The sequence below is a fragment of the Chryseobacterium sp. IT-36CA2 genome, assembly GCF_949767875.1.
Classification (GTDB): Bacteria; Bacteroidota; Bacteroidia; order Flavobacteriales; family Weeksellaceae; genus Chryseobacterium.
In genome coordinates, this window is record NZ_CATKPG010000011.1 from 1150751 (window position 1) to 1266093 (window position 115343).

Annotated in this window: 86 protein-coding genes (2 of these 86 running past the window's edge); 38 read left to right on the plus strand and 48 right to left on the minus strand. The window is 35.7% G+C overall.

Annotated elements, in window-relative coordinates; all coding sequences use genetic code 11:
• From ACM6F9_RS06080 to ACM6F9_RS06090, 3 genes are all read right to left on the minus strand, one after another.
• Nucleotides 1-723, minus strand: the 5' portion of a protein-coding gene (locus ACM6F9_RS06080) for an ABC transporter ATP-binding protein (RefSeq protein ID WP_414844857.1). 198 nt of this gene lie to the left of the window's left edge; only the first 723 of its 921 coding nucleotides appear in the window; its start codon is at nucleotides 721-723; the stop codon falls past the left edge of the window.
• 10 nt (nucleotides 724-733) lie between these two features.
• The gene (gene egtB / locus ACM6F9_RS06085; RefSeq protein ID WP_414844858.1) at nucleotides 734-1903 is read right to left on the minus strand and encodes an ergothioneine biosynthesis protein EgtB; all 1170 of its coding nucleotides are present in this window, start codon (nucleotides 1901-1903) and stop codon (nucleotides 734-736) included.
• A gap of 86 nt (nucleotides 1904-1989) precedes the next feature.
• A complete protein-coding gene (locus ACM6F9_RS06090; protein ID WP_414844859.1) occupies nucleotides 1990-2973 on the minus strand; it encodes an L-histidine N(alpha)-methyltransferase in 984 nt (327 codons plus the stop codon).
• A gap of 303 nt (nucleotides 2974-3276) precedes the next feature.
• Between ACM6F9_RS06090 and ACM6F9_RS06095 the strand changes: the two genes are divergently transcribed.
• Nucleotides 3277-4326, plus strand: coding sequence for an alpha/beta fold hydrolase (locus ACM6F9_RS06095; RefSeq protein ID WP_414844860.1), 1050 nt, complete (start codon nucleotides 3277-3279; stop codon nucleotides 4324-4326).
• 60 nt (nucleotides 4327-4386) lie between these two features.
• On the opposite strand, the gene ACM6F9_RS06100 is transcribed toward ACM6F9_RS06095, so the two are convergent.
• The 6 genes from ACM6F9_RS06100 to ACM6F9_RS06125 form a co-directional block, all read right to left on the minus strand.
• Nucleotides 4387-5523, minus strand: a complete 1137-nt coding sequence (locus ACM6F9_RS06100) for a 1-acyl-sn-glycerol-3-phosphate acyltransferase (protein ID WP_414844861.1) — start codon at nucleotides 5521-5523, stop codon at nucleotides 4387-4389.
• 298 nt (nucleotides 5524-5821) lie between these two features.
• On the minus strand, nucleotides 5822-7750 hold the full coding sequence (locus ACM6F9_RS06105; protein WP_414844862.1) for a DUF262 domain-containing protein: 1929 nt from the start codon (nucleotides 7748-7750) through the stop codon (nucleotides 5822-5824).
• Nucleotides 7747-9162 (minus strand): DUF262 domain-containing protein, encoded by a 1416-nt coding sequence (locus tag ACM6F9_RS06110; protein ID WP_414844863.1) that lies wholly within the window; start codon nucleotides 9160-9162, stop codon nucleotides 7747-7749. The genes ACM6F9_RS06105 and ACM6F9_RS06110 overlap by 4 nt, the downstream gene beginning before the upstream one ends.
• Before the next feature lie 5 nt (nucleotides 9163-9167).
• On the minus strand, nucleotides 9168-9464 hold the full coding sequence (locus tag ACM6F9_RS06115) for a hypothetical protein (RefSeq protein WP_414844864.1): 297 nt from the start codon (nucleotides 9462-9464) through the stop codon (nucleotides 9168-9170).
• Between the two features lie 85 nt (nucleotides 9465-9549).
• Nucleotides 9550-10479: a restriction endonuclease gene (locus ACM6F9_RS06120; RefSeq protein WP_414844865.1), complete on the minus strand. Its 930-nt coding sequence runs from the start codon at nucleotides 10477-10479 to the stop codon at nucleotides 9550-9552.
• A gap of 748 nt (nucleotides 10480-11227) precedes the next feature.
• Nucleotides 11228-11731: a hypothetical protein gene (locus ACM6F9_RS06125; protein ID WP_414844866.1), complete on the minus strand. Its 504-nt coding sequence runs from the start codon at nucleotides 11729-11731 to the stop codon at nucleotides 11228-11230.
• Nucleotides 11732-11992: 261 nt separating this feature from the next.
• Here ACM6F9_RS06125 and ACM6F9_RS06130 point away from each other — a divergent pair, with 261 nt between their 5' ends.
• On the plus strand, nucleotides 11993-12403 hold the full coding sequence (locus ACM6F9_RS06130) for a helix-turn-helix domain-containing protein (protein ID WP_414844867.1): 411 nt from the start codon (nucleotides 11993-11995) through the stop codon (nucleotides 12401-12403).
• 148 nt (nucleotides 12404-12551) lie between these two features.
• Here the strand turns inward: ACM6F9_RS06130 and ACM6F9_RS06135 are convergent, their stop codons facing one another.
• The 11 genes from ACM6F9_RS06135 to glsA form a co-directional block, all read right to left on the minus strand.
• Entirely contained in the window at nucleotides 12552-13478 is a 927-nt protein-coding gene (locus tag ACM6F9_RS06135) for a DNA adenine methylase (protein ID WP_414844868.1), read from the minus strand.
• A complete protein-coding gene (locus ACM6F9_RS06140) occupies nucleotides 13475-15058 on the minus strand; it encodes a ParB/Srx family N-terminal domain-containing protein (protein WP_414844869.1) in 1584 nt (527 codons plus the stop codon). The genes ACM6F9_RS06135 and ACM6F9_RS06140 overlap by 4 nt, the downstream gene beginning before the upstream one ends.
• Nucleotides 15059-15326: 268 nt before the next feature.
• On the minus strand, nucleotides 15327-15863 hold the full coding sequence (locus tag ACM6F9_RS06145) for a hypothetical protein (protein ID WP_414844870.1): 537 nt from the start codon (nucleotides 15861-15863) through the stop codon (nucleotides 15327-15329).
• Nucleotides 15860-17113 carry a phthiocerol/phthiodiolone dimycocerosyl transferase family protein gene (locus ACM6F9_RS06150; protein WP_414844871.1) on the minus strand — a complete coding sequence of 418 codons (1254 nt, stop codon included), beginning with the start codon at nucleotides 17111-17113 and terminating at the stop codon, nucleotides 15860-15862. The genes ACM6F9_RS06145 and ACM6F9_RS06150 overlap by 4 nt, the downstream gene beginning before the upstream one ends.
• Nucleotides 17110-18381 (minus strand): condensation domain-containing protein, encoded by a 1272-nt coding sequence (locus ACM6F9_RS06155; RefSeq protein ID WP_414844872.1) that lies wholly within the window; start codon nucleotides 18379-18381, stop codon nucleotides 17110-17112. Before ACM6F9_RS06155 ends, ACM6F9_RS06150 begins: the two co-directional genes overlap by 4 nt.
• Before the next feature lie 13 nt (nucleotides 18382-18394).
• Nucleotides 18395-20797, minus strand: a complete 2403-nt coding sequence (locus ACM6F9_RS06160) for a glycosyltransferase (RefSeq protein WP_414844873.1) — start codon at nucleotides 20795-20797, stop codon at nucleotides 18395-18397.
• A complete protein-coding gene (locus tag ACM6F9_RS06165; RefSeq protein ID WP_414844874.1) occupies nucleotides 20790-21572 on the minus strand; it encodes an alpha/beta fold hydrolase in 783 nt (260 codons plus the stop codon). The genes ACM6F9_RS06160 and ACM6F9_RS06165 overlap by 8 nt, the downstream gene beginning before the upstream one ends.
• On the minus strand, nucleotides 21563-21862 hold the full coding sequence (locus tag ACM6F9_RS06170) for an acyl carrier protein (RefSeq protein WP_002977699.1): 300 nt from the start codon (nucleotides 21860-21862) through the stop codon (nucleotides 21563-21565). The genes ACM6F9_RS06165 and ACM6F9_RS06170 overlap by 10 nt, the downstream gene beginning before the upstream one ends.
• Entirely contained in the window at nucleotides 21850-26103 is a 4254-nt protein-coding gene (locus ACM6F9_RS06175) for a beta-ketoacyl synthase N-terminal-like domain-containing protein (protein WP_414844875.1), read from the minus strand. Before ACM6F9_RS06175 ends, ACM6F9_RS06170 begins: the two co-directional genes overlap by 13 nt.
• 19 nt (nucleotides 26104-26122) lie before the next feature.
• Complete coding sequence (locus ACM6F9_RS06180) at nucleotides 26123-33148, minus strand: SDR family NAD(P)-dependent oxidoreductase (RefSeq protein ID WP_414844876.1); 7026 nt, start codon at nucleotides 33146-33148, stop codon at nucleotides 26123-26125.
• Between the two features lie 927 nt (nucleotides 33149-34075).
• Nucleotides 34076-35089, minus strand: a complete 1014-nt coding sequence (gene glsA, locus ACM6F9_RS06185) for a glutaminase A (RefSeq protein WP_414845106.1) — start codon at nucleotides 35087-35089, stop codon at nucleotides 34076-34078.
• Nucleotides 35090-35638: 549 nt separating this feature from the next.
• Between glsA and ACM6F9_RS06190 the strand changes: the two genes are divergently transcribed.
• The 4 genes from ACM6F9_RS06190 (at nucleotide 35639) to ACM6F9_RS06205 (ending at nucleotide 45146) form a co-directional block, all read left to right on the plus strand.
• Nucleotides 35639-40534, plus strand: coding sequence for a PKD domain-containing protein (locus tag ACM6F9_RS06190; protein WP_414844877.1), 4896 nt, complete (start codon nucleotides 35639-35641; stop codon nucleotides 40532-40534).
• Nucleotides 40535-40605: 71 nt separating this feature from the next.
• Complete coding sequence (locus ACM6F9_RS06195) at nucleotides 40606-42468, plus strand: T9SS type A sorting domain-containing protein (RefSeq protein ID WP_414844878.1); 1863 nt, start codon at nucleotides 40606-40608, stop codon at nucleotides 42466-42468.
• A gap of 215 nt (nucleotides 42469-42683) precedes the next feature.
• Entirely contained in the window at nucleotides 42684-43382 is a 699-nt protein-coding gene (locus tag ACM6F9_RS06200) for a DUF1826 domain-containing protein (protein WP_414844879.1), read from the plus strand.
• A gap of 594 nt (nucleotides 43383-43976) precedes the next feature.
• Nucleotides 43977-45146, plus strand: coding sequence for a thioredoxin family protein (locus tag ACM6F9_RS06205; RefSeq protein WP_414844880.1), 1170 nt, complete (start codon nucleotides 43977-43979; stop codon nucleotides 45144-45146).
• A gap of 254 nt (nucleotides 45147-45400) precedes the next feature.
• Here ACM6F9_RS06205 and ACM6F9_RS06210 read toward each other — a convergent pair whose 3' ends face one another.
• Entirely contained in the window at nucleotides 45401-46243 is an 843-nt protein-coding gene (locus tag ACM6F9_RS06210) for a sialate O-acetylesterase (RefSeq protein WP_414844881.1), read from the minus strand.
• A gap of 5 nt (nucleotides 46244-46248) precedes the next feature.
• Nucleotides 46249-46800 (minus strand): TetR/AcrR family transcriptional regulator, encoded by a 552-nt coding sequence (locus ACM6F9_RS06215; protein ID WP_414844882.1) that lies wholly within the window; start codon nucleotides 46798-46800, stop codon nucleotides 46249-46251.
• Between the two features lie 312 nt (nucleotides 46801-47112).
• On the opposite strand from ACM6F9_RS06215, the gene ACM6F9_RS06220 reads away from it, so the two are divergent.
• The 3 genes from ACM6F9_RS06220 to ACM6F9_RS06230 all read left to right on the plus strand — a co-directional run bounded on the left by ACM6F9_RS06220 (nucleotide 47113) and on the right by ACM6F9_RS06230 (nucleotide 50512).
• Nucleotides 47113-48288 carry a TlpA family protein disulfide reductase gene (locus tag ACM6F9_RS06220; protein WP_414844883.1) on the plus strand — a complete coding sequence of 392 codons (1176 nt, stop codon included), beginning with the start codon at nucleotides 47113-47115 and terminating at the stop codon, nucleotides 48286-48288.
• A gap of 135 nt (nucleotides 48289-48423) precedes the next feature.
• Complete coding sequence (locus ACM6F9_RS06225; RefSeq protein ID WP_414844884.1) at nucleotides 48424-49767, plus strand: sensor histidine kinase; 1344 nt, start codon at nucleotides 48424-48426, stop codon at nucleotides 49765-49767.
• The gene (locus ACM6F9_RS06230) at nucleotides 49760-50512 is read left to right on the plus strand and encodes a LytR/AlgR family response regulator transcription factor (RefSeq protein ID WP_414844885.1); all 753 of its coding nucleotides are present in this window, start codon (nucleotides 49760-49762) and stop codon (nucleotides 50510-50512) included. Before ACM6F9_RS06225 ends, ACM6F9_RS06230 begins: the two co-directional genes overlap by 8 nt.
• Before the next feature lie 261 nt (nucleotides 50513-50773).
• Here ACM6F9_RS06230 and ACM6F9_RS06235 read toward each other — a convergent pair whose 3' ends face one another.
• From ACM6F9_RS06235 to mnmE, 15 genes are all read right to left on the minus strand, one after another.
• The gene (locus tag ACM6F9_RS06235) at nucleotides 50774-51523 is read right to left on the minus strand and encodes a hypothetical protein (protein WP_414844886.1); all 750 of its coding nucleotides are present in this window, start codon (nucleotides 51521-51523) and stop codon (nucleotides 50774-50776) included.
• 9 nt (nucleotides 51524-51532) lie between these two features.
• Nucleotides 51533-53488: a hypothetical protein gene (locus tag ACM6F9_RS06240; RefSeq protein WP_414844887.1), complete on the minus strand. Its 1956-nt coding sequence runs from the start codon at nucleotides 53486-53488 to the stop codon at nucleotides 51533-51535.
• The gene (locus ACM6F9_RS06245) at nucleotides 53488-54486 is read right to left on the minus strand and encodes a hypothetical protein (RefSeq protein WP_414844888.1); all 999 of its coding nucleotides are present in this window, start codon (nucleotides 54484-54486) and stop codon (nucleotides 53488-53490) included. The genes ACM6F9_RS06240 and ACM6F9_RS06245 overlap by 1 nt, the downstream gene beginning before the upstream one ends.
• Before the next feature lie 2 nt (nucleotides 54487-54488).
• On the minus strand, nucleotides 54489-56483 hold the full coding sequence (locus ACM6F9_RS06250) for an AAA family ATPase (RefSeq protein WP_414844889.1): 1995 nt from the start codon (nucleotides 56481-56483) through the stop codon (nucleotides 54489-54491).
• A gap of 5 nt (nucleotides 56484-56488) precedes the next feature.
• Nucleotides 56489-58165 (minus strand): DUF6035 family protein, encoded by a 1677-nt coding sequence (locus tag ACM6F9_RS06255; protein WP_414844890.1) that lies wholly within the window; start codon nucleotides 58163-58165, stop codon nucleotides 56489-56491.
• Complete coding sequence (locus ACM6F9_RS06260) at nucleotides 58162-59307, minus strand: hypothetical protein (protein ID WP_414844891.1); 1146 nt, start codon at nucleotides 59305-59307, stop codon at nucleotides 58162-58164. The genes ACM6F9_RS06255 and ACM6F9_RS06260 overlap by 4 nt, the downstream gene beginning before the upstream one ends.
• Entirely contained in the window at nucleotides 59300-61159 is a 1860-nt protein-coding gene (locus ACM6F9_RS06265) for an ATP-binding protein (RefSeq protein WP_414844892.1), read from the minus strand. The genes ACM6F9_RS06260 and ACM6F9_RS06265 overlap by 8 nt, the downstream gene beginning before the upstream one ends.
• Nucleotides 61156-62424 carry a hypothetical protein gene (locus ACM6F9_RS06270; protein WP_414844893.1) on the minus strand — a complete coding sequence of 423 codons (1269 nt, stop codon included), beginning with the start codon at nucleotides 62422-62424 and terminating at the stop codon, nucleotides 61156-61158. Before ACM6F9_RS06270 ends, ACM6F9_RS06265 begins: the two co-directional genes overlap by 4 nt.
• Nucleotides 62425-62798: 374 nt before the next feature.
• Entirely contained in the window at nucleotides 62799-63623 is an 825-nt protein-coding gene (locus ACM6F9_RS06275) for a phage terminase large subunit (RefSeq protein WP_414844894.1), read from the minus strand.
• Nucleotides 63611-63991 carry a hypothetical protein gene (locus ACM6F9_RS06280; protein WP_414844895.1) on the minus strand — a complete coding sequence of 127 codons (381 nt, stop codon included), beginning with the start codon at nucleotides 63989-63991 and terminating at the stop codon, nucleotides 63611-63613. The genes ACM6F9_RS06275 and ACM6F9_RS06280 overlap by 13 nt, the downstream gene beginning before the upstream one ends.
• A gap of 43 nt (nucleotides 63992-64034) precedes the next feature.
• Nucleotides 64035-64913 (minus strand): hypothetical protein, encoded by an 879-nt coding sequence (locus ACM6F9_RS06285; protein WP_414844896.1) that lies wholly within the window; start codon nucleotides 64911-64913, stop codon nucleotides 64035-64037.
• Nucleotides 64914-64934: 21 nt separating this feature from the next.
• Complete coding sequence (locus ACM6F9_RS06290; RefSeq protein ID WP_414844897.1) at nucleotides 64935-65216, minus strand: helix-turn-helix transcriptional regulator; 282 nt, start codon at nucleotides 65214-65216, stop codon at nucleotides 64935-64937.
• 99 nt (nucleotides 65217-65315) lie between these two features.
• Nucleotides 65316-66047 (minus strand): hypothetical protein, encoded by a 732-nt coding sequence (locus tag ACM6F9_RS06295; protein WP_414844898.1) that lies wholly within the window; start codon nucleotides 66045-66047, stop codon nucleotides 65316-65318.
• Nucleotides 66048-66054: 7 nt separating this feature from the next.
• Complete coding sequence (locus ACM6F9_RS06300) at nucleotides 66055-67185, minus strand: tyrosine-type recombinase/integrase (RefSeq protein ID WP_414844899.1); 1131 nt, start codon at nucleotides 67183-67185, stop codon at nucleotides 66055-66057.
• Nucleotides 67186-67346: 161 nt separating this feature from the next.
• The gene (gene mnmE / locus ACM6F9_RS06305) at nucleotides 67347-68732 is read right to left on the minus strand and encodes a tRNA uridine-5-carboxymethylaminomethyl(34) synthesis GTPase MnmE (protein WP_414844900.1); all 1386 of its coding nucleotides are present in this window, start codon (nucleotides 68730-68732) and stop codon (nucleotides 67347-67349) included.
• Nucleotides 68733-69212: 480 nt separating this feature from the next.
• On the opposite strand from mnmE, the gene ACM6F9_RS06310 reads away from it, so the two are divergent.
• Complete coding sequence (locus ACM6F9_RS06310; protein ID WP_414844901.1) at nucleotides 69213-70229, plus strand: hypothetical protein; 1017 nt, start codon at nucleotides 69213-69215, stop codon at nucleotides 70227-70229.
• A gap of 17 nt (nucleotides 70230-70246) precedes the next feature.
• Nucleotides 70247-70762, plus strand: coding sequence for a hypothetical protein (locus ACM6F9_RS06315; protein WP_414844902.1), 516 nt, complete (start codon nucleotides 70247-70249; stop codon nucleotides 70760-70762).
• A gap of 79 nt (nucleotides 70763-70841) precedes the next feature.
• Here ACM6F9_RS06315 and ACM6F9_RS06320 read toward each other — a convergent pair whose 3' ends face one another.
• Nucleotides 70842-71312 carry an Lrp/AsnC family transcriptional regulator gene (locus ACM6F9_RS06320; protein ID WP_034696927.1) on the minus strand — a complete coding sequence of 157 codons (471 nt, stop codon included), beginning with the start codon at nucleotides 71310-71312 and terminating at the stop codon, nucleotides 70842-70844.
• A 141-nt stretch (nucleotides 71313-71453) separates the two neighbouring features.
• Between ACM6F9_RS06320 and ACM6F9_RS06325 the strand changes: the two genes are divergently transcribed.
• The 8 genes from ACM6F9_RS06325 (at nucleotide 71454) to ACM6F9_RS06360 (ending at nucleotide 83856) form a co-directional block, all read left to right on the plus strand.
• Nucleotides 71454-72842, plus strand: coding sequence for an MFS transporter (locus ACM6F9_RS06325; protein ID WP_414844903.1), 1389 nt, complete (start codon nucleotides 71454-71456; stop codon nucleotides 72840-72842).
• Between the two features lie 123 nt (nucleotides 72843-72965).
• On the plus strand, nucleotides 72966-73715 hold the full coding sequence (locus ACM6F9_RS06330; protein ID WP_414844904.1) for a metallophosphoesterase: 750 nt from the start codon (nucleotides 72966-72968) through the stop codon (nucleotides 73713-73715).
• An 81-nt stretch (nucleotides 73716-73796) separates the two neighbouring features.
• Nucleotides 73797-74723: a helix-turn-helix domain-containing protein gene (locus ACM6F9_RS06335; RefSeq protein WP_414844905.1), complete on the plus strand. Its 927-nt coding sequence runs from the start codon at nucleotides 73797-73799 to the stop codon at nucleotides 74721-74723.
• 218 nt (nucleotides 74724-74941) lie between these two features.
• Nucleotides 74942-76087, plus strand: coding sequence for an efflux RND transporter periplasmic adaptor subunit (locus ACM6F9_RS06340; RefSeq protein WP_414844906.1), 1146 nt, complete (start codon nucleotides 74942-74944; stop codon nucleotides 76085-76087).
• A gap of 9 nt (nucleotides 76088-76096) precedes the next feature.
• Entirely contained in the window at nucleotides 76097-79237 is a 3141-nt protein-coding gene (locus ACM6F9_RS06345) for an efflux RND transporter permease subunit (RefSeq protein ID WP_414844907.1), read from the plus strand.
• A 17-nt stretch (nucleotides 79238-79254) separates the two neighbouring features.
• Nucleotides 79255-80667, plus strand: coding sequence for an efflux transporter outer membrane subunit (locus tag ACM6F9_RS06350; protein ID WP_414844908.1), 1413 nt, complete (start codon nucleotides 79255-79257; stop codon nucleotides 80665-80667).
• Between the two features lie 59 nt (nucleotides 80668-80726).
• Complete coding sequence (locus ACM6F9_RS06355; RefSeq protein WP_414844909.1) at nucleotides 80727-81278, plus strand: DUF2652 domain-containing protein; 552 nt, start codon at nucleotides 80727-80729, stop codon at nucleotides 81276-81278.
• Between the two features lie 391 nt (nucleotides 81279-81669).
• Nucleotides 81670-83856, plus strand: a complete 2187-nt coding sequence (locus ACM6F9_RS06360; protein ID WP_414844910.1) for an outer membrane beta-barrel protein — start codon at nucleotides 81670-81672, stop codon at nucleotides 83854-83856.
• Nucleotides 83857-84326: 470 nt separating this feature from the next.
• Here ACM6F9_RS06360 and ACM6F9_RS06365 read toward each other — a convergent pair whose 3' ends face one another.
• The 5 genes from ACM6F9_RS06365 to ACM6F9_RS06385 form a co-directional block, all read right to left on the minus strand.
• Complete coding sequence (locus tag ACM6F9_RS06365; protein WP_414845107.1) at nucleotides 84327-86537, minus strand: glycoside hydrolase family 3 C-terminal domain-containing protein; 2211 nt, start codon at nucleotides 86535-86537, stop codon at nucleotides 84327-84329.
• Nucleotides 86538-86814: 277 nt separating this feature from the next.
• Nucleotides 86815-87624 carry a methionine ABC transporter substrate-binding lipoprotein MetQ gene (gene metQ, locus ACM6F9_RS06370; RefSeq protein WP_414844911.1) on the minus strand — a complete coding sequence of 270 codons (810 nt, stop codon included), beginning with the start codon at nucleotides 87622-87624 and terminating at the stop codon, nucleotides 86815-86817.
• A gap of 123 nt (nucleotides 87625-87747) precedes the next feature.
• Nucleotides 87748-88404 (minus strand): methionine ABC transporter permease MetI, encoded by a 657-nt coding sequence (gene metI / locus ACM6F9_RS06375; RefSeq protein ID WP_414844912.1) that lies wholly within the window; start codon nucleotides 88402-88404, stop codon nucleotides 87748-87750.
• Entirely contained in the window at nucleotides 88397-89425 is a 1029-nt protein-coding gene (locus ACM6F9_RS06380; protein WP_414844913.1) for a methionine ABC transporter ATP-binding protein, read from the minus strand. Before ACM6F9_RS06380 ends, metI begins: the two co-directional genes overlap by 8 nt.
• A gap of 23 nt (nucleotides 89426-89448) precedes the next feature.
• A complete protein-coding gene (locus ACM6F9_RS06385) occupies nucleotides 89449-90444 on the minus strand; it encodes an EamA family transporter (RefSeq protein WP_414844914.1) in 996 nt (331 codons plus the stop codon).
• A gap of 573 nt (nucleotides 90445-91017) precedes the next feature.
• Between ACM6F9_RS06385 and ACM6F9_RS06390 the strand changes: the two genes are divergently transcribed.
• From ACM6F9_RS06390 to ACM6F9_RS06460, 15 genes are all read left to right on the plus strand, one after another.
• Nucleotides 91018-91950 carry a ring-cleaving dioxygenase gene (locus ACM6F9_RS06390; protein ID WP_414844915.1) on the plus strand — a complete coding sequence of 311 codons (933 nt, stop codon included), beginning with the start codon at nucleotides 91018-91020 and terminating at the stop codon, nucleotides 91948-91950.
• Between the two features lie 141 nt (nucleotides 91951-92091).
• Entirely contained in the window at nucleotides 92092-92388 is a 297-nt protein-coding gene (locus ACM6F9_RS06395) for a GNAT family N-acetyltransferase (RefSeq protein WP_414844916.1), read from the plus strand.
• Between the two features lie 189 nt (nucleotides 92389-92577).
• Nucleotides 92578-93531, plus strand: coding sequence for a VOC family protein (locus ACM6F9_RS06400; RefSeq protein WP_414844917.1), 954 nt, complete (start codon nucleotides 92578-92580; stop codon nucleotides 93529-93531).
• 5 nt (nucleotides 93532-93536) lie between these two features.
• Entirely contained in the window at nucleotides 93537-94157 is a 621-nt protein-coding gene (locus ACM6F9_RS06405; protein WP_414844918.1) for an alpha/beta hydrolase, read from the plus strand.
• A 255-nt stretch (nucleotides 94158-94412) separates the two neighbouring features.
• Nucleotides 94413-96023 carry a Na+/H+ antiporter gene (locus ACM6F9_RS06410; protein ID WP_414844919.1) on the plus strand — a complete coding sequence of 537 codons (1611 nt, stop codon included), beginning with the start codon at nucleotides 94413-94415 and terminating at the stop codon, nucleotides 96021-96023.
• Between the two features lie 127 nt (nucleotides 96024-96150).
• Nucleotides 96151-96462: a hypothetical protein gene (locus ACM6F9_RS06415; RefSeq protein WP_414844920.1), complete on the plus strand. Its 312-nt coding sequence runs from the start codon at nucleotides 96151-96153 to the stop codon at nucleotides 96460-96462.
• Nucleotides 96463-96472: 10 nt separating this feature from the next.
• A complete protein-coding gene (locus ACM6F9_RS06420) occupies nucleotides 96473-97057 on the plus strand; it encodes a Crp/Fnr family transcriptional regulator (protein ID WP_414844921.1) in 585 nt (194 codons plus the stop codon).
• Nucleotides 97058-97407: 350 nt separating this feature from the next.
• Nucleotides 97408-97800, plus strand: a complete 393-nt coding sequence (locus tag ACM6F9_RS06425; RefSeq protein WP_414844922.1) for a Rid family hydrolase — start codon at nucleotides 97408-97410, stop codon at nucleotides 97798-97800.
• Nucleotides 97801-97909: 109 nt separating this feature from the next.
• Entirely contained in the window at nucleotides 97910-98785 is an 876-nt protein-coding gene (locus tag ACM6F9_RS06430) for a pirin family protein (RefSeq protein WP_414844923.1), read from the plus strand.
• A 45-nt stretch (nucleotides 98786-98830) separates the two neighbouring features.
• Complete coding sequence (locus ACM6F9_RS06435) at nucleotides 98831-99520, plus strand: hydrolase (RefSeq protein WP_414844924.1); 690 nt, start codon at nucleotides 98831-98833, stop codon at nucleotides 99518-99520.
• Between the two features lie 59 nt (nucleotides 99521-99579).
• Entirely contained in the window at nucleotides 99580-101352 is a 1773-nt protein-coding gene (locus ACM6F9_RS06440; RefSeq protein ID WP_414844925.1) for an amidohydrolase, read from the plus strand.
• Between the two features lie 221 nt (nucleotides 101353-101573).
• Nucleotides 101574-102005: a DoxX family protein gene (locus tag ACM6F9_RS06445; RefSeq protein ID WP_414844926.1), complete on the plus strand. Its 432-nt coding sequence runs from the start codon at nucleotides 101574-101576 to the stop codon at nucleotides 102003-102005.
• On the plus strand, nucleotides 102002-103369 hold the full coding sequence (locus ACM6F9_RS06450) for an alginate export family protein (RefSeq protein ID WP_414844927.1): 1368 nt from the start codon (nucleotides 102002-102004) through the stop codon (nucleotides 103367-103369). Before ACM6F9_RS06445 ends, ACM6F9_RS06450 begins: the two co-directional genes overlap by 4 nt.
• A 240-nt stretch (nucleotides 103370-103609) precedes the next feature.
• Nucleotides 103610-104338, plus strand: a complete 729-nt coding sequence (locus ACM6F9_RS06455; protein ID WP_414844928.1) for a M17 family peptidase N-terminal domain-containing protein — start codon at nucleotides 103610-103612, stop codon at nucleotides 104336-104338.
• Between the two features lie 469 nt (nucleotides 104339-104807).
• Nucleotides 104808-106934 (plus strand): DNA topoisomerase 3, encoded by a 2127-nt coding sequence (locus ACM6F9_RS06460; RefSeq protein ID WP_414844929.1) that lies wholly within the window; start codon nucleotides 104808-104810, stop codon nucleotides 106932-106934.
• A 531-nt stretch (nucleotides 106935-107465) separates the two neighbouring features.
• Here the strand turns inward: ACM6F9_RS06460 and ACM6F9_RS06465 are convergent.
• The 4 genes from ACM6F9_RS06465 to ACM6F9_RS06480 all read right to left on the minus strand — a co-directional run bounded on the left by ACM6F9_RS06465 (nucleotide 107466) and on the right by ACM6F9_RS06480 (nucleotide 110622).
• Nucleotides 107466-107960 (minus strand): hypothetical protein, encoded by a 495-nt coding sequence (locus tag ACM6F9_RS06465; protein ID WP_414844930.1) that lies wholly within the window; start codon nucleotides 107958-107960, stop codon nucleotides 107466-107468.
• 194 nt (nucleotides 107961-108154) lie between these two features.
• A complete protein-coding gene (locus tag ACM6F9_RS06470) occupies nucleotides 108155-109009 on the minus strand; it encodes a helix-turn-helix domain-containing protein (RefSeq protein ID WP_414844931.1) in 855 nt (284 codons plus the stop codon).
• A gap of 224 nt (nucleotides 109010-109233) precedes the next feature.
• Nucleotides 109234-109656: a hypothetical protein gene (locus tag ACM6F9_RS06475; RefSeq protein WP_414844932.1), complete on the minus strand. Its 423-nt coding sequence runs from the start codon at nucleotides 109654-109656 to the stop codon at nucleotides 109234-109236.
• A 96-nt stretch (nucleotides 109657-109752) separates the two neighbouring features.
• A complete protein-coding gene (locus tag ACM6F9_RS06480) occupies nucleotides 109753-110622 on the minus strand; it encodes a helix-turn-helix domain-containing protein (protein ID WP_414844933.1) in 870 nt (289 codons plus the stop codon).
• Between the two features lie 102 nt (nucleotides 110623-110724).
• Here ACM6F9_RS06480 and ACM6F9_RS06485 point away from each other — a divergent pair, with 102 nt between their 5' ends.
• The 4 genes from ACM6F9_RS06485 (at nucleotide 110725) to ACM6F9_RS06500 (ending at nucleotide 114711) form a co-directional block, all read left to right on the plus strand.
• Entirely contained in the window at nucleotides 110725-112131 is a 1407-nt protein-coding gene (locus ACM6F9_RS06485) for an aldehyde dehydrogenase family protein (protein ID WP_414844934.1), read from the plus strand.
• A gap of 16 nt (nucleotides 112132-112147) precedes the next feature.
• Nucleotides 112148-113701: a GMC family oxidoreductase gene (locus ACM6F9_RS06490; RefSeq protein ID WP_414844935.1), complete on the plus strand. Its 1554-nt coding sequence runs from the start codon at nucleotides 112148-112150 to the stop codon at nucleotides 113699-113701.
• A 121-nt stretch (nucleotides 113702-113822) separates the two neighbouring features.
• The gene (locus ACM6F9_RS06495) at nucleotides 113823-114245 is read left to right on the plus strand and encodes a PaaI family thioesterase (protein WP_089690417.1); all 423 of its coding nucleotides are present in this window, start codon (nucleotides 113823-113825) and stop codon (nucleotides 114243-114245) included.
• Between the two features lie 121 nt (nucleotides 114246-114366).
• Nucleotides 114367-114711: a phage holin family protein gene (locus tag ACM6F9_RS06500; RefSeq protein ID WP_414844936.1), complete on the plus strand. Its 345-nt coding sequence runs from the start codon at nucleotides 114367-114369 to the stop codon at nucleotides 114709-114711.
• Between the two features lie 49 nt (nucleotides 114712-114760).
• Here the strand turns inward: ACM6F9_RS06500 and ACM6F9_RS06505 are convergent, their stop codons facing one another.
• A protein-coding gene (locus tag ACM6F9_RS06505; RefSeq protein WP_414844937.1) for a chitobiase/beta-hexosaminidase C-terminal domain-containing protein crosses the window boundary here: on the minus strand, nucleotides 114761-115343 show its 3' portion. The gene runs 284 nt beyond the window's last position; only the last 583 of its 867 coding nucleotides appear in the window; the start codon falls outside the window, past its right edge; the stop codon is at nucleotides 114761-114763.

A 115343-nucleotide genomic window follows, 5' to 3' on the forward strand; every position in this document is an offset into this window, starting at 1 on the left:
TAAAAGCCGATTTTCAGCAAAAAAGTCACGGACAAAATTGGTTGCCGGATGGTAAAGTATTTCCCTGGGAGTACCAGTCTGTATAATTTTTCCCTGATCCATCAGACAAATCCGGTGGCCCAGCTCAAAAGCTTCCTGTACATCATGGGTAACCAATATGATTGTTTTACTCTTAAGATCTTCCAGCGATTTAAATTCCGAATGAATATCAGCCTTGGTAATCGTATCAAGCGCTCCAAAAGGTTCATCCATCAGCAAAACGGGATTATCTGCAATCAGTGCCCTTGCAATACCCACACGCTGTTGCTGTCCGCCGCTTAACTCATGAGGAAATCGGGAAAGAACCTCTTCAGAAAGGTGAAGTTTAGCCAAAAGCTCATGCGTTTTTCTTTCTGTTTTCTTTTTGTCCCATTTCAATAGTTCAGGAACTACCGCAATATTCTGCTGAATTGTATAATGGGGAAATAATCCGGAATGCTGCATGACGAAGCCAATTCCCATCCTCAGTTCCTCGGGTTTCTGATCACGGATGTTTTTGTCATCTATGAAGATATTTCCGGAGTCTGGCTCTATGAGACGGTTGATCATCTTAAGCGTGGTTGTTTTCCCGCATCCGCTGGTTCCTAAAAGAACAAGGATCTCCTGATCAAATGCCTGAAAAGAAATTTGATCTACTGCTTTTTTTCCGTTAAAACTCTTTGAGATTGATTCTACTGTAATCATCGGTAAAAAATTACTGAGCAAGCCTTATTCCTGTGAACTGCCATTTTAAATTGGTTTGAAAAAAATTACGGTATGTATTTCTGCTGTGTCCCGGAGGAGTAGCTTCCGAAGCTCCTCTTAAAACCATCTGATTGATCATAAACTTTCCGTTGTATTCACCTACTGCTCCTGCTTCTTTCTTAAAATCAGGATAAGGCAGATAAGCGGAGTTCGTCCATTCCCAGCGTCTTCCCCAATCAAAATAATCTGAAGCAATTTCCCATTCTTCCTCGGTAGGCAGACGCATTCCTTTCCAGGAGGCAAAAGCAGACGCTTCATAGAAATTGATGTGGCACAACGGAGCGTGAGGATCTATTTCCTGTAATCCATTGAGTGTGTAATACATCCATTTGTCTTCAATATAATGCCAGTACAGTGGAGATTTTGCAGAATTCTGTTTCACCCAGTCCCATCCTTCAGCATGCCAGTGCCTGAAATCTTCATATCCGCCTGCTTTCATAAATTCTAAATATTCACTATTCGTGACAAGCTGGCTGGCAATTTCAAAATCAGTGAGATATACTTTATGTCGTCCTAGTTCATTATCAAAACAAAATCCTTCTCCCTTAAATCCAATTTCATAGACCCCTTCAGAAAACCTGAGCATTTCAAGATCTCCAGAGCTGTTTTGGATAGGATTTTCTTTTGTATAAGCAGGGAAAAGCGGGTTATGTCCTAAAATATATTTAATGTCAGTAACTAATAATTCCTGGTGCTGCTGCTCATGGTTGAGCCCCAGTTCCAAAAGAGGTTCAAGAGCTTCTGTCAGAAATGAGCTTTGAAGAAAAGCTTCCATATGCTCATCTACATATTTTCGATATTGATACACGTCCGAAACAGAAGGACGGCTGAGGTTTCCACGGTCTGTCCGGATCACCCTTGCTCCGATCGTCTCATAGTAACTGTTGAAAACAAAATTATACTGGGGATCAAAAACCTTATAATCCGGAAAATGCGGAGTAAGAATGAAGGTCTCAAAAAACCAGGTAGTATGACCGAGATGCCATTTCGGAGGACTTACATCTACAATCGGCTGTACTACATAATCTTCAATTTCCAGCGGAGCACAGATTTCCTCAGAACGTCTGCGGATGTTCATATACTTTTTAGTGATATCTTTTGTGGTGATCTCTGGTGTCATGTCTTTTAGTTTTTAATGATTGATGTTCAATGAAAGAAACATGATGTTATTTTTTCACTTTTGCAGATGTGCTGTACAGTCAATTTTTATTTTACCTGCCAGATTGTATCTACAAACCATTTTTTAGAATCTTTGATCTCTCCGGTGATGGTAAACCCTGATTTTTCGCCCAGTTCTCTGATCTTTTCAGGAGAGAATTTCTGTGAAATTTCCATGTCGATAAGTTCATTTTCTTCAAAAGAAATGATGGTATTACCAATGGTTACATTCTGACTGATAAGGCTTACCAGAAAACTTCTGCAGGCTCCGGTAACCGGATCATAAGTCTGGTAATGCTGAAATTGTTTCACATCAAAATTACCATCCAGTTCATTGTTGATACGGGTCAGAAGATTAAGATTAAAAGAAGCTGTAATTCCTTCTTTGTCATTATAAGCCTCCAGAATAATGTGCGGATTTTTCTTTAGATCAAATCCTACCAATACACGATCTTTTGGGGATAGATTGCTATTCAGATGCAGACAGAAGTCTGCAGCCTCTTCAGGAGTCATATTCCCGATATTACTTCCTAAAAACAAAACAATTTTTCTCCGGTCGGATAATGAAGCAGCTTTTTGAAGCATTTCAAAATAATCACCTTCCAGACAGGTAATTTTCATTTCCGGAAGCTGACTGCTAAGTTTTTTATGGAGTATGGAAAGAATATTTCCTGAGATATCAATCGGCATATAAGTAAAGTTAATCCCTTTTCTGATCAGCTGTTCAAGTAAATACGTTGATTTCATCGCGTCTCCTGCGCCTAATTCAATCAGGTCAAAAGATTCGTCTCCGGGAATAAGAAGATCAATCAATTCATCTGTTTTGTTTTTGAAAATATCCAGTTCACAACGGGTCAGATAATAGGAGGGCATGGCCATAATTTTTTGAAAAAGATGATCGCCGATCTTATCGTAAAAATATTTTGAAGATAATTTTTTAGGTGTATTCTTTAGTCCGTTCAAAATATCCGAACGGAAATGGTCAACAGCATTCTTTTCACTCTTAGAGTGTATGTCTAACTGTACATTCATAAGTCTTATTTTGTGTGGTTTTGTAGATTATTGCAATTATCCTGCCTTTTACAACATGAAAATTCTTTGCTTTTATCTAATTAAATATAAACAATTTTACTTTTAATAGGATGATTATCATGATGTTTTTACCAGATGTGGTATTTTTTATCCATTATGAGCCCTGTCTTTTCATTGTAAACGTGCTGTCTGCTTTAGCGTCAGAAAATCAGTATTCCCCCTTCAATATGACCTGTTCACAGTATTTGCCCTTATTTCCAACTCTGTTTCACCATAATTTTACCATCAGAAAACATCACTATTATGAATACTACATTGAATTTCAGTAAAAAAATACAATCCATTTTATCCCTGTTTATTTTTATGGGAATAGGATTATGGTCTCTAAATGCACAGACTTATACTTCTGGCGAAAAAGAATTGGAAAGTGCAGCAGTCAGATCAGCTTTCCAGAATACAAAGAAAATCAGAGCCGGACTATTGGAGGTAGGATATGCAGAAATAGGTCCTGAAAACGGGAAACCTGTCATCCTTCTTCATGGATGGCCCTATGATATTCATAGTTTTGAACAGTCTTCCGCTATGCTTGCTGAAAAAGGCTACCGTGTTTTAGTCCCTTATTTGAGAGGGTATGGAACCACTACTTTCGTGTCACCCCATACAAAACGAAATGGTCAGCAGAGCGCTGTGGCATTGGATATCATTGCTTTTATGGATGCCCTGAAAATAGATAAAGCAATTATTGGCGGTTTCGACTGGGGTGCAAGAACAGCAGATATTATGGCAGCACTGTGGCCTGAACGCTGCTCAGGATTGGTTGCGGTAAGCGGATATTTAATAGGAAGTCCGAAGGCCAATGAAAAACCTCTGTCACCCAATGCTGAGTTTTTATGGTGGTATCAGTATTATTTTTCAACTGAAAGAGGGTATAAAGGGTATAAAGCCAACACTGCAGCATTTAATAAATTAATATGGAAAAATGCCTCACCAAAATGGTCTTTTGATGACCAAACCTATGAACACTCCGCTAATGCATTTGATAATCCTGACCATGTTGATATTGTTATCCACAATTACCGTTGGCGTTTAGGATTGGTTAAAGGAGAAAAACAATACGACATGCTTGAAGCCAAATTGGCAAAATCTCCGGCTATTACAGTTCCTACGGTTACTTTAGAAGGCGATGCCAACGGAGCTGCATTTCCTGCCCCTAAAAATTATGCTTCTAAATACACAGGAAAATATGTACATCATACACTAACAGGTGGAATTGGACATAATTTGCCACAGGAAGCTCCAAAAGCTTTTGCAGATGCGATTGTAGAGGTAGATTCTATGTCACAAACAAAATAATACAACAAAGCCACTACTGTTGAGTAGTGGCTTTTTATTTTTATTGAATGGTAAATTCTCTTATAAACCTTCTTCCAGCTTCAGTTTATTCACCAAAGGATTGGCATACATGGCTAAGAAATACTCTTTGGAAACAGGGTCAGACGGGTCAATACGCATTTCAAGCCTGCGGATAAATAACTGTTTTTCCTGTTCTGTGTATTCAGAGGAGTAGGTATCAGTATTGTGAAGTAAATCGTAAGCAATATACTTGGTAGGCCAAAGCTTATAATTACTGATGATAGAGCGGTCAATCACTTGAGCAATTGCCTGCAGCTGTTTGTTTTTATTATCAATGGAAGCTGCAATCTCATCCAGTTCAGTATCAATAACATCACCGGCATGCAGATGAATACGTTTCTTTTGACCTAATATTCCGCTGAGCATCGTGGTAAAGTCCTCATTTTTTCCTTTTATATACTCCTCGTCTCTATGCTGAGCAAGCAGTTGAGGCATTTTTAAAGAATCAGTAGGATCGTATTCGTAAGAAATGGAGATAGGAACAATCTTTAATGTTTTAAAATAATCTGTCAGAGACTGATCTCCCGCTGCCATGGCAAGCATTTTCAAAACACCCTGCTGGGTTGCATCATTCCCGTTTTTGGTACGGCCTTCACGTTGGGCAATCCATACAGAACGGTTTTCTTCCAGTATCTGCGTTTTAATATATTCAGACATGGTCTGTGAACTTGTAAGCTGATCACGCAGAGACAAGCCTCTTTGTACTAAAAAGTTACGGTTCAGTTTAGCCAGTACATTTAAAAACTTTTTGTGTACAAGATTGTCACCGATGGCAGAAGCCGTCATGATAAGACCGCTTTCCAGCAATACCAGATTAAGAAGAGAAGTATCTAAAACAATATCTCTGTGGTTTGAAATGAAAAGATAGGAGGTATTTTTATCCAATCTGTCGAAACCTGAAGTTGTTAATCCCTCAGAACTTTTCGCAAGAATCTGACGAACGGCATATGCCACAAACTGATGCTGAAAATCACTTATGGAATGAACCTCTTTAAACTGTTCCAACCATACCTGCTCATCCGTATCAGGAAAAGTAAAGCTCATGAATGCTTTCATCATAGGATCACGGGCAACGTCCGCTAATCTTTCATTCACTTCATGATCATAGAAATACCGGATTTCATCAAACTTCGACATGCGATTATTTAAAATTAAAACTTTTTGCAAAAGAACGAAAATTTATTTGGGCATAGGGTATAATGGATGTTAAAGTATTATGAAGGGCGTAGGAGTTCAGCCTCAATAGCTCTCTTTTATCTTAGCCAGTTGTAGAAATTCAATAGAAATGGGCTTTAGCCCATTTAAATAAGAAAACATTCCTTCTTTTGGCTTTAGCCTAAAATTAAGCATATTATATTGAGATTTCCATAGAATGACAAGCAATAGTATAAAAATAAAGCAATTGATTATTGGATCATATAGTATACAGACATGATTAAACTTTTCCTGTTTCACTATAATGTTTCTTAATTTCTTCAATCATTTGTTTTCCATGAGTAGTAATCAAAGTTTTGAAATCAGTATCATCATTTAGTTCATCAAAAAATAGTTTGGATTTTAATGTATCATAGCTATTTTTAGATTTAAATTCAGCTTGTTTAACGTGTATGTATTTATTACTGTATTCCGAGTTTTGAGTAACATTTAAAAGAACCAGATTTCCAAAAGCGTTTAATAATTCTTCATTTAATTTTAATACTCCCGGTTTGGGAGTTTGAGGATTTAAATGCTCTACAGAGTTTTTTGATGAAATTCTATATCTTTTGAATTTTTCATCCTCGCGATCTTTCCAGTTTTTCCAAAGTATATACTCTAACTTCTGAAACCAGTAATGCTGAAATCTTACCCCATTTGATTCGTATAAATACAACTCATAATCTATTTGATAATCTATATCTTGAGAAATCATTGCAAAACTTGCATTTTTATTTTTGTCTTTGGTAAGGGACAATTGATTATCTATTTCTTCAAGTCTTAGCAAGGCTTTAGCCTTTTCATACTGTGTTTTATTTTCCAGAAGATAGTTCAGATAGGGTGTTAACCAATATTGTCTTAGATAATCACCTGTAAAATAAAGCATGCTTTGTAATTGGTGAAGAGTGTCAACTGCATAATTGGTTTTAGAATAATAATCATTAGAATTTTTATTAAGATTTACGAGCTCCAGAGATTCCTGTTTTGTACTCAAATCAGTCACCCATTTTATAATATAGAGATCAAAAACCTGTCTTACATCCCAAAGTAATTCCAGAAAACGTGTAATTTCCTCTTTATCACTATTAATTAATGGATCGAAAATTTCTATAATCCTATTGGCATGAAATGTTCCTTCAAAATCAGCTTTACATTCTTTTGCAAGATGAATCCTGTAAGTATGTATCAGCAGTTGAGGAAAAGAAATTAGTGCCCTGCAGTAAATTTCATCTGATCTCAGGTTATTTGTTTCATCAGCCTCCTCAGCTGAAGTAGACCCAATAGCTGTATTATTGATAATGTCTGATATTGAAAAACCTTGTGGGGAGATCTGTTCTTCTTTATTTTCTGAATACACCTGAAAAATATCCCTGCGAAATTCAACCCAGTTTGTCAGATCCAATTGTTTAGAGATTTCTCCACCGAATGAATCCCGGACATTTTTTTCAAAATAAGAAAACATATTTTCGCAAACCTCCCACAATTTACTGTAAATTAATTTTTCATTGCCTAAATGATTTAATAATTTTGATTTTATGATATCTGTCTGTTCTAATTGTATCCCGGAACTATTGATCGTGGTAAAAATCTTGTTAAGATCTACATGATCCGGTGTGCTGTTCTTTACCAGATGTACATTTTCAAAAATAAAATCTCCAAAAGCAGCCTGATTATTTATGACCCTCAAATAGCTTTCAATGGTTGATACTGCTTTTGCAATATGCTTTACAAATTCCAGCCGATTTACTTCAGGATAAACATTTTCAATGTTTTCAGCCGAATTTTCCAATAAATAACGAAGATAATTTTCTACTTCATTTCTGATTTCGAATGAAAGTTTCATTTGATCCCCCACTTTTAAAAAATCAATTAATCTCGTAGAAACATTTAATCTTTTAAAACAATAGGCAATCAGCCACAGTGTAGTAAATCTTTGCTGTCCATCAACGAGTTCAATTTTGTTTGAGGTATCTTCTTCCTTGGTTATAATTGTTCCTATATAATAATTTTCATGAGCATTAGTTGTAAATGAAAGATGAAAATCATCCAGCAGACTTTTAATTTGCTCATTATCCCAAACGTAAGGTCTTTGATAGGTAGGAATTAAAAACTCATATGATAAGATATCCTTCAAAGTTATAATTGCAGTTCCAAATTTATTCTTACTCATTTTAATTTTTCTTTAATTAGTGATACAAATTGCTTATCAAAATCATAATCCTCCTGATAATCGGAAGCTTGTTTGAAGTCACCAAAATAACTCCTGAGTGTTTCTATATGTTTGGATTTGGAATGAGTACTTTCTGTATAATTCTTATTGAATTTAAAACGATCTTTTTTAAATTTTTTAATCAAATCCTCAGGAGTGTAGATATCTAAAATTGTATCAATAAGGTGAGTATCTCTTACCAGTTTAAATACGCTATCCTCTCTTACATTCCTGTCAAGTGTAATTCTGAGTGAAAATATTGATCTGTACACCCATAAGGAAATTTCATACAGACGCTCATACCCAAATTTGCTTACATAAGCAATGATGCAGGCTTCAAAGAGATCCTTTAAAAATATAGTGCCATTTTCACCATGAACTACATTTTTATAAAAGGTATAAAAGTCTTCCTGAATACTATGATTATTTTGATCTATAAACAGTTCCGTATAAAGTTTTAAATAATCATTTATATAATCCAGTGTATTATTGCCATCATTTAAGGGCTGTCTGATCTGCTTAAATCTGCTTAGGGTAGAAGTATAAATATTTCCATTTCTGTTTTCACTTATTTGATAATGGTATGAAATATCTTTATCCGTCTTTTCTGTGTCAATGCAAAACTCATTGATCACTGTATTCTTCTTTTCAGTGTACATCCTATATCCGGGATACTGTCTCCAATATCTATTGTCCCAATATCTTAACTTACCCAGATAACCAATAATATCTTCAACATGTTTCTGATTTTTCTCCCAACGCTTTGCTTGATAGGCAACTATTTTGCGATTGTCTACAGCCCTCAAATGATGAGCTTTTATGATGTCACTACCTGAAAGACGTACTCCTCCCGTATTTTGAGTTTCAAAAAAGGTATAAGCAAGATCTTCACTTTTAGTAATGACAAGCGTTACATTAATGTTTTGAAATTGCAGGCTTTTCTTAATATCGATAAGATCAAGGTAATCAAAATGATCTCCATCAAACAAAGCCTTCAGAAATTCATAATTTGATTTTATCTGATGTATGCTAAGAGGGTTAGAATAATGTACTGTGGTAATGTCAGTTTTCAAAAACTGCTGTATCAATAACATTGTCGTTATTCTTTGCTGTCCGTCAATAATCTGCAGCCCATCTTTAGTTTGATGAATGATTATACTTCCCAGATAATATAGCGGCTTTTCTTTATCACAATCTTTTTCTGATGCTTTCAGATCAGAAAGTAATTGTATAATCTGTTTTTGTTTCCATACATAAGGGCGCTGATATTCAGGAATTAAAATTTTTTGTGATCCCTCAAATCCCTCAAATCCCTCAATAGTCCCATTAAATAACTGATCTAAAGTAATGGAATACACTTTTAAATGATCCATATCCATTATATGATTTGAGTACTTCCGCTAAAATGTCTTCCCAACATTCCTTCTAAAAGCTGAAAGGCTCTTGATTCAGCGAACTCATTGCCGTCAGAATACAAAATAAACTTCAGTATACCTTTGGCATCATCTACCTTTACTTTAAAATAAATATGATCTATATACTGAGGCCCTTTATGATAAAAAATTTCATCAGTATCATTATACTTCCATGAGCGGATATCATTATTGTTGATCTTATCAATTATCTCACTGATTAATGCATGCGGGTCTTTTGTCGAGACATTTAGTTCATCCATAGTTTGTTTTTAGTTTTTTATATTATATATGAAAAGGACTATCTCTTATTGGAGACAGCCACTTGTTGAGAACAAAATTTAGTAATTAATCTTCTTCAAAAAAATCAATATCTATTTCTTTAATTTCGATTTTATCTTTTATTTGTACTCCGATATTATTCTGAATGGCCAGTTCTGCTAATCTTTTCCCATCAATTAAAACAATTTTATAATTCGGGTTCTCATTTGCTGTTTTTTTAGCATCAGCGGTAAAATCTCCAACAGTTAATATCACCCCCTTATTGGATCCTTTGTTTGCAATAGCTCCTATAAAATTTCGGATTTCAGGAGAACCTACTTTTGTTCCCCATCTTTTGGCCTGAACATATATTTTTTCAAATCCCAGCTGATCCTGATAAAGAATACCGTCAATTCCACCATCTCCTGAACGGCCGACTACTTCGAAATTCCCTTTTCCTTCTCCACCGTAGCCCAACTTATCCAGCAGCTTCACAACAAAAAGTTCGAAATAGTCTGCAGGTTTGTTTCGCAGGATATTTAATAACTCATATTCCAGGCTGGAATTAATCTGGCTTATGGATTTACCAATAATAACCTCAGGAGTTTCACTATCTTCATCCACTGTTGAAACTTCAGTTGTCTCTATTGATGAAGATCCATTACTCTTATAGCTTGCTTCCCATTCTTTAAATGGATCAAATTTTTTTAAAAAATTAATATTGATATAGTGAGCTGTTGCCATTTTTAAAGCTTCTTTTCCCAAAGAAGTAATTTGATAGTGTGCTCTTGAAGGGTAAGAAATTAAGCCTGCCTTCTGTAAATAACTTCTGCTCCATCCTACACGGTTTCTGAATAATGTCTGTTGACCGCTGGGAACTTTAAGGGCAAGGTCTTCCTTTGTTAAATTAAAATGCTGCGTCAGAAGCTGCATCATATTATCTAGAGAATATACTTTATCATCCTGTAATAAAGATAAAAATGGATACATTATACTCTGAAAATCCGGTACTGGCATGGTTTATTATTTTACAGAGCAAGTATACCAAAATTATTTTACTACTGTTTACGGGAAAACGTAAATTTCTCTAAAAGTCATCATCAATAGTGAGTAAAAACAGTTTTACCCCCTTCCAAAGCCCCTCCAGGGACTTCCGAACGGCCTGGAGCCACTTCATGAAGGGTCTCTACCCCCTTACCCAAGGGGGTAGAGGGGGTTGTCTAAGGGGGTATAGGGGGTTATGTAAGGGGGTAGAGACCCTTAGTCAAGGGGGTGGAGAGGGTTAGCAAAGGGGCTGGAGACCGTTGATGAAGTACCTCGAGAGGGTTAATGAAGGGGGGTAAAAGGACTAAAATGCTATTCTAAGAAGTATTCTCATCATCACATCGCTTCATCAGAGGCGCAGCCTCCATTCTTTGCCACTATGATGACGCATCCTGATGTATAAAACCTTTGCGTTTTTTATATCTCACCTGAATCTACAAGAGAAATTATTTGCAGTACTTGTTTTAAACGCAATGGCGCAAAGGTTTTCATTTTAAGACGCAAGAATATTTCGACTTCGTTCAATGTGAGATTTTCAGCAAGGATTAATTCAATGTACTATTTTATCGGAGATAAAATCCTAGCGCCCTCAAGAAGATTCTTATGATAATAACTTGCGCCTTTGCGATTTCCAACCATAAACATGTAAAACCTCCAACCATAAAAAAAGCACGTTTTCACGTGCTCTAAGAAAAAGTATATTTGCTTTCTACATTAATCCTTACTGATTGTCGGTGGAAGAGGGTGGAGGAACCTCTGGTTGCCCCGGAGTGGTTCCTGACGAGAAAAACTGTTTCATTCCTTCATAAATTACATTGGTACCGGGAACGTTTTCTTCAGAAAGAAATCTGATGCTTCGGTAGAAACTGATGGCGTTATGATAATTATCGTGATCCAGCAAAACCTTGGTATCAGCCAGTTGTTCTACTAAGGAATCTAACAGCTGCAACCTTTGTTCTATCTGCTCTCTGGCTTCATAATCTCTGTCGAATTCTGCTTTATCAATAAACCCCGGAACGTGTTGAACATATTGTTCCATATAATTTTTGGCTTTATTTACAAAGAGTTTGTTCTGTTCTGCAATTCTTCCGTACTGCTGTCTCTCATCCGGAGTAAGATTGATGGTTTTTCCTGTGAGGACAGTCTGGATGTCCAGAATTGCTTTGTCAATGGTTTCTAGCTCGCTTGCTGAAAAGCTGATGCTGATTAAATTGTCTAGTGCCATACGCTTGTGTTTTTGGTGTTATTCAGATCAAATATAATGAGTATAATGTATCAAAAATCAACAGAGTGTGAATTTTTTAACAGGCGTTCATCACATTGTTAAAAATGGATAATAGGGTTTCTGGTTTATCATTTTTTGAAGAATAAAAGAGGGCATAATGAAGGAAATGGAGAAAGAGATACCCGCTCATCAATTTTAGGGAGATAAAGGAAGTTTTTATAAATATTTTTCTATATTTAAACTTCATAAAAGTTGATGAATATGGAACACAAAATACATCAGGGACGCAATGTAAAACGATTCAGAGAAATGTTGGGCATTAAGCAGGAAGCATTGGCTCTTGACCTTGGAGAAGACTGGAACCAGAAGAAAGTTTCTCTGCTGGAACAGAAAGAAATTATTGAAGACCCTTTGCTGAAAAGAATTTCTGAAGTATTGAAAATTCCGGTGGAAGCTTTTCAGAATTTTGATGAAGAGCAGGCGGTGAATATTATTTCTAATACGTTTACTGATTTCAAAGATGGAGCTTCTGCGATCAATATTCATCCTGTTTTTAATCCGGTAGAAGCCATTCTGAAAATGCATGAAGAAAAAATGGAACTTTATGAGAGGATGCTGAAGGAGAAGGATGAAATGATGGGGAGATTGGAGAGGTTGATTGAGAAGGGATAATTTATTTAAGATATATAAAAATGTTCAACAATTTTGCTGAACATTTTATTTATAGTATTAGAAAATCAGTCTTATAAAGATATTGGATGATACACATTCAAGAATTATATTACATTCAATGCGTAGTATTTCTAAAGACTATTTATTCCTAAACAACGGATCTTTTAAATTTATCAATTTCATTGGAGCTTTGCATAGCTTTTTTTCTTGAATAATGATTATAGCTGTTTACCATTTTACAATTTTTACTAGCTATTAACAACTCTCGTCCTATTTTTGTTCTATTGACAAAATAGTTGAATTCAAAGATGTTTTTATGAACTTCTTTATATATATTGTGTATGAGTTCATGATCATCATATGATGTAACCCATTTATAATTAAAATTTTTCTGTAGATATTTTGCTAACCGCGTATGGTCATTATCATTGAAATAATTTAAATATAAATCTTTTCCTTGTTCAACATATGGAGGGTCTAAATAAACAAAAACATCTGTAGAACTATGTTTTTCTTTTGAAATATCTTTTAAGAAAGTGAGAATATCTTTATTGAAAAGTTTTATTCTATCCTTATAACAAGATATTAATTCAATTCTTTTTATTAAATCTTTTTTGTTATACCTAGCATCAATTTTCCAGTTGCCTGCCTGCTCGTTTCCTCCTATAACTCCAGCTTTTAATATTCCTGATCTATTACATCTATTTAAAAAGAAAGTTGTAAATGCCAATTCTAAATCAGAAAATTCTGATAAATCAGATGATTTAATGATCTCTTTTCTATATTTCCATTCATTTATGGATACAGGTGTATCATGAATTTTTTTTATTAATTGTTCTGTATTATTTAAAACGCAAAACCAAAATTTGTAAATAAAGATATCACTGTCATTTAAATATATTTCATTTACATCTTCAAGCATTAATAGCTTTAAAGCTGCTCCTGCTCCTCCTGCAAATCCTTCTGCATAAATACCATCTATGACATTATTATGAATAATCATTTTTTTGAGAAAATCATATAATGAAACTTTCCCACCAGGATATCTTAAAGGACTATAATGTTGACTAATCATTTTTTCTTTAAATTATTTACCATAAATTCTAAGATAGGAAATAATTTCTCCCATGCTTCTTGAAGTTCTGAGCTATCACTCGGGTAATATTCATTATGAACAAGATTATTAAACTCATTGTGTCCAATAATCTTCTCAATTTTCTTGCTACTATTCAAATGACTTTGTAACGACGATTTCATTTTTGGTTCCTCAAGTAAATCTGAACTAACGATATGAGAAAGCATAAATTTTAGGCTTGGAACAAAATCTCTGGGTACCCCTCCAGATAATTTTAATTCTTTTTTAAGGTCATTTTTGAACTTTTCATCGGATAAGTAGCCTGTTTTTAATTTATAAAAATTTATTATTTTTACTAAGAGCTTTTCATTTTCTTCTTGAATTTCTTGCCCTTTTAGTTTTTTTATTTCATCAATTTCATGATGATTTTTTAAATACTGATAAGTTAACATATCAATATAACTTCTCATTAATACAGCTACAGCATTTGTGTGATTTTTTAAGTTAAGTGATTTCAACTCGCCAAAAATTCTATCAATTCTTTTATGTCCAGAAACCAAATGGATATTTTCACCAAAAAGTTTTGAAGAGTTAGTCCTTTTAGTTTTTAGTTTCTCTCCATCATTTTTAGATACATCTTCAATATCATCTTCGATAATTTCTCCGATATCTGAATAATCATTATTTTCATCTAAAGATATTGTAAAATCAAAATCTTGGGAATTTGAAAGCGAATCAAAATATTCTCTTTTATCATCTTCTGTATTTAATGAACGAGAATTGATTTCACCATCAATAACTTTTTTAACTAAGAAAGAAAGTCTTTTTTCAAACTCTTCTTTGGGTAATAATTTTTTTATTGAAGAGTTGTCATTAAAATCAAGACCTAAAAAGTCTTTGCCGTATTTTGATTCATAGACTCGTTCAACATTTGTCATACTAAACTTAGTTTCTTCAAGAATATCTTTTAAATATTTATCATCTAATTGCAACTTCCTGATTTCATTAAATACATTATATCTTTTTAATGATTTTCTTATTTCACCTTTTGTTGTAGAGAACTTTGTAGACAATTCATCAATTGTTTCTCCATCTATAAATCTATTGTGAATAAATCTATCCTGCTTTGTCTTATCCCATCTTTCCACTACTGATCCTCCCGTATGCCTATTTACAATCATCTGATCAGCTGACGGTCTATCAGGAGAAATATAGACTTCCAATTTTTTAATAATTTCAATATCAAAATTTTTTAAAAGTCTTTTTATTTGAGTTCTTTTACTATCATTTTTTATTAAATCTGGATTAAGTAATATTTTACAAGCAGTAACTCTTCTATTACCTTCTAAGACTATGAATTTACTATTTTCTTTTGTAACAATGGGCTGCTCATTTAAAAAATAATTTTGTTGGATAATTGATTTTGCTAACTCAATTACCTTCTCATTTTCTATTAAATAATCAATAATATCAGATTGTGAATTTTTTTTTCCTGATTGTGTTAATCTGGGATTTTCAGAATCTAACTTTAATGTAGTAATGGATATTTTTCTTTTAGGCCATTCGAAATAGTTAATCATAATTAATCAGTTTTTGTTTTTCCATTAGCTTATCAAAAACTCTAATTTAAATATTTCCCCTACCTTTCAATAATACTAAATGAATAATTCTGCAAAAGTAAATAAAAATAATTTGTTTAAAACATATTGCTAAGCATGTTATGTACTAATAATCTTTTTACAATTATATAAAAAAAAATAATTATTTCTTTACGGAAAACCGTAAACAAAAAGTTTCAATTTTAATTGAAACTTTTTGTTTACGATAACACTATAACATTTATTTGTGTTAAGATAATAGGTTCATCCTCTTACACATCCACCTCCTCAATCTCCACACCGGCAAATACACAAACACCACAGACAAAATCCCCGCTAACACACCCACCACCACAGCCATCGCCGTAGCATCCAGCTTATAATCCTTTGAGAAATTGTACTGTCCTATAAAGAGTAGGGAGAGTACCAATGAACCTGTAATTAAGCCATGTAAGATGCTTAGCTTGGTCATAAGTTTTTTAATATTCAACTGTTCGTCTACGGTAAACTCTATGGCTTCTTGGCTGGCGGCATCCGTTACTCTTTTGATGATATCAATGGTAAGGACTACAGGAAGGAAAATGGCCATCGGCAGGGTAAGACGTGCCAGATTTTGGGTTCCTGAGAAAAAATGGGTGTAACCTAGCTCCTTGAAGCTGGCATACGCAATGATGAAATTAAAAAATACATTCGGAAGGACATAATAAATCGTACGCTTGATGAGAAAGCGTTTCAGGGTGGTTTTCTTGATAAGTTTTGGCTTCGGAGGCTTTATTTTAAATTTCATAGAGAGGTGGTCAATAGCTCGATGGCTTTATCTTTTATCAGATGGGCTTCCTCTTTGGGAAGAAAGTTTTCATTGGACATGAAGGTGAAGTCCATTTGTTGGTTGTACGTACTGGTTACCAAAGTGTTCGAGTTCAGCCATGGAAAAGCCACAGTTGGACTGATCACCGTTTCCAGTTTGAAGTTTTTATAATCATTCGGGATATTCACCTTTCCCATATTGGATAGGGTTATATCATGGCCGCCTTCGCTGGATTTCAGCATACTGATCATGCGTTCTACAATGGGGTGCATATGTTCTCCCATCCACAGGAGTTCACGGGCTTCCATCTTGTTGATTTTCTCAATAAGATCCTTTTTGATCTCTTTGGCATTGCTCATCACATCCTTACTGCCTTTTTTCACAGACAGTTCTACCGTTGGGGCAAAAGCAAATAAATGATCTTCTTTAATTTCCGGAATAAAATGACGCACATCTACAGGGCTGATCACCTTACCTTTAGCACGGTCTCCCTGAATATCACGGAACGCCTGCATCACAGAAGAACACAGCAAAGCATGTACGGAAATTCCATTGGCTTTACATTTTTCAGTGATCAGTTTGGTGTCTTCTGGTGTCAACTTCCAGTGAATGGCGTAGTTTTTTCCAAGGTTTCTTTTTTTGCTTTTTCGCTGGATTGAAAAGAATATTCTGGCGAAAAGCAGATAAAGGCTGGCCTTATATTTTTTAATCCCCGTATTAAAATCCGAAGGCAAAAAATCATTCACAGATTCAAAAGCAACATAAGGAATGAGTGGAGCATGGGGATTGTCCAGCAAACTCAAAAGTTCACGTAGTAAAGTCACTCCGGTTGTTCCGTCTGAAATGCAATGAGGCATAACCCAAAGGATTTCGGAAGTATCCTGTCCCTTAATCCATACTACTTCAGCCAGTGGTTTTTTAGGATGTTCGAAAAGCTGAAACCATCCGTTTTCAGATTCTTTGAACCAATCTTCGTCTGTTTTCCTTTCTACAATACGAAGGGGAATAGGTTCAATATCTTTTTGCCCGATAAAGAAAGGATATCGTCCGCTGTTGTGATCAATGATCGCTCTCAGCATCGGATGTTTCTGCTGGATTTTGATTAAAGCTGTTTTAAAATTCTCTTCCGGAATCTCTCCTTTGATTTTTGCGGTATACACACAGTTTAAAGGCGTTTCAGGATCTACATACATGATCCTTTCTACCATCATTAAGGGTCTTCTGATCATGATACTGTCATTTGTTTCAGTTGTGAATGTATAATCTGTATCATCTCGTCACGAACTGCCAGGGCATCTGTGTAAGGCAAATATCCTTCGCTTCCCATGAATGAAAAATCCATTTCATCACGGTAGGTTGAGGTCACCATCGTTGTTGTATTCCCCAAAGGACCAATCACGGATGGACTGAAAATAGTATCCACAGAGAATTCTTTATACTGATGAGGAATCTGAATACGTCCCAGATTGGAAAACATACAGTCGTTGGATGATTTTCCGTTCTTTAAAAGTTTAGTGAAATTCTTCAATGCATCATGGCCGGATTCCATCACCATCATCGTGATGTAAGGGTTCAGTTTGGATGTTTTTTGTTCCACAGCCTTCTGCATCGCACGAAGGTTGTCTGAAAAACTCTGTTTTTCATCAGAAGAAACCACAATCATCAGCCCGAAAGCGAAAATATGATCTTCCTTAATCTGATTGGCAAAACGTCTGATGTCTACCGGACAGGAAACTTTGTTGAAGGATTTTTCACCTCTTACTTTTTTAAAGGCCTGCAATACTGCTGCACTCAAGAAGGTATTTACAGTTACTCCCTGAGATTTGCAGTAAGCAATTAATTCTTTGCTCACGGTTTCATCCAGTTTCCAGTGGATGAAGTAGTCATTCTGTCTTTCAACGACTTTTTTACCTATCGGGATCAATTTGATTGCTGTAGCAGCAAGCCTTCCGATAAACTTAGCTTTCAGTTTCTGTCTGCGGCTGTTCAGGATTTTTGCCGGAACTACATCCTGAATTCCTAAGATAGGGTTTTCAATTCCGATATCAGCAGCTGGGTTGTCCAGTACTACTAAAAACTCTTTTAAAAAAGCAATTGCAGAACCACCATCGCAAAGACAATGATGGAACGCAAACAGCATGTCAGAAACGTTTTCCCCCTTGATCCAGACAAACCGGATCAGAGGTAATTTTTCATAATTAAAGGTGGTGTTCCATTCTCTCCTGGATTCTTCCTGCCATTGATCTTCACCCTGTCGGGCAATGATTCTTACAGGAATAGAAACAGGATTATCAGGAACATTGAACCACGGGATATTTTTTTCATCATGACTGATCAATGCTCTCAGCCATGGATGTTTCTTTTGAATCTGAGCCAGAGCCTGCTGGATATCTTTTAATGCAAAGGTACCTCTCAGTCTGAACGAAATGACCACGTTAAAGGGCTCCGTTCCGTCTCCCAGTAACATGCGTTCACCAAATAGCAATCTTCTTTTCATATTATCTATTGGTTTATACAGAAGCTAATGTTGAATGTTCCTGTACGAAATTCTCTAACAATTCTACTGCTTTGTCGTTTCCTCCGGCAAGGGTGAATGTATTTCGAACTTCCTGAGCGGCGGCTCTGTATTTCGGATTTTCCAATAATTCAAAAACCGTTTCACGAAGAGCATCTACACGCAGTCTCTTGTATCGGATGCTGATTCCGCAGCCTGCCTGCTCAATCAGTTTCGCAATATGAAAATGATCATAAGCGATAGGCGTGATCAACATCGGTAAACCATTACGGAAAGTATCATTAACGGTATTGAAACCTCCATGACAAATCACCATATCCATTTGCTGCATCACTGCAGATTGAGGGACAAAGCTGTTCACAATAAAATTATCCGGCCATTCTTCAAAGATTTCCGGTGGAGTAGCAGCAATTACTGTAACGGGCTGGTCTTTAAATGCAGCGACGATTTTTTCAAAGAATGCTTTTCTGATGTCTACCAGCAATGTTCCCAATGACACGAATATCTTCGGAGTTGTTGAGGCATTCAATTTATCCCAGTCAAATGGGGCATCGTTTGGGCGTCCTTTTACCGGACCTACGAATTTCATATGAGACGGAACGGTTTCAAAACCAGCGAAAGCTTGTGAAGTAAACACCATATTCAGTTTGTGAGAATGGATGTAAATTCCTTCCTCATGAATACCTACTTCTCTCTGCAGATCTTTAATAAGATTTTGCTGCCATTCCCAGATTTTAGGAGCACTTTTTTCCGTATCTCCCATCACATCCGGCGGAACAGGCGTTGTCGTTACACAAGGAATATTATTTTTATGAGCGAAAAGAGCGCCTCCGAAAGTGATACAGTCATTGACGATTACATCCGGCATCCAGCTTTCAGTCAGTCTGGTTAATCCCGGCATCATCATTTTCGCGAAGGGAACATACGTTTCTTCCAGTGCCAGTTTCATCACTTCAGGTCCGGAACAAGCCGGGCCGTCATCCTGTCTTTTTAAAATACGGGCAATTTCCTCCTGATAGGGAATAAGATCTTCTTCAGGATAGAAATAAGAACCTCCTTCAGGAATATGTTTGTTGTCTAAAGGGGTAATCCCAAACCATTTTACTTCGTGGCCACGGGCAATCAGACTTGCTCCCACACTTAAAGTAGGGCTTACATGTCCGAAAAACGGAGGAACAACGAATAAGAATTTAGACGGTTTTTCAGGTTTTGAAGCTTTTGACAGAGCTCGTTCCAATAGGTTGGCTGCCGTAGCTGAACCTCCTGCTTCCACAAAAGACTGTCCAACTTTCTGAGCTGCTTCACGATAGCTCGGATTATTTAAAATCTGCTGTACAGCTTCTCTCAGGTGATTGGCTTTAAATCTGTTAAAATTAAGACGTTCACCCGCTTCTGTACGCACAACACGTCCTGCAACATGAGACTGGTCATACGCAATTGGAATCACGACCAAAGGAATACCGTGTGATAAGGTTTCAGATACGGTATTGTGACCGCCATGGCAAACCACACCATCCAGATGAGGCAACAGATCCAGTTGCGGAACCTGCTGATACACCATAAAGTTGTCCGGCCACTGCTCGAAAAGCTGTGGATCGGAAACGACTACTACAGTTAAATCTTCATCTTTAAAGGCATCAATAACCTTTTGGAAAAATACTTTTTTATGATCATGATCGAAGGTAGTTCCGATACTTACTAAAATCTTTTTATTGTCTTTGCTTTTTAATTTTTCCCAGTCGAATTCACATGAAACACGTCTTTCCGTAAGAACCGGGCCTGTGAATTGGTATTGAGAAGGGAGATCATCCATTTCCCCAAAGAAATAATTGGAAGTCAGAACAAGTGTTAACAGATCTGAAGTCGCAAGAGAACGTTCTTCCTGGAAACCGAGCTCTTTCTGCAAGTCGATGATTTGATTGACTTCCCATTCATGTACTTTCGGAAGCTCATTCATGATTTTGATGGCTGCCGGAGCGGTAACGGAAGTTGCACAAGGAATTCCAAGTGTTTTTGCTGCAACCGGGGCTGCAAATAACTGATGATCCCCGATAATCAAATCGGGTTGCTCTATTTTTAATAAAGAAACAATTCCGTTATAGCAATGTCTGTTCAGCGGGATAAGAACCTCTTCGTACAGGAACTTAACGCTGTCGATTCCGTACACTACTTTTTTGGAAATAATATCGAGATACTGTTCACTTTCTTTCTTTTCTTCGTCGGTCTGATCGTATTGGATCAGTAATAATTTTCCTCCCTCGGGAAGTTTAGCTTCTAAAGTCGGGTCAAGGCTGATCCAGGCTACTTCATGTCCTCTTTCCAGCAGAGTAGCACCGATGCTTAGGGTAGGGTTGACATGTCCTGTCAATGGTGGAACTATAAATGCAAATTTAGCCATGGTTTTGTGTTAAAATTTTAGATAAAAATTGAGAGATCGTTTCAGCAATGAGCTGAGGTTCCTGGATAGGAATATTGTGATCACCCGGAATTAATTCAAGTTCAGATCCGCTGATTTGAGATTGCAGCCACTCACCGGTAGGTCTGCAGTTGGAGTCAGCGCCATAAAGCAATAGGGTAGAAGCCGTCAGTTTGTTGAAGTCAGTTTCACCCAGGAAATGTTTTTCCCTGATCATATCTGCTTTAATGCTGGTCTGGTTAAACAGAAATTCATACATACGATGGTTCTTTTCCATTTGTCTTTTGCCCATCTGCACTTTGGTAGTATCTGTAAAGTTGGCTACGTAATGCTCAAGAAATTCTTTGCTGTATTCATCAATGATGTTACGGGCTTTTTCGTCCTGAGGATCCGGAGCTTCCATCACCACGAGCTGATTCACTCGGTCCGGGTATTCTAAAGCTGTTTTCAGCGCAATAAGACCTCCGAAGCTATAGCCTACAAGGTGCACTTTTTCCAGTTGAAGGTGATCTATTAAACCTATTAAATCGGATGACATGTTGTCAAGATCGTACCCATCCAAAAAACGTTCACTCATTCCGTGACTTTTCAGATCGTACATCACCACATGGAAATGCTTGGCCAGCACCGGGGCAATATTAAAATAATAAATGGACAGGTTACTGAACATACCGTGGACGAGTACCACGGTTTGTTCGGCTCCTTTGTTGAGTTCCTGTATATGAACTTGTCTGTTATTGACAGTGATTATTGGCATTCGTAGATATAATTGATGATCATACTAAGGTCAAGATTAATCAGCTGGTCAAGATCCATAGATGATAACCAACCTGTAAAGTCGATCTGATCGCCAAAATGCGCTTTGATCTTTTCAGAGAAAGAGACAATCTCGATGCTGTCCATTTCAAGATCTTTGGTGAATGAACTTTCAGGAGTAATATCCATCTCTTCTACAAATTCAGCACCTATCACTTCAGTTATAAAACCTTTTAATAAAGTAAAAAGTTCTTCGTGGTTCATTTTTAATGTTGCGTTTACAGTGTCCATCCGATAATATAATTTTTATGTTTAATAGTTTTGATTTCAATGTTGTTGATCCACAGGTGATCGTCTTTTATCATTTCGACTTCGAAGGCTTTAGGATTTCCTTTCAGTCCTGTTCCGAGGAACTTTCCGTAAGCTTCTTTGGCTACCCAGAAACGGGTGGTCCATTCTGCCTGATCTCTGTCTTTTAATAAGGTTAATTCTTTGTCAGTAAATACCATGTCGTAGAATCCTGAACTGCGTTCTTCCATCAGTTCCATATCAATTCCTACAGATTTTCCATATCTCGCGATTCCAACGGCTTCTTTTCCTTTGTGGGCCAATGAAATATGAATGTCTTCTGTAAAATCACTGATGAGGTAAGGTTTCCCCACTTCATCGGAACGGATTTCAAAGGTGATCGGGAAGCAGGCATGATTTTTTTCCTGACGAAGAAGGTTTCTTACGGCATCTTTCACCGCCACACGGCTTACCATCCAGTTTTTCTTCTTGTTTGGTAATAACTGCTGGTGATGTTGTTTTTCCGTTTGGTTGAAATATCTTTTCAGGATAAAATCCCATGAAGCGACTCTGGTGTATGCCTGATGGAAAAAGAAAACTTCAGGAGCAATCTCTTCCGAAAGACGGTTGTGAAGCGGTGACATGGAAACATTCCATAAAGCGGCATCAATTTCCAGTCTTCTGTTTTGCCAGCCCGTAATGGCACACCATACTTTTCCGTCTCTTTTCAGGATGATATCTGCGATGGCAAATTCATCATTAAGCTCGGTCAGCATACAGGTACATTCAAAAATACCTTCCTGGTCATGCATGTCTCCGAAGAATTCAATATCTCTGATTTTTACAGGGAATGCAATACGGTCTTTCACCAAAGTAAGCTGCAGCCAAAGTCCGAATAGCTGCCCTGCATTATCAAGTAAAGAACCTTTACCTCCATTTCCTTTTATTTTTCCGATGATTCCTTTGTCTCCAACAGCTGAAACTTCAGTAATTCCCTGATATTTGTCTCCATGGAACATGTGCATGTCATAGATTTCTTCAGGGGTTCTTTCAATAGGAAGAAGATCACCGATAGAAAGATTGAAATCCGGTGTCGGAACAGAACCCGATTTTAAAACGACTTCTGCATTGGCAAAGTTTTCAATATCGAGATAAGCATGATTGGTTGAACGCCATTCTCCTTTTACGGTTTTTTCGAAAGGTTTGGCAACGTTCATCCATTGGAATACACTTACATTCATGATTTTATGAACCTGTGTTCCCGGAATTTCTGCTTCTGCAATTTCTGCAAGTTGCTCAAAGATCATCGTCATCGGAATAACCGGTTCCATATCTGCTACATGAGCCCATCCTTTTGGCTGTCTCAATAAGCTGTGGTCGATCAGGTAAGGATGACTTTCCAGCGTTACGTACAAATCTTTTGAGAAGATTGTACTTCTTGGTGCTTTTGGAGCTGCATGGGTTACAGTTGCAGGTCTTTGGATTGTGATTTCCGGACGGTTTTGGAATAAAGTCAATACTTCTTCCTGCATACGGATCATATCGGCAACGTTATCCTGGAATGCCTGTACCAACGGATGGCCGCTTTTTGTGGTAATAGCCGAAGCTGTTGCTGTATATTGTTTTGGCGTGTCAAAAGACTGAGCCAACGCTTTCACTTCTTTGAAATTACGGATAATAGGAGAACCTAATTCCAGTTTAATGCCTTTTCCTGACGGTCTTTTTGAATGATTCTGAATCTCCAAAAAGTCAAGGGCAATTGTTTTACCTTCTACAAATAATGAAGCAACTACTCTTTGTAACTGAGCCAATGCGGAACGAGTTGGAACGCTGGAAGCAATGGTACTGAATGCTTTTCCTTTTAAAGTATCATCAATAAATCCGATCAATCCTCCGGTACCCACCTGAATGAATACTCTTGCACCTTCTTCGTATAATTTATCGGTCAGTTCACGGAAACGAACGGGTTCTACCAAATGCTCGGCACTCAGTTTTCTGATCGCTGCCTGATCTGAAGGATAAGGTTCTAGTGTAGTAGCAGACCACAATGGTATTTTCGTCTGCTGGAACTGTGCTTTTTCCATTCCCGCAAGGATCACATCCAGTTTATTAGCGATAAAAGGAGAGTGGAATCCTGACTGGAACGGTAGCACCTGATGGAAAATCTGTTTTGCTTTTAACAAAGGAACCAATTCATCCAAAGCTGCGTTGCTTCCGCAAAGAATCACCTGATTAGGGCAGTTGTCATTGGAAACATAGAGATTTGAAATTTCTGCAATAAAAGGTTTTATCACATCAATTCCGGCTCCTATGGCGATGAATTTGGAATCTTTTAATTCAAAAGTTTCAGGATTCAGTACATCAATTAAGGCTTTTACAGAGTTGGCTTCTGCTAATTCTGAAGAGTAACCGGCCAGCCATTCTCCTAAACTGTGTCCGGCATTCATATCCGGTATAATTCCTAGTTTTTTCAATGAATTATCAAGGATACTGCAGTTATTGAAGATATTTAAAGCATCGGTTAAAAGTCCTTCACCTTCCGTTTCAATAGGAGCTGTCAGTCCAAAATAACGGCTTACCGTTTCTACTTCACCTTTTGCCAGTCCATCCAATCCAGGGAATACAAAGGCTACTTTACTGCCATCTTTTAATAATGGAGAAGAAGTGTACCAGATATCCTGTTTGTTTTTCCAGGTGATGTTTTTGGAAACAATTTTAATAGCTTTTTCCAGTCTTGCAGGTGTCGGATCGAATAGTGCAACTCTGAAATCTCCTTCACCAATGGTTGTTTCATTATTTTGTAATGCTGAAAGCAATGCTTCATGGGTAGGTCTTGCCAATATCAGCACCTGATCTTTTTTCGGCATATCATAGCCTTCCAAAACAACGTGTGCATTGATTCCTCCGAATCCGAAAGCATTTACTGCAGCTACTTTTGGCAGTCCTGTTTTTGACCAGTTTTTGGCTTCCTGTACAGGTTCAAACCTTGTATTCTGCATCTCCGAAGTCGGATTTTCGCAGTATAAGGTTGGTGGTAAAGTATCATGATGTAATGCTAAACAGGTTTTAATTAATCCTGCAATTCCTGCAGCTGGCATAGCATGCCCGATATTGGACTTTACAGATCCGATACCCGCAACTGGAGCCGCTTCTTCTTTTCCGAAGAATTGGGCTAAGGTCTGAAGTTCTGTTTTATCTCCAAGGGGTGTTCCTGTGCCATGAGCTTCAAGATATCCCACTTTATTTTTATCTAAATCAGCATTGATCCATGCCTGTTCTAAAGCTTTCAACTGACCTTTCACAGACGGACTCATTACACTAGTTCCGGTACCATCACTGCTTACGCCCACGCCTTTGATCACAGCATAGATTTTATCCTGATCCCGAACGGCATCTTCCAGTCTTTTTAAGACTACGAAACCACAGCCTTCCCCGATTAACAGACCGTCAGCATCCATACTGAACGGCTTGATCTGTTGTTGGCGGGACATAGCTCCCAGCTGGGCAAAAATACTCCAGAAAGCAGCATTCTGTCCTGTGTGTACCCCTCCTGCGATCATGATATCAGAACGACCTCTCTGAAGTTCCTGTACAGCATGATCTACGGCAATTAAAGCGGATGCACAAGCGGCATCTACCGTAAATGCAGCACCTCCTAAATTAAAGCGGTTGGCTACAAGAGAAGCAACAAGATTGGGTATTAATCCCATTGCGGTATCTGCTGCAAAACGTCCCTTACGCTGTTGAAAAGCATGTTTTACTTTTTCAATATCTGCAGAAGAAACCTGAGGCAGTAATTCCTGTAGTAAGGAAGATATCTGTTCTCCGGTTCTCACAATTTCGATGGCACGGGTAGCACCCGGACCTGTGTAGTTTCCTTTACCGATGATAATTCCCGTTTTTTCAAGGGAAATATTTTTCTGAAATACCCCTGCATCTTCAAGCGCTTTTTGTACCAGATCAAGGGTAAGAAGATGGTCAGGTTCTGTTCCTTCAACAGCTAATGGTAAAATACCGAATGTTGTAGGATCGAATGTATAATCAGGAATAAATCCTCCACGCTGACAGTAAAAGCGGTCAACGGGACTAGTGGCATCACTGAAATGAACCGGATCTATCCGATCCGCCGGAGCGAGCTCAGTAGAATCAACTTTATTGACAATATTCTGCCAAAAAGTGTTGGCATCCTGTGCCCCGGGAAAGACACAGGATAGACCAATTACAGCAACATCTGTTTTTTTCATACTTAGTTTATGCAGCGTTTTACCAATTATTTCCTGACATGATCAGCACCTGGCTTTCTGTTCCGTATTTAATCTCGTTAAGGAAGATTTCTTTTCCTTCATCCAATGGAATCATGGAAATACCTCTGCGTTCATATTCTGATTCAAGGGTGGAAGAAACCATTCCGGCACCTTTCCATGGGCCCCAGTTGATCGAGATTACTTTTCCTTTTAATCTTTTATTTAAAGCATTTGCGTAATCATCCAGCACACTGTTGGCCGCCGCATAATCTGTCTGACCTTTGTTACCGTATACGGAAGCAATACTTGAGAACAGTACCACAAACTGACAGTCTGAACGAAGCTGTTCTGCCAATACGCGAAGTGGCTTCACCTTGGTATCAAATACACGTCCGAAAGAGCTTGTCGTCTTTTGTTTGAATAATTTATCTTCTAAAAGACCAGCTCCGTGAATTACTCCATCCAGGCGGTCGTATTTCTCATAAATACTGCTGATCAGATTGCTTAAACCTTCTTCGTCACAAAGATCTAATGATTGGTAAATGATTGTGTTTCCAAGGTTTTCCATATCACGGATGGTACGAAGAATCTGATTGTTTTTGAAAATCTTCGTTGTTTCTTTTTCTATTTCTGCAGGAGAAGTGAATTGACCAGACTTGATCAGGAAACCTCTGATTTCTTCTTTGGTTTTCATTCCCTCAAAGTCTTTCGCAGAAAGTTCATTTCTTGGATCAGCAGATCTTCCTACCAGAATATAAGTACAAGGGTAGGCCTGAGACATATGTTTTACCAATTCAGCAGTGATTCCCTGTGCGCCTCCAAGTACCAGTACCACAGATTTTTGATCTAGCTGGATGTGGGCTTCATTTAAACTTGTTGACAACGGAGAAGGAATGATGTCTACTTTGTGTCTCTGATCATTTTTATAAATAACTTCAGCAGGTTTATCGTTGGTAAGAATCTCTTTTAAAGTAATTTCAGCAATCTGATCTACTTCCTGAGGGGTACTCAGGCTGATTAATCTACAAGTTGTAGTATCAAATTCTCTTGCTAAACTTTTGAAAAGTCCCGGATATCCCTGATGGTGACGTAATATAGTTGTGTCTGTAATTTCCTGAAGGTGTGCTGGAATATCTGAAATAAGATATACCCATTTTGCTTTATCAAAATCCAGTTTTTTAATCAGATCTACGTGATCAATAATGCTTGGTTTATCAACTGCTGAGAATAAATCCAGCATAATTAATCCGTCAATATGGGAAAGATCTTTGTCTGTATCTACTAATTCTACGATGACACCATGTTTTTCCAATGCATCTTTGATTGCTGAGGTTTGTTGGCTGTCATCTTGTGTGATGGCAAAGCGTTTTCCCCGCAATACTTCTGTATTTTGTATTTTAGAAGAATCTGTTGGAGTGATGTCAAAACGAAGACGAGACAATACGTTTTGAGTAGGTTCTGCCGTGTTGGTTTCTTTTACTTGCTGAGCAGTTTCATTGGTTTCACCATTCATTTCACTGATCCAGCTTGCCAGACCGCGAAGTGTTTTAATGGCAGCCAGTTTTTCCATGACATCATCAGCCTGTTCAAGGTTTTGACCAAATCCGATCTTAGTTTTAAGATCACCGATGATTTCCATACGTTTGATGGAATCTATACTTAAATCCGCTTCCAAATCAAGATCAAGGCCTAGCATTTCTTTTGGATATCCTGTTTTTTCACTTACGATATTCAAAATGGCATTTTGAAGGTCTTCAAGAGAGAATGCCGGTTGAGCTTGTGATTTTGAAACTGCAGGCTCAGTAGCTGATCCATTTTTTTCAGGCGTAGGAGTTGTTTCAGCTCCCGAAAATTCAGTAAGCCATGAAACTAATCCACTTAAAGTTTTTATTCCTGCAAGTTGCTCCATAACGGTATCTTCATTAGCATTTCCGTTACCCAGAGTTCCCAATTCGTTACGAAGTGTTCCGATGATTTCAACCCTTTTAATAGAGTCTATACTTAAATCTGCTTCAAGATCCATTTCCATACCCAGCATTTCCTGAGGATATCCTGTTTTGTCACTTACCACCTGTAGTAATAAAGACTTGATATCTCTTGAAGGAGTTTGTTTTACAGCAGCTACAGCTAAAGGTCTTTCCTGCTGAACAGGTTGAACCGGAATGGTAGATATAGGCTGGTGTGCAGCAACAGGTGCTGGTGAGTGGTATACAGGAGCAGGGAATGCCTGAGGATTCTGTCCCATAAAGGAAAGCATCACGTCACGCTGTGCCTGTATCATTAATTTCATGCTGTTCAAATATTCCTGCAACATGCGTTCAGCAGTAGACTGAGCTTCCGTTGTGGGTGCCTGTGGGTTATTCGTAAAGTTGTTCATGGGAATTGGGTTTATAAGTGGTAAAGCACCATTAGATGGTAGGTTACCAGTAGTTGGGTGGGCAGTTTGCCCGTTAACACGCCAGATAGCAGGGCTTTTCTTGTAAAGCTCCGGCTGATTAAGATCAACGATCGTAACGCTTCTGCCGTCAAAAAGTTTATCAATATTAAAGCTTCGGCCTGTTCCTAAATATTGAGCCAGCATGCAAAGCAGGTGACTGAATTTATTACGGCTGTTGTCTTCAACGTATAAGGTCAACTGATCTTTTTCCAGACATGATTTGGTCAATCCGGTAAGTACTTTTCCTGGTCCTACTTCGATGAATATTCTTGCTCCGTCGTTATACATTGCCTGAAGCTGTTCTACAAATCTTACAGGCTGTACCAGATGATCAGTAAGTCTTTCTTTTATTTCTGATGGATTTGCCGGATATACTTCTGCTGTAGTATTAGACCAAACAGGGATCTGCATTTCCTGGAAAGGAACATCCTTTAATACTTCCGCATACAAACCTTTTGATTTTGCCAATAATGGGCTGTGGAATGCACATGCAACCTCCAGTTTTTTAGCAGAAATACCTTCCTGTTTAAGCACTTCCAATAATTTATTAATAGCTTCTGTACTTCCAGCGATTACAAATTGAGTAGGTGCATTGAAGTTCACAGGATAACATCCTTCTACTTTTGCAATAATTGGCTGTAAACGTTCCGGAGTAGCACTTGCTGCCAGCATGGAACCTGGATCTCCGCCCTCTACTGAATCTAAAATAGACTGTGCTCTCTTAACACTTAAGTCAACCAGTTTATCTTCTCCAAATACTCCTGCAAAGCATAAAGCCGGTATTTCACCATAACTGTGGCCTGCCAGCATATCAGGAATAATTCCCAATGATTCTAAGAACTTAGCCAATGCAAGGTCTACAATTCCTAAAAGGGGTTGTGCTAAACGGGTATCTTTAATAGTTTCTTTTTGTTGCTTTAAATCAGCTTCATTAAAGGTTTTAGATGGGAAAACCACTTTTTCAAGTTCAGGATACTCATCAATAATCTTACGCATTGCCGGGAAAACGACAAATAAGTCACGAGCCATATTGATTCTCTGGCTGCCTTGTCCAGGGAATGTGAAAGCTACTTTACCTTCTTTTTTGTTAACCGTAAAGGTGTCTTTTGTCTCAATCCCTAGCAGTACCAATTCAAGCTTCATCATCAGGTCTTCAGCGGTATCTGCAACAATACTGAACTGGATTGGTTTTTCTGAGCTGATGCTTAAACTGTAAGCGATATCTTTTAATGGAATACCATCATTAATTTCTAATAAAACCTTAACCTGAGCAGACTGTCCTTTGGCTTCTTCATAGGTGTCTCCACGGAAAACAAATAATTCTGAAGGCCACGACTGCATTGCGATTGAATTATCCTGCTTAGGATGGTTGGCAATAACCGTATGGAAATTCGTTCCTCCAAATCCAAAAGCACTGATTCCTGCATAACGGTTTTTCTCGCCCCACAATCCACTTTCTGCATGGAATGCAAATGGACTGGTTTCTGCATTATAATAAGTATTAGGCTGCTGAAGATGAAGGGTAGGTGGTTTTACACCGTGATATACAGCAAGTGAAGCTTTGATTAATCCAGCTAACCCTGCCGCACACTTGGTATGCCCGATCTGTGTTTTCACAGAACCTAAATGGGTCTGCCCCGGTAAAGCTCCTGAACGGCTGAATAAATTGGTCAATGCACTTAATTCGGTTTTGTCACCTACTACTGTTCCTGTACCATGAGCTTCTACAAGACCTACGGAAGCGGGACTGATCCCAGCTTGGGAATACGCACGCTCTAAAGCTCTAACCTGACCTATTTTTCTAGGAGCTGTTAATCCTAATGCTTTACCGTCACTGGATCCCCCAACTCCTTTTATTACTGAATAAATTCTGTCACCATCACGGATAGCATCTTCGTATCTTTTTAAAACAAGGATCGCGATACCTTCTCCAAGGGCAATACCGTCTGCATCCCCATCGAATGTAGCACATCTTCCTTTTCTGGATAGGGCATGTGTGCTGGAGAACATCAGATAATCATTGATTCCATTGTGTAAATCGGCCCCACCTGCAAGTACCATATCAGATTTTCCTAATACAAGTTCCTGGCAAGCCAGATCAATAGCAGCCAAAGAGGAAGCACAAGCTGCATCTACGGTAAAGTTTCTACCCCCAAGATCCAGTCGGTTTGTAATTCTACCTGCGATTACATTCGCCAGAATACCCGGGAAAGAATCTTCAGTTGTATGTGGGAAGGCTTCTTTTACTTCTTCATGAAGTTCTCCGAAAACCTGCTTATAATATCCTCTGAAACTATAGCTGTTGGCAAGGTCATTACCTCCTTCAGCTCCTATAATGACAGAAATGTTGTCTCTGTTGATATGTTTTTCACCATATCCTGCATCTTCCATCGCACGCTTAGCTACCAATAAGGTTAACAATTGCGTAGGTTCAATAGCGGCAAGCGATTGTGGCGGAATACCAAATGCAAGCGGATCGAAATCAATTTTTGGAATGAATCCTCCCCATTTTGAATGAGATACATCCGATTCGTTGGAATCTGGTTTATAATAAAGGTCTTTGTTCCATCTCTCATCAGGGACTTCGGTAACACTGTCTTTTCCTAAAATAATATTTCTCCAGTATTCATCAAGGTTTTTAGCACCTGGGAAGATACACTCCATCCCTACGATAGCGATGTCCAAAGGCTTTTCTGTAGAAACAGGTTCTTCCGATAATGCAGCGCTCTGAATATATTCATAATTGTCTACTACACTTTGATGTAGAGCTGCCAATGAGATGACACGGTTATGCATCGTGGCAACCTGACCAATCATGTACATTCCTAAGTCTAATTGGTCATCTTTAGGAATATTGACCAGTTTATCACCCTGGCGTTCTATGCCTTTAGCGGCAATACGTAAACGGCCTACATTTAATTTTTCAAGCTGTTCCCATACTTGTTTTTTGTCCATTCCGGCAGCTAGAAGTTTTGCTTTTTCCATATTGAAATGGTTGGCAAATGCTGTATTTAAGCAACGGGTTTCATGTCCCGGAGCTGTTTCCAGTAAAACGGTATCTTTAGCCTGCATGGCCTGAGACTGGAATTCTTCCTGAATAGCCCCGGTTTCTACTGCTTCATGGGTATACAGATAAGCCGTACCCATCAATACTCCTATTTTCACTCCTCTTGCAGCCAATGGCGCTGCCATGATGGAAACAAATGCGGTTGAAAATGCATTATGAATTCCTCCTGCAAAAAAGACACTGATGTTTTCAGGGTGGTCTTCTTTTAAAATACGTTCAATTTGCTTTTCCCAAAGAACTGTACTTGAAAGAGGGCCTACGTGACCTCCACACTCGCGTCCTTCAAAAATGAAGTTTTTAGCGCCTTCTTTCAAGAAAATATCCAGAAGGGCAGGGGAAGGAACATGTAAGAATGATTTTATTCCGGCTTTTTCGAATACTTTGGCCTGAGCGGGTCTTCCTCCGGCAATCAAAACTACAGGAGGTTTCGCTTCTAATATATAAGAAGTCTGTTCTTCTCTTAATTCCTGTGGAGCAAATCCAAGAATACCAACACCCCATGTTTTTTCACCGGCCAGTTTCTTGGTATCCATCACCAAAGATTTTGCAGATTCTCCTTTCAATAAGGATAAGGCAACAAATGGTAAAGCTCCGGCATCTGCTACTGCATTGGCAAATGAAGGAACATCACTTACACGGGTCATTGGACCTTGAGCGATAGGGTAGTTCAGACCCAGTTCCTGTGCTAAAGAATTATTTTTATCAATTACTTTCAGTGCTTTTGCCTGCTTCAGATGTCCATACATGGCTTCTTTGAAACCGAAAATCAGTTTTTTCAGTGTTTTGAAGTCTTCATACAGGTCTGTGGCCAATGAAATGTCTTGTCCCATAGGAATATAACATGTGCTAAGGTCAAGGCCTGTAAAATATTGTTTCAGATCTTCGGCGGTTGCATTTTCGGGTAAAGCCGGTGAATTGGGTCTTACCAATACACGATGGTTCGCAATCACCTTAGTTTCTGTACCATTCAGTTTTGAGCATACATCTTTCAGATCCTGTGGAACTGAACTTTCAGGGAATAAAGCTAACTGGCTGTCCAGTACAATTCCTGTTGCTCCCAAAGCCTTTGATGCTGCAGCGGTATGGAGACCTATTCCTCCCTGTACCCACACCGGAATGCTTTGTATTTCTTTGATCACACGCTGGAATAATACAAACGTGGATTCATAGCCTACTAATCCTCCTGCTTCATTTCCTTTGATAATGATTCCTTCTGCTCCCGACTGTTCAGCTTGTCTGGCTTCTTCCAGACTACTTACCTGATATATTGCAGGCAGGCTGGAGGGTTTAGACATTCCAAACGGAAGGATCGCAAATCTTACTTTTTCAGAAATTTGAAGAGAGGCGAAATTGTCATTAGAAAAATAGATACCATAGGATGGTACGTTTATCTGGTCAAGTTGATGTAACGCTTCCTGTGCAGTTGTTATCTCATTTCCTAAACTCAAAACGGGAAATGCACCCGCTTGATGCAGTTTAGATATAAGGTTAACGTCTGGTTTTTCAAAAGGCGTCAGTCCAATAATGGGTAAGTTTTTCATGGCGTGATAATTATTGAATGATAGCGAGAGATTCATAACAAAAAACGGTATGCCTTTCGGTAATAAGGCAATTGCTTTTTTTTGTTATGATATAATAAAATTGGTTTTTGTTAAATCGGTAACGGGTTGAATCGTTTTTTGATAATTATTCAATAATCTATTACTTATCAATAGATTGTCTGATAGTAGGGTGATCTCCGGTTTTTCAAAAGGCATTAGCCTGATTTTAGTCAAGTTTTTCATAGCATTTACGGTGTAGAAATGATTAATGATATCTCATAACAAAACATCAATATCATCGGTATAAATAATGATATCCCGTTATGAGGAAATAAAAATAATAAAATTATAATATATCTTCAATCATAAATGTTATTTGATAATGATTTTTTAATAGAAAAATATCAATTGTTCAAATGCTATTAAAGTATATTTATTATTTTCTTATTCTTAGAAACGTGACGATACAATCTTAGTAATTTTAATTATAAATAGTTATAGTTAAAAAAATGTTAAGCAAATATAGTAATAAAAAATAAAATATTTCAAAAAAGGGAGATTTGTTTTCGGGTATATTACAAAAAGATAATATACCATGAATAAGGTTTGAAAATGAAAGAATGCCTTTATCAATCTGATAAAACGGATAAGCGAATTTATGTAAAATTAATCAATATATTGTGATTTAATCTGAATTATTTGTGAATTTTATCTATCTTTTTGATAAATAAACAGATAGGAATTTTAACAAATAATTAAATTATCTTTCCGAAATTCATAAAAAAACAGTAAGTACTTGATATACTTACTGTTTTTGAATGTGTTAATCGTTAAGGATTTTTCTGATTAATAATCCTTAGAGGATTGTTTTGGATCAATTATAGACCAATATTATTTATTTGGTGTCAATGAATGGACTGTTAAAATTTAAAAAATACTTAATCCGTATTGTTTTGCCAGGTCTAAGATCATGTGGTATCCTGCCAGTGAATTTCCATGCTGATCCAGAGCGGGGCTGAAAACTCCAATTCCCATTTTCCCAGGAACACTTACGGTAATTCCGCCTCCTACACCGGATTTGCTGGGTAAGCCCACCGTTCTGGAGTATTCTCCACTGAACTCATACATTCCGGCTGTCAGCATTTGTGATTCTACCAGTTTTGCCATGTCAGCATTTTTATAAGTGGAGTCTCCATCAAATCTTACGCATTGGTTAGCGAAGAAATATCCTATTTTGGCAAGGTCTTCTGCTGTAAGCTCAATAGAGCATTGTTTGAAATAGTTGTCAAGCTGGTCTTCATTTCCTGAAATCAGTCCGCTGTTCTTCATAATATAAAACATACCACGGTTACGGTGTCCTGTGGATTTTTCAGATTCGTAAACGGATTTGTTATAATCAATTGTCTGGTTTTTGGTAATATATCTTACCATATCCAGTATTTTAAGGAATGGTTTTTCCCCGTCTCCTGAAATGAGCGAAGTCGTAAGAATTGCTCCGGCATTCATCATTGGATTAAGCGGTTTTCCTGTAGTTTCAAGGTTTGAGAAATGGTTGAAAGGCTTATCGGAACCAAAATATCCCATTTTGTCGAAAATATTAGATTCTCCTTTTTCATTTACAGCAACCATTAATGATATGATTTTAGAGATACTCTGCATAGTAAACTTTTTACTAACATCTCCTGTGTTGAATACTTTACCGCTTTTGTCTACGACTGAAAAAGCAATGGCTTTAGCGTCCATTTTTCCTAGTTCAGGAATGTAGTCTGCCACTTTACCTTGTGTATAATAAGCTCTGTTTTTTTCCAGAATAGTATTTAGTGTTTTCTCAGAAATTGTTGAGATATCTACTGTTTTCTGAGCGTAAACAGTTGTGTTCAAGGCTAAAAAAGCCACAGTACAGATTCCTTTTGCGGAGGATAAAAAGCTGTTGTTTTTCATAGGAAGGTCTTCAATTAAAATATTATGATATACCTGAGGAAACAAAGATAAAATATTTTTGGTATTGTCTGTAACTCTCTTTTTTTTGTATTCATGAGTGTTTATAGGTGATTTCTGCATAAAATGAGGTAATTTATATAAAACAGATAGGCAAAGGGATTCAAGAGATAAAAAATATTTTAAAAAGAAGAAGGTTTCGCTTAATTTCTTTTCTTTTTTTAATTGTATTTTATTTGTTGTTATTTTTAATTTATTATTTGTTTTCAATGAATAAAATTCATTATTAGTGTTTTTAATACCTGTTTTGGTTTTTAATATTGTTTAAAATGTGGTATTTTATTTATTTAAAATAGATGTAAAGCTTTAAATTACTGAGAAAACCGAACTTTTTTAGATAACTGATATGTAGGTGAAATAACATATAAGCATGGATTTGTCTATATTGCTGGTATTCAATTGTGAAATTGTGTTATTTTTTCACTATTAAATGATTTTTGTATTAATTTTTTTGTTAATTTGACAAAAATTAATAACACTTTTTTAATAACTATGAAAAACAACACCTATTTTGGTAGGCAGCACGTCTTCAGATGGCTCCTGCTATGTTGGCTTTTGGTACCTTGGGTACTACAAGCGCAAGCTCGAATTACATGGACCGAAGAGGTCGGATGCCAGGAATTCCGCGGCGAAAAAGAAGGTCAGGTTCCTGACAACGGAATCGCCAGTTCTTACATCAATTCCGCCCAGTGCCTCCGCGTCTGCGAGAAATCACTAAACCCTGTAAAATATCTGGTTCAGGGATCCAACGTTTCTAACGTACAATGGTCAGTCTCAGGAGGAACTGCTACCATTTCAGGAGCCGGAAATACTCTAGCGTATGTTACGTGGGGTGCCGCCGGTAATGGATCTTTACAGGCTGTTATCACTTACAACGACGGAACTGTGGAAACACAGACCATTTGTATTGAAAAAATCAACAGACCAATTGCTAAATTTGAATTACTGAATCTGGATTATACCGTATGTAACAATACAACGGTGTATTTTGATAACCTTTCCGAACAAAACGGAGGGTCAGATATTGTGAATTATTTCTGGCAATTCGGAGATGGAACTACTTCTACTTCCACCGCTTTTGAGCCGTCTCATGTCTATACTAATCCTGGTACTTATACTATTCAGCTTACTGTAACCAATAAGTGCGGATGCCAGAGTAAGTTTAAAAAAGAGATCAAGGTAGTGAAATCTTACCCTGTACAGATTAACTGTGCTTCTGTAGTATGCGAAGGAAGTACAGAGAAATACAATGCAGAGGATGGATGTAACAAAGGACAATGGAAAGTTATTGGAGGAAATATTGTAAGCAATAACGGAAACGAAATTGAAGTAGTTTGGGATCAGGTAGATCCTATGGATGGTTTCGGATACGTAATGTACATGTCTGAATGTGCTTGTCCTGAATGGACTACTATTAAAATCCCTGTGATTTTAAAGAAGGCAAAAGTGAAAGGACAGGAGAAAGTATGTGCTGGTAAACAGTATACTTATTCTATTCCTCAATGGCCTACAACCAAAGTTAATTGGAATGTATCAGGCCCTGCAGGAGGTCAGTTGGTTAATACCCAACAGAGAAATGAAATTGTTTTCTCGGCAACTCAGCCTGGAATTTATCACCTTGAGGCAACTTACTTCAATACTTTATTGTCATGCGAAGGAAATGCCAGTATTGATATCGAAGTAGAACAGCCGGTAACGATAAGCGGTGGTGCAGATGAGATCTGTGCAGGAACAAGCCAGACATTTACAGCTACTCCTAATGTACCTGTTATCTGGAAAGTAACTACAGGAGGATCTACTGTAACATCGGGATTGGTATCTGGACCATTTACTTATCCTTTTACAACAGCAGGTACTTATACTATTGTTGCTGTGAAGCAAGGAGGAGGTTGTGAAAGTAATCCAAGAATTATTAAGGTATTACCGATTCCACAGCCGCCTACAGGAACTATTTCAGGAGAGACGAAGGTATGTCCTGGAAAACCTTATGTATATACCATCAGCTCTGTAGATGCAGGGATGGTGCCAGTTTGGAGTGTTACCAACGGAACAATCCAGGGGAGTAACGCAGGATCTTCTGTAACGGTTATATTTAATGCTGGTGCTTCGTCATATTCAGTGTCTGCACAGAATAAATCTATGAGTAATGCAGGTTGTCTTTCAGCTCCAATTTCGTTCAATGTAGTGGCATTGGATCTTAATACGATTACGGTTAATCCTAATCCGGGTGGACCTTTCTGTCCGAGCAGCACTCAGACTTTTACTGCCAATCTGAACGGTATTGTTCCGGACTTTATGGAATGGACATTTGGAAGTGCAAACTTCGGAAGTGTTGTAGGAGGACAGGGTACTAATAATATTACTGTAAACTTCAACGAAATTTCTTCAACAAGCAGCACTACGCTGAACTTAAGAGTTGTAAAATGTGGAGTAACAAAAATTATCAGTGTTCCGGTATCTTTATTACCGCTTCCTGTGGTGAGCTTCACAAATGTTGGAGGACTTTGTTTAGGCTCCAACCTTACATTCACTGTAAATCAGGGAATCATCACTTCAGCAACGAGTGTAACTTTCACTTTTGCTAATGGAACGACATATACTACAGCTTATAACCCGGCAGGAAATTATAGCTTCCCGAATAACGGATATATCCAGAACGGTTCAGGAAGTAATATTTCTCAAACGGTGACAGTAACTTATACAGGAACTAACGGATGTAACTATAAGCCTACTGCAAGTGCTAACTTTACTATATATCCAGAAACTATCATTACGGTTTCTCCGGTATATAATATCCTGGTATGTGATCCTACAACAATGACACCGTATACGCTTACGGCTAATAGTTCTACAGGACTTACCAATATTACTTCTTGGCAATGGTTCAAAAACAATGCACCAATATCAGGTGCTACAACCAACTCTTATACCATAGGAGGTGCAGGTGCTTTTGGTACCTATAGAGTACGTGCTGTAGATGTTAATGGTTGTGTGGTTTATTCGCAAAACATTAATGTGAGCCAGCTTTGCCCAAGCAGCGGAACTTGTACTGCAAATCCTCAGATCAATTTTACAGCTACATGGTCAGGTTGTAATACGATTTCTACTTCAGGGTTAACATATAGCGGAACTCCTGATCAGATCGAATGGTCATCAGACAGTGTACTTACTTTAACCTCCCCTCAGGGGCAGCCTACAGCAACATATCAAACTACTCTTGCGGGAGCACATATTGTTTTTGTACGTTTAAGATATGGATCATGCTGGTATAGCAAAGCCGTTGAAGTAAGAAAGAACTACGAACCTAAATTCAGCGTAAGCACAGTATGTAGCGGAGGCGGATATAATGTGACTCTTTTCAATAGTTCTACTATTTTTGAGATCAATCAGTCATCTATTACCTATACATTCACTAGTCCGGGTCAGCCAACCCAAACAGGACAGTCGGCTACTTACAACAATCTTGCACCTGGTACTTATACCTTCACCATGACAATGTCTGCACCAGGAAAACCATCGTGTACAACTACGCAAACTGTTACATTAGCTCCGGTTCCTAGTACCAACTTCATGGTTCCGGCATGGATCTGTGTACGTGAGCCTATTACATTCACTGCAGCGGGATACAACTCAGCTAATACATACACCTGGCTTTTTGATGGTACAGCATATGTGGCTTCAGGAGCAGGTGCAACAGTTACCTATAATACAAGTGGTGCAAAGACAGTGCAGCTAAAAATCACTACCCCTAACGGATGTGTGTATACTTCACCAGTTGCTAATATTAGCGTGAAAGAAGCCTTCATTGATGGTAATATTTCACCTATTAATGTGGTTACTTGTGCAGGATCTGTTCCTACACTTGTGTTTAATGGTTCGGTAGGAACTGCCAGCCAGTATATCTGGATGAATGGTTCTCAGCCAGTGCCGGGAGCGCCAAATTCAATAACATTCACACCGACTCAGTCAGGAACTTACTGGCCGGTATTGGTATCGCCTGATGGTTGTAAAACAAGCATCATGAGTACTAAAGCTGCAACAGTGACTGTTAAAAATGCTCCATATGTAAATATTTCAGGTAAAGCTAATATCTGTGCAGGATCTTCTACAATACTTACTGGTCTTGTAACCGATAATACATTGGAATATCAATGGAAGAAAAATGGTTCTCCAGCATCACCTGCATGGATGTCTGGTCCTTATCCGATTACTTTAAATACGGGATCATTAACTGCAGGTACCTATGTATTTACTCTTGAAGTAAGAACTCCAGGTGCATCAGGATGTGTGAGTTCTAAAAACTTTACCCTTACAGTAAGCAATCCGCCATCACCGGTTACGGTAGCTTACAGCCTGGTGAGCTGCCAGCCTTATAGAATTCAGCTAACTGCGTCAGGACCAGCTGCGGGAGATTATAACTGGAGCAATGGAATGTCAGGACAGTCAATCACTGTGAATGAAGGTGGTGTATTCCAGGTTACTTATACTGCGCCAAGCGGATGTAAAGTATCTAATTCTGTAGAAGTACCATTAAGTCTTGAAAGCTTGATGTGGGTATTCCCTACAGGATGTTATGATGAATGTCTTAGAGAGAATAATTATATCATAGGACCAAAAGGAGTATTTGATCACCATGATTGGATGTTGTTTGGAAACAGTATTCAGAGCGGGAATAATAATTTCATCTTCCCATTATATATTGGAAATGCAGGTACCTACCAATTACAGGTTAATCATTTAGGATGCCAGTATACATCAGGAACCATGAATTACTATCCAGGTAAAGAATGTGGATATGAAACAGATTGTAAGATTAAAGGAGAAATTAAAGGAATGAAATGGGTTGGAGATCATTACGCCGTTTATGGTGCGATTTACAACACAGGAGGCCAGCCGATAAGTCTTAACGTTTCAAGTGTTAATGGATACGGAGTTTATATTCCATCTATTATTACAATTCCGGCTGGAGGAATGTATGATATGAATGCAAATCCATTGGCATTCTATCCAAATCCAAACTTCCAGGGTACTGATGAGATTTTATTCTATAATGAAACTTGTAAGTTTAGTACCAAAGCGGTAGATCCGGACTGGATGGGTATGAGAAGTGCATCAAGAAGCGTTACAGCTACTGCAGTTTCTTCTCTGAAAATGATACCGAATCCTGCGAAGGAGAAAGTGAAAATCTCGTATAATACGGGCGATGAAAAATTACTAGCAAAACAGATTACAGTTTTTGATGCCATGGGCAATGTCAAATTCCGTAAAGAAGTGAAAGCGGCTTCCGGAGAGGTAGACGTGGAAGTTTCCAGCTGGCTGCAAGGTGTTTATATCGTTATTGTACAAACGGGAGACACATCATTACAAGGAAAACTAATTAAAAATTAGTGACTTATAAATCAGTGTTCTCTTCGGAGAGCACTGTTTTTTTATGATATGTGATAATTAAATGAATTTATATGATACAATTAAAAAACAAACTGTGGGGATTGCTACTTATGCTGCCGGTATTATTTTTTAGCCAGACTTACCAGTGGCAATGGGCAAAACAGGCCGGCGGACAATCTGGTTCTGCTGATCCGGGGTTTAATTACCAATTTGATGAATCTATACGTGATATTGTTGTAGATAATAACAATAACACTTACTATCTGGCAAGTGTATGGAATGGAGGTCAAAATCTGAACGGTGTAGCTGTACCCAATTATGGACTTCGTGATCTTGTTTTGTTTGCTACAGACTGTCAGGGTAATACATTATGGTCTACCATTGTCGGAGGATCAGAAGATGGTGAAAATGCCTGGCATATTGAAGTAGATAATAATGGCGGATTATATGTAATGGCTACTCTTTATAACAATTCATATAGCGGAGATCCTACTGCTGTTCCTATGCATTTTGATGGTACTCACACAATGCCCTTGTATACATATTATGATCAGACAGTAGAGCCTGCGCATAAAGCGGGTTATCTGCTTAAATATAAAACTTCTGATGGAACATTGGATTGGAGTAAAGCTTTGCAGGGAGATGTCAGCTATCTTAGCAGACGTTGTGACGTACAGATGATGTATATGGATTCATCCAAAAATATTCATGCTATTATGGGTTTCAGAGCGGGAACTCATTTAAATGGTTTAATTACGGTTCCGTCAACGTTTACTACATCGTTTCAGTATTATCTGGTTAAATTCAACTATGATAATGGGAATATGACCCCAGCAACTCCTTTATTACTTCCTATTACGGGGGGAATAAGCGCAGGAGGAACAGATGGTAAAGTAAACCTGCTGTATGATGAAAGTTTAAACAGATATTATCTGGCCGGAAAAAGAATGGTTGGGAATTACACCAGTAATCTGGAAGACTTCTCGTACAATAATACTCCGTTTACAAAAGATGCTTATGTGCTTGCATTTAATGGAAGTACCGGAGCAGAGTTATGGAGAAAAGAATTTGATAATAGCTTACCAGGATTTATGGATGATGAAATTCATTCTGTTATCAAAGCTTCAGGCTCATCGGATATTTATATTTCAGGACGTTATTTTTCAGGAACAGTTCCTACCACTTTCGGGAATTATTCTTTTCCAGTACAAAACTATCAGGGACAGACTCCTTTTGTAATGAAGCTTAATGCTGATGGAGTAGTGCAGTGGGCAAAAGTTCCGGATGGGCTTACAAGTTTTTCTGCTTATCGTTTCATGAAAGGAAAAATTGCTTTGAACGGAAATGAACTGGCATACGCTAAAGGAAGCTGGAATGAGGTTTGGGGAAGTTTTTCAATGACACGTCCCAATTCAGATTTATCAGATCCTTTGCTGGTACGTTTCAATAAAGATACAGGAGCAGTAATTGGTACCGGAGAGATTCACAGTAACTTTCAGGTTCAGGATGAATTTACAGCCATTGCTGTAGATAAAGACGGAAATTATGTATTAGGAGGTCTTTTTCATGACCAGCTGTTTACAGATTCCAATGATAATGTTAATACAATGACGGTAAATGTAACGGGAGGAAAATCCCAGTCTTTCATTACAAAATATTCTAAATCAGCATGCAGTCAGATGTCAGTAGAAGAAACAGCTGTTCAGGCAGGAATTCAATTATTTCCGAACCCGGTTCAGGATGTGCTTACTATAAGAAGTAAAGAACCTTTGGTTTCTTACGAAATCTTTGGCACTACAGGGCAGCTCGTAAAACAAGGAACTTTGAATATGGCGCAGGAACAAATCGTATTATCTTCTCTTCAGGCAGGAGTATATTACATTAAACTTAAAACAAAATCTTCAACAGTAACAGAAAAAATACTGAAGAAGTAAAAAAACAAAACTGAAAATTAATAACCTTATATATAAACAGTGTTCTCGGGATGAGGGCGCTGTTTTTTTTTATCCGAAATTTTTAGCGTTAAAATAAGTTTGGTCAGAACTTTTAGACAATTTATATATAACGCATCTTTTTATAGTAGCGATTTTGAATAAGCGATTCCGTATTTTTGCAGAGAACTAAACGATTAAATTTTTTATTCCGGCATATGAGTAATACATTTTCTGACAACAATCAAATTGAGGTGGTTTCTTCTTTTTCGGAATTAATAAACACTCCTTTTCAAGGAACGATGAATGCTGTTTGCTGGCAGAGAAACCTGGTTGGAGATTTTAAGGAAATCATTTCTGAACTTCAGCTGGAAGATAATATTACAGAAGTTTCCAGTGAAGATCTTTTAGCATTGAATCTTTCTGAAGAAGGGAATATCGCAAGGGAAATTATCCTGAATGATATGCAGTTATTAGCAGATCACGGTGCGTCCCCGTCTCTTAATTTGCTTAAATGCTATGAACGGGATGAAGAACTGGGATTCATTTCAACGGATGTGTATTCCTATCATGTAGATCGTTCACCCATTGGAACGGATACTTTCTTATGTACTTATCATGGGGCTGCAAGTGATATTATAGCTAATGATCAGGTGGAGCAGAAAGTTTTAATCCCTGAAATCCGTGAACAGCTCAAAAAATTACATAACGGTCCGGAAAAAGAATTTGAAGACTTCCTGAAAGAGTATTTCTTTGATCTTCACTATCAGCCTAAACCCAATGCAGAACCTTTTAATCTGGGTGTGGGGCATCTTTGGCGGATTGCTGTAGATCATCCGGAGCAGAAGGCTTTACCTTGTGTGCATAGAGCTCCTGTAGAGAATGATGATGAATATAGGTTGTTGTTGATCTGTTAGATGGTCTATTGAATTTTAAAGATATTTAGAAATATCAACAAATCCGTGAAAATCCAAATTCACATACAATTCATGCCTTTACACATTCCTGCGACTATCCTTTAAGTTGTATATCTAGTTTTGTACTGTATAATTATTAAATATATAGCATGACACTTAAAATACTAATGTTTTGTTTAGTTGCAGTTTTATCTATTGGTTTGAGATTACAGCACAAAAAGAAACTTAATGATGAGGTTATCCGCATGGCTAAAGAAAATGTCTGGATAAAATGATTGCTGCTATGGCTATAAGCTGAACACTTTAAAGAATGAAGAAGACATTGATGCAATGAAAGAGAGTTCAGCATTAGCCTTTATGAAATAAGCTACAGATGAATTAGCAGAAAAGGTTATTCGTTTTTATGAATTCTACAAGAAAGGCTCAAACACCTAATCTGTGTATTTTTATCGCAGTGATTCGGAAAAGCCTTATACCAAAATTATACTGATGTGGAAAAAACTCCTGAAAAGGTTATAACTAAAAACGGCACAATATAACTGTGAATTTTTATATAAACCCCTTTTCCTTTAACATTAAAATATAATATTTATTATGAAAAAATTAATAATTTTTTTCACATTTTTTATAGGTGCTTATGCATTGAGCCAAACTGGAATTAAATTTGAAGAAGGTAATTTTACAAGTATCTTAGCTAAAGCAAAGAAAGAAAGAAAATCTGTATTTATTGATGCCTATACCTCCTGGTGTGGACCATGTAAATTAATGGTGAAAAATATTTTTCCTCTTACCACTGTGGGAGATTACTATAATACTCATTTCATCAATATCAAAATTGATATGGAAAAAGGGGAAGGACTCAAAATAGCTAAGAAATATAATATAAAAAGCTATCCTACTTATTTATTCCTTGATGAAAAAGGAGAAGAAATATACAGAACGGTAGGATATGCAGAAGAAAATGAATTTATCCAATTTGCAAAAGACGCAAGTGATCCAAACAAAAGACTTCCTGCTTTAAAGAAGAAATTTGAAAATGGGGAAAGTTCCCCCGAATTTCTGAAAACTCTTGCCACACTTGCCGGCATGTCTGATGATAGAATCTTTGCAAGTAAAGTGTTAGAAAAATATTTTAGTACCCAATCTACTATCACTAGCCAGGATATAGCGCAATTGATGATGGATATTGAAAGTACAGAAGACCCTCTTTATAAAGTATTCCAGAATAGAAAAGGAGATATTGTAAAAATTACTTCTAAAAAAGATTATGAAGAGTTTGATAAAAACATAAAGCTTAAATCTGTTTATAAAAAAGCTTATAACAAAAGTACAAAAGCCCTGGATGAAAGCTATTACCTTGCTGAAGTTCAAAAGTTTTTGGAAAAAAAAGAAGCTGAAAAGAATTTGCAGGATTTAAAAGCTAATATCGCATTAGATAATAAAGATTATAAAACATATGAAAAGATAATGTTGGAAATATATCAAGATTATTCTAATAAGGAACCGATGGATCTAGGGTTTGCTGCCTGGGGATTTGCAGAGAATGATATAACTAATAAGTCATCCATAGAAAAGGCTGTGCTGTGGGTTCAAAAAGCTATAGAAAAACAGCCTCAACCTATCCATATGTTTACTCTGGCAAGGCTTTATAATAAAATAGGGGATAAGAAAAATGCTAAAATATGGGCCGAAAAATCCATTGGGTTGGCAAAAACATCAGGGCAAGATTCATCAGAAGCTGAAGAATTTTTAAAAAACCTTTAGTGGAGCAGTAGATATGTACAGGTATTAAAAAATTTCTCTTAATAATAATCTGTAATCTGCTTTTCTAGGTGACTCGTAATTGTATTCGATCCATTATTAATATAATATGCTTATTTTTATTACTTTGGATGGTTTTCCTGGAATACATTATGGGTTGGAAGCAGAGTTAAGATTAATCATTCAGATGATAAAGTTAAAGCGAAGCTTATCTTAATATTCTTAAAATCTTAATGACAACCCTAATGATTTTATTCCTATCCAATCACTTTAAGTTGTGTTAAATACTCATCACCATCAATATTTCCTAGTGCAAATTCATTTTCCAGCAGTTTAATTTTTTCTGTCTTGGTATGTGTACGGTTATAGATCTTATCCAGTATGCTGTTCTCGTCTGTCAGTGGATTTAAAACGTGCTTAAGATAACGATAAGCCTGATAATATCGGACCCCCAACAGTCTTTGCGAATGAGCATTAAAATGAATACCGTCTGGATTGGCCGCAAGTCCTTTTGCTGTAACAAAATAACAGTTTTTATGAGATTCGGCAAAAAGCTTTAACTCACGATTAACCAGTGAATAATGGATAAAGTATTGACCAAATATTCCGGAAGGTAAAAAGTCTCCCAAGCCTCCAATAATAAGCGGTACCTCAGGAATGTTGAGCTCCTTGCGTAAAGTATTAATAATGATAGCAAATTTTTCCTGATATTGCTCTGCCTTTTCAGGAGAACAGTCGTTTTCGCCCTGATGCCATAGAATTCCTTTAATTTCGCTTGTTCGTTGTGCAAGCTTTGCCTGTGATACTGCATTTTCAAATAAAGCGCCGCCTACAGCCCAATCATCAAGGCTCGTACCTCCATCAGCACAAGGGATCAATCCAATTTCATCTTGCTTATTATCAAGTCTCCAGGAAGCTGTAAATGAGGAAGCAAGTCCCACACCTGAATTGGGACGATCAAAATTAATCGGTTCAGCCATGATTTGCCATAAACCGTTTCTCTGCATTTTAATTTGTTCATCAAAAATAGGGGGAACCTCTTTCGTATAGCCACGTCCGGCCATATTGGATTGACCAATCATTAAAAAAGAATGTATCATTTTGTTTATTTAGTTGTTAAGCCTATACTTCTGCTGAATGTAGTCCAGGCTAATTTTTTTATTTCATTGGGAGCAATATCTCCGGATCTGAATGCTGTAATCGTTGCTGTAATACTATTGGTGAAAAGAATTTTTATCCAGGGTAGCGGCAATTGACTATCAATTAACTGTTCTTTCTGTAGTTTTTGCAGAGCATCGAATAAGTCGGTTCTTGCTTTTAAATATGCCTTACTGGTTTCAGTTTTGTAGGTAGGTTCAATCTCGTTTAATTTTATTAAAAAAGCATACTTAGTTCCGCTGTCAATTCCAGCATATAATAAATTTTCAAGCTGTATCAAAGGATCTGAAGAGCTATCACAGGCTTTAATGGCTGCCGCTTCCCACGCTTGCATCATGTTTTGGTTGCAGGCTTCCAATAATTCGTTCCGGTTTTTAAAATACCGATGCAATGTTCTGCGGTTAAGGTTACAGTGTGCTGCAATCTCTTCAAATGTTGCTGAAAAATTCTCATTTAAAACACTTATGGCTGTATCAATAATTTTTTGTTGGGTATTCATTATTTTTAATTGGCTCAAATTTACGACAAATGTCTCAATTTAGAGACATTTATTTTTTTAATTTATTTATTAAATACTATTAACATGTAATATGAATTATTTTCTCTTTTTGACTAAAAATCCATTTTAAATCCAAATTCACATTGGGTTTACGTCTTTACACATTCTGATAATTCTACATTTTGCAGTGTATCTAGTTTTGTAGAATTAAATCTATAAAATATGAAATTTAAATTGTCGATGTTGTGTTTGGTGTTTATATTTTTTTCAGAGCTGAGGGGGCAAAAAAAAGAGAATTTTAAAAATGATTTTATGACTGTCATTAAGCAAAATGATCCTAAAAAAATTCTTTCAGGGATGAATACGCTTGTCAAAGCTTATAAGCTGGATACTTTAAAATATACGAATGGAGTGGATGTGATGAAAGGATCAGCAGCAATTGCCTTTTTGAAGCAGCATGATTTTAAGAATTTTGAATTGTATCTAAATAAAATAAAAGAGAAGTTCAATCAGACCTCTTATATGAACATAGCAGCAGAAATATTGTATGAATCAAACAAAAATCTAAACTATGCACATAATTTAGCAGAAAAAACAATTCGTCTCTACGAATCCTATAAAGGTGATCCGCAAGCGAGGCCGGAAGGTTTTAATCACAAAGACTGGGAAAGATTTATGAAATTGGCCGCATATCCTTATTATGAAACCTTTGCAAAGATATTACATGCTCAGGGGCAATCAGGTCCAGCACTGTATTACCTGGAAAAAGCGCTTCAAAATAAAGATTCTGAAAATATGATGCCGGAAACAGCTCAGTTATACAGTTCCTTATTGATTGCCGGGCACTATAATGAAAAAGCGTATAAATTCCTCCGAAGAGAAACAGAACTTGGCAGAGCTACAAAAGTAATGGAAGCTCAGTTTAAAACACTCTATTCTTTATTGACAAAAAAAGATGCAGATGTTGCAATGGATTCTATTCAAAAAAATGTTAGCAGAAGATATGCCGAGGAAATATCCAAAAAAATAATTACAGGGAAAAAGGCTTCTGATTTTAATTTAAAAACGCTGGACGGGAATTCAGTTTCTTTAAAAAGTTTGCGAGGTAAAATAGTGGTATTGGATTTCTGGGCTACCTGGTGTGCACCATGTATCAAATCTTTACCCAGTATGAGTAAAATAAATAAAAAAAATCCAGATGTGGTTTTTTTATATATCGTAACAAAGGAAACGGGCTCTGACGCAGTACAACGAATAAAGAAATTTGTAAAAGAACATCAGATTGCACTTAATATATTAATAGATATTCCTGATAAAAGAAACTACGGAAAATTTCTAACGATATCCGATTACAACATAACAAGAATTCCCGCAAAAGTAGTTATTGATAAAATGGGGGCAATACGATTTTTTTCAGTTGGTTTTACCAATGAAAATGTGCTTAATAATGAACTGCAGACTATGATTGATATTGTGAAAATGCAATAGTGTTATAAATCAATTAATTATGTTAGATTAGCAAAACACAAATGCATTAAAAAAATGAGTTCAAAAATCGGTATTGTACTTTTATTTATTCTCACATCTATAAGAATAACCTTGTTCGCACAAAATTCAGAAATAATGAGCACAGGATATCTTATTATAGAAGGGAAGGGGCTGAAGATGACTTCCAGACAAAATAAACGGGATTACAATATAACAATGATAGGAGGCTTTGCCGCTATAAGCACAACAGATCTTTTTAAAAAATCTCACATAAAAACAAAATTTTATTTTATTGAGAATGATGATGAAAAAGAAAAACAAGGCTTTAATCAAATTACCGATCATATTTTTATGAATGTAGGGAAGGGCTGTATTATTGAGCTATTTGATGAAAATACAGACAGACTTCTGCAGAGGTATAAGTTACAAAGAGTTCAGTCTTTTCCGGAAATTGAAATTATTTTAAAAGATACTGATGATTTTAAAAGTAATTCTACAGGAGAGGTTGTTGCCTACAAATATTCGAATATAATTTTATCTCCCAATACAAACAAAATAGAATTGAGAGTTGCGAACAAAGATACATTGAAAGTTAAATATCAACTCATCAATTTAAAAACAAAGGAAAAGATGTATTGTGGGTTTCTGCCTACAAAAGAAGTATTTCATGTAGATTCAAACATAGAATATGAATTGAGATGTAACTATGTTGCACAGCCGGAAAGTACTATGGTGAAATATATTAATATTAGGCCACAATGGTATCAGTCTGTGATTTTTTACACTTTGGCGTTTATAGTGTTGTCAGGAATTATATTTTATATTGCTACGCTGGAATTCAGAAATAAAATTAATAAATCAGAAGCCAAGCAAAGGAAGCTAGAAGAGGCTGCCATACGCCTCCAATCTATGCTGAATCCTCACTTTACTTTCAATGCATTAAGTACAATTCAGGGATTAGTTAATACAGAACGTATAGATGAGGCCAATAAATATCTCGAAGAATTTAGCATCCTTTTAAGAAGATCTTTGTCCAAAAGCAGAGATGTTTTCAACAGGCTTGATCAGGAGCTTGAAATGATGCGTATCTATTTAAATATTGAATCCCTTCGATTTGAATTTAAATGGGAAATAATAGTGCTGCCTACAGATTTATACACAACAGAAATAGAAATTCCAACGTTATTATTACAGCCCTTGATTGAAAACGCGATTAAACATGGTGTATCATCACTAAGGCAAAATGGAAAGATTAGAATTATATGTCTGAAAGAAAAGAATGATATGATTATATTAATAGAAGATAATGGAGTTTGGAATGATAAAGTTCCTTTTACAGGATATGGTCTGGCTATTACGCGTGAAAGAATAGAGACCATCAATAAAATGCAGAAGAACCAACAGATACTTCTATCTTTAGAAGTAACTAATGGCACTCAGATAACTTTAACTTTTAAAAATTGGATCAATAATGATTAATGCGGTAATCGTAGATGATGAATCTATCAACATCAGTAACTTACAGTCTTTGTTAACAAGGCACTGTCCATCAATAAAAATTGTTGGAACCGCCAATTCTGTAGACGAAGCCTGTAGTGTTATTGTGAAGGTAAATCCTGATGTAGTATTTCTTGATATAGAAATGCCACAAAAGAACGGGTTTGAACTTTTAAAATATTTTAAAAAACCTTCATTTGATATTGTTTTCGTCACAGCGTATGATTTCTATGGGATTCAGGCCATCAAATTTTCTGCATTGGATTATTTACTAAAGCCTATTAATATTGATGAATTGAAAACAACAGTAGAGAAAATAGAACTTTCTCTTAACAACAAGTCACATCATAGAAGACTTAGCAATATTGTAGAATTACTGGAAAATAAACTACCTCTCGATCATAAAAAAATTGCATTGCCTTCTCAAAAAGAAACACTGTTTGTTCCGGTTCAGAGTATCCTGCGTTGTGAATCATCCAATAACTATACAACTTTCTACCTCACAGATGAGACCGTACATGTAATTTCCAAACCCATATACGAATACGAAGAGATGCTTAAACCTTTTGGATTTATGCGTTGCCACCAGTCACATCTCGTCAATAAGAGGCACGTGATAAGTATTCTGAACGAAGATTCAGGATATTTGATTATGGCGTGTACCCATCAGAAAATTCCAATATCCCGCCAAAGAAAACAATATGTAAAAGAAGCACTGAAAGAATAGTGCGTTTTTATATTAAATTAGTTCTTATATTGAAAAAGATTATCCTTAGCGAATACCAATTTGATATGAGCTAAGGATATATCTGAATTTTTAGAATGAACGTTTTTTTTCCTTCTGTATCTTATATATACTATTTCCCGATACAAAAAGTAAAGTTTACAATTTATCAACTTAATAATCAATAGATTATTAAATTATTCGAATTAGAAAAATGTAAAAATGCAGCAAATAAAGAGAAAACAAGAGATAATGAAGTGAAAATTAAAATATTTTCAGATGATTATTTTCTTCAATTTTGAAATTTAGGAAGCCTTTATTTTCATTCAGCTTTCCAAAAATAGCAAAGTTTTTATTTCCATCCAAATAGCCAAATTCTAATGACTGTTTGCTATTCAGAAAAACATTAAATCTAAATTTCTTTTCGGTGTCTCTGAAAACTAAATTTTTTAAATAAAAAATTTGTTGAGTGGTTTGATTAATTCTTTCTACTGTTTTAAATTCTATATACGCTTTGCCCCAAACAATTAAATAATGGTCAAGATAATCTTTTTTCTTTTTTAGGATATTATTCAAATGCACTCTTGGAATGCTTTCGTATTTATATTTTTTTTCGAATTTATTTAATGAAATTTTGCCTTCGTGAAGAAAATTATTTATTTCTAAAGTATTAACAATTTTATTATCATTCTTAAACATTAAATTGATTACTTTCTGTAGATTATTTGTGATTAAAAAATTTAATCTGTCTTTGTCCTCTATTTCCTTACTGTTGTATAGTTTATTCAAACTATTGATAGAAATAAACTCTTCAAAAAATTGGCAATCTTCTAAATGCTCTTTATTCCTATTAGAAGCAAAGTAAGGATGTTTTTTTTGTTGTCGGACAATATGAAGAGGTGCAACATAACATTCTGGACAATAAATATTACCAAGGTGTATTGCATCTTTAAAATCCTCAATCCTTATTGCACGATTTTCTTTATCAAAATATGCTTCTTCAAATTTTGGCATTTCTTCAAATTAAAAGTTTACATTGTCGATTCCTAAACTTTGCGCATAAGTCTTTATTCTATTATGCTTTTCTGCTAAACTTTTATTTTCTAGTAAATCAGGATATTTATCAAATAACATTTGTAAAAGCTTATTTTTCATAATAGGCTCATCTATCAATTCTAACATTTTGTAATAATAATCTACCTTTTTCTCATCTCTATCGCCTTTAATAAAATCAATTGCTTCAATTACTTTGTAATGGGCAAATTTTCCAATAAAAACGTTATCATTTCCAAAGAAAAAATTATCATTCAATAAATGAAAAATATTTGCTCCAAAAGACTTTCTCTTATTATCTGAATCCTCAGAAAAACCAGCTTCATTAGTAGCTAAATACATAATATTTGATGAAGGAATGTCGGATAGAATAAAAGGAGAATGTGTTACAAAAATGAAATTAATTCCATCAATGTTTTTTAAATTCAGTTTTTTTATCCCATTTATCAGAAGGTCTATGTATGTTCTTTGATAATCGGGATGGAAGTACAATTCTATTTCTTCTAAAATTACATTAATATTTCGATAAGAAATTTTTTCATCGTCTGTACTATTCTTTACAGAGTCTAAATTTATTAGATGGTAATATATAGAACTTGCAGAATAAATTTGTTGCTTCTCTCCTGAACTTAGTGTACTGAATTTAATCTCTTTATTACCTGATATCATAGAGATAAGGTCTATATCAGTCCTAAATATTGGAGGAGGTAAACAATTTATTATATCACATTCTTGTAGTTCTGTCACTTTTTTTATCATGTCTGCAACGCTTTCAAACTTTAATGAGTTTGTTGGTTTCGATATATCAAATTCTATGTGTTGATATACAAGATAATTTAGTGTTTGACGAAGTTTAAAAACTATGTGGCTACCATCCTTTTTTAATCGTTCAACTAGACCTTCTAAATTGATAAACTTCTTTGTTTTTTTATCAAAGTAGTTTTCTTTGCGATATTCTTCATATTTATGACAAATGCTTATCAATTTATATAGAATATAAAGTTTTGATAATTCAAAAATGCTCTTCTCTATATTGTTAGGTGTTTTATTATATAATTCTTTTAATAATTTTCCTAAGACTAAATCTTTATAATTGTCATCAAACAAAGATAAATCCACCTTGAAATCTTTTCTTGATTTTTTCTCATAATATTCTGAATGTGACAATTCTAATAAAAGGAACGATGCTTTCAAATTCTCTCCCAAACTTAAATTTAATTTTTTATCTGAATCATATTTTAACAAATTTGCTAGTAATCGTTGATAGACCAAATCATTTTCTTTGTTAATATTAATAATACCATTATCTCTCCAAGGATTCAAAACTACAGGAGTTTGATAAGAATCATTTTTATGGAAGATTTGTGATATCCAATCTCCTTCTTGTTCCGAGTTGTATGCATAAAGAGAGTAATTAATAACTTCTGTATAAAAGAACTCTCTTAAATCAAATTTTTTTATTGATTTAGGCTTATTGTAATGATTTAGATTTTTAACAAAACTGTATTGAGAAATCTTGTAATTAGAATTTTTAATATAAAGTTTGAAAATATCTTCTCCAATTTTATAAAAAATGTTAACCTCAATGCCTTTAACTTCTTCAACTTTATGAAAGTTTCTATTAATATTGGATTGTTGTCTCCTGTATTTAAAAAACAAATTATTTATTGCTTTTATCAGTAGTTCAACGAGGGTACTTTTTCCACTACCATTTTTTCCTACGATTGCAGAAATATTAATATTAGGTTTACTATCCCTTGAATATAAATCAAAATCTTCCCTAATTAATTCTATAGTTTCATTTTCTCCTTTCCTTATGAAATTATAATTCTTGTAAAAAATATAGGGATTGTTTTTTATAAGATTTTTTGAATGTTTGGAATCACAAGCTTCCAGTACTTCTAAAGCGATAATTTTAAAACTCATTACCTTATTTTAATAATTCCTAATTCTATCAAAATATCTTTTTTCATCTTGCTCATTGGTCTCCTATCGAATTTTGCTTCTTGAAAATGAACTCCGAAAGCCAATCGATAAACCTCATCTCTATCTAATTTAACTCCTTTTAATATGTTTTTTTCTAGCATTTCAATGTAGTCTTCAGAATAGGCATCTTTTATATTTCTTAAGTCTTCAATCTCATCTTCGTGAGCCTTAAATATTGCTTCTAACTCAAAAGCATCAACAGAGTCTTTCGAAAAATCATCCTTATCATCGGTTATAATTTTGAATGTAAATTTACTGTAATCTTTATGGTCGTAACTGAATGTATATTTAAGTTCTTTTTGGGGATTTTTAAAATATGGGTGAAAATGAGTAGATAGTGAAAAAGGTGTAGAACCTTTTACTCCACTATTACACACAGAACAACTTGGAATGAGATTATAGAAAGATAAAGCCAATAGAGGAAATTTGCTTTTTGGATACCAATGATCAAAAGTAGGACGTATGACCTTCTTTTTATCCTTTTTCACAACTGTTTTCGTATATATCCTATTGCAATATACACAAGTTGGAATATCTAATTTTTCTGCTAAGTTATAAGCACAATATTTCTTGACCTTCTTTTCACAAAAATTATCGTAATCAAATATTCTATTAACCTCTTTATATATTGCATCAAAAATTCCCTTTAAACGTGTTTCTTCGACATTAAAATCTCGTGTTTTTGTTATTACAATAAACTTCAACCAATCTTCATAAACAAAATGAGGAATGATATTTCTTAAAAAAGCTAACTGTAATTGATATAATTTTTTAGGAGAGGTATTTAAAATTTGTTCAATTCTGGATTCAGTCAGGAAATTTTTTATCAGAGGATATGTAGAATTAGTTGCCCTACTAAAAATTAAAGATTTTAACTTTTCTGTATGCGTATCTCTTGCCTCAATAATGTTTGGAAGATCAGTATCAATATATTGCATAACTATTTCTTTTTACTTTTTAAAAATTCAACCTCTTCATCGATAACTTGATTATAATAAGAATTATCTGGAACTAAATCGGTAATCATTTCTGCAAGTTTCATTTTAACAATTTTTTCATCAATAAGATTAACTACTTTTTTATAGTATAATAATTTATCTGTAAATTCAGGAGTAGACTTTTGAGTATCTGATAAATTCTTGTTATTATTTATCCAATCTATTACTTCTTTAATTTTTGATTTTGAAAAATCTCCAATTAGTCCATCATCTATAAAAAAAGAGTGTGCCAGTAAATCTGTGATATTTGCTCCGAATGTTCTTTGTATCTTTTTGTCATTATTATCCGAAATCACACTACAATACCCATTATCTTTATGAAGAAATACAACATTATCAATTGGTAAATCTGATAAGGTAAGTGGATCATGTGTAGTAATAATTATTTGTAAACTGGGTTTTATCTTCAAATTTTCAAAAAAGTGAGGTAAGGTTTTTAAAATCGCATCAATATATCTTTTTTTCCAAACCGGATGAAATCCTAAATCTGCTTCATCTAATAATAAAACATAATTTTCTTTATCAGGTAAAGATTTACTTTCTTCAATCAAATTGTTTTGGATAAAATTATACAACTTCGAAAAAAAATTGAGTAATGCATTTTCCCCAGAACTCATATTTTTATCTGTTGGTCTGAAAGATAAAAATCCATCAATGTAATTTCTTTTATTTATTAATCCCTCAAGTTTTGGATAATAATGAAAAAGACCGGTTATTATTTTTCTATGAAGTTCTAGAATCTCTTTTAGCTCATCCAAATCTAATCTAATACTTTGCTTATTAACATTACTTGGATTATTCTCTTTTTCAATTAGTCCATTTAATTTTTCAAAAAATAAATGAATTATTTCATAATTAAAAATAAATAGCTTTTGCCTTCCATCTTTAATATAACTTTCTTGTATAAAACTAAAAAAAATTTCGATCGCCGTGGAATCTTTAAATTTATCCATATCATAAGGCTCATCAATCATCCCTTCTTGTAACCAAGTATTACTTTTCTCCATTTGTTGAATCACAATAGATATAAATGCTTTTATTATAAAACGGTTTAATAAATATTTATTTATATCGGCTTGATTTACAACATTATGATTTTCATCAAATTTTCTTATTAAATGCCATTTTTCATTTTCAATTTTTATTTTATTAAGAATAAGTTCTATAATATTCCTCAAAGGAAATGGTGTATTATCAAAATCATCTATTTCCACATCTCTAAAATGCAATATCCCCGTTTCATACTGGGGTAATTCAAAAATGTCTCTGAAAACTAAATTATTTTTAAAAATGTCAGAATTTAAAAATTCAATTTGTCTCATTGAGTTTTTGAGAACTAATTCCTCATGTAAATGAAATTTAAAGCCGTTTTTATTTGTTCCTTTTTTATCAGTATTTTCTAAATCCTGTTTGATAAATTGGTCAAGAGAAATATCATAATTGTCAACCTCATCGAAGTCATTATTATATTTTAAATCAAAATGAGGAGAATAGTATATACTCTGATATTTTTCTCTATCTATTCTTGGAATTTTAACATAATCAACTTCCCCATTATCTAATTCATTTTGCAAATAGATATTATCATAACCCGATTGTAGAACATGTGTTTCTTCATTCACTTCAACCAATACAGTACAAATATTATGAGGCATTGAATAAATATGTTTTATAAAAATGCTTCTAATTACATCTAATATTGAAGATTTACCAACACCATTTTGACCAACAACTGCACTTAAAGAATTAAGATTACAGCTGCTTTCGGAAATATTAAAAAATTTAGGAATGTATTTTTCATGTAATTCACGATTTATTACCAAATCCTTTCCCCCAATAATAGGTTGAAAAAAATAGGAATACTTCCCTCCAAAATTTAGTGTTTGTGGTTTTTCTATTAAATATCCGTGTTCTTCTAAATAAATACTAACTATCATAAATATTATAATATTAAATCTTTAAAAACTATACTTACTATTTTTTTATATTTATCAGGAAGATTTGGAATATTACCATTTAAAGATTGAATCTTTTTTTCTAATGTTTTTTTCTTGTCTTGCTCCTGAATAAAACTATCATATCCATAATAGCTTTTTATTGCTTCTAAAATCGGTTTAGAAAACTCTTGTCTAGATGGGTTTCCTATGAATTGATGAGGTATTTGAATAAGTGTTTTAAAACTGTAGCCAATAACAATTTTCTCTTTAATAGATAAAATTGCAATTAAAACTCTTTCTACTCTGGGGAAAACTTTTAAATATTCTGGATTTTTATTGAGTTTACAATAAAATGTAATCAATGAAAGAAAATATAATATTGAATACCTGTCAGGAATTTTGTAATTTCTCCGTTCTAATTGATATTCGTTTTTTATAAATTTTAAATCTTCTTCACAAGGCTGGTAACCTTTTTTGAAAAGTATATCAATTTGTTCATTTATTTGATAGAAATTAGCGAGAAAAACGTTCTGTAATGGGCTTAAATTACCATAGTTTTCAAGTCTTTCAAAAAAAGAAAAATTCTTTGCTACAAAATCCTGATGTTCTTTTTTTAATCCTTGTTGTCTTTCTGCTTTATGTTTTTGGATTCGTCTTTCTGTTTCTTCTTGCTCAAATTTTAATTTTTCCTCATCCTTTTCGATTCTTCTTTCTTCTTCCTCCCATTCGTAAAATAACCTAAGCCTTTCTTTTTCCTTTTCTTTTCGCGCAAGTTTTTTCTTCTCAATATCCGACCTGACTTTTTCCTCTTCTGCATTTACATCATAGTAATATACTTTATAAGAATTCTTATCGAATGTCAAATCTTTTAATGATACATATTTACTTTCCCAAACATATCCTATTCCTTCTTCCTGTTCTTTTGGTATTTGATATTGACAAAGTAAATATAAATCCTTATTACTTTGAGATAACCTAATGGCTTCTTCATCTAGAATAAAGGCATTTCGATTATTAGAATAAAATACATCCTTTTGAGTAAATCTTTGTTTATCTGATTCAATATCAAAACTTTTGAATACCCAAATTATAAACGTCTGATTGTCTTTATAGAAATATTGTCTATCACAGATGACATTTAAAAAAGTAGTAGCAAGTTGAATTTCAAAAACTAAATTCTTGTGATTAAAGACTGATGTAACATCAGGTTTTTTCCATTCAAGATGATCCCTTATACTTTTGTTTACCATCTCCTGTTTCACAAATGTTACCTCTCCTTTATTTTGTTGATTATAGCACAAAAAATCAAACACATATTGTTTAGTTTCAATATGTAACTTTCCCTCTTTTTGACCATTAAACTTCCCTCTAAGAATTAAATCTTTTGATAATTTGGTATCAGTTTTAATAGGACAATCCTTACTATCTTTGAGGTGCTTAAAATATTTTATTTTACCATTTATTCCCTTTCCCCCACTTATTTGTACCATTTGTCCACAAACTTCACATACAAGAAAAGGTTCTCGTCTTTCACTTATTGCTTCTTGACATTTCTCTCTGTAAGAAAAAACTATATGTTCATTTTCTTTATTATCAAATAAAATATTTGAATATATTTTATCTCCTGTATCAAGATTTAATACAGTTTCAATAGTTCTGATATTATCCGGCTTACTAATCAATGATTTAATTGGTCATATTGGTTTTTAAAATATCCTAGTTCATTTATCGCTAATAATGCTGTTTTATCTAAATTATCATTCCATATATCTTTATAATTATGATATACAATATCGTACACATCAAAATTAGGATTTACTTCCCACGCAATTCCAATTACGACAGCTGACTTATTAAATAAAAATGCAGCAACTAAACATCTATGTTCAGTTTCTCTAAGTCTTTGTTCTTCATTATCAAATTTCCCTGAAACAAAAACATATATTATGTGATTAAAAGTCGGAGAAAAATAAATTCTTGCTCTTATATTTGAGTTAATGACGGTATTTAGATTATCAATCAATTTTATTCTTTCATATCTTGTTTCTTGAGCCATAATTTCACAAGCTCTTCTTATATCATTCAATGTATCAGTATTGTAGCCATTTTTATCAAAATAATTTTGAGTAAAATGATTAATAATAAAATCCCATTTATAACTTTCTTTTCTTTCCTTTTTTTCTTGTAGATAACCCTTATTCTTTTTAAGAGTTTCGTAGATACCTTCATCAAAGTAGATAAATGTCTTCTCTGGAAAGTTTAACTCGTTACATAAATAAAATGCTAACAAGTCCTCCTCTCCATTACCTGTAAAATGAACATCTAAAAGTTTAGCTTGCTTCTCTCTTAGATAGAGAATAAAATCTTTCATAGTATCCAATTCTGAAATAATTGAATGAAAAGATATTTCATCCATAATATTCACATACCCATTATTCATAATAGATTCAGGAAGTGGAAATTTTCCTATACCTCCAATAGCCAGAGCAATTTTATAAAAGTTTTTTTCTTTTGGAAGTTCAATTTCTTCTTTTGCATCCTTGAGTTTAAAAGAAGAAACACTCTTCAGAAATCTTTCTGCTCCATTCAGTTGTTTTAAAGAATCTTCAATAGCCCGTTTATTCCACCTGTTGTAATCTACATCATAATTATCTGATTGACTAATATTAATTTCTTTTACTGAAATTAATACTATATCACTTCCACATATCACTATCACATCACAAAGCTCCTTATCCTTTTTGCCAACAGGATTAACAAAACTGAATAAAGAAAAAAAGGATTTCTTGCATAAATTATATGCCCATTCTTCTGATTTAGTCATTATTATCAATCCAATTATTAATTAATATCATTGTTTTATTATTGGGCTCATATTGTTTTTTATCAATTTTGCCAATATCAATCATTACAGGGACTTGGGCTGAAAGACCTGCTAGAATACAAGTGCCTGTAGGGAGAATAGGAAGCGATTCAAAAGAAAGCTTATCTAAGTATGACACCGTCTTCTCTACAGCTTTGATATCATTGTTATTGATTAATCTATGTAGAAAAAAGTTATGCAATTGTGAAATGATTGTTGGAGAGATATCGGAAGGTCTTTGACTCGCTATAGTCAAGAAAACTCCAAATTTTCTACCTTCTTTAATAATTTCCTCGAAAGTTTCTAATCTATAATCTTTCCACGTTTCACTTTCTCTTTCAGACACTGAAGATAAAATATTATGTGCTTCATCTATTATTATATTCAAATATTTTGTTTTGTCATCCTCCTTTTTCTTGTCTTCGTAAAGTTGTTTACAAATGAGAAGAGGTAAAATTTTCCTCATTTGTATATTTACATCTTTCAATGAGATTATAGAAATATTTTTAGTAGAAATTTCACTTTCATCTTGTAACATTATAACTTTATTTACATCTTTCAATCTGCTATCTAATCTTTTGATTAAAGGAGATAAATGTTCTTTGTTAGAATGTCCTCTCACAATTTCCTTATAGTAAGTATATGTTATTTTATATCTAATTTTATTAAATTCATTTGCTGTTAAGAAGTTTAATCCATTTACCAATGGGGTTATGTAAGGAAAAGCATTTGTATTTAAATCGTGTTTATCTGCAACATTACTTTTAACAAAAAATCCCCCATTATTATAAGTGCCTAAATTACTATCAATCCAATTAATTAATTCTTTTAGATTTGACTCATTGGAAACTAGAGGCATTAATTCCCACAAATAGTTTAAAATAGATTTTATTCCTAAATCTTTATCTCCCTTAACGATAATTTCTTTTATAATTTCATCTATCTCTTTATGGATGTTTAGTGGATCAATTTCCTTTTTGAAAGCTCTTTTAAGAAATGGTATTTGAGTTTTTTCTGTTGCTTCAAGAATAATAGACCAAAATTCAACATTGTTTATAGTATCTCTATTTACAGGGTACTTTTCATACACGGTTAAATTTCGGGTGCTCAAATTATATATTTGCTTTTTATCTTTTTCAATTATTATGTCATATCCAATCTCTTCGTTTCCTATATACTCACCATTAAAATCAATAAAAATAAAGTGTGTATTTATTTTAAAATTTTGATTTTGAATGAACTTCAAGAATAATTCTCTATACATTTTTGCCAATGTATAAGACTTTCCACTTCCTGTATTACCAAAAATACCTATATGACTTGCAAATAAATCATTTATCCCAACACTTATTTTTTGTTCATTCTCATGTGTAAGAGTTCCTAAAATAAGAGGGGTATCTCCTTTCTTTACAAAGTCATGAACATCCTCAAACTCTTCTTTCTCTAACAAATAACACTCATTGTTTATCAAAGGGAGCTCTTTAATACCTCTCTCGAATCCCTTTTTACTAAAAAAACCAAGTAAACTAATAATTAAAATTCTTTTAATTTTGAATTTTTCACTTTTATAGTCTTTTCCAGATATTTGCTTATCTTCTAAAATGAACTCTCCTTCAACTTTACCTATAATCTTTGTGAAACCCTTAGTGATTTTAATATAGCCATTAACTGAAATATTCCTTAGAAGTTCTCCGTTATATAAGAGGTGAGAACTATTTTTCGTTTTGTCGACTTCAATTTTTACTGTTCTACCTTCGACTGAGATTACTTTACCTACTTTAAAAATAGAATCCTTTTGTAAATCTACTTTCATGATTTACTTTTTTTTAGTTGGATATTCTCTAATAATGGTATAAATAAAAGTTCATTAGCCTTATTTAATCCAAATTTTTCAACAGGATTTAGTAGCTCTACATTGTGATAATTACTAAGGTCTATTTTGTCGTTACTTAAATTCTTTAATATATCTTTTGCCTTTGTTGAATAACAAAAAATAAAGACTTTCAATGTAGGATTTGATTTTATAGCTCTAAAGGTAATGTCACGAATATGTTCATCAGCCATCGAAAAACCCATTATAAATAATATTGAATTTTCTTTTTCTAACTCATTAGAATAAAGACGTAGCATCTCGTAATAGGTTTTATTAAAAGTAGTATCTCTGAATTTATCCTTAGTTGGATTTACTACTTGTAAGTCTTCATATGCTTCTATAAATTCCACCGTCGATGGTATTGGAGTTTGCCTTTCTGCTTCAGAAATTATTTCTTCTATAGTCAGATCTAATTCCTCTTTATTCCATTTTTCATTACTCATTTCTAAGATATTAAGTAAATTGATATCCTTAATCTTAGAAATAACTTTGTTTAAAACATCTAATCCAGCAAATTCTATAATTCCATCTGCTAATTTCCAGGTTACTGAACCATGAATTTTGAGTAAATTAAAGACTGGAATTTCCGCTATATTATCATATTGAAGACTTTTTTGAAAGAATGATTTTTTAAAATTGCTTAGCTGAAATTGTTTTTTAAAAACACCATTAAATCCATCATTAAAATACAATCCTAAATCTTCAATTACTTTTTCACAAAATACATCAATATTTGTAGTAAAAATATTTACTTGTTTATTGACTGTATTACTTCTTCTTTCGTATAAAATTTGATTGATAACTTGAAAAAAAATCTTATAGTTTTCATAAGTTTCAATCAACTCAACAGCTCGGTCACTAGAAGAACAATAATTTTTATTTTTTTGAGACAATTCTTCAACTTCTATATTTCCTTTCATTGCAACCTCAAAGTAACTTTTATATAAACAGGCTTTTATATAACTTCTCAAATCATCACTGATTTTTTTATTTTCTTCAAGACCGGTAAGCCATGTCTCAATACCTCCAAGAGTTTTCATAAACGGAACAGATAATCCGGAGCCTATTAAAAAATTAATACTACAATCCTGAATTAAATTTTTAAAATTCTCCAGTCTTTCTTCTAAAGGATTTTCCAACTTAGGAATAGCTGGATTTTCATCTTTTTTTTCCTGAACTTTTTCAGGAGATCTTTTAGGACTCATTTTGGACTATTAGTTTTATTATTAATAAAAATAGCGTAAATTAATTTTACGCTATCATTTATCCAATTTAGTAATTTTTGATTATTTACCGAATACTTTTTTTAAATTAATAAATTGGCTTTTCACATAATTTTATAGATACGAAATAAATATTATTTTTTTGATTTTACTTACGGGAAACCATAATTAGTTTATTTTTATAAAATATATCTTTTCTAATAAATATAAATGGATGTTTTTTTATATAAAGTATTAAGAACTATTGTGTTACTTCCAATATTTCACAATCATAACTCACTTTTGCTCTAACAATTCCAATATTATATGCCCCTAAAGCATTCCTTGCTCTATACTTCATAATTACAAGCACATAATTATCCATTTTTTAAAACTGTAAAAACAGTTCTGTCATCACCATATCGGGCAACATCTACGCCCATTGATATAAATTCTGTTCCTGTAATACAATCAGCAGTTTTTACAATAGCCTCACTTGGAATCAGCTGATTAATGGTATCAACTAAACTCCAGTCACCATATAGATATTTTCTGAGTAAATTAGGATTGTCTTTAAAGGTATCTTTTAAATTCTGTACATATTCGCTGTTTTCATCATAATTATCTGTTGTAAGGCTTTGGATATAAACCTCATCAGGACTCTTTGACTGAATGAAAGTAGGGATTAACCAACACGCCTCTGGGTTACTTGTTAGCCTTCCTTCGTATCTTGGTTTGTCTCCACTAGGTAAAACCCAGCGCAAACGAGTTTTGAGAACTCTATACACCTCAACAGAAACCTCATTGCTTTCGTCAATTCCGAACCAGCCTATTTCTAAACCTTTTATTTTCTGTAAAAGTTTATCTTTCGCGACATTACAGTCTATAAAAGTAAGTACAGAGCCATTAATAAAAGTCACCTCTAATGTAGTTTGATTGAAGCTTTTTATTATTTCTGGGGGACATATGGAAAAGAACGTAACTAAAATTGTTCGACGAAGTACTGATAATTCTTTTCTGACAATAACAAGCCTATTACCGGGATACATCATAGCATTTAGTATAGCTTCACCACACAGAAAATATGATTTTCCCGCTCCAAAACTACCTGCAAACAGTAAATACTTAGCTCTGCTTAGATGTGCTTCTATTTGCTTTGGTTTGGGCTTGTAATATTGCGAAAAATCTATTATTGTGCCCATTTGTCTGGTATGCCTGATATAAATTGTATGTTTCCTGAATGTTCTATCTGAATTTTATATAATCCCTGAAGATTAGCAATTTCTTTATTAATTGAACTTGCTAATCTGTAATCCTTATTTTCAATGGCTGATCTGTAAAGTTCCTCATATCTCCTAGTGGCTTTTGCGTAGTCATAATTTATATTTCTCGTTACAGATTTTTCTACGAGTGTTTTTGCTCTGGCAATATATTTATCTGCCTGTCTTTCTCCAATATTCCAGTTTTCTGAACAATATAGAACTATAATCTCTCTACTATTACCATTAATTAGCATTATGGCTACCTCTTTTATACGCTGTTCTACTATGTTCTTATCTGATTTTTGCATTGGTATTTATTTTTCTTCTCCGACTATATTACAAGTTGGATAATTAACTACAATAAAGTTCTATATACTTGTCGGATAAGGCTTTTAGGAAATATTTTTTAAATTCTTTCTTTAGAAACCTTTCCTTTAATTGCTTTATCTTTTGCCTTATTGCTTTTGCCTCTGTTTTGTTAATCTGTTCTTCTACCTTTATAAAATCTGTATTGCGTGAAGCATAAAATAACATTCGTTCTACATTGGTAGAATTGGTAAAATCTACCTCATCATTGTAGATTACTTTTGTAAATGCTTCGTTGAGGTCTTTAAACAACTCTTTGAATTTGTCTTTATCCATCAAATCAGCTAATGTATTTATCTGCTTTGGCAGTTTACGCTTCTGGTTATAGCAAAATTCTACACGAAGTGTTTTATCAGAAATTTTCACACTATCGACTATTTTACATTGAAAAGACTTGTCATAAATTTTTAGAGCATATTCGCTTAAAAAACATTTTCTACCGTAGTCAGCCTGTTTGTATTTCATTTTTTCAAACTCCCTTTCTTTGTATTGTAAAAAGAGTGATATGTATTCTTTTGCCGGTTTTGGTGTGAGAATATTAAAGCCAAATTCCATTTTTTTGATTTCCCAGCTTATTGCTTCAACCTCAAATTTTTGGCAAATTTCCTGTATCCCTTTTTTCAATTCGGAATGAGTAAAATCTGTATAGTTATTACCTTTGTAGAATTTATGTAATGAATTTGATACTTGGATTTTATTATAATAAAGTATTACTCTCAAATCTTCGTATTCACTTTCAAAACGATATAAATTACCTCTTTTGAATATTGGATAAAAATTTAATCCCTTCCATTCAAACGGGTTGATTGAATTAAAAGCATCAAAAGGCTCAATGTTAGCGACCATTACAATAAAATCTATCATTTGTAAAGTAACTTTGTTTGGTTACTTTTTTAGGGTTTGATTGGTTGTAACTTCATTTTGTATTTCCTCATTCGTTTTAGAACGATTACGAAGTAACCACGTATCAATCTCAACTTTATTGAAATAGAGTTGCTTTCCGTTCGGTCTGTAAAAAGGAATATCGCCTTTGCTGGTAAGTTTATAAAGATAACTTTGAGAAAGTCCAGTATATCCTACTAGCTCTTCAAAGTTTAAAACTGTTTTTTGTGAAATGAGTAGTTTCTCAATTCTTTCTAATTTCTGTTCTATTGTATTTGCCTCCATAATCTGCAACTATTAAGTTTATAAGTGCAAAAATGGTAAGGAAAGGCAAAGGAAAAAATAACTTATATCGTACTATATCTTACTTATTGAGTATATAAGTTATAAAATAGAATTGATTATTTTCTCTAAATCCATTCTAAACTCGGAGGTTTTACCAGTTGAGGTAAAATTAGAATTGGTGAAAATCATTTCCCCATCCTTTGAGCAAAATAAGGTATTTAATATTTTTAACTCATCTACTTTTTTTAAATTTGCATCCTTTATAATGATATTTTTTGACAAAAGAATATCTATTAAATCTGTTATTGATTTTTTATTGGGGAATCTATTTTTAGAATATTTAACCCACTGTATTTTTTCTCTTACTTCTTGCAAAGGTCTGCCAGAGAAAGCAAATGTAAAACTATCTAATGTAGTGTTTACACTAATAAAATCACCTCGTAATTTATCAAAAAGAAAACTTAATTTATCTTCTTCAATTTCCCACTTATAGGTAGAAATATCAGAATTATTAAGCAAATTCAAAAAGGATTCTTTTTCCTCATTTGTATTTGCTTTCAACCAGTTGTATAAAGTTTCAATTTCTTTATAGTCATTCATTAAAACTTCACCATAAGTTTGCCTCTGTTTTACAGCTTCATCTATCTTGTCAGATTTCAATTTTTCTGCTAAATCTGAAATAAATAGAACCTTATCTAATTTATTTGAAAGTAACTTTTGATTATTTAAAATTAGTCTTTTGATGCTTTCTAAATCTGTATTTAGAAAGTGTAAATTTTCAATAAAAATCTTACTGTATGCATGTTGTACAAGTCTATCTACTTTTTCCATTTCTCAACTATTTAAAAACTTCATCAAATACGTTTACTGCATCTCTTTTTTTCTGGTCAATTACTTTAGTGTAAATTTGAGTTGTTTTAAGCTCTCTATGACCTAACATTTTTGAAACTGTGTAAATATCAACTCCTTTAGTTAAAAGAAAAGTTGCGTAGGTATGTCTCGCACAATGAAAAGTAATTGGCTTTGTAATTCCTGCTCTCAGCATCCATTGAGTTAAAGCGGTATTCATATAAGCACTATATTTTAGCCCTATAAAAACCCTGTCCTCTGGATTACCTCTTTTTCCAATATATAGTAAAGCATTTTTGGGAATATCCAAATATTCTACACCTTTGGTCTTCTGTTGTTTAAACTGAACTCTATAACCACCTTCAAAATCCTGTATTTTACTCCAAGTGAGTAGATTTATATCCGACCAACGTAAACCTGTAAAACAACTAAATAAAAATGCATTTTTCAAAACATCATATCTACATTCTGCCTCCATGATAGCTTGCAACTCTTCTTGTGTAAGATATTCTCTTTCTGTTTCTTCTGCTTTAATGCCTTTAATCTTTTTACAAGGATTATCGTTTATAATCCCATCATCTACTGCCTGATTTAAAGAGGCTCTGAATTTATTGAAATAAGAAGAACAAGAATTTTGAGATAAAGCATTACCTGTTTTGGTCTTTACCCTATTCAAAAGATAATCTTTAAACCCCTCACAAAACTCTGGAGTTATATCTTTAAAGGTAGTAGTCGTATTCGAGTAGCCGAGTAAATGCTTTAAAGTGCTGTCCCAATTTCCATAATTGCCTAAACTTTGAAAGCGTTCCTCCGTAAGTTTCTTAAAATACTCTATAAAGTTTGTATTTAATTTATGAGTATTAGCAAATCCATACGTTCCATTCTGAATTTCTAAAACCTTTTGAGCCTTTACCGCTTCTGCTGATTTTAGATTTTCCTTATTATGTTGCTTTTCTGCTGGATTCTTTGGTTTATCATATAGAAAATAGTCAAGGTATTCATATTCTCTATTATGTTTAATCTTTCCGTTTTCGTCTTTTGAATAACCTTTGTAGATTTCCAAATAAAGAGTAATCTTACCTGTTTTCTTAGACAATCTTTGACGTAATGAAATTTCCATTTTATTTACATTATTTACACAAATTTAAAAATAAAATGTAAATTAACAGTAAAAATGTAAATAAAAAGGGAAATTAAAAGAAATGAAAAATTTTAAAAACCTCAACAAATCCTTTATTTATATGCTTTTATTAAGTTTTTATTTTCCTTTGTTTTCATACTTTACTTTCCGATACAAAACTTAGAGAAAATATTCCCCAGCACTTCATCATTAGTAACCTCTCCGGAAATTTCTCCAAGATGTTCCAGCGCATTTCTCAGTTCATAAGCCAGTAATTCCGTAGAGATCTGGAAAGAAATAGCTTCTTTCACTTTGTCAACAGCATCCAAAGACTTTCTTAAGGCTTCAAAGTGACGTTGATTGGTGATCACAACATTATTTTCCTCAGTTTTTAATTGCTCTACATACGATGAAAGCTCATTTTTCAGATCCTGTATATTTTGATTTTCAACTGCAGAAATTTTAATAAAGTCAAAATCATGAGAAATCGCATTTCTGAAGATATCTTCTACCGCTTCATATTTTGTTGGAATAACTTCATCAATTTTTGTCGCACAGATAATCAGCTTCAGATCTTCTCTCAATAAAGACTGAATCATTTCAATATCCTCAGAAAAATCCTCAGTAGCAGCATCCGCCAGATAAACCAAAATATTAGCGTTTTCTACTTTTTCTTTAGCTTTTTTTACCCCAATTGCTTCAATTTCATCCACCGTTTCACGAAGTCCTGCAGTGTCAATCAATCGGAAAGCATGACCTTTAATATGAAGAACTTCCTCAATCGTATCTCTGGTTGTTCCTGCAATATTACTTACAATTGCCCTTTCCTCTTTCAGAAGAGAATTCAGTAGTGTAGATTTTCCTGCATTCGGTTTTCCGATGATAGCAACAGCAGTTCCGTTTTTAATTGCATTTCCGTATTGGAAACTCTCAATCAGGGAATTTAATTTGACTTCAATTTTATCTAATAATCCGCTTAACGCACTTCTGTCTGCAAACTCTACATCTTCTTCAGCAAAATCCAGTTCCAGCTCGATCAGAGAGACAAAATTCAGAAGATCAGTTCTTAATACAGATATTTCATTCGTAATTCCTCCCTTCAGTTGATTGATCGCTACTTTTCTGGAAGCTTCGTTTTCAGATGCAATCACATCAGCAATAGCTTCCGCCTGGGAAAGGTCAATTCTGCCGTTGATGAAAGCACGGAGTGTAAATTCTCCTGCTTTGGCCATTCTCGCCCCGTTTTTGATCAAAGTTTCAAGAATACGTTTTCCGATATGCGGAGAGCCGTGAAAAGCAATCTCCACAGAATTTTCAGTGGTGAAACTTTTCGGAGCAAGGAAGATAGAAAGCATTACTTCATCAATAGCTTCCTCCTCATCCATAAAATAACCGTAATGAATGGTGTGGGATTTTTGTTTTTCCAGATTTTTGGCCGGAAAACTTTTCTGAACTACAGATAAAGCCTCATTTCCTGAAACTCGGATGATGCCTAAAGCACCTATTCCATTGGCAGTAGCCAGTGCACATATCGTATCGTTATTCATGCTGCAAATTTACGGTTTTTAATGTGAATTTGCATGGAGGTCCGTCATTCAGATTATCTATTGTCTTATTTAGTTTAAAATACGGATGATTTGAAATTTGTAATGTTTTGAATGTGGTTTGCATCATAAATGGACTGTTGTATTAAAAATAAAGAATTCTTCTTGTTAAACATCCCCGGAAAACATCATTTTAAATTGAAAATAGATGAAATAATTCTGTTGAATTTGAACGGCATTTAAAGAGTGTAATTTGTTGTGGTGTACCATTTATAGAAGTTTTTTAACAGTGTTGAAGATGATGCGTTCGGGTTAAATATCATATAAATATTAAAAAATTAAACAAGCGTTTGGTATATTAATTGTTGTTAGTGGGGACGATGATGTTGAAAATTTAAATATTTTTTATTTAAATAGTAATAATTTGTTAAAGTATTATAAATGTATATGAATAACCTATTTTTTTTAAAGATTAATAAAAAATTGTCTTTTTTATTAATGCTTTTCTTCAGTGCAATGACTTATGCTCAGTGTATTCCTTATACCGGACAGACGATCACAAGTGGAAATACATATTGTCTCAGCGGAAATCTTAGTGTAAGTACAAACATCAGCATTCCAAACGGAGCAACACTGATCATTCAATCCGGACAATTGCAGTCTAACAGTATTCAGGTTGATGGAGTGCTGGAAATTAGTGATGGAGCAAGTGTTAAGTCAACAGGAACAGTGAAAGTAGGGACTTTCGGATCTCAGAAAAATTCAAAAATTAAATTAGGAAGTAAATCTTTCTTATCTCTTGTAGGATCAGTTATTCAGGAAGATCCAACCTTTGGAGGTTTTTATCCGGGAACCACTTCAGTGATAGAACTCGGGACGAATAGTGTTGTAGAAATATGTGGAACATTTACCCAGCAGTCTACAACATATCCTTCTGTTGAATACGTAGGTATTTCTACTGGAAGAGCTTATTGTATTGCAAAAGCAGATGTAAGCGGAGGTGGAGGAGCTTCCATCATCAGTGATGATAACCAGATAGTAGCTATTGTTATGGGATCCGTAACAGGATTAGGAATGGGAAGTTCCAGTTTTTGTGGACCGAATGCAACGAAAGCAATGTGTCCTTCTCTTTGGCCTGAAGGATTATCAGAAGATAAAACAATTTGCGGAAATGCTCCTCTTATTATTGATGAGATTGATGGATTGTGTACAAAACCCGGAATTTCAGGTACACCTGACACATATACAAAATTTGGGATTACCGTACAGCAGAAAAGCAATTCTTGGCCGGAAAGTATTCCTAATGGATTCATAACGCTGGAATCAAAAAATAAAGGCTTTGTCATTACCAGAGTTCAGCATGTAAGCCAGACTCCACAACCTGGAGATGCCATTGCAGAGCCCAAAGAAGGAATGCTTCTATACGATATTCAGGATAAATGTGTAAAGCTTTATAATGGTACTGAATGGAAATGTGTACAAAGAAGTTGTAATGATTAATCTAACCGACAGATAATATGAAAAATATAAGAAATATAAGTATAGCAGTTGCCTTAATGGTTTTTAATACATTTTTTGCTCAGGTTGCGATTGGTAAACAGTCGATAGACGGAAATAGTACCGTATTGGATTTTGATAATGTATCAGGAAATACAAAAGGTTTGATTCTTCCCGCTACATCCGGATTTCCTACAGGATCTTTAGTGAACGGAACATTCATTTTTGATGTGACAGATAGCAAAGTAAAAATGTATGAAAATGATGCCTGGAAATCCTTATCAGATGCCGGAAACTCAAGTGCGATTCTAGTCAACAATTCTGCAGAAACAGGCAAAGGAGTTATAATGGGGGAAGCAGCCAGTGCAGCCGATGGTGTATTAGTTCTGGAATCCCCGAATAAAGCAATGATACTTCCCAAAGTGGCAACACCGCATCTTAACGTAAAAAATCCTTATCCCGGTATGATCTGCTATGATACAACCAGCAAAACACTGGCAATATTTGATGGCTCAGTCTGGAATTACTGGAAATAAATAACAACAGAATAATTTAGAAAATTCTGGTTTAAAATGAAAAAGCGGCTGTATGTTTTATATAGCTGCTTTTTTTAGCTTAAACAATCTGAGCGCTTTCCTTGATACTATTCATCACAAAAATACTCTTGGTTTGTCCAATTCCCTCGATTTCTGATAATTTATTGACAAAAAATTCGTGAAATTCGTCCATATTGGGAGCAAGGATCTTCAGCATAAAGTCAAAATCCCCACTGATATTATAAAATTCTACAACTTCTTTCAGCTTTCCGACTTCCTCAATGAATTTTCCAGCTGTTTTCTTATTGTGAACATTTAAAGCAATCATACAGATCACCATCATTCCTTTATTAACCTTTTTACGGTCTACCACAGCCGTATACTCTTTAATGATTCCCTGTTTTTCCATACGTTTGATACGTTCGTGAGTAGGAGTGGGACTCAGGTTGATTCTTGCCGAAATATCACGGACACTCATCTTTGCATCTTTCTGAAGAAGGCGGAGGATAGACAAGTCTTTTTCATCAGGAATATAATTTTCAGTTGCCATTTTGTTCTGTTTTTATAGTTTTTTTTAATGTATCAGGTGTTTTGTTCTTTTAAATGTTTGTTATTTTTAATATCGTTCCAAATTTAAGGTTAAATTTTCAAATACGTTCTGTTAATTTTAATTTTGCAGGAAATTTGAAACATGGATACAAGGAAGAATTTAATATTAATATTAGCATCGGTAGGAACATTTGTAGAGGCGTTGGATATTGCCATTATTAATTTAACAATTCCTTCTATTCAGCAGCAGTTTCAAATCGGAGCAGAAACTGTTCAGTGGTTACAGACCCTTTATGTACTGTTTTTTGGAGGATTTTTGATCATTGGAGGAAAACTTTCAGACCAGATCGGGAGAAAGAAAATGTTTTTATGGGGAGCGCTGATTTTTATGCTGACTTCATTAGGAGCAGGACTATCCCAAAACTTTGAAGTATTGGCAATATTCCGTGCTTTGCAGGGATTGGGAGCTGCGCTGGTGATGCCTTCAGCATTATCCATTGTAACCAATACCTTCAGAGGAGAGCAGGAGAGGAACCGAGCCATCGGAATTTTCAGCTCATTTGCTGCCATTGGTTCGGGAAGTGGTCTTTCCGTAGGAGGAATTATCAGTACTTACCTTAGCTGGCATTGGGTTTTCCTGATCAATGTTCCTATTCTTTTAATAACACTTGTACTGTCTTATTATTATCTGCCCACAGATGAAAAAAATGAAACCACTCAGAAAACAGATATGGTTTCAGGAATATTGATGGTACTTGGATTGTTAAGCCTGACTTACGGAACCCACGAATTAGTCCATATTAAAGAACAGTCTTTCCTGGTGATAGGCTCTCTGGTATTGGCTTTAGTACTGCTTGTTATGGTATATTATCGCTTGAAATCAGTTGCTGAGCCTTTGGTAGATTTAAAATTGTTTAAGCATAGGTCTTTAGTAGTTTCCAATGCAGTATTCTTTACTTTAGGAGCATTTTTTATCGGGTTTTTATTCCTGATTTCATTGATGCTTCAGAAAGATATGGATTACAGCGCTGCGTCTGCAGGGTTAATGCTTGTTCCTTTCAGTATCATATCAGCTTTAACGGCTAAATTTATTCTGCCACAAGTATCAAAACGTTTGAGTTCTTCTCAAATGGGCGTTTTAGGATGGTTGTTCATGTTGGTTGGAGGATTGTTGCTCTTGGTTTCAGTTTATGCCGGACATCCGCTGACAATGGTTTTACTGGGGGCTGCATGTATCTCTGGCGTAGGAATGACATTTTGCTTTACCGCACTTTCAGTGATGGGAATTCAGGATGTTGAACCTTCAAATTACGGATTGGCCTCAAGTTTGAGCTCTACAAGTTACTTTTTGGGAGCTGGGATTGGACTGTCGTTCATGACGTTGATGAGCCAAATCTTTCCTTCAGAATTATCAGTAGGAAGTCTGAATCTGGTTATTTTGATTAGCTACGCCCTGCTAGCGCTCGGAATGTTATTCTATTTTATATTGAAAAGCTTAAAAATGAAACGCACAGAAGTAGCCGTTTCATAATAAGCAGCCTTAAAAATATACAAACTATATGATGAAAGAATCGGTACTTAGGTGTCGGTTCTTTTTTTTGTCTTCTTGCCATTCTATTTTCCCTTTATTACCTTTGTCTTTTTACTATACATCATGAAAATACAGGTCATCAGCGATCTTCATCGGGAATTTGGAAGTACGGAATTATGTTTTGATGATTCAGATATTGTCGTGCTGGCAGGTGATGTTAATCTTGGAACCAAGGGTCTTGAATGGATTAAAGAAGCAATACCCAATAAACCTGTAATCTATGTGTTGGGAAATCATGAATACTATAAAGGCTCGTACCCTAAAACACACAATAAAATCAAAGAGGCAGCGTTGGATTCCAATGTTCACGTGCTGGAAAATTTATTTGTAGATATTGATGGAGTTCGTTTTCACGGGGCAACCTTATGGACGGATTTTTCAATCTTTGGGAACCCTGTTCAGTACGGAATGCTTTGTCAGCCCAAAATGAATGACTATAAAATGATCAGGAGAGATCCTTCCTATTCAAAAATGAGAACAATGGATACCTTTAAAATCCATCAGTTTTCAAAACAATGGTTAAAAGAAAGTCTTGAAGATTCAAAAGGGCTTAAAAATATAGTCGTTACCCATCATGCGCCTAGCATACAATCTGTTCCTGATCATTATAAAGAAGATCCTTTAACAGCCGCTTATGCTTCTGATCTGGAAGATATAATCAAAGAATATCAGCCATTGTACTGGATTCACGGGCATATCCATAGTCCGTGCAGGTATAAGATTGAAAAAACAGAAGTCATCTGTAATCCTCATGGGTATATCGATGAAAAATATAACGGATATGATAAAAAACTGATGTTTGTTGTTGAGTAAAAAAGCAAAACTGTTTATTTATTACTGGTATAATTTGCCTTTTCTTTCTTTTTATTAACTTCGTATTTACAACCTATTCTCATGGCCAAAAAATCCAGGAAAAAAAACCTTCAAGACCTTGAATTTGTTTCTCAGTTAGCATTTGATGAAGTATTGCAGCAGGTAGAATTTGATCTTAGAATCAAGGAATTTGTGGTGATGGAAATTGATAAGGCAAACTACATTATACAACCTAATATGCCTTATCGTTCCGATTATTTCTGCATTTTTATGGTGCAGAAAGGAAGTGTAACATTCAGGTTGGATGATAAAAGTTATAGCGTGACCAAAGGCGATATTATTTTTTGTCCCATGCTGGAAACGTTTTGGTTGGATGAAATTACAGAAGATTACAATGCTAAATATATTTTCTTTTCATTGAACTTTATATCTGATGCAGGCTTTAATTATAAATCAAATAATGTTCTTAAGAGTTTATCTTCTGATCCTGCCAATATCATCAGGAATGAACCGGATGTGTACAGGAAACTGAATTTTCATCTTGATGAACTTAAAGTTTTGAATGATAAGGAAAAAGATAATTATTATTTCAATGAAATGATCTGGCATCACTTTTCACTGGTGATTTACGAAATTGACAATTATTTCAAGAAAACGGAAAGACCTCATCCGGTTACCCATAGAGAAGATGAGCTGACGACCAGTTTCTTTAAGCTCGTTCAGCATCATTTTAAAGAAGAACACAATGTTCAGTTCTATGCCGATAAACTTTTTATCAGCCGTAAATACCTCACGAAAGTAATCAATAAAACGGTATTTAAATCTCCCAGAGATATTATTCATCAGGTGCTAGCGGTAGAAGCCAGGCTGCTATTGAAAAATCCCAACTTGAATATCAGTGAGGTAGCATCAAAGCTGAGTTTTTCAGATCAGGCATCCTTCAGTAAATTTTTCAAAAAACACGCAGGAAGATCTCCTTTGGAATACAAAAAAGATGATTTGTATTGATAATCAATAGCTTGTATTTTTAAGACGTCTTTTTACCAAATTTCAACTATTATTTTGATTTAAAATAGTAAATAGTATCATTTATATTCTCTATGAATGATATTTCTCATGTTTTTTTGAATCAGGAGTCTTTTTGACAAAACAAGGAGTTTTTTGAATAATCCTATTGAATTTTTTTCGTTCGAATTTTGTCCGGAAAATTTAAAAGGACTATTGTTATGCAAAGATTTTTTATTCAAAAATCGACTCTACTTTTCCTCTCACTGATCATATTGGCAGGGTGTAGGAAAAATAATCAAAACCAGGGCTATCAGCAGCAGGCACCAGAATTACCTGTGGCAAAAGTAACCCAGGGAGACGCTTCTGTCTCCAGAGAATATGCAGCATCTATCGAGGGAGTTTCCAATGTAGAAATTAGACCTCAGGTAACAGGATATTTAAGCAAAATGTTTGTGGATGAAGGTGATTTTGTGAGAGCAGGTCAGCCTTTATTTAAAATTGAAGATCAGGTCTTCCGTGAACAGCTGAAAAGTGCTCAGGCATCTTTGATTACAGCTCAGGCGAATCTTTCAACCTCTAAAATTGATCTGGACAGAAAAAAAGAACTGTTCAGAAACAAAATGGTTTCTGAAATTCAGGTAAAAGAAGCAGAAGCTGCTTATAATGCAGCACGTGGAGCAGTAAGCCAGTCTTCTTCAACCATTGAATCTGCAAAAATTAATTTAAACTTCTCTACTATTAAAGCTCCGGTGAGTGGATTTATTGGGAGATTCAATTATCGTCTGGGAAGTTTAATGACGCCGGGAAATCAGGATCCTATTACTCTGTTATCAGACATTCATCAGGTGTATACCTACTTCAGTTTGAGCGAAAATGATTTTAATAACTTCCAGAAACAATATACCGGAAGCAGTATTGATGAGGTGATCAAAAATACACCAGCAGTATCATTATTGCTTTCAGGAGGTGAAAAGTTTGCGGAAACAGGAAAGATTGATGCTGTAGAAGGTCAGTTTAATAAAACGACCGGATCTATTACGTTAAGAGCCAAATTCAACAATCCCAGCAACCTTTTGAGAAGTGGAAACACCGGAAAGATTGTATTGGATCAGTTCTACAGCAATGTTGTTTTACTTCCGATTGCTTCTACCAGAACCATTCAGGATAAAGTTTTTGTGTTTGCTATTCAAGGCGGGAAAGCTGCAATGCTTCCGATTGAAGTGAATGGAAAAGCCGGAGACAATTTCATTGTAGCCAAAGGACTGAAGGCAGGAGATGAGTATATCACCAGTGGTTTTGACCGTCTGCAGCCGGGAACTCCTGTCGTGGCACAAAAGAAAAATGCTCAACAGAAAAAATCCTAAGAAGAAATCATGTTAAAGAAAATTATAAAAAGACCCGTACTGGCAACGGTTATCTCCGTATTGCTTGTTATTCTCGGGATTGTTGGGATGGTAAGCCTTCCGATTACCAAATTTCCGGACATTGCACCTCCTACCGTCATGGTAACAGCTGCTTATCCGGGAGCCAATGCTGAGACCATTGCAAGGTCTGTAGCACCGCCATTGGAAAATGCCATTAATGGAGTGGAAAATATGGACTATATTACTTCTACAGCCAGTAATGACGGTACATTGAGTATTACTGTTATTTTCAAATTGGGAACAGATCCCGATCAGGCGGCCATTAACGTTCAGAACAGGGTGGCGCAGGTGACCAACCAACTTCCTGCAGAGGTAATTCAGGCAGGAATTACGACTGTGAAAAGACAGAACAGTATGATCGCGATGGTCTCTCTGACCAGTAAAGACGGTACTATGAGTGATCTTTTCCTTGAAAACTATGCGAAAATAAATATCGTTCCCGAACTGAAAAGAGTAAAAGGAGTAGGAGATGCCATGGTATACGGAAATAAAGATTATTCCATGCGTATCTGGCTGGATCCGAATAAACTGACTTCTTACAACCTTACCCCTTCCGATGTTTCCCGTGCTATTCAGACCCAAAACCTTGAAGCAGCACCCGGAAGATTAGGAGAAAGAAGTAAAGAGGTCATGGAATATGTGCTTCGCTACAAAGGAAAATTTACAGAACCTGAACAATATGAAAATATCACCATCAAAGCGTTGAATGACGGTTCTGTTTTAAAATTAAAAGACATTGCCAAAGTAGAATTCGGAGCGTACAGTTATACGGTTTCTTCCAATTATAATAAAAAAGCATCTGTAACGATGGCGATCTTCCAGATGGCAGGATCCAATGCCAATGAAGTACAGATCGCTCTTCAGGAAAGAATGAAAGAACTGGAAAAATCCTTCCCGGCAGGAATGGATTATGAAATTCCTTACGCTACAAAAGATGCGTTGGATCAATCGATAGAGCAGGTTATTCATACCCTTATAGAAGCCTTTATTCTGGTGTTTATTGTGGTGTATATCTTCCTTCAGGATTTCCGTTCAACATTGATTCCGGCCATTGCAGTTCCGGTATCGATTGTAGGAACGTTCTTCTTTATGAAAGTCTTCGGGTTCTCTATTAATATTTTGACCCTGTTTGCATTGGTTTTGGCGATTGGTATTGTGGTGGATGATGCCATCGTAGTTGTAGAGGCTGTTCATGCTAAAATGGAACATAAAAAATTGAATCCTAGAGCAGCAACCATGTCGGCAATGAGTGAGATTACAGGAGCTATTGTTTCCATTACATTGATTATGTCTGCAGTATTCGTTCCGGTGGCTTTTATGAGTGGTTCCACAGGATTGTTCTACCAGCAGTTTGCATTGACATTGGCGATTGCCATTGTGATTTCAGCGATCAATGCATTGACACTGAGTCCGGCTTTATGTGCTTTATTCTTAAAACAACATCATCCGGAAACCCATGAAAAAATGAATTTCAAAGACCGTTTCTTTGCAGGGTTCAATGCAAGCTTCAATAAACTGACTTTCCGTTATGGAAAAGCTGTGTTATTCCTTTTAAAAAGAAAATGGGTAGCATTGATCATTATTGTAGCCTTCGGAGGTTTGTTTGCATGGATGTCTATGACAACGCCTAAAGGATTTATTCCGGATGAAGACCAGAGTTTCATTATTGTAACGGCTAACCTTGCTCCCGGAGCTTCAAAAGACAGAACATCAAAAGTGGTTTCCGATACGGAAGATCTATTAATGAAAAATCCGGCAGTGGACAAAGTAATTTCAGTAGACGGATTGAACTTATTCAGTGGTTCCATGTCATCTTCGGCAGCATCTATTTTTGTTAAATTAAAAAAAGGAGGTGAGAGAGGACCCGTCAATAATATCAATGATATCATCGGACAAACACAGGGTATGCTTTCTCAGGATAAAAGAGCCAATTTCCTTGTGATCAATACGCCAACGGTAGATGGTTTCGGAAATACCAGTGGGATGGAGCTTGTGCTTCAGGACCGTACCAACGGAGAACTTCAGAATCTGGGAAATATTTCCTACGGAATGATGGGCGCTTTGATGCAGAGACCTGAGGTAGCAGTGGCATTTACTACGTTTGACGTTACTTATCCGCAATTTGAAGTCCTTGTAGACGAAGTGAAATCTGCCCAGCTTGGAGTAAATGTTTCTGATGTGTTGGGAGTAATGCAGGGATATTATGGAAGTATTCAGGCTTCTGATTTTAACCGATTCGGGAAATATTACAGAGTACTGGTGCAATCTACGCCGGAAACAAGACAGGATAAAGAATCTCTGAACGGAATTTTCGTTAAAAACAATCTGGGGCAGATGGTTCCTGTTAATACATTGGTAAGCCTGAAACAGGTGACAGGAGCAGAAGTAGTAGATCGTTTCAACTTATTTAATTCTTCCAATTTAACGGTAATGGCGGCTCCGGGATACAGCACAGGACAGGCTATGGCAGCCATTGACGAGGTAAGCAAGCAGGTGCTTCCTCCGGGATATACTTACGATTATAAAGGAATGAGCCGTGAAGAAGCAGGTTCGAGCTCGCAATCTGTGATGATTTTCGGATTATGTATCGTGTTTGTATTCTTCCTTTTATCAGCTCAGTATGAAAGTTATATCCTTCCATTAGCGGTATTGATTGCTATTCCGGTAGGGCTTTCAGGAGTATTCGTAGGAATAACATTTGCGGAACTTTCCAACAATATTTATGTGCAAATTGCATTGGTGATGCTGATCGGATTGTTAGCGAAGAATGGTATCCTGATTGTAGAATTTGCGATTCAGAGACGAAGAGCAGGAAAAAGTCTTATCGCATCTGCTGTGGAAGGGGCAAAAGCCCGTCTGCGTCCTATTCTAATGACTTCCCTTGCATTTATAACAGGATTACTTCCGTTGTTATTTGTGGTGGGTCCATCAGCGATGGGGAATCATTCTATCGGATATGCAGCTATTTCAGGGATGCTTTTCGGAACCATCTTAGGAATTTTTGTAGTTCCGGTTCTTTTTGTGGTATTCCAGGCATTGCATGAAAGAATCAATGGCAGGGTAGCAACCGATGCGGATTGGGAATATTAATTCAAATGATTTTAAAAATGAAAATTAAAAATATAGCATATATCGCATTCATTTCGGGAACGGCAATATCCTGTAAAGTTCAGAAATATGAACAGCCAGAAGTAAAAATGCCAGAAGCTTTCAGAAGTGACAGTATTGTTACAGATTCTCATGAGAATATTGCTAAAATCAGCTATAAAAACTTCTTTAAAGATCCCGTTCTGGTAGGATTGATTGATAAAGCGATGGTACAAAATAATGATCTTCAGGTGGCTTTGAAGCAGATAGAGTTTGCCTCATTGGCTTATAATCAGAGCAAATGGGCCAATATCCCGACTGTAAGTGCTTCTGCCAATGCCAATATCAACCGTCCTTCAGACAACAGCATGAATGGAATGATGGCAGGGCAGTTTATGGGAAAAAGGTATATGGAAGATTATACAACCTCATTGAGCTTTTCATGGGAAGCAGACATTTGGGGGAAGATCAAAGGAAGAAAAGAACAGGCTTTAGCAGAATATCTTAAAACACAGGAAGCTGCAAAAGCGGTAAAAACACAAGTTGTATCTGCGGTTGTACAAGGATATTATAACTTATTAATGCTGGATACTCAGCTTGAAATTACAAAATCCAATCTGGCGTATGCGGATAATACCCTGAAGTTTCTGACCAAACAGCAGGAACTTGGATTAACAACAGCTTTGGCAGTACAACAGCAGGAAATTGTAAAAGATCAGATTCTGAAATCAATTCCTGCTATTGAAAGCTCTGTGACCACTCAGGAAAATGCTTTGAGTTTGTTGACAGGTTCTATGCCAGGGAAAATTGAAAGAAGTGCCAGTCTGAACAATGTGCAGTCTCCGGATCATCTTGCAGCAGGGGTTCCTTCAGAATTATTAAGCTATAGACCTGATATTAAAACAGCAGAACTTGAAGTCAGAAAAAGTGCTGCTGCGATCCATGTTGCAAAAATGAGCATGTATCCTTCTTTGAATATTACGGCGCAGGGAGGAGTGAATGCCTTTCAGATCAGTAAATGGTTCAGCGTTCCGGGATCACTTTTCGGAATGGTGGCAGGAGCTGTAGCACAGCCTATTCTGAATGGAAAACAGCTGAAAACACAGTATGAGCAGTCTAAAGTATTGGCTGATCAGGCAGAAATCAACTTTAAGCAGTCTGTTTTAAAAGCAGTAGGTGAAGTTTCTGATGCTTTGGTACAGATCCAAAAGTTGGAAGAACAGCAGAAGATTGCGGAAGGACTGGCTGTGAAATCCGGTGAAGCAGTGAAGAAAGCTGATTTATTATTTAAATATAATTCAGCAACGTATGTAGAAGTGATTATCGCCCAAACGAATAAACTTCAGGTAGAATTAGACCTTGCCTCTCTGAAAACTCAGAGGTTGAATGCCATTACAGCGCTTTACCGTTCTGTAGGAGGCGGATGGCAATAAAGTAAAATTGAATCTGCTTCGTCTCTAATGATGAAGCAGGTTTTTAATCCATAATCATTATGAAGACAAATATACAAGAGGGGATCATTCTTATTCCGGATTTCAGCGGATTTACCGAATTTGTGTTCAATACAAAATTGTATACAGGCGAGTATATTGTGCGACAATTATTGTCTACACTCATTGATGTGAACGATCAGTATTTTGAAATTTCCGAGATTGAGGGAGATGCCATTTTATTTTACCGTTATGATGAAAATCCGTCTTACCAGAGTATTTCAACAATGCTGTGGAAGATGAGAAGCGCCTTCAACAGGAAGATAGAAGAGCTGAGTAAGAATTTAAGTACCCAAATTGATCTGGCTCTTAAATTTATTGTTCATTATGGATCTTTTTCACAATATAATATTGGAAGCTTCAGAAAACTCTATGGAAAAACCATTGTGGAAGCCCATCAGCTTTTGAAAAACGGATTGGCAGAACAGCCTTCTTATGCACTTTTCAGTAATTCTTTTCTGGAAAGCAGTAACAATAGGGAGTCTGATTTTAATAAAGATCCGCTTCGCTTGCCTGAAGTAGGTGTTATCCACTATTTTGAAAATTTAAACTAGCATATATTTTTTAATATTATTCCTTGTAAATTTGCTATTGCTAGCGGCCCGGGTGAGATCCGGGCTTTTTTATGGCTATACTTTTTGAAAATCTGATGATGATCGATTTGTTTTCATAAGTTGTTCTCAAAAAAATCATAGGTTTAGGATAAGTTTTAAAACTTTTTTTCAGTAAAATTTAAATTACAGATAAAAACTCTTTTTAAGAATAATTATTATGGAAGTGATTTATATTGAACTTTTTTTTTGAAAAGTTTATATTGTTTTTTAATTTATGTTTAAAAGTATTTCTGATATCTTGCTGGAAATTAGATATTTATTTTATTTTTTTTACTATTTGATGTAACAAAGTTGTGAAGATAATGGTCTTATAGATAAACTATAATTTCACATGAAAGTAATTATATTTCCAATCGCGATATTAGCAGGTTCATTAGCAATGGCTCAGCAAGCTCCGGCTCCGGCTGCAAAGGATACTGTAAAAGGAAATGCAAAAGAAATAGAAGCTGTTACACTGGTAGCCAGAAAACCGACAGTAGAATCGAAAATAGACAGAACTGTATTCAATGTAGCGAACAGTGCAATTCTGGCAGGAAATACAACATGGGATGTTCTGAGAATGACTCCTTTGGTAAGTATTGACAACAATGACGATGTAAAAGCCGAAGGGCAAATGGTAACGGTATACATCAACGACAGAAAATCTGTTTTTACAGGGAAAGAATTAAAGGAATATCTTAAAACAATTCCGGCTGACAACCTGATGAAAATTGAAGTGATTACCAGCCCTTCCTCCCGTTATGAAACTTCAGGATCTGTAATCAATATTGTTCTGAAAAAAAGAGATGACGAAGGAATAAAAGGAAGTATCTCCCTCAACAACAGACAAAGCACAAAGAACTCCCAATACACGAATTTCAACCTGAATTACCATAAGAAAAAGTTTACCCAAACTTTTATAGGAGGTTACAATAGTGGAAATTATGTACAGAAGACTCAAACATGGGACAATCGGTATGCTACTAATAAACTGACTCAGTTTAATTTGGAGAACGTGATGAGAAACGAGAGTCCTTCTCTTTCTTCCACTTCAGAATTTGAACTGAATGATAAAAATAATATTGGATTTGTAGCAGAGTACTCACAGAGCAGAAATCTGTCTCTGGCAGAATCTAATGGAATGATCTTCAATAATGGAGAACCTGGTGACTCTTTTCTTCAGACACAGAATACCTGGGGATTCAACCGTAATCTGGGAACTAATGCTTTCTACAAATATTATGATAAAGAAAAGAACAGAATTTTAGATATTAATTTAGGGACCAATTACTCCAGCAATGACAATGATAATTTAATTGATAAGCAGATTAATAATCAGACGGGCAGCTCAGCACAACAGCTGGGAGTTATCAGTTCAAATCAGATGCGCAATTATTATCTGAAAGTAGATTATACACAACCTTTAGGGAAATCCGGCGGTACGATGGAAGTAGGAGGAAAAACGGAAATTAACAATCATATTATTCCAAACAGCCTGTATGGATTCAGTATGACTGATGTGAACTCAGAATATTATAATCTTGCGAGAAATGATACCTTCCATTATGAGGATAATCTAAGCTCTTTATATGCCAACTATAGTAAAACATTCTTCAAAAAATTAGAAACAAGAATTGGAGTGCGTTATGAATATATTGATTATAAAGTAAGACAGGATGTTGCAGGTACAGAAAGAAGAGATTCATACGGAACTTTTCTTCCCAATCTATTGCTGAAGTATAGTTTTTCAGAGAAATTTGACTTGAGTCTTACCTATAACCGAACTATCTGGAGACCTTGGTATTCGGAATTTAATCCTTTCCTCGTTCCTGAAATTAACGGAACTTATTCAAGAGGGAATCTTTATCTGAATCCCAATCCGAATGACCGATTGTATATGAAATTAGGAATTCTGAAAAAGTACTTTATCTCTGCAAGATATATGCACACCAATCAGGATTACTGGACAACTTATGTGACGGAAAACGGAAGAACGGTTTCATTGCCAGGGAACTTCGATGGAAAAGTTGAGAAATATTATCTTTTTGCCAATACGAATCAGAACTTCCTGAAAAATAAACTGAATGTAAATGCCGGATTCGGATGGTATTATATTAATAATAAAGACTTTAATGAGAAAAATAAGTTAGGAGGTAAAGATTATATCAGTTATTGGGGAGCTTCTGCGAATGTATCTTACACGAATCTTTTCAATAAAAATATTAACCTAAGTGCGTGGGTAGAGCTTGCAAACCAGAATAACGGAAATTCTTATGCGAATAATACCAACGTATTCCACAATATTTCAGTCACCAAAATATTCCCGAAAACCCAAATGGAGCTGAGCATGCAGCTGATGAATATTTTTAAAAGACCTTATGGTGATAACACGACTTACAGTCCAGATGGAACGTTCAGAGAATATTCAAAATGGGACTGGTACGGTGTTTCTCTTACTTTTGTAAAACGTTTCGGAAATCAGAAGGTAAAAGAAAACACAAAAACCGACGTAGAGAAAAACAGCGGCGGCGGAAAATAACTCAAGATTTGTTAGATAAAAAGAAAGCAGGTTTCAAATTGAAATCTGCTTTTTATTTTGGGATGGAAGCTGGAATTGAAAAGATCCATTTTTAATCTTTGTCTTAAAAAAACCTGTGAAATCATTTTAATCTGTAGGAGAGAAATAATTAGATTTTAACGCAAAGTTTTTATCTGAATTTCTTATTATTTTAAGACAGCAAAGACTTGAATCAATTACCTTGATTCTTTCTAAGCGGATGTACAATCAGAATCCTTCTTAAACAACAAAGTTGCTTTCTTAGCTTCCTTAAAAATGTTACTTTTTTATTTAAACTTTGCGTTAGAGAAACTCTGATAAGTTTAGCACGCATAAAAAGAGAGGAATAAAAAAACAGACCCCAGTTCGGGATCTGTTTAATTCAACCAAATAAAATATAAAAAGATGAGATATTCTTTTTTGAGTAGTTATTCTCAAATTGAATTTCCCATTTATTTAAGGGTAAACTTCACTTTAGTTTTAATAGCATCGGAAGAATTTCCAATCAATGCTTCAAAATCTCCCGGTTCAGCTACCCAATCGTGTTTTTGAGCATCAAAATAACTTAGAGCTGTTTTATCAATGGTGAAAGTAACTTCTTTTTGCTCTCCCGGATTCAGATATACTTTTTCAAAACCTTTCAATTCTTTTGTAGGACGCGGAACGGATGATTTTAAATCACTGATGTAAAGCTGAGCCACTTCAGCACCTGCTTTTTTACCTGTATTTTTAACCGTTACTGTCAATGTAATTTTGCCATCCTGTGAAATCGTGGTCTGGTCTGCTTTTGCCTTTCCGAATTCAAAAGTGGTATAGCTCAATCCATGTCCGAAACTGAACAATGGCTTTATATTTTTAGTATCATACCAACGGTAACCTACAAAAATGCCTTCATTGTAAGTAATATTGATAGGGTTTTTCTGATCTTTACCTTTTCCTGCTGCCAGTTCATCTTTCTGCCCTGGATATTCTCCAAGTTGATGTGCTGAGTTATCGTCAAGTTTTACTGGGAATGTAAACGGAAGTTTTCCTGAAGGATTGGCGTCTCCAGCTAAAACTGCAGCAATAGAATTTCCGGCTTCAGAACCCAGATACCAAGCCTGTACAACTGTTGGAACTTCTTTGATCCATGGCATTGCTACAGCATTTCCGGAAACTAAAACCACAGCAAGATTTTTATTGGCTTTTGCAAGTGCAGAGATCACCTGATCCTGACTGTATGGAAGCCCATAGCTTTTTCTGTCGTTTCCTTCACTGTCCTGGAAGTCTGCTTTATTCAATCCGCCTACAAAAATTACGTAGTCTGATTTCTTAGCCAATTCTACAGCTTCATTCAGTAATTCAGCTTCAGAGCGGGTATCTTTTAAATCCTGTCCGGATTTTACGCCGTTGTATTCACCTCCGATATCACCTACATAACCTCTCGCGTACTGTACATCTGCCTGTTTTCCAAATCTGGTTTTGATCCCGTCTAAAGGAAGTGTTTCATATTTTACTTTTAAAGATGAAGAACCTCCGCCAACTGTCATTATTTTAATGGCATTCTCTCCGATAACGGCTATTTTTTTAGCCTTATTAATATCAATCGGAAGAACATTTCCCTGATTTTTCAATAAAACAATTCCTTCTTCTCCAATTTCTTTAGCTACTGCTTTATGCTCCTCAGATGCTATATTTCCGAAAGGCTTGTTACGGTTCATTGTAGTTTTATAAGCAAGACGAAGTAATCTTGTTACCTTGTCATCAAGTTCTTTAGTACCTACTTTTCCTGCTTTAATCAAATCAAGATAAGGTTTTGCCAGATAATAATTGTCGTAGGCATTTTTTGTTCCTGCAGAAAGTCCGTTAGTCCACGATCCGAATTCAAGGTCAAGACCATTGTGGATGGCTTGTTCTGTATTGTTTACAGCACCCCAGTCAGATACTACAACGCCTTTATAATTCCATTCTTTTTTTAAAATATCATTTAAAAGATACTGATTCTGGCTGGCATACTGACCTTTATACATATCATAAGCACCCATGATCGTCCATGAATCTCCCTCTGTTACAGCTGCTTTGAAAGGAGGCAGGTAAATTTCATAAAGAGCCCTGTCATCTACATTTACATTACTGGTATGGCGGAACATTTCCTGATTGTTCAGAGCATAATGTTTCACAGAAGTTGCCACACCGTTAGACTGCACTCCTTTAATATAAGGAACCACTATTTTTGAAGTCAGATAAGGATCTTCACCCATGTACTCAAAGTTTCTTCCGTTCAGTGGAGTTCTGTAAATATTCACTCCGGGTCCTAGAAGAATGTCTTTTTTTCTGTAGCGGGCTTCTTCCCCCAACGCTTTACCATAGTTCCATGACATTTTTTTGTTCCATGTTGCGGATAAAGCAGTCAGGGCAGGGTAGGCGATGATAGAGTCGTTGGTCCATCCGGCCTGATCCCATTCGTCCCACATTACTTCAGGGCGAACCCCGTGAGGACCATCTGTTGTCCAGAATTCAGGAATTCCCAATCTTGGAACACCGGGCGAACTGAATTTCGACTGTGCATGAAGCATTGCTACTTTTTCTTCCAATGTCATTCTTGATAATGCATCCTGAATACGCTGTTCTACAGGTTTGGATTCATCTAAATAAACGGGTATGGTAGTATTGGTCTGAGCCATATAAGAAGCAGAAATAAAGGTGAATAAACTGATAATGACGGTTTTCTTTAACATAATGCCTTTCATTTTGATTGAAAACAAAAATAAAGAAAATTTCTTTATTATCTCAAATTGAGAAAATAAAATTTTAACGAATAAAAAACTGCCTGCTTATTTGCAGACAGCTCATTATTAAATATTGTATTTGTAATGGCGAAAAAAGTAAAGGAGGCAACGAGTGAAAAGCAAAACTCTGAATCCACTCTCACAACTCTATACTCTCAAACCCTCAAACTCATCAATCCCATCCTTTCACAGCACCTCCTTTGAAGATTTCTTTGGCTTTCTTTTCCACTTCCGGAGACTCATATGCTTTTACAAAGTTTTTTACTTTCTGGCTGTTTTTATTATCCTGTCTGGCAACTACAACATTTACGTATGGTGAGTCTTTATCCTCAACAAGGATACCTTGTTTTTCCTGATCCAAACCTGCCTGAGCTGCAAAATTATTATTGATAACTCCTACAACAACATCTCTGTCATCCAAAACTCTTGGAATCTGTGCGCCTTCAATTTCCATGATTTTCAGCTGTTTCGGGTTCTCTGTAATATCAGTTACTTTAGGGAGAAGCCCGACACCGTCTTTCAATTTTAAAAGACCACTTTTCTGAAGAAGAAGTAAAGAGCGCCCTCCGTTGGTAGGGTCATTGGGAATAACAATCGTATTGCCTTCTTTTAATTCGCTGATATTTTTAATCTTTTTTGAATAGGCTACAATAGGGTAGACAAATGTATTTCCTACCGGTACAAGGTTGTAACCTCTCTGCTTTGACTGTTCCGTTAAATAAGGAATATGCTGAAAAGCATTGGCATCAATATCTCCGTTAGTCAATGCTTCATTGGGAACTACATAATCATTGAAAGGGATAAGTTCCACTTCCAGATTGTATTTTTCCTTTGCTACTTTTTTGGCTACCTCGGCAATTTCCTGTTCCGGACCATACGTAATTCCTACGCGGATAAAATTCGGATCATCTTTTCTTCCCGAACACGCACTGAACAATAATATTCCCGCAGCCAATAAACCAAAAATCTTTATTTTTTTCATTCTATTTTTTTATTTTAAATGATATGAGGTAATGTGAAAAGATACATGAAATCACTCTCAAACCCTCCGACACTCAAACCCTCTCACTCATCAACCCGAATCTCAAACCCTCTTACCCAAAAACTACCTGTGATCAAATTTCTTTGATAATCTATCACCCATAAATTGGATAATGAAAACCAAAAGAACAAGTAAGATTAAAACAGTATTCATAATGACGATATCATATCCGATATATCCGTATTGGTAACCTACCTGTCCAAGTCCTCCCGCTCCTACAGCACCACCCATTGCAGAGTAACCTACAAGGGTAATCAAAGTGATGGTAGCATTGTTGATTAATGAAGGAAGTGCCTCAGGAAGCAATACTTTTCTGATAATCTGTAATGGTGAAGCTCCCAATGCTCTTGCTGTTTCTATAAGTCCGTGAGGAACCTCAATAAGGCTGTTCTCCACAAGTCTTGCAATAAAAGGAGCTGCTCCTACACTTAAAGGAACTAAAGCAGCATTCACTCCAATAGAAGTCCCAGCTAAAACTCTTGTGAAAGGAATCATCCAAACAATTAAAATAATGAAAGGAATTGCACGGAAAATATTAACCAAAATAGACAACCCTCTATGATAGTATGGATTTTCCAACAGCTGATCTTTTCGGGTTAAAAACAACATGATTCCAACTGGAAGTCCTAATACAAATCCAAAAAATCCGGATAAAAATGTCATGTAAACCGTTTCCCAGGTTCCTTTTGCCAAAAGGGCAATTACCGTATCACTAAGCATATCCTTTTACTGTATTTTGAATTTTATTTTGATTGAAATAATAAATTGCCTGTTGGTTTTCTTCGGCTTCACCCTGAAGCTGCAAAAGTAGTTTACCAAAATTGGAATCTCCAAAATATTCTACATCTGCCTTTAACAATTTATAAGGGATTTTATATTGATTGTACAGTGCTGAAAGAATTTGTTCAACACTTATGTTTTCGTTAAGTTCTATTTCGACCAGGGGAAATAAACCGTCTTTAGGTTCTTTCTGTAGTCTGTTGATGAGTTCCTGTGGCAGGGTCATGATATCTGAATTGATGAACTGGCGGATGATCGGGTTTTCTTTATCCGAAATAATCTCGCTTAAAGTTCCTTTTGTTAATAATTTTCCTTTGTCGATCACAGCAACGTGGTTGCAGACTGCTTTGATGACTTCCATTTCGTGGGTAATTAAAAGGATGGTAATTCCCAGTCTCTGATTAATATCTCTTAAAAGCTGTAAAATTGACTGTGTGGTAGCCGGATCCAGTGCACTGGTTGCTTCATCACAAAGCAAAAGGTGAGGATCATTGGCCAAAGCCCTTGCAATAGCTACTCTTTGTTTCTGTCCTCCTGAAAGGCTTCTGGGATAATCGTGGGCTTTGTCTTCAAGGCCTACAATCTTTAGTAATTCGTTTACCTTTCTGTTAATTTCGTCTTTGCTGGTATTGTCCAGTTCCAGTGGAAGAGCTACATTATCAAAAACAGTTCTTGAAGAAAGAAGATTGAAATGCTGGAAGATCATTCCGATTTTTTTACGCTCGTCAGCCAGTTGTTTAGAACTAAGTTGGGTAAAATCCTTTCCATTAATAATAATCTGTCCTTCATCCGGTCTTTCCAATAGATTTACCGTGCGGATCAGAGTACTTTTTCCTGCACCAGAGAATCCTATGATTCCCACGATATCTCCTTTATCTATAGTAAGGCTCACCTTATCCAGTGCTTTGAAAGACTGTTTTTTCTGATGAAATGTTTTTGAAATGTTTCTGATTTCTATCATTCTGTTTCTATATACTATTTAAATTAAATAGGCTGGTATCCTCTGCCTGTTCTGTTTAAAAATCTCTTAACTCTTCTGATTTTGACCTTTGACCGTTTTGAAAGTCTGAAATACTTGGTGACATTTGTTAGAAGTACTCCCAGCAATATGATGAATAAACCATACAGCTGACCTCCATTGATGCTTTGGTTGGCAATAATCCAGCCTGCAATCACTGTTACAATAGGATTGATGTAGGTATGGGTGCTTACCAAGGCAGCGGGTTTTACGGACAGAAGCCAAATGTACGACAAATAAGCGACTATCGATCCAAAGAAGATCAAAAATAGAACCCCAAACCATGCCGATAACGGAACAGCTGAAACTGAAAAATCAGTCCATTCTTTTCTGAAAAAAGCAATGAGGAAAGAGGCTAATCCCGCTACTATAAGCTGTTGCGCAATATTCATAAACGTAGATTGAGAAGCTGGATTTTTCTTTGAATATAAAGAACCCAGTACCCAGGCAATGGAGCTTAATCCCAAAACTATAAATGCTGTAATACGTAGGTTTCCGTCTGCCATTGCATGAGCATTCGAATGTACACTGCCTTTTAAAAACATAACCAGTCCTACGAAACCGATAACCAATCCTATGGGAATGAATTTATCCGAAAAATAATATTTCCAGTTCTTTTTATCAATGGCAATGAACCAGAATGGTCCTGTTGCAATAGAAATGGCTGCTTCAGAAGCTGTTACATATTGTTCTCCCCAGGCAACAAGCCCGGTTCCTCCGGTAAGAATAAGAATACCGGTAATGGCATTTTTCTTCCAGTTGATCAGAGAATTTGCTTTTTCTCCTTTAGACAGAAGATACCCCATCATCAGAATCCCGGCTACCAGAAATCTTAAACCCGAAAGAATGAATGGCGGAAAACCTTTTAAGCCAAATGAAATAGCTAAAAACGTAATTCCCCATATCACATAGATGTTTGTAAACGCCAATGGAATTAACCATTTGTTTTTAGAATTGCTCATTTTTATTTTTTTAATGTTGTTGTGTTCAATGAAAAAAGGCTCTACCACGTGGTAAAGCCTTTGAAAATATATCTAAATAAAAGTAAGGTCAACCACAGTATTCTTGATGTATAAGCATACACATATCCTTCATCATATTTTTGATGGTATGTTTCTTAATTGAATTATTTTTTAATTCTGCCTTCATTTTGTCTTATTTCCTGAATACGTTTGCAAATATATAATATAATTTTTATTAGTCTACTAAAAAAGTAGGTTTTTTAAATATTAAATTATCGTTAATGAATTAATTGGCTTTATTTCAGTATTTTATGTGATTTTGTTTTTTACCTATTTAAAACTGTTTATCAGTATTTTATGCTTTTAAATTCAAATACTATAGAAATTGACTGATAATTGGGGTTGTGGAAAATATAAAATAAATTGAATTTTTTGAGAATTGTGTAAAGTTGGTTATGGGCTGTTTAAAAAATGATTTAAAATGTGTTTCCGGAAACGGAGTTTTGCATTTATTAAACTAGTTAAATGCACAGGATTTCTGTTCACTGTAATTTAGCATCAAAATTAAAAGACATGGACAATAGAATTTTAGGTCTGCATCATATTACTGCTATTGCAGACAACGCGAAAAGAAATTTAGATTTTTATACCAAAGTTTTAGGCGTAAGACTGGTAAAGAAAACAGTAAATTTTGATGATCCGGGAACGTATCATTTCTACTTCGGAAACGAAAACGGAACTCCAGGAACCATTCTTACGTTCTTTCCATGGGAAGGAATAGGAAAAGGTACTAATGGGAGCGGAATGGCTACTCACATCGGATATTCGGTGCCCAAAGGAAGCCTTGAGTTCTGGAAAAATCATTTGCAGAGTTTGAATGTTGCTACAGAAGAAGGGGAAATATTTGGAGAAAAAATGATTTCTTTTAAAGATCCGGACGGACTTCAGCTACAATTGATAGAACCATTAGTTGAAGACAACAGAAAAGTATGGACAACGGATGATATCAAGGGTGAAAATGCATTGAAAGGTTTCCATAATGTTACATTAACCTTAAAAAAAGCAGATCCCACCATCAAAGTTCTGACGGATATTCTAGGATATGATTTGCAGAAACAGGAGGGAGAAAGATACAGATTGGCAACAGATGCTATTGATACCGCTAATCTTGTTGATATTATTGAAAATGATACAATTCCTGCCGGAAGAAATGCAGCGGGAACCAATCATCATATTGCATTTAGAGTGAAAGATGACAATGTTTTGATGGAATACCGTGAGAAAGCGTTATCTGCGGGACTAAGCATCACTCCAAAGATCAACAGAGACTATTTCTATTCACTATATTTCCGTGAGCCTGGAGGCATTTTGTTTGAAATTGCCACCGACAATCCGGGATTCACTGTGGATGAACCTTTGAATGAATTGGGAACAAATCTGAAACTTCCCGTTCAATATGAAGGAATGCGTGAGAAAATAGAAGATGTGCTTCCGAACTTATCATAGATCATCGGTCATATTTTATAAAGATGCTAATTTTGAATAAAGATTTAAACCTAAAGAATTAAAAGCACGAAAATTTATTTTAGGAAGATGCTTCATCGAATCAACTTGTTGATTCAAATCTTATTAATAAAAAAATAAAAAATGGAAAGAACAGAAATAGTTTTAGAAGGAAGAAAAGGAGAGATTCAGCTTTTCTCAGACGATCATAAAGCGGGTAAAATGGACATCTCAGTCATTGGACAAAAATTGACCGTTTACCATACCGAAGTACACCCGGAATATGAAGGAAAAGGTTTTGCCAAAATTTTACTGGAAAGACTGGTTTCCTACGCAAGAGAAAATGATTTGAAAATTCTGCCTCTGTGTCCGTATGTTCACGCACAGTTCAAACGCCACCCGGAAGAATATAATGATGTATGGTTGAAGGAGGTGCTGTAGGGAGTTTAAGAGTTGGGTTTCGGGTTTCGGAATTTGAGTTGATACATTCAAGAGTAGTTTTAGTCATCTTTTGTCTTTCATTTCTGCTTTTTAGCTCGACACTCTCAAGCCCTCTTACCCTGCAAGTCTCAAACTCGCATCTCAAAATTTCGCACCCTATCATAATAACCAATTAACAATTTCAACACAATGAAACTTATCACAGGACTGCATCACGTTACGGCAATTACCGGCAACGCACAGGAAAATATAGACTTTTACACAGGCGTTTTAGGACTTCGGTTAGTCAAAAAAACGGTCAATTTTGATTACTCAGATGTTTATCATTTTTACTTCGGTGACGAATATGGAACACCAGGAACGATTATGACTACTTTTCCCTATGGTAAAGATCTGATCAATGGCAGACATGGTAAAGGAATGCTCAATACTACTGCTTTTTCGGTTTCTTTAGATGCCCTGGATTATTGGATGAACCGTCTGGAACAGTTTAATATTCCTTTTAAACAACCGCAGCAAAGGCTTTCTGAGGAAGTTTTCATTTATCTTGAAGATTTTGACGGATTGGGACTGGAATTGGTTTTTAATGATAAAGACGAAAGAAAAGGCTATTACAATGGCTATATTCCTAAAAATTATGCCATTAAAGGAATTCATCATGTGGAAATCTGGCAGGATGCTTATGAAAGAACAGCAGCACTTCTGACCACTCAGATGGATCATAAAGTGATTAAGGAAAGTCCTGACAGATTGAGATTGGGAACAGAAAATATACCGGGAAAATATGTAGATCTGCTTTCTGCACCTAATGCTTTGAAAGGATTAGCCGGAAGAGGTACAGTGCATCATGTAGCTTTTACCACTCCCGATGCAGAATCCCAGCTTGAAATGGTAAAGAGATTAAACGCATACGGATTGGAGCATACCGAAGTGAAAGACAGAAAATATTTTACTTCCGTATATTTTAAAGAACCGGGAGGTGTTTTGTTTGAAATTGCAACTTCAGGTCCAGGGTTCGATGTAGATGAAGAAGCAGAATTTTTAGGGGAAAATCTGATGTTGCCGCTGCAGTTTGAAAAAAGAAGGGAGCGTTTGAATGAAGTTCTTCCCAAAATCAATTATCCAACAGAAAAATTCAGATAAAAATAATGAGTCATATTTTAAATATAAAAACAGCAGGAATTCCATTAAATCAGGCAAAAAAAGCTTTGATTATGATTCATGGACGTGGAGGAAGTGCTCAGGATATTCTGAGTTTATCCCAGCATTTGAATGTAAAAGACTATGCATTACTAGCTCCACAGGCTTTGAATCACACTTGGTATCCTTTTTCATTTATAGCCCCGGTAGAGCAAAACGAACCATGGTTATCATCAGCCCTTGAAATGGTTGAAGAAACCGTGAAAGCTGCTGTAAATGCAGGAATTAAACCTGAAAATATATACTTTTTCGGATTCTCTCAGGGCGCTTGCCTTACCCTTGAATTTTTAGCCCGAAATGCTCAGAAATTCGGTGGAGCAGCAGCCATTATTGGTGGTGTGATAGGAGAGAAGATCAATCGTGAAAATTATAAAGGCGATTTTGCAGGAACTCCTGTTTTTCTTGGAACCAGCAACCCTGATTTTCATGTTCCTATAGAAAGAGTATATGCTACGGCCAATATTTTAAGAGAAATGAATGCGGATGTAACAGAAAAGGTATATGCCAATTTCGGACATTCTATTAACGAAGAAGAAATTGAATTGACAAATTCTATAGTGTTTAAATAAGCATTTTAACTTTGAATGCATTTATAATTTTTAATAATCCTTTAGGTGTTTAAGTAAGGTGGAAATTCCTACGGAATGACAAATTATGTACATAATGTACCCGCTCACATTGTCACTCCGTAGGAATCTAACCCAATGCATAAATTAACATTCAATAGCGGTGGGCTTTAGCCCGCCAAACGGGAAAAAAATCACTGGCTTTAGCCAAAACCTAATAACCACAATCTGAAAGCTAATCTCTAACTTCTAAAAAACATGCACGAACAACTCCTTTTAATCCTGGGTCTTTTATTACTCGTCATGCTGCTGGTCATGCTGGCACAACGAATCAAAATTGCCTATCCTATCTTTTTGGTTCTTGCCGGACTGGGAATCAGTCTTATTCCCGGAGTCCCTGTTTTAAAGCTGGATCCGGAAATTATATTTTTGATTTTTTTACCTCCTCTTTTATACGAAGCAGCGTGGTACACCTCATGGAATGATTTCTGGAAATGGAAACGTCCCATCAGTCTCTTGGCTTTTGGATTGGTATTTCTGACTTCTTTGGTAGTTGCTTATACTTCACAAATATTGATTCCGGGGTTTACACTGGCATTAGGATTTTTATTGGGGGGAATTGTCTCGCCACCGGATGCTGTGGCTGCCACTACGGTTTTAAAAGGATTAAAAGTTCCTAAACGTACTGTTGCTATTCTTGAAGGTGAAAGCCTGATTAATGATGCCTCTTCACTGATTGTTTTCAGATTTGCTTTGGCTGCAGTAATGACAGGTGCTTTCTCAATGCACGAAGCGACTGGACAGTTTTTTCTGGTAGCAGGTATGGGCGTTGTCATAGGGATTGCCGGAGCGCATATTTTTTATTCCATTCACCGTTTTTTACCTACAACACCTGCTATTGATGCGGCACTTACCGTAATGACTCCTTATATTTTGTTTCTTTCTGCAGAACATTTTCATTTTTCTGGAGTGATGGCTGTCGTGAGTGGAGGATTGTTTATGTCTTTCCGTGCTCATGAGATTTTTAAAACCGGAACTACAAGAATCAATATGACAGGAGTATGGAACACCTTGATTTTTGTGATGAATGCTTTAGTCTTTGTATTAATTGGCCTTGAACTTCCGGATATTATCAACGGATTAGGAGATGTTTCATTAATGGAAGGAATCAAATATGGTTTAATTATAAGTTTAATTGTCATTGTAGTGCGTCTTTTATGGATTTATCCTGTGGCACATCTTCCAAGATGGTTCAGTGAAAAAGCACGTCGTGATCCAAGTCCGGGATGGAAAAATCCCCTGATTATAGGCTGGGCTGGAATGAGGGGAGTTGTTTCCCTGGCAACAGCACTGTCAATTCCGGTAATGATGAATAGCCAGGCCGAATTTCCTATGAGGAATCTGATCATATTTATCACATTTGTAGTTATTTTTGTAACCCTTGTTTTTCAGGGACTTACTCTGCCTTTGATCATTAAATTAACCAAAATAGGAGAGATTGATGCTATTCTTCCCTCTCATGAACAGCAAGCCGGAATTCAGATGAGACTGGATAAGCTGGCCGTTGATAAACTTGATAATGATTACAATGAAGTGGTAAGCAGCAATGGCTTGCTTGAGAATCTTAAAAAAGCACTGGAAAGTGATATCAAACTTCACCAGAATCATTTAAGTTCTATTGAAATGTGCACTAACAGACAAAATGATATGGCAGAATATCACAAAGTAATGATGGATATATTTGCTTTGCAACGAAAAGAACTGTTTACAATGAAACGTGAAAAACTCTTCAGTGACGATGAAATCCGTAAAGCAGAATCACAGCTGGATTTAAACGAATTGAAAATTACGGGGAATAAGCATTTGTAGGTGGTTCGGTATGTGGTATGCGAGTTTGAGAGGATCAGAGTAATTTCATCTATTTTTTACCCTTTATTCAAATAATACCAACATTAAACCCTAAACCTTGAACCTTGAATTTTAAACCTTAAACAAGATGAAAACATTACATTTTTTAGTCATTGGAAAGAATCAGGAAATTCTTGAAGTTTTAAAACGAATTATAGAAAATAATGAAGGCTGGAAGGCAGAAATACAAAGTGATGAAGATTTCTGTTATGAATATATAAAAGAGAATCCTGTAGACATTGTGCTTTTAAGTTCAGGGCTGGAAGATGATTTTGAAAAAGAGATCAAAGAATTTTGTGCAGGTCTGGAAAAAGACGTTAAAGTGATTGATCATTATGGGGGAGGAAGCGGCCTTTTAAAGAATGAAGTTTACAGTCTTTTTCCTAATTTGCAGGGATAAACTCTACATTATGTTCGAAAATATCATTAAAAACATTACAAGATTTATCTCAATCACGCCTGAAGAAGAAAAATTTTTTACAGACCTGCTTGCCTGCCAGTCGTTTCCAAAGAAAACGGTTTTACTCAGAGAAGGAGAGATCTGTCAGTTTGAAGGATATATTCACAAAGGATGTGTAAGAATGTATTGTTTGGATGATAATGGTTCTGAAGTAACATTACTGTTTGCCATTGAAGACTGGTGGATTAGTGATATTGCATCATTTCAGGAGCAGAAACCTTCGAAGGTTTATATTGAAACTCTGGAAGATTCGGAAATCTATATGCTGAATCCTACAACGAAAGAAAAACTACTGCAGGAGATTCCTAAATTTGAAAGAGTTTTCAGAATGCTGGTTCAGAGAAACCTGGCAACACTGCAGAGCCGTCTGGTAAACACCATTTCCAAAACTGCATCAGATAGATATCTGGAATTTATCAAAGTTTATCCTTCAATCCCGCAAAGAGTAGCACAGTACTACATCGCTTCTTATCTTGGTGTTTCAAAAGAATTTGTAAGTACCATCAGAAAGCGCCTTGCTTCAAAGGAGAAATAAATCTTTGTTGAATCACTGGGCATAATTGATGACCCAAGAAAGTGGAACGTTACAAAAATGAATTCTGTGAACGTTAAGAAAACTCTTATGTTTTCTAGTCTTGAATTTTTGATTCATTTTGCTTCAAGGCAAAAGAACAGGAAATATCATTAAGGATTTATCGGAGATAAAATCTTCACGCCTTAAAAATTATGTAATAAATATATTGCGCCTTTGCGTTTTCCAAAAATATTGCCGGATACAAAAGTATCCGGCATTTTTTTTTGCTTCGAAGTCATTTATTAAACTAGTTAAATTTTTAAGATTTCCATCTGTTCTACATTTGCCTTATTAATTTAAAAATAAAAAAAATGTCACAGGAAAATAAGACAGCAGAAGGCTTTGGAATGCCTTGGGAAAATATTTACGGATATGCACAAGCGGTAAAAAAGGGAAATACGGTTTGGATTTCTGGTCAATTGGGTCACAACAAAGAAGGTGAATTAGCAGAAGGAATGGAAGCGCAAATGAAACAAACCTATACGAATATCAAAGAATTGTTATCAAGATATGATATGACCATGGAAAATGTGGTGGAAGAAGTGATTTATGCAATGGATATGGCTGCTGCATTTGAGGCAAGAAAAAACTTCAAAGCAGAATTCTACGATAATCCTAAAACTGTAGCCAGTACAATGGTGGGGGTAAGCGGGCTTGCATTACCAAAACAGCTTGTTGAAATTAAAATTATTGCAACGGTATGAGTTTACCAATGAATTTTTCAAAATCATCATTTATTAAACTAGTTAAATGTACAGGGTTTCCGGTCTCTATACATTTGTCCTGTCAAACAAGAACAAATAACAATCTGATATGGACAGAAAAGATTTTTTAAAGAAAGGATTATTGGGAACAGGAATGTTTGTAGCATCTGCTTCTTTGGCCAGTGCTATGAAAAATGATATCGACGAGATCGAACCATTAGAACCGATCGGATACAATCATCTACCCAATACAGAATCAAAAATAAAAGAAAACTCTGTCATCCACAGAGCAGAATCAAGAGGAAAAGCAGACCATGGTTGGCTGTTGAGCCAGCACACTTTCAGTTTTGCCAATTATTACAACCCTGAAAGAATGCACTTTGGAGTACTGAGAGTCCTGAATGATGATAAAGTAGAAGCAGGGAGAGGTTTTGGAACACACCCTCACGACAATATGGAAATTATCAGTATTCCTTTGGAAGGTGACCTTGAACACAAAGACAGCATGGGAAATACAGCAGTGATCAGAAGCGGAGATATTCAGGTGATGAGTGCAGGAACGGGGATCATGCACAGCGAATTCAATAAAAACAATGATAAGCTTGTAAAATTCCTTCAAATCTGGATTTATCCGAAAAAGAGAAATCTTACTCCGAGATATGATCAGATCACTTTAGACAAAACAAAAAGTCATAATCAATTTCAACAGATTCTTTCTCCCAATGCAGATGACGAAGGGGTATGGATCCATCAGGACGCGTGGTTTCATCTGGGAACTTTTGATCAGAATAAAGAAACCCATTACCAGATCAGAAAAAAAGGAAACGGAATCTATGTTTTCATTCTTAAAGGAAGTGCACAAATAGGTAATGAGACAATAGAAGAGCGTGATGGATTTGGAGTCTGGGATATTCAGGAAATTACTATTAAAACACTTAAAGAAGGTACAGAAATCCTTTTGATGGAGGTACCAATGACATTATAAATAAAAAAATCAACAAAAATAACAACCCTTAAATTTTTAAATATTATGAAAAAACTAATCCTATCATTTGCAGCAGGCTTATTATCATTAACAGCAACCGCTCAAAACCCTGGGAAATCATTATTAAATCCTACAAATCATGCAGTAGTACTTATAGACCATGAAGGACAAATGGCTTTCGCAACAAAAAGCATCAGCATGGAAGAATTAAGAAATAATGTGGCACTGGTAGCAGGAGGATCAAAAATATTTAATGTTCCTACAGTAGTAACAACGGTGGCAGAAAAGTCATTCAGCGGACCTGTTTTTCCGGAAATTTCAGAAGTATATCCTGAAGCAACAAGCGGATATGTAGACAGAACTACCATGAATACATGGGAAGATGTTAATGCTCACAAAGCCATTACAGGAAAAAATAAAAAGAAACTGGTTTTTGCAGGATTATGGACAAGTGTATGTATTGTAGGACCTGTATTATCAGCTATTGACGAAGGGTATGATGTATACGTAGTAACAGATGCTTCAGGGGATATTTCTAAAGAAGCTCACGATCAGTCAATCTCCCGTATGGTTCAGGCAGGGGCACATCCTATCACTTCTGTTCAGTATGTATTGGAATTACAGAGAGACTGGGCAAGAAAAGAAACGTATAAACCAGTTAATGATTTGATGAAAAAGCATGGTGGAGCTTACGGGATTGGAATTCAATATGCTCAGGAAATGTTAAAACACTAATGGGGCTGTTTCGGCAGGCTGAAAGCCTGCCGAAAACTTCAACCTTAAATATTGAAATAATGAAACTACTGAATATACTTACCCTTTCCACGGTTTTGGCAACAGGAATCCTGAACGCTCAAAAAGCAGACATGATTATCACCAACGGGAAAATTACCACAATGGATGATAAAAATCCCGAAGTACAAGCTGTCGCCATAAAAGATCATAAAATCTTACAGGTAGGAACCAATGCCCAGATTTTAAAATTAAAAAACGGCAATACAAAAGTCATTGATGCTAAAGGAAACAGAGTGATCCCTGGCTTATTTGACAGCCATTTACATGTAATTCGTGGAGGAAGATTTTATAATACAGAACTTCGTTGGGATGGCGTAAAGTCTTTGAAAAGAGCATTGGAAATGTTGAAAGAACAGGCTCAGAGAACTCCCAAAGGACAATGGGTAAGAGTGATCGGAGGTTGGAATGAATATCAGTTTGAAGAGAAACGACTTCCTACACTGGCTGAAATTAATGAAGCTACAGGAAATGTTCCCACCTTCATCATGTACCTTTATGGAAAAGCCTGGTTAAACAAAGCCGGATTAAAAGAATTGAACATCAACGGAGATACTCCCAATCCCGCACAGGGACTGATCGAAAAAGACAATAATGGAGATCCTACAGGATTACTGGTGGCAGAACCCAACGCTTTTATTCTTTATTCAACATTGGCAAAACTGCCGGAGCTGAAAGAAGAGGAAAAAGTAAATTCTACTCTCCAGTATATGACTGAACTGAACAGATTAGGCGTGACTGCTGTAATGGATGCAGGAGGAGGATTTCAGAATTTTCCGGATGATTATGGAACAACGGATCAGCTGAACAAACAGGGAAAAATTACGGTTCGTCTTCCTTACTATTTATTTGCTCAAAAGAAAGGTTCCGAACTTGCAGATTACACCAAATGGATTGGAATGGTAGAAATTGACGACCATGGTCACAATGATTTTAATGAAATCGATTATCACGTCAATGGGGGAGGAGAAAATCTGGTGTCAGACGGAGCCGATTTTGAAAATTTCCTTTTCCCAAGACCTGAACTTCCTGCTACGATGGAGAAAAATATGAAAGAAGTCGTAAGTCTTCTGGTAAAAAACAAGTGGCCTTTCAGGATCCATGCAACGTATAATGAAAGCATCACAAGATTTTTAAATGTCATTGAAGAAGTCAACAAAGAAACTCCTTTGAACGGATTAGTTTGGTTTATTGATCATGCAGAAACCATTACTGAAGACAATATGAAGAGAATTAAAGCTTTGGGTGGAGGAATAGCAGTACAGCATAGAATGGCGTATCAGGGAGAAAGTTTCATTCACAGATATGGTAAAAAGCCGGCTTTGGCATCTCCTCCCGTGAAAAAAATGCTCGAAATGGGAATTCCCGTAGGATTAGGAACAGACGGAACAAGAGTCGCAAGCTACAATCCATGGGTAGCTTTATACTGGATCACCACAGGAAAAACAATAGGAGGAACTCAGGTAATGGGGAAAGAAAATATATTGGACCGAAAAACAGCTTTATCACTTTCTACCTATGGAGGATACGAACTCATCAAAGACTATCAGAAGGGGAAAATACAGAAAGGATATTTTGCAGATCTTATCATTTTGGATAAAGATTATTTCACAGTCAATGATGAAGAAATCAAAAATATCACTTCAAAACTCACTATCGTAGATGGAAAAGTAGTATATGGAGGCGAAACTTACAAAACAGCAGCTCCATCACCGCTTCCAGTCATCCCGGAATGGTCGCCCGTAAAATATTACGGAGGTTACCAGACAAAATAACAGATAAGTAACAAGATCTTTTACTATTTCATTTGTAGACAAATATTCCAACTGAAGGGTAAAATTCCCCTCCTTTGGAGGGGTGGCAAAAATTCAAAGAATTTTTGACGGGGTGGTCTTACACGCAAAGCCATCAAAAGTATTAAATACCACCAATGATCCGTGGCAATCCGTGCAATCTGTGGTTAAAAAACAAAATCACCTTAAAATTCATTCCAATCATGAAAAAAATAATCCATATCATCACCAATACCAATCCGGGAGGAAAATTTACTGATGCAGCACTGTTAATTTTCAGAATCTTACTTTCCGTAGAATTGATCGTAGCTCACGGATTAAAAAAATTAGGAGTAGGTGTTTCAGAAGCAGAGCAGGTTCCTAATCCGTTGCATCTTCCTGAAGTATTCAACAGTCTTTTCGCTGATGCAGCCAATCTGGTATTTCCGGTATTTGTGATCTTTGGTTTTTTCACGAGAATTGCAGTATTGCCCATTCTGGCGGTGACCCTTACGGGTTATTTTATTCTTCATTGGAATGATGCATTATTGGTGAAAGATACTCCCTTTATGTACAGTTTATGTTACCTGTTTTTACTGTTTATGGGTGCTGGGAAATATTCTGTGGATCATTATTTAACAAAAAAATCTTCATGAAAAAACTGATTGCTATTGTACTGTTTTTGCAGATTTTTATTTCCACTCAGTTTTCTGCTCAGTTTAAGCTGATGAGGTTTGATGAAGATTATACTTCCTATAAAGACTCCGCAAAGACTTTCTACAACTCAATAAAATACATACCGTTTGCAGAAAAAAGCAACAATTATCTGTCATTGGGAGGAGAAGCAAGACTGGAATTTGTAGATTTTAATAATGAAGATTGGGGAAGAATGGGCATCGGAAGCAATCCTTTTCTTATTCAAAGATACAATATGCATGCAGATCTGCATCTGGGCTCACAGGTAAGAATTTTCGGACAGGTGAGAAGTGCCTGGGAAAACGGAAGAAAAAATGGACCAAGGCCAATTGATGAAGACCATTTGAATATTCAGAATCTCTTTATTGATGTTGATATCTTAAAAAATGAAAAAGAAAAACTGACAGTACGAGCCGGAAGACAGGAACTGGATTATGGGAGCGGAAGATTGATCTCGGTAAGAGAAGGTCCGAATTTAAGACTCTATTTTGATGGTTTGAAATTCATGTACAAAAGAGGAAACTTCAGATCTGATGCCTTTATGATGGCAGCCAGTGAAATCAATCCGGGAGCATTCGATAACAAATCTTCAAAATCAATCAACCTTTGGGGAAGCTACAACACATGGATTATTCCCAAAAGCGGAAACCTGGAGCTGTATTACCTGGGAATTCATAGAAAGGATGTACGCTTTGAGGATGGACTTTCAGATGAGAACAGACATACTTTTGGCGGGAGATTCTGGAAATACGGAGGAGGTTTTATCTACAATTTTGAAGCGGCCTATCAGTTTGGTAACTTTAATAAAGGAAATATCAGTGCATGGACGGCTTCTGCAGACATCGGATATATGTTTGAAAACGTAAAAGGAAAACCCACCATCAACCTTAGAAACGATTATATCTCGGGAGACCGTAATAAAGGAGACGGAACATTGGGAACATTTAATCCGCTGTATCCGAAAGGAGGATATTTTGGATTTAATCCTCAGATCGGTCCGGTGAATTTAATTGATATTCATCCTTATGCAACCATTGATTTAGGGAAAAAAATAACCGTTCAGGCAGACGTAGTTTTCAACTGGAGATACTCTACTCAGGACGGAATTTACAGACCGAGCGGAACATTGAATTTACCATCTTCAAACTCAAAAAAGAAATACATAGGAACTGCTTTTTTAGGAAGTTTTAATTATAAGATCAATACATTTTTAACCTTTAACACCGGAATCCAATATTTCAATACCGGAGCCTTCATCAACGATGTAATCGACAACCACAAAGACGGACTTTTTATCAACTCCAGAGTTGTATTTAAATTTTAAAATAAACACAGGGAATTTGAAAATTTAAAAATGAGATAATATGAAAATATCTTGAACAATTACCCCAGATCAATGCATCTCACTATCACAGAAACTACCTTTGGAAAAGAAATAAATATACCCGGAGCGATGTGACTTGCGCCTTAAAAACATAAACATAAAAAAACTTGTGTCTTTGCGTCAACAAAAAACAAGCAACAAAAGTAACCAGCAACCAGCAATAACAAAAAAATAAATCACATGAAAAATACACTAAAACAATCACTAATAATTGCAGCTTTAGCATTATCTACACTCAATTTTGCACAAACAGCGACAGCAACTCCTGCGAAAACAACAGCCATCGGAACATCAAAAATCTGGGGAACCGTAGACGGAATTTCCATGGTAGGATTGGTTCAGGGTCCATCATCTGCTGATGCCCAGCTTCAGGTAGCCTGTGTTTTCGAATATACGGAAGGAGATATCTTCAGTGCTCAGGCATTACCTGCTAAATTGAACGGATTGGTTCACCTTGATGAGGCTTTAAAAGGAGAACTGACCAACCTTAGAAAAACAGGACAATTTCAGGGACATTCTTTAGAAACCATTTTAATTACACCACCTGCCGGATCTATGTCTGCAAAGAAATTATTACTGATCGGCTTGGGTGACCGTAATAAATTCACTCCGGATTTAATGACTTCCGTAGGTGAAGTGGCTGCCCGTGAAGCGATGAGATTAGGCGTTACCAATTTTGCCTTTGCCAGCGATCTGAAAGATGCAGGAATAGATTCTCCAACCGCTTTGATAGCCGGAAATGTAGTAAGAGGAATCGTCCATGCCAACCGTTCTGAAAACTACCTGAAAGAACACAAACTATCTACTACAAAAAAATTAGAAAAAGTATATCTTCTGGCTGGCCCAGCTTTCTTTGAAACTGCAGGCGGCGGAATTGCTGATGCCATTTCAGAAGTAAAAAAGAAATAATGAACCTAGTTTCATTACATTGTTGATCCGGCCTCCTTTTTTATAAGGGGGCTTTTTGTATAAGAAGGATCACGATTACATGTCTAGCAAGTAATTTATTTAAACGAAACGTTTAATATATCTTTTTTAAAATTCTAAGGCAGAATAAAATGTAGTGAAGAACCTCATTTAATTATCAGTAAGATTATTCTTTTGTTAGAATATGATTGATAGACCTTGGGCATGATCTCTTTTTAAATAGGGTTGTTTATCCTTTCACTTCATCAGCGACTTTAGTCGCATTTCTTTGCTCCCTCAAATAAATAATAGAATCCAATAATCTTTGCGTTTAAATATATTGTAAAACTTTACATCTTTAGAATACAAAACGTAAATTACTCTTTCTCAACTTTAAGACCTCAATCCTCAACGAAATTTGAAAAGTCAAAAAAAATCCCGATTTTTGCACTCCTTCAATAAACCCGAGTTCATGAAATTATGTATTGCCGAGAAACCCAGTGTTGCCAGAGATATTGCTAAAGTATTGGGCGCTACCATGCCTAAACAAGGCTATATGGAAGGAAACGGCTATTGCGTAACATGGACGTTCGGACACCTTTGCACGCTGAAAGAACCTCACGATTACGGTCCACAGTTCAAATCCTGGAACCTTTTTTCATTACCCATTATTCCCAACAGCTTTGGAATCAAGCTGATCCCGAATAAAGGCGTTGAAAATCAGTTTAAAGTAATTGAAAGACTAGTTGAAGAATGTGATGAGGTTATTAATTGCGGGGATGCCGGGCAGGAGGGAGAACTCATTCAGCGTTGGGTATTACAGAAAGCAAAATGTAATAAACCTATCCAGCGTTTATGGATTTCTTCATTGACGGAAGATGCAATTAAAGAAGGTTTTGCAAGTTTAAAACCTGCAGAAGATTATAAAAATCTGTATCTGGCTGGAAATGCCAGAGCCATAGGAGACTGGTTATTGGGAATCAATGCTACGAGACTTTTTACCAAGAAATTTGGTGGGAATAAAGCTGTTCTTTCCATTGGAAGGGTGCAGACTCCTACATTGGCCATGCTGGTACAGCGTCAGAAAGAAATTGATGCCTTTACCACAGAAGAATACTGGGAACTGAAAACCAAGTATCGTGACGTGATTTTCAATGCAGCGATTGACCGTTTAAAAACGTTGGAACGTGCTGAAAAAGGATTGGAATATCTTAAAGTAAATCCATTTGAGATCGTTTCTTTCGAAATTAAAGAAGGAAAAGAAAAAAATCCACGACTTTTCGACTTGACCGGACTTCAGGTGGAAGCCAATAAAAAATACGGATATTCAGCAGAAAATACGTTGAACTATATCCAGAGTCTTTATGAAAAGAAGCACGTAACCTATCCACGTGTTGATACTACCTATCTATCCGAGAGTTTATATCCGAAAATAACTGGTATCCTTCAAAAAATGTATCCTTACCAGGATCTAATTGCTCCGCTACTGGAAGCTCCGATTCCGAAATCAAAAGCCGTTTTCGATGATACAAAAGTAACGGATCACCATGCGATCATTCCTACAGAAATTCCACCTTCCCAGAATCTGAGCAGGGAAGAAAAACTGATCTATGATCTGATTGCAAAACGCTTCATTGCTGTATTCTATCCGGAATGTAAAATTTCCAATACTTTGGTAGAAGGTAAAGTAGGAACCATTCCTTTTAAAACCAGTGGAAGACAGGTTCTTGAAGCAGGATGGAGAGCCGTTTACGCCAAAGAACCTAAAGAAGAAACCACCGATAAGGAAAAAGAAAAAGAGGAAGAACAAACCATCCCTGAATTTACTGTAGGAGAAACCGGACCCCACGATCCAATGATCCACCAGGGAAAAACAACACCTCCAAAACCCTATACTGAAGCAACATTACTGAGAGCGATGGAAACTGCCGGGAAACAGGTAGAAGATGAAGAACTGCGTGAAATGCTGAAGAACAACGGTATCGGAAGGCCATCCACCCGTGCGAACATCATCGAAACCCTCTTCAAAAGAAAATATATCGAGAAGAAAAGAAAGAACCTGATCGCTACCCAAACCGGAATCCAGCTGATTGATACCATTGAGGACGAACTTTTAAAAAGCCCGGAGCTTACCGGGGAATGGGAATCCAAACTTCGTAAAATTGAAAAAGGAGAGTATGAAGCCAATCTTTTCAAAGAAGAACTGATCCAGATGGTGACCGAACTGACTGAGAAAGTAGTGTATGGAAAAGGAAAAGTCATTACCCTTCAGGAAGAAGAGAAAGAAGAAGTAAAGGAGAAGAAAAAAAGAGAACCTGCACAGAAAAAAGAACTTCAGTCCTGGGAAGAAACGAAATGCCCGAAATGTAAAGAACACAATCTGATCAAAGGAAAAACTGCTGTAGGCTGCTCCGATTTCAAAAACTGTGGCTTTAAAATTACCTTTGAAATTTTTGGAAAAAAATTATCAGATAAACAACTTTTAGACCTTGTTTTAAAAGGAAAGACTTCAAAATTAAAGGGCTTTACCACACATCCGGAAGCCATTGCAGAAGGTGTTTTGACTTTGAGCGATAACTTTCAGACACAACTTAGCTAATCAACAGTATATTTGATACACATCGTCAATTACCATTTGAAAAGATACGTTTACTAGAATTATTAAGTGGAGAATACGGGATTCGAACCCATGACCTTTTGACTGGCAGTCAAACGCTATAGTTTTTTGTATACGCTGCTTATTATATTGGAATGAGATAAGCATTCTATCAAAGATAATAAAATAATGATAACAACTTCACACAGATTGGTGATTCGGTTTTTGACATTATTATATTTTATCGGAGATAAAATCCTTGCGCCTTAAAAACATAAAGCTCAGGACAAAACTTGCGTCTTTGCGTTTTCCAACCAAATTATACAGAGATTCCTACGAAGTGATAAATTATATAGATAGACTAAGCATTGTATTTGTCATTCCACAGGAATCCCGTCTTATCCTTTTCTATACAATCGTTATCCGGGCTTCCAATACTCCAACTAAAGACGTAAAAATTCCCCTCTTTCGGAGGGGTGGCAAAAATTCTTTGAATTTTTGACGGGGTGGTTTTACGGTTTTTTGAATACCCTATCATCGTGAAATTTCAACATTCTTTTTTTTCTGCTTCATAAACTGAAAAACAGATCCAACAATAAAAAGCAGGAAAATGATAAGAAGAGTCTGCCCAATGATCGGATCTTTGATATCTTTAGCCAAAGGATGCCTAATTGGAACTCTTGTGAAAGTCTCATTAATAGTGGGAACAAGCGATAGAAAAAAGCTGAATGACAGCAGAAAATTCTCAAAATATCTGGCTTTTCTAACTTCTTTTTTATTAACAAAAAGAAAATAAGCGACAGAGATCAACACGATGATAAACAAAGAAAATACATGTCCTGCATTAAAACCTCCGTTTTTGGAGATACCCAAAGCGGTTAGAGAAGTAACGGCTGTAGCATAAAAATATACTTTTCCTGACGGCTGAGCCAGATTGATTTTACCATATTTGATAAACCCTATAATGGCACCCACAAGTGCTGTGATGCCAATGATGGTATGAAAAATTCCTAAACTTGATAGATTCATATTGATATTATTTTAAATGTATACTTATTCAGTTGGAGCAACAGGTATATTTGTATTGCCTGAAACTGATGGTACAAATTTGCGATAGAAACACAAAAATGACTTTGTGATTTAGTTCAAGAATTTGAGATTTTGGTCCAAAAAAAAATTCCTTATCGAAATAAGGAACGCCCGTATCATAAAATAGGTTTCAATTATTTTTCTTTCCGTTCCTGACGGTAGCCTGAAGGTGTGACAAGATATTTATCACTGAAGTTTTTTGTAAAAGTAGCCAGATCATTGAAGCCGCAGTCCAATGCGATATCAGTAATACGTTCATCCGATATCAGCAGCAATTCGGCCGCTTTTTCAAGTTTTTTGTTTCTTATATAGCTGGCTGGAGTATCATTATATAACTTTGCAAATTCCCTTTTGAAGGATGATATACTTAAATTACTTTGCTCTGCAAGCTGATCAATCGTTAGCTGTGAAAATAAATTCTCTTCAATGATTTGCTTAAAAGAATAAGTCGTTGGGGAAAAAAGCTGTGATAGAATCAGCTGTACAGAATCAGCATTCTGTGATTGAGCCAGTAGCAACAGGATTTCCTTTAATTTAAGAACTAATATATCTTCATTTACCAGGGAAGGATTTTCAAAATAAAAAAGCAGCCCTTCTACATACTTTTGGATCAGAAAATCATTATTTATTTTCTCATTGGATTTATTTGAAACTATATTGGCTGGTTTTTGCAGCAATAAAGGTAATTCCCTGTCATAGATTTTTTTAAGGATATCCGGGTAAAAAGTAACGATCACAATTTCACAATGATCTTCGGACCCTGAATTCTGAATATACTTTCCGGAAGTGATGCAATTGAGAAACAGAGAATAATTCGTGGGAACATTAAACTCCTGTTCATCCGTTTTATATTGAAACTCACCTTTAAGAACATACAGAAAGCAGGCTTGTTCCGAGACCGGGAAATCGTATCTGAATGGACCTTTCAAATCAATTTTCTGTATCAGAGTCTTTCCGAACAGTTCGTGTTTTTTGTAATCATTCAACATAATGGAGGAATTTCTTTTTTGAATTCAATAATAGGAAAGTTAAATAAATTTTCATTGTAAATTCAAAGCAATAATCCATTTTATAGGAGATAAAACCTTAGCGCCTTAAAAACATATAGTTTGGGAACAATTTGCGACTTTGCGTTTTTCCAGCCAAACTATAGCTGTACGGATAGACTAAACGTTGTGTTTGTCATTCCGCACATTGCAGCTGACAGGGTGGTTTACCGGAATAACTTTTCATACCAACCGCCAACATCACTTTTAATTTCTTCATGATGCTTACATAAAATCAAAGCCAGTTCTAGCTCAGACCTGTCAGATTGATAAGGATTCAACGTAAGAAATCCAAAGAAATTCCCATCCTGATCCAGGATTGCCGGAGGATAAGAAGTATAAGAATTCCATGGTGAATAGGGGCCGTATGTACTTCCGTAGTTTCCATAAGCGTTCCAGATGGATTTTGAACTGAAGACATTCCCGTAATCACTGAACTTATTCCATATCGAATTTTTATCAAAATTGTCACAGTTTAAGCATCCTAGATATTCTTTTTGATCCGCACCGCCATACAAATGCAGAGTTTGCGTATGAAAAATACAGCATAAGAGAAGGCTTACAACAATGAATACTTTTTTACAGTACATAAGATGATTACTTTATTTAATAATGATAATTACAAGAAATGGATGGTCAATATTAACCTCCATCTTCCTTTCTCCCATCTTTCAGCCCTAATAACATCAATCTATTTTAAATTTTTTCGGAGACTTTCCTGTGATCTGGGTGAATTTTCTATAAAAATATTCAAGCGTATTAAAACCGGATTCGAAGCATATATTTTTAATTCCGATTTCAGGATTGCTGATCAAAAGCTGTTTGGCATGTTCTATTCTCAGCTGGATAATATATTCTACCGGAGTACAGTTGTAGGAATGCTTAAACTTTTTAAACAAATTGGCCTCACTCATTCCTGCGATTACAGACAGTTTCTTAATGGTAATCGGTTCTTTGTAATTGTTTTTGATAAAATGAACCACTTCCTGCAAACCATTCTGTACACTTCCTGTCTTGTCAGAATACAAAAGGATATGTTTTGCATTGGTTTTCATCAACTCATAAATCAGTTCTTTCAGGCTTAAGCTTAAAAGAAAATCTGAGGTACCGTGGAGATTTCCGTCAATTCTTCTGTTATAAAGGTTAGTAAGGCTTCTCCATAAAGATTCATCCGAACTTACGAATTTTTTCACCGCATTTTCTTTCATCATAATGCCCGTTCTGTCCCAATCCGGATGCCAGTTTTCAATCACTTCAGCGAATACACTGTCAATATATTCCTGCTCAATATTTAATACAAGACATTTGGTGGGTTCTTTGAAAACAGGGTGAATATCTATGCTCAATTCCTTGTTACAGGGCGGAATAAATACACTTCTTTCATTAAACTCAAACGTCTCGTCCTCACTGCGAATGATCTTATTGCCACTCAGCATAAGCGTGATGACAGGTTTTTCAAAAAAGAAAGGAAAATCATGACAAACTACATTCGTTTCAAATACATTCAATTCACCAAAAGGAATGCTGAAAACAGTTCTTTCTTCGATCTTTTCCATGATAGATAGAGTTTAGGTTAAAAAAAATAGAGAATAGGTAAATGATTTATATCATGTTATTGCCATTTTCGAACTACGTAAAATACAAAATAATTTAAAACAATGGAAAATACATCGGTAGCCAAAGAAACCTATACTCCAGATACTCAGTTTTTATCCTTAAATCCTTCTACCTTAGAGGTTATAGGGGAAGTTGCCAATACTTCACGCGAGGAAATTGATGCTAAAATTGAGAAAGCAAAAAAAGCCCAAAAACGATGGGCAGCAAGGCCGGATGCAGAAAGAAAAGAAATTTTATTAAAAGTTGCAGAAGCTTTACAGCAAAATTCAAAACACCTTGCAGAATGGATCACCCGCGAACAGGGAAAACCGCTTAATGGTCCTGGAGCCAATTTCGAAATGCAAGCCTGTGTAGGCTGGACACAAGTTCCGGCATCACTGGACTTACCCGAAGAAATTGTTTTTGAAGATGAAACCAGAAAAGATATTTTATACAGAAACCCGATTGGAATAGTAGCTGCTATTGCTCCCTGGAACTGGCCGTTGATGATTGCCATCTGGCAGATTATTCCTTCACTCAGAATGGGAAATGCGGTGATCATCAAACCTTCGGAATATACTACCTATTGTAGTTTAGAATTGATAAAAGTGATCAATAGTGTGCTTCCTGAGGATATTTTACAGGTGATAACTGGCAGAGGAGAAGTAGGAGGTTACCTTACGTCACATCCGGAAATTGGAAAAATTATGTTCACAGGTTCAATTGCCACAGGTAAAAAAGTCATTGAAGCTTCTGTTAAAAATATGGCCAGATTAACCCTTGAATGCGGAGGAAATGATGCAGGAATTATCTTACCGGGACTTGATGTCTCCAAACATATTGATAATATTTTCTGGGGGGCTTTCCTGAATATGGGACAAACCTGTGCATGCTTAAAGAGATTATACGTTCATGAAAACGATTATGAAAAAGTAGTTCAGGCATTGGCAGATTATTCTTCCAATATTCCTATGGGCAACGGAGCAGATGAAACCAGTGTTCTGGGACCTATCCAGAATAAAATGCAGTACGACAAAATTCAGGATCTGATCCGTGATTCTGAAAATATCGGGGCAGATTTTATATTTACAGGACAAAAACCTGATCTGGAAGGATATTTCATTCCCGTAACCTTAGTTGGAAATGTAGATAATGGAGATAGAATTGTAGACGAAGAACAGTTCGGTCCGGTGTTGCCAATCATTAAATATAAAACATTGGAAGAAGCCATCAGCAAGGCCAATGATTCAGAAAACGGATTGGGAGCTTCTGTTTGGAGTGATAATATTGACGAAGCTCAGAAATTGGCAGCACAACTGGAAGCAGGAACAGTCTGGATCAATCAGCATGGAGCGATTCACCCGTTTGTACCATTTGGAGGAGCAAAACAATCCGGTTATGGAGTAGAATTCGGAATTGAAGGATTGAAAGCAGTCACAGTTCCCAAAGTAATAAGCATCAAAAAATAAAACAAATAAAAAACACATGAAATACGATTTTATAATTGTCGGATCCGGTTCGGCAGGAGCTGTAATAGCTAATAGATTAAGTGAAAACGAAAATATAAATGTACTCCTTTTGGAAGCAGGTCCTGATGATAAAGTTGCTGAAGTACAGGAGCAGTCAGGATGGCCTGCTGTATGGAATACAGAAAGAGACTGGGCATATCATACCGTAGTGCAGGAATATGCAGGAGGAAATACCAGATATTGGCCTCGTGGTAAAACATTGGGAGGTTCAAGCTCTATCAACGGATTGATCTATATCAGAGGCCATCAGCAGGATTATGATAATTGGGCTTATAAAGGATGCCTGGGTTGGGACTGGAATAGTGTTTTGCCTTACTTTAAAAAATCTGAAACCCATGAAGATGGTGGAGACAAAACTCATGGAGGAGAAGGACCGCTTTTTGTGAGCCGTATCAAACATCCAAATGCTATTTCAATAAGTGCTATTGAAGCCTGTAAAGAACTGGGTTATCCTTTGACGGATGATTTTAACAAAGAAATATGGGGAGCGGGTCTTAATCATCTGACTGCAGGAAGAGACGGAAAGAGATGCTCAACAGCAAAAGCATTCTTAGATCCTGTGAAATCGCGTACCAATCTACATATTCATACCAATGCCTTGGCTCAGAAATTAATTTTTGAAGGAAATGAATGTATCGGAATTCAGTATTTGAAAGACGGTAAATTAATAGAAGTAGAAGCTGAAAAAGAAGTCATTGTATCCTGTGGAACCATTGAATCTGCGAAACTTCTGATGCTTTCTGGAATTGGGGATAAAGAAGAACTGGAATCTGTAGGAATTGCAGTGGTAAAAGACCTGAAAGGAGTTGGGAAAAACCTCCAGGATCACCTTTTGACCAGCGTTATTTTTAAAGCTAAAAAAGAAATCCCTGCTCCGCAAGCCAATCTGCTGGAAGCTCAGTTATTCTGGAAAAGCAAAGAAGAAATGGCGTTCCCGGACTTGCAGCCTTTATTCATGGGGCTTCCTTATTACAGCCCTGGATTCACAGGACCAGAAAAAGCTTTTACATTCTGTGCAGGATTTATCAGACCTGCCAGTAAAGGATACATCAGACTGACTTCTTCTGATCCTTCTGTATCACCAGAAATTAATCCTATGTATCTTTCTGAAGAATCTGATCTGGAGGCCCTTTATACATGCGTTGAAATATGCCGTGAAATGGGAAAGACAGAAGCTATGAAAGAATGGAATGACGGTGAAATTTATCCAGGAGAAGGAAAAACAAAAGAAGAAGTGATTGACTACATTAAAAAGTCATGCTCCACCTATCATCATATGACAGGAACCTGTAAAATGGGAATCGACAGCTATTCTGTAGTGGATCCAAGACTAAAAGTATATGGAATAAAAGGATTAAGAGTTGCAGATGCATCCATTATGCCGGATGTGGTTTCCGGAAATACCAATGCACCTACCATTATGATTGGTGAAAAAGCAGCTGATATGATCAAAGAAGATCATCATTTGAAAGCGTCAGACTCATCTGAAAAGTTATCGTTTGTTGTGTAAGAAGGTTTAAAACCCTGAAAGAAACCGTTTCGCATTAGGTGAAACGGTTTTTTGATAAAAATTTCCGGGATTATTGGGATCAAAAACGCGATAGCACTTACCTTTGTTTAAAATAAAATTCATGACACCAGAAAAAAAGAAACTCATTACAGACAGCTTTGGACGTTCGGAAACCCTACAATTCTATAAAGCAGAACTGCTGGAAGTAGAAACCGATTTTATATCCATGAAAATTCCTAAAATGGAAATGATGACCAGAAAAGCAGGAATGTTCAATGGAGCAATGATCGCCTCTTTAGTGGATGTTTCTTCAGGGTATGCAGCTGTGAGCCATTATCCGGAAGACTGTTATGTTGTGACTGTTGAGCTGAAGGTGAATTATCTTCGTCCTGCGATGGGAGATGCCTTGGTTTCAAAATCCTATGTTATCAAAGGCGGAGGAAAAATTGTGGTGGTAAGAACGGAAATCTATGTTCAAACCGAAGGCTCTGATTCTGAAAGTCATGTAGCCACTTCATTAGTAACCATGATGAAAATAAAATAAGATATTAAGGGGAATAAGTGGCAAAATATTCCTTAAATAAAGGGTTTCAAAGAATTCTTTTTTTCGAAATGGAATGGCTTTTGCTCCATATACTCCATATAAACATTAAAAAAATAACTCAATGAACTTAATTATCCGATTATTTGTAACAGCAATTGTTGCTTATCTTCTAACTAAAGTCTTACCGGGAGTACATTTTGAAGGATTTTCCTCAGCCATTATCTTTGCTATTGTGCTAGGGGTTCTTAACATATTTGTAAAGCCTATTTTAAGTCTGTTTGGACTTCCGTTGACCATTCTTACCTTAGGGTTCTTTGCTCTGGTGATCAATGCTGGAATTGTCCTGATTGCAGACTACTTTATAGATAGTATGGTAGTAGATGGTTTCTGGTGGGCATTTATCTTCAGTATATTATTGTCAATCGTAACTTCCCTTGCGAACTCAATGTTCTCAGATGGAGATTAATTAAAACATAACATATCGTAATAAAAAAAACCGCTCATTGAGCGGTTTTTTATTTTTTGATGAACTTCAGTAAAACTAAGTCTCCTTTTGAATCTTTAAGCTTTAGAAAGTAATTTCCTGAAATAAGTTGATTAATTGCAATTTCCTTTACAAATTGATTCTTTAAAATGATCCTTCCATTTACATCTATAATCTCATATTCCTGAAAATTCTGATCCGTATTTATCTTTAAAATTTCTGAAACAGGATTCGGGTAAACTTTGATCAAAACACTGTTGTTTTTTGGCAGTGTTTCATGAGTTGATAAAAACAGACATGATGGTGGAGTTGTTATCACTCCGTCCGTAAAATCATAATAGATAGTACTTCCCATCGGAATTAGATTGGTACTGATGGTCGCAGGAATATTCTCAAAAAGAGTACAATTGTTAAAACGTACATTGGCACTTTCAAAATTTCTGGTAGCTTTATACCATGATTCGCATCCTGCTGGCTGCATTACAACTCCCGGCCAGAATGTATCCATTGCAAACCCGTCGATGGAATTGGGGCTCACCATATCCACTATTACACAGCTTCCGGTAGCCCATGTAGATGGAATTTTAAAATAAATAGTCGCCGTAGGAATACTC

Excerpts from the sequence above, each read along its gene's own strand:
- ACM6F9_RS06105 (WP_414844862.1), bottom strand. The coding sequence starts at position 7,750 with ATGAGTAAGAATAAATTTGGAACTGCAATTATAACTTTGAAGGATATC.
- ACM6F9_RS06180 (WP_414844876.1), bottom strand. The coding sequence starts at position 33,148 with ATGAAAAACTTACCCATTATTGGACTGACGCCTTTTGAAAAACCAGAC.
- ACM6F9_RS06210 (WP_414844881.1), bottom strand. The coding sequence starts at position 46,243 with ATGATACATTCTTTTTTAATGATTGGTCAATCCAATATGGCCGGACGT.
- ACM6F9_RS06175 (WP_414844875.1), bottom strand. The coding sequence starts at position 26,103 with ATGAAAAAAACAGATGTTGCTGTAATTGGTCTATCCTGTGTCTTTCCC.
- ACM6F9_RS06405 (WP_414844918.1), top strand. The coding sequence starts at position 93,537 with ATGAGTCATATTTTAAATATAAAAACAGCAGGAATTCCATTAAATCAG.
- ACM6F9_RS06240 (WP_414844887.1), bottom strand. The coding sequence starts at position 53,488 with ATGAGTTTTAAAATTATCGCTTTAGAAGTACTGGAAGCTTGTGATTCC.
- ACM6F9_RS06215 (WP_414844882.1), bottom strand. The coding sequence starts at position 46,800 with ATGAATACCCAACAAAAAATTATTGATACAGCCATAAGTGTTTTAAAT.
- ACM6F9_RS06335 (WP_414844905.1), top strand. The coding sequence starts at position 73,797 with ATGGCCAAAAAATCCAGGAAAAAAAACCTTCAAGACCTTGAATTTGTT.
- ACM6F9_RS06140 (WP_414844869.1), bottom strand. The coding sequence starts at position 15,058 with ATGATTAACTATTTCGAATGGCCTAAAAGAAAAATATCCATTACTACA.
- ACM6F9_RS06440 (WP_414844925.1), top strand. The coding sequence starts at position 99,580 with ATGAAACTACTGAATATACTTACCCTTTCCACGGTTTTGGCAACAGGA.
- ACM6F9_RS06470 (WP_414844931.1), bottom strand. The coding sequence starts at position 109,009 with ATGTTGAATGATTACAAAAAACACGAACTGTTCGGAAAGACTCTGATA.
- ACM6F9_RS06200 (WP_414844879.1), top strand. The coding sequence starts at position 42,684 with ATGAGTAATACATTTTCTGACAACAATCAAATTGAGGTGGTTTCTTCT.
- ACM6F9_RS06165 (WP_414844874.1), bottom strand. The coding sequence starts at position 21,572 with ATGCCAATAATCACTGTCAATAACAGACAAGTTCATATACAGGAACTC.
- ACM6F9_RS06110 (WP_414844863.1), bottom strand. The coding sequence starts at position 9,162 with ATGGATCATTTAAAAGTGTATTCCATTACTTTAGATCAGTTATTTAAT.
- ACM6F9_RS06345 (WP_414844907.1), top strand. The coding sequence starts at position 76,097 with ATGTTAAAGAAAATTATAAAAAGACCCGTACTGGCAACGGTTATCTCC.
- ACM6F9_RS06420 (WP_414844921.1), top strand. The coding sequence starts at position 96,473 with ATGTTCGAAAATATCATTAAAAACATTACAAGATTTATCTCAATCACG.
- ACM6F9_RS06325 (WP_414844903.1), top strand. The coding sequence starts at position 71,454 with ATGGATACAAGGAAGAATTTAATATTAATATTAGCATCGGTAGGAACA.
- ACM6F9_RS06320 (WP_034696927.1), bottom strand. The coding sequence starts at position 71,312 with ATGGCAACTGAAAATTATATTCCTGATGAAAAAGACTTGTCTATCCTC.
- ACM6F9_RS06160 (WP_414844873.1), bottom strand. The coding sequence starts at position 20,797 with ATGGCTAAATTTGCATTTATAGTTCCACCATTGACAGGACATGTCAAC.
- egtB (WP_414844858.1), bottom strand. The coding sequence starts at position 1,903 with ATGACACCAGAGATCACCACAAAAGATATCACTAAAAAGTATATGAAC.
- ACM6F9_RS06135 (WP_414844868.1), bottom strand. The coding sequence starts at position 13,478 with ATGATTAGTCAACATTATAGTCCTTTAAGATATCCTGGTGGGAAAGTT.
- ACM6F9_RS06360 (WP_414844910.1), top strand. The coding sequence starts at position 81,670 with ATGAAAGTAATTATATTTCCAATCGCGATATTAGCAGGTTCATTAGCA.
- ACM6F9_RS06365 (WP_414845107.1), bottom strand. The coding sequence starts at position 86,537 with ATGGCTCAGACCAATACTACCATACCCGTTTATTTAGATGAATCCAAA.
- metQ (WP_414844911.1), bottom strand. The coding sequence starts at position 87,624 with ATGAAAAAAATAAAGATTTTTGGTTTATTGGCTGCGGGAATATTATTG.
- ACM6F9_RS06235 (WP_414844886.1), bottom strand. The coding sequence starts at position 51,523 with ATGCCAAAATTTGAAGAAGCATATTTTGATAAAGAAAATCGTGCAATA.
- ACM6F9_RS06270 (WP_414844893.1), bottom strand. The coding sequence starts at position 62,424 with ATGAGTCCTAAAAGATCTCCTGAAAAAGTTCAGGAAAAAAAAGATGAA.
- metI (WP_414844912.1), bottom strand. The coding sequence starts at position 88,404 with ATGCTTAGTGATACGGTAATTGCCCTTTTGGCAAAAGGAACCTGGGAA.
- ACM6F9_RS06480 (WP_414844933.1), bottom strand. The coding sequence starts at position 110,622 with ATGGAAAAGATCGAAGAAAGAACTGTTTTCAGCATTCCTTTTGGTGAA.
- ACM6F9_RS06170 (WP_002977699.1), bottom strand. The coding sequence starts at position 21,862 with ATGGACACTGTAAACGCAACATTAAAAATGAACCACGAAGAACTTTTT.
- ACM6F9_RS06435 (WP_414844924.1), top strand. The coding sequence starts at position 98,831 with ATGAAAAAACTAATCCTATCATTTGCAGCAGGCTTATTATCATTAACA.
- ACM6F9_RS06455 (WP_414844928.1), top strand. The coding sequence starts at position 103,610 with ATGAAAAATACACTAAAACAATCACTAATAATTGCAGCTTTAGCATTA.
- ACM6F9_RS06390 (WP_414844915.1), top strand. The coding sequence starts at position 91,018 with ATGGACAATAGAATTTTAGGTCTGCATCATATTACTGCTATTGCAGAC.
- ACM6F9_RS06095 (WP_414844860.1), top strand. The coding sequence starts at position 3,277 with ATGAATACTACATTGAATTTCAGTAAAAAAATACAATCCATTTTATCC.
- ACM6F9_RS06350 (WP_414844908.1), top strand. The coding sequence starts at position 79,255 with ATGAAAATTAAAAATATAGCATATATCGCATTCATTTCGGGAACGGCA.
- ACM6F9_RS06195 (WP_414844878.1), top strand. The coding sequence starts at position 40,606 with ATGATACAATTAAAAAACAAACTGTGGGGATTGCTACTTATGCTGCCG.
- ACM6F9_RS06150 (WP_414844871.1), bottom strand. The coding sequence starts at position 17,113 with ATGATCAGAAGACCCTTAATGATGGTAGAAAGGATCATGTATGTAGAT.
- ACM6F9_RS06400 (WP_414844917.1), top strand. The coding sequence starts at position 92,578 with ATGAAACTTATCACAGGACTGCATCACGTTACGGCAATTACCGGCAAC.
- ACM6F9_RS06275 (WP_414844894.1), bottom strand. The coding sequence starts at position 63,623 with ATGGGCACAATAATAGATTTTTCGCAATATTACAAGCCCAAACCAAAG.
- ACM6F9_RS06425 (WP_414844922.1), top strand. The coding sequence starts at position 97,408 with ATGTCACAGGAAAATAAGACAGCAGAAGGCTTTGGAATGCCTTGGGAA.
- ACM6F9_RS06380 (WP_414844913.1), bottom strand. The coding sequence starts at position 89,425 with ATGATAGAAATCAGAAACATTTCAAAAACATTTCATCAGAAAAAACAG.
- ACM6F9_RS06280 (WP_414844895.1), bottom strand. The coding sequence starts at position 63,991 with ATGCAAAAATCAGATAAGAACATAGTAGAACAGCGTATAAAAGAGGTA.
- ACM6F9_RS06500 (WP_414844936.1), top strand. The coding sequence starts at position 114,367 with ATGAACTTAATTATCCGATTATTTGTAACAGCAATTGTTGCTTATCTT.
- ACM6F9_RS06475 (WP_414844932.1), bottom strand. The coding sequence starts at position 109,656 with ATGTACTGTAAAAAAGTATTCATTGTTGTAAGCCTTCTCTTATGCTGT.
- ACM6F9_RS06385 (WP_414844914.1), bottom strand. The coding sequence starts at position 90,444 with ATGAGCAATTCTAAAAACAAATGGTTAATTCCATTGGCGTTTACAAAC.
- ACM6F9_RS06340 (WP_414844906.1), top strand. The coding sequence starts at position 74,942 with ATGCAAAGATTTTTTATTCAAAAATCGACTCTACTTTTCCTCTCACTG.
- ACM6F9_RS06190 (WP_414844877.1), top strand. The coding sequence starts at position 35,639 with ATGAAAAACAACACCTATTTTGGTAGGCAGCACGTCTTCAGATGGCTC.
- ACM6F9_RS06145 (WP_414844870.1), bottom strand. The coding sequence starts at position 15,863 with ATGAAATTTAAAATAAAGCCTCCGAAGCCAAAACTTATCAAGAAAACC.
- ACM6F9_RS06155 (WP_414844872.1), bottom strand. The coding sequence starts at position 18,381 with ATGAAAAGAAGATTGCTATTTGGTGAACGCATGTTACTGGGAGACGGA.
- ACM6F9_RS06260 (WP_414844891.1), bottom strand. The coding sequence starts at position 59,307 with ATGACTAAATCAGAAGAATGGGCATATAATTTATGCAAGAAATCCTTT.
- ACM6F9_RS06445 (WP_414844926.1), top strand. The coding sequence starts at position 101,574 with ATGAAAAAAATAATCCATATCATCACCAATACCAATCCGGGAGGAAAA.
- mnmE (WP_414844900.1), bottom strand. The coding sequence starts at position 68,732 with ATGAATAACGATACGATATGTGCACTGGCTACTGCCAATGGAATAGGT.
- ACM6F9_RS06315 (WP_414844902.1), top strand. The coding sequence starts at position 70,247 with ATGAAAAATATAAGAAATATAAGTATAGCAGTTGCCTTAATGGTTTTT.
- ACM6F9_RS06225 (WP_414844884.1), top strand. The coding sequence starts at position 48,424 with ATGAGCACAGGATATCTTATTATAGAAGGGAAGGGGCTGAAGATGACT.
- ACM6F9_RS06295 (WP_414844898.1), bottom strand. The coding sequence starts at position 66,047 with ATGGAAAAAGTAGATAGACTTGTACAACATGCATACAGTAAGATTTTT.
- ACM6F9_RS06100 (WP_414844861.1), bottom strand. The coding sequence starts at position 5,523 with ATGTCGAAGTTTGATGAAATCCGGTATTTCTATGATCATGAAGTGAAT.
- ACM6F9_RS06230 (WP_414844885.1), top strand. The coding sequence starts at position 49,760 with ATGATTAATGCGGTAATCGTAGATGATGAATCTATCAACATCAGTAAC.
- ACM6F9_RS06245 (WP_414844888.1), bottom strand. The coding sequence starts at position 54,486 with ATGCAATATATTGATACTGATCTTCCAAACATTATTGAGGCAAGAGAT.
- ACM6F9_RS06125 (WP_414844866.1), bottom strand. The coding sequence starts at position 11,731 with ATGGCACTAGACAATTTAATCAGCATCAGCTTTTCAGCAAGCGAGCTA.
- ACM6F9_RS06495 (WP_089690417.1), top strand. The coding sequence starts at position 113,823 with ATGACACCAGAAAAAAAGAAACTCATTACAGACAGCTTTGGACGTTCG.
- ACM6F9_RS06285 (WP_414844896.1), bottom strand. The coding sequence starts at position 64,913 with ATGATAGATTTTATTGTAATGGTCGCTAACATTGAGCCTTTTGATGCT.
- ACM6F9_RS06130 (WP_414844867.1), top strand. The coding sequence starts at position 11,993 with ATGGAACACAAAATACATCAGGGACGCAATGTAAAACGATTCAGAGAA.
- ACM6F9_RS06330 (WP_414844904.1), top strand. The coding sequence starts at position 72,966 with ATGAAAATACAGGTCATCAGCGATCTTCATCGGGAATTTGGAAGTACG.
- ACM6F9_RS06250 (WP_414844889.1), bottom strand. The coding sequence starts at position 56,483 with ATGATAGTTAGTATTTATTTAGAAGAACACGGATATTTAATAGAAAAA.
- ACM6F9_RS06205 (WP_414844880.1), top strand. The coding sequence starts at position 43,977 with ATGAAAAAATTAATAATTTTTTTCACATTTTTTATAGGTGCTTATGCA.
- ACM6F9_RS06115 (WP_414844864.1), bottom strand. The coding sequence starts at position 9,464 with ATGGATGAACTAAATGTCTCGACAAAAGACCCGCATGCATTAATCAGT.
- ACM6F9_RS06300 (WP_414844899.1), bottom strand. The coding sequence starts at position 67,185 with ATGGAAATTTCATTACGTCAAAGATTGTCTAAGAAAACAGGTAAGATT.
- ACM6F9_RS06220 (WP_414844883.1), top strand. The coding sequence starts at position 47,113 with ATGACTGTCATTAAGCAAAATGATCCTAAAAAAATTCTTTCAGGGATG.
- ACM6F9_RS06265 (WP_414844892.1), bottom strand. The coding sequence starts at position 61,159 with ATGAAAGTAGATTTACAAAAGGATTCTATTTTTAAAGTAGGTAAAGTA.
- ACM6F9_RS06120 (WP_414844865.1), bottom strand. The coding sequence starts at position 10,479 with ATGCCAGTACCGGATTTTCAGAGTATAATGTATCCATTTTTATCTTTA.
- glsA (WP_414845106.1), bottom strand. The coding sequence starts at position 35,089 with ATGAAAAACAACAGCTTTTTATCCTCCGCAAAAGGAATCTGTACTGTG.
- ACM6F9_RS06355 (WP_414844909.1), top strand. The coding sequence starts at position 80,727 with ATGAAGACAAATATACAAGAGGGGATCATTCTTATTCCGGATTTCAGC.
- ACM6F9_RS06460 (WP_414844929.1), top strand. The coding sequence starts at position 104,808 with ATGAAATTATGTATTGCCGAGAAACCCAGTGTTGCCAGAGATATTGCT.
- ACM6F9_RS06090 (WP_414844859.1), bottom strand. The coding sequence starts at position 2,973 with ATGAATGTACAGTTAGACATACACTCTAAGAGTGAAAAGAATGCTGTT.
- ACM6F9_RS06410 (WP_414844919.1), top strand. The coding sequence starts at position 94,413 with ATGCACGAACAACTCCTTTTAATCCTGGGTCTTTTATTACTCGTCATG.
- ACM6F9_RS06290 (WP_414844897.1), bottom strand. The coding sequence starts at position 65,216 with ATGGAGGCAAATACAATAGAACAGAAATTAGAAAGAATTGAGAAACTA.
- ACM6F9_RS06485 (WP_414844934.1), top strand. The coding sequence starts at position 110,725 with ATGGAAAATACATCGGTAGCCAAAGAAACCTATACTCCAGATACTCAG.
- ACM6F9_RS06430 (WP_414844923.1), top strand. The coding sequence starts at position 97,910 with ATGGACAGAAAAGATTTTTTAAAGAAAGGATTATTGGGAACAGGAATG.
- ACM6F9_RS06465 (WP_414844930.1), bottom strand. The coding sequence starts at position 107,960 with ATGAATCTATCAAGTTTAGGAATTTTTCATACCATCATTGGCATCACA.
- ACM6F9_RS06450 (WP_414844927.1), top strand. The coding sequence starts at position 102,002 with ATGAAAAAACTGATTGCTATTGTACTGTTTTTGCAGATTTTTATTTCC.
- ACM6F9_RS06490 (WP_414844935.1), top strand. The coding sequence starts at position 112,148 with ATGAAATACGATTTTATAATTGTCGGATCCGGTTCGGCAGGAGCTGTA.
- ACM6F9_RS06415 (WP_414844920.1), top strand. The coding sequence starts at position 96,151 with ATGAAAACATTACATTTTTTAGTCATTGGAAAGAATCAGGAAATTCTT.
- ACM6F9_RS06395 (WP_414844916.1), top strand. The coding sequence starts at position 92,092 with ATGGAAAGAACAGAAATAGTTTTAGAAGGAAGAAAAGGAGAGATTCAG.